Origin of the sequence: Bacillus sp. JJ675 (genome assembly GCF_036963165.1) — a bacterium.
In the GTDB taxonomy this organism is placed as follows: domain Bacteria; phylum Bacillota; class Bacilli; order Bacillales; family Bacillaceae; genus Bacillus; species Bacillus glycinifermentans.
The window spans coordinates 1-115,343 of record NZ_JBALMR010000010.1 but is presented as its reverse complement, the minus strand read 5'-3'; the positions used below and the strand labels follow the sequence as shown (position 1 = coordinate 115,343).

The 115,343-nt window shown below is 47.5% G+C and carries 105 protein-coding genes, 7 pseudogenes and 1 riboswitch (1 of these 113 running past the window's edge); of the genes and pseudogenes, 47 read left to right on the top strand and 65 right to left on the bottom strand.

All coding sequences use genetic code 11. The annotated features are described in order from the left end of the window. Together xylB and xylA are read right to left on the bottom strand one after the other, a co-directional pair. Nucleotides 1-1,436, bottom strand: partial view of a xylulokinase gene (xylB, locus tag V7126_RS03500; RefSeq protein ID WP_175076517.1) — the 5' portion only. The gene continues 64 nt to the left of window position 1, outside the view; the window shows 1,436 of its 1,500 coding nt (coding positions 1-1,436); it begins with the start codon at nucleotides 1,434-1,436; the stop codon falls past the left edge of the window. Then, nucleotides 1,436-2,782, bottom strand: a complete 1,347-nt coding sequence (gene xylA / locus V7126_RS03495) for a xylose isomerase (RefSeq protein ID WP_175076518.1) — start codon at nucleotides 2,780-2,782, stop codon at nucleotides 1,436-1,438. Before xylA ends, xylB begins: the two co-directional genes overlap by 1 nt. Nucleotides 2,783-2,943: 161 nt before the next feature. Between xylA and V7126_RS03490 the strand changes: the two genes are divergently transcribed. Further along, nucleotides 2,944-4,107 (top strand): ROK family transcriptional regulator, encoded by a 1,164-nt coding sequence (locus V7126_RS03490; RefSeq protein WP_175076560.1) that lies wholly within the window; start codon nucleotides 2,944-2,946, stop codon nucleotides 4,105-4,107. 16 nt (nucleotides 4,108-4,123) lie between these two features. On the opposite strand, the gene thiE is transcribed toward V7126_RS03490, so the two are convergent. The 5 genes from thiE to V7126_RS03465 form a co-directional block, all read right to left on the bottom strand. Next, nucleotides 4,124-4,795 (bottom strand): thiamine phosphate synthase, encoded by a 672-nt coding sequence (gene thiE / locus V7126_RS03485; RefSeq protein ID WP_175076519.1) that lies wholly within the window; start codon nucleotides 4,793-4,795, stop codon nucleotides 4,124-4,126. A gap of 1 nt (nucleotide 4,796) precedes the next feature. Continuing rightward, complete coding sequence (thiM, locus tag V7126_RS03480; RefSeq protein WP_175076561.1) at nucleotides 4,797-5,609, bottom strand: hydroxyethylthiazole kinase; 813 nt, start codon at nucleotides 5,607-5,609, stop codon at nucleotides 4,797-4,799. After that, entirely contained in the window at nucleotides 5,609-6,523 is a 915-nt protein-coding gene (cidR, locus tag V7126_RS03475) for a cidABC operon transcriptional activator CidR (RefSeq protein WP_046130650.1), read from the bottom strand. The genes thiM and cidR overlap by 1 nt, the downstream gene beginning before the upstream one ends. Before the next feature lie 125 nt (nucleotides 6,524-6,648). Further along, the gene (locus tag V7126_RS03470; RefSeq protein WP_175076520.1) at nucleotides 6,649-6,918 is read right to left on the bottom strand and encodes a YwqI/YxiC family protein; all 270 of its coding nucleotides are present in this window, start codon (nucleotides 6,916-6,918) and stop codon (nucleotides 6,649-6,651) included. Further along, nucleotides 6,915-7,343, bottom strand: coding sequence for a DUF5082 family protein (locus tag V7126_RS03465; protein WP_175076521.1), 429 nt, complete (start codon nucleotides 7,341-7,343; stop codon nucleotides 6,915-6,917). Before V7126_RS03465 ends, V7126_RS03470 begins: the two co-directional genes overlap by 4 nt. Before the next feature lie 469 nt (nucleotides 7,344-7,812). On the opposite strand from V7126_RS03465, the gene V7126_RS03460 reads away from it, so the two are divergent. Next, on the top strand, nucleotides 7,813-8,199 hold the full coding sequence (locus V7126_RS03460) for a CidA/LrgA family holin-like protein (protein ID WP_046130653.1): 387 nt from the start codon (nucleotides 7,813-7,815) through the stop codon (nucleotides 8,197-8,199). Further along, on the top strand, nucleotides 8,181-8,864 hold the full coding sequence (locus V7126_RS03455; RefSeq protein ID WP_046130654.1) for a CidB/LrgB family autolysis modulator: 684 nt from the start codon (nucleotides 8,181-8,183) through the stop codon (nucleotides 8,862-8,864). The genes V7126_RS03460 and V7126_RS03455 overlap by 19 nt, the downstream gene beginning before the upstream one ends. Before the next feature lie 51 nt (nucleotides 8,865-8,915). Here V7126_RS03455 and putP read toward each other — a convergent pair whose 3' ends face one another. Together putP and V7126_RS03445 are read right to left on the bottom strand one after the other, a co-directional pair. Then, on the bottom strand, nucleotides 8,916-10,382 hold the full coding sequence (putP, locus tag V7126_RS03450) for a sodium/proline symporter PutP (RefSeq protein WP_046130655.1): 1,467 nt from the start codon (nucleotides 10,380-10,382) through the stop codon (nucleotides 8,916-8,918). 97 nt (nucleotides 10,383-10,479) lie between these two features. After that, complete coding sequence (locus V7126_RS03445; RefSeq protein WP_175076522.1) at nucleotides 10,480-11,670, bottom strand: class I SAM-dependent rRNA methyltransferase; 1,191 nt, start codon at nucleotides 11,668-11,670, stop codon at nucleotides 10,480-10,482. Between the two features lie 139 nt (nucleotides 11,671-11,809). Here V7126_RS03445 and V7126_RS03440 point away from each other — a divergent pair. Next, a pseudogene (locus V7126_RS03440) lies at nucleotides 11,810-12,191 on the top strand (VOC family protein). 38 nt (nucleotides 12,192-12,229) lie between these two features. Here the strand turns inward: V7126_RS03440 and V7126_RS03435 are convergent. The 8 genes and pseudogenes from V7126_RS03435 to V7126_RS03400 form a co-directional block, all read right to left on the bottom strand. Next, entirely contained in the window at nucleotides 12,230-13,195 is a 966-nt protein-coding gene (locus tag V7126_RS03435; protein WP_046130657.1) for a phosphoglycerate dehydrogenase, read from the bottom strand. Between the two features lie 139 nt (nucleotides 13,196-13,334). Continuing rightward, nucleotides 13,335-14,198, bottom strand: a complete 864-nt coding sequence (locus V7126_RS03430) for a glycosyltransferase family 8 protein (protein WP_046130658.1) — start codon at nucleotides 14,196-14,198, stop codon at nucleotides 13,335-13,337. Between the two features lie 59 nt (nucleotides 14,199-14,257). Further along, entirely contained in the window at nucleotides 14,258-14,983 is a 726-nt protein-coding gene (locus V7126_RS03425) for a YwaF family protein (protein ID WP_175076524.1), read from the bottom strand. Between the two features lie 102 nt (nucleotides 14,984-15,085). Further along, nucleotides 15,086-16,415: pseudogene (locus V7126_RS03420) on the bottom strand (MFS transporter). A 51-nt stretch (nucleotides 16,416-16,466) separates the two neighbouring features. After that, nucleotides 16,467-17,615, bottom strand: coding sequence for a galactonate dehydratase (gene dgoD, locus V7126_RS03415; RefSeq protein WP_046130661.1), 1,149 nt, complete (start codon nucleotides 17,613-17,615; stop codon nucleotides 16,467-16,469). Nucleotides 17,616-17,620: 5 nt separating this feature from the next. Beyond that, complete coding sequence (locus tag V7126_RS03410; protein ID WP_175076525.1) at nucleotides 17,621-18,250, bottom strand: bifunctional 4-hydroxy-2-oxoglutarate aldolase/2-dehydro-3-deoxy-phosphogluconate aldolase; 630 nt, start codon at nucleotides 18,248-18,250, stop codon at nucleotides 17,621-17,623. Between the two features lie 24 nt (nucleotides 18,251-18,274). After that, nucleotides 18,275-19,228: a sugar kinase gene (locus tag V7126_RS03405; protein ID WP_175076526.1), complete on the bottom strand. Its 954-nt coding sequence runs from the start codon at nucleotides 19,226-19,228 to the stop codon at nucleotides 18,275-18,277. Then, the gene (locus V7126_RS03400) at nucleotides 19,228-20,004 is read right to left on the bottom strand and encodes an IclR family transcriptional regulator (protein WP_175076527.1); all 777 of its coding nucleotides are present in this window, start codon (nucleotides 20,002-20,004) and stop codon (nucleotides 19,228-19,230) included. The genes V7126_RS03405 and V7126_RS03400 overlap by 1 nt, the downstream gene beginning before the upstream one ends. Nucleotides 20,005-20,249: 245 nt before the next feature. Here V7126_RS03400 and V7126_RS03395 point away from each other — a divergent pair, with 245 nt between their 5' ends. Next, nucleotides 20,250-21,581, top strand: a complete 1,332-nt coding sequence (locus V7126_RS03395) for a M28 family peptidase (RefSeq protein ID WP_175076528.1) — start codon at nucleotides 20,250-20,252, stop codon at nucleotides 21,579-21,581. A gap of 27 nt (nucleotides 21,582-21,608) precedes the next feature. Here V7126_RS03395 and V7126_RS03390 read toward each other — a convergent pair. Beyond that, a pseudogene (locus V7126_RS03390) lies at nucleotides 21,609-22,238 on the bottom strand (aminopeptidase); the annotation flags it as partial. A 60-nt stretch (nucleotides 22,239-22,298) separates the two neighbouring features. Next, on the bottom strand, nucleotides 22,299-22,958 hold the full coding sequence (locus V7126_RS03385; RefSeq protein WP_046129410.1) for a GTP pyrophosphokinase: 660 nt from the start codon (nucleotides 22,956-22,958) through the stop codon (nucleotides 22,299-22,301). A gap of 200 nt (nucleotides 22,959-23,158) precedes the next feature. Between V7126_RS03385 and V7126_RS03380 the strand changes: the two genes are divergently transcribed. From V7126_RS03380 to V7126_RS03345, 8 genes are all read left to right on the top strand, one after another. After that, entirely contained in the window at nucleotides 23,159-23,239 is an 81-nt protein-coding gene (locus V7126_RS03380; protein WP_175076562.1) for a YjcZ family sporulation protein, read from the top strand. A gap of 282 nt (nucleotides 23,240-23,521) precedes the next feature. Further along, entirely contained in the window at nucleotides 23,522-23,671 is a 150-nt protein-coding gene (locus tag V7126_RS03375; RefSeq protein WP_046129408.1) for a teichoic acid D-Ala incorporation-associated protein DltX, read from the top strand. A gap of 13 nt (nucleotides 23,672-23,684) precedes the next feature. Further along, nucleotides 23,685-25,193 carry a D-alanine--poly(phosphoribitol) ligase subunit DltA gene (dltA, locus tag V7126_RS03370; RefSeq protein ID WP_175076529.1) on the top strand — a complete coding sequence of 503 codons (1,509 nt, stop codon included), beginning with the start codon at nucleotides 23,685-23,687 and terminating at the stop codon, nucleotides 25,191-25,193. Continuing rightward, nucleotides 25,190-26,347: a D-alanyl-lipoteichoic acid biosynthesis protein DltB gene (dltB, locus tag V7126_RS03365; RefSeq protein WP_046129406.1), complete on the top strand. Its 1,158-nt coding sequence runs from the start codon at nucleotides 25,190-25,192 to the stop codon at nucleotides 26,345-26,347. Before dltA ends, dltB begins: the two co-directional genes overlap by 4 nt. 15 nt (nucleotides 26,348-26,362) lie before the next feature. Then, on the top strand, nucleotides 26,363-26,599 hold the full coding sequence (dltC, locus tag V7126_RS03360; protein ID WP_006639558.1) for a D-alanine--poly(phosphoribitol) ligase subunit 2: 237 nt from the start codon (nucleotides 26,363-26,365) through the stop codon (nucleotides 26,597-26,599). Then, the gene (gene dltD, locus V7126_RS03355; protein ID WP_175076531.1) at nucleotides 26,599-27,774 is read left to right on the top strand and encodes a D-alanyl-lipoteichoic acid biosynthesis protein DltD; all 1,176 of its coding nucleotides are present in this window, start codon (nucleotides 26,599-26,601) and stop codon (nucleotides 27,772-27,774) included. Before dltC ends, dltD begins: the two co-directional genes overlap by 1 nt. A 155-nt stretch (nucleotides 27,775-27,929) precedes the next feature. Then, a complete protein-coding gene (locus V7126_RS03350) occupies nucleotides 27,930-29,021 on the top strand; it encodes a branched-chain amino acid aminotransferase (protein ID WP_175076532.1) in 1,092 nt (363 codons plus the stop codon). Nucleotides 29,022-29,243: 222 nt separating this feature from the next. Then, complete coding sequence (locus V7126_RS03345; protein ID WP_216898864.1) at nucleotides 29,244-30,512, top strand: MFS transporter; 1,269 nt, start codon at nucleotides 29,244-29,246, stop codon at nucleotides 30,510-30,512. A 42-nt stretch (nucleotides 30,513-30,554) separates the two neighbouring features. On the opposite strand, the gene licH is transcribed toward V7126_RS03345, so the two are convergent. From licH to wecB, 7 genes are all read right to left on the bottom strand, one after another. Next, nucleotides 30,555-31,883, bottom strand: a complete 1,329-nt coding sequence (licH, locus tag V7126_RS03340) for a 6-phospho-beta-glucosidase LicH (RefSeq protein WP_175076534.1) — start codon at nucleotides 31,881-31,883, stop codon at nucleotides 30,555-30,557. After that, nucleotides 31,883-32,212, bottom strand: a complete 330-nt coding sequence (locus tag V7126_RS03335; protein WP_175076535.1) for a PTS lactose/cellobiose transporter subunit IIA — start codon at nucleotides 32,210-32,212, stop codon at nucleotides 31,883-31,885. The genes licH and V7126_RS03335 overlap by 1 nt, the downstream gene beginning before the upstream one ends. Nucleotides 32,213-32,227: 15 nt before the next feature. Then, nucleotides 32,228-33,580 carry a PTS cellobiose transporter subunit IIC gene (gene celB / locus V7126_RS03330; protein ID WP_046129400.1) on the bottom strand — a complete coding sequence of 451 codons (1,353 nt, stop codon included), beginning with the start codon at nucleotides 33,578-33,580 and terminating at the stop codon, nucleotides 32,228-32,230. 16 nt (nucleotides 33,581-33,596) lie between these two features. After that, nucleotides 33,597-33,902 carry a PTS lichenan transporter subunit IIB gene (gene licB / locus V7126_RS03325; protein ID WP_046129399.1) on the bottom strand — a complete coding sequence of 102 codons (306 nt, stop codon included), beginning with the start codon at nucleotides 33,900-33,902 and terminating at the stop codon, nucleotides 33,597-33,599. Nucleotides 33,903-34,029: 127 nt separating this feature from the next. After that, complete coding sequence (locus tag V7126_RS03320; protein WP_175076537.1) at nucleotides 34,030-35,976, bottom strand: BglG family transcription antiterminator; 1,947 nt, start codon at nucleotides 35,974-35,976, stop codon at nucleotides 34,030-34,032. A 363-nt stretch (nucleotides 35,977-36,339) separates the two neighbouring features. Beyond that, nucleotides 36,340-36,930, bottom strand: a complete 591-nt coding sequence (locus V7126_RS03315) for a DNA-3-methyladenine glycosylase (protein ID WP_175076538.1) — start codon at nucleotides 36,928-36,930, stop codon at nucleotides 36,340-36,342. Nucleotides 36,931-37,024: 94 nt separating this feature from the next. After that, nucleotides 37,025-38,116, bottom strand: a complete 1,092-nt coding sequence (wecB, locus tag V7126_RS03310; RefSeq protein WP_175076539.1) for a non-hydrolyzing UDP-N-acetylglucosamine 2-epimerase — start codon at nucleotides 38,114-38,116, stop codon at nucleotides 37,025-37,027. 239 nt (nucleotides 38,117-38,355) lie between these two features. On the opposite strand from wecB, the gene V7126_RS03305 reads away from it, so the two are divergent. The 6 genes from V7126_RS03305 to prpB all read left to right on the top strand — a co-directional run bounded on the left by V7126_RS03305 (nucleotide 38,356) and on the right by prpB (nucleotide 44,566). Beyond that, complete coding sequence (locus V7126_RS03305) at nucleotides 38,356-39,342, top strand: polysaccharide biosynthesis protein (protein WP_175076540.1); 987 nt, start codon at nucleotides 38,356-38,358, stop codon at nucleotides 39,340-39,342. Further along, entirely contained in the window at nucleotides 39,339-40,187 is an 849-nt protein-coding gene (locus V7126_RS03300) for a dTDP-4-dehydrorhamnose reductase family protein (protein WP_175076541.1), read from the top strand. The genes V7126_RS03305 and V7126_RS03300 overlap by 4 nt, the downstream gene beginning before the upstream one ends. 135 nt (nucleotides 40,188-40,322) lie before the next feature. Then, entirely contained in the window at nucleotides 40,323-41,003 is a 681-nt protein-coding gene (locus tag V7126_RS03295) for a GntR family transcriptional regulator (RefSeq protein ID WP_175076542.1), read from the top strand. A 45-nt stretch (nucleotides 41,004-41,048) separates the two neighbouring features. Then, nucleotides 41,049-42,164, top strand: coding sequence for a citrate synthase (gene mmgD, locus V7126_RS03290; RefSeq protein ID WP_046129392.1), 1,116 nt, complete (start codon nucleotides 41,049-41,051; stop codon nucleotides 42,162-42,164). A gap of 39 nt (nucleotides 42,165-42,203) precedes the next feature. Further along, entirely contained in the window at nucleotides 42,204-43,637 is a 1,434-nt protein-coding gene (locus tag V7126_RS03285; RefSeq protein ID WP_373688010.1) for a bifunctional 2-methylcitrate dehydratase/aconitate hydratase, read from the top strand. A gap of 11 nt (nucleotides 43,638-43,648) precedes the next feature. Further along, complete coding sequence (gene prpB / locus V7126_RS03280) at nucleotides 43,649-44,566, top strand: methylisocitrate lyase (protein ID WP_216898866.1); 918 nt, start codon at nucleotides 43,649-43,651, stop codon at nucleotides 44,564-44,566. A gap of 74 nt (nucleotides 44,567-44,640) precedes the next feature. On the opposite strand, the gene V7126_RS03275 is transcribed toward prpB, so the two are convergent. Both V7126_RS03275 and V7126_RS03270 read right to left on the bottom strand, forming a co-directional pair. After that, on the bottom strand, nucleotides 44,641-46,356 hold the full coding sequence (locus tag V7126_RS03275) for an ABC transporter ATP-binding protein (protein ID WP_175076545.1): 1,716 nt from the start codon (nucleotides 46,354-46,356) through the stop codon (nucleotides 44,641-44,643). Between the two features lie 108 nt (nucleotides 46,357-46,464). Next, nucleotides 46,465-47,124 (bottom strand): rhamnogalacturonan acetylesterase, encoded by a 660-nt coding sequence (locus V7126_RS03270; protein WP_302052206.1) that lies wholly within the window; start codon nucleotides 47,122-47,124, stop codon nucleotides 46,465-46,467. Nucleotides 47,125-47,437: 313 nt separating this feature from the next. Here V7126_RS03270 and bslB (V7126_RS03265) point away from each other — a divergent pair, with 313 nt between their 5' ends. Beyond that, nucleotides 47,438-48,016 (top strand): biofilm surface layer hydrophobin BslB, encoded by a 579-nt coding sequence (bslB, locus tag V7126_RS03265; protein ID WP_046129387.1) that lies wholly within the window; start codon nucleotides 47,438-47,440, stop codon nucleotides 48,014-48,016. Between the two features lie 179 nt (nucleotides 48,017-48,195). After that, the gene (bslB, locus tag V7126_RS03260) at nucleotides 48,196-48,669 is read left to right on the top strand and encodes a biofilm surface layer hydrophobin BslB (protein WP_046129386.1); all 474 of its coding nucleotides are present in this window, start codon (nucleotides 48,196-48,198) and stop codon (nucleotides 48,667-48,669) included. A 39-nt stretch (nucleotides 48,670-48,708) separates the two neighbouring features. Here the strand turns inward: bslB (V7126_RS03260) and V7126_RS03255 are convergent. The 7 genes and pseudogenes from V7126_RS03255 to sigY all read right to left on the bottom strand — a co-directional run bounded on the left by V7126_RS03255 (nucleotide 48,709) and on the right by sigY (nucleotide 52,975). Then, nucleotides 48,709-49,925 (bottom strand): annotated as a pseudogene (locus V7126_RS03255) (multidrug effflux MFS transporter). A 116-nt stretch (nucleotides 49,926-50,041) separates the two neighbouring features. Beyond that, nucleotides 50,042-50,818 (bottom strand): ABC transporter permease, encoded by a 777-nt coding sequence (locus V7126_RS03250; protein ID WP_046129385.1) that lies wholly within the window; start codon nucleotides 50,816-50,818, stop codon nucleotides 50,042-50,044. Further along, complete coding sequence (locus V7126_RS03245) at nucleotides 50,815-51,702, bottom strand: ABC transporter ATP-binding protein (RefSeq protein WP_046129384.1); 888 nt, start codon at nucleotides 51,700-51,702, stop codon at nucleotides 50,815-50,817. Before V7126_RS03245 ends, V7126_RS03250 begins: the two co-directional genes overlap by 4 nt. Then, nucleotides 51,702-51,902, bottom strand: a complete 201-nt coding sequence (locus V7126_RS03240) for a PLDc N-terminal domain-containing protein (RefSeq protein ID WP_046129383.1) — start codon at nucleotides 51,900-51,902, stop codon at nucleotides 51,702-51,704. The genes V7126_RS03245 and V7126_RS03240 overlap by 1 nt, the downstream gene beginning before the upstream one ends. Continuing rightward, nucleotides 51,902-52,117, bottom strand: coding sequence for a hypothetical protein (locus tag V7126_RS03235; RefSeq protein ID WP_046129382.1), 216 nt, complete (start codon nucleotides 52,115-52,117; stop codon nucleotides 51,902-51,904). The genes V7126_RS03240 and V7126_RS03235 overlap by 1 nt, the downstream gene beginning before the upstream one ends. After that, nucleotides 52,107-52,445, bottom strand: a complete 339-nt coding sequence (locus V7126_RS03230) for a YxlC family protein (protein WP_046129381.1) — start codon at nucleotides 52,443-52,445, stop codon at nucleotides 52,107-52,109. Before V7126_RS03230 ends, V7126_RS03235 begins: the two co-directional genes overlap by 11 nt. Continuing rightward, on the bottom strand, nucleotides 52,442-52,975 hold the full coding sequence (gene sigY, locus V7126_RS03225) for an RNA polymerase sigma factor SigY (RefSeq protein WP_046129380.1): 534 nt from the start codon (nucleotides 52,973-52,975) through the stop codon (nucleotides 52,442-52,444). The genes V7126_RS03230 and sigY overlap by 4 nt, the downstream gene beginning before the upstream one ends. 146 nt (nucleotides 52,976-53,121) lie before the next feature. Between sigY and V7126_RS03220 the strand changes: the two genes are divergently transcribed. Then, nucleotides 53,122-54,330: an MFS transporter gene (locus tag V7126_RS03220; protein ID WP_046129379.1), complete on the top strand. Its 1,209-nt coding sequence runs from the start codon at nucleotides 53,122-53,124 to the stop codon at nucleotides 54,328-54,330. 19 nt (nucleotides 54,331-54,349) lie between these two features. Here V7126_RS03220 and V7126_RS03215 read toward each other — a convergent pair whose 3' ends face one another. Beyond that, on the bottom strand, nucleotides 54,350-54,781 hold the full coding sequence (locus tag V7126_RS03215; RefSeq protein WP_046129378.1) for a hypothetical protein: 432 nt from the start codon (nucleotides 54,779-54,781) through the stop codon (nucleotides 54,350-54,352). Nucleotides 54,782-54,913: 132 nt separating this feature from the next. Next, nucleotides 54,914-56,512: pseudogene (locus V7126_RS03210) on the bottom strand (catalase). 196 nt (nucleotides 56,513-56,708) lie between these two features. Between V7126_RS03210 and katA the strand changes: the two are divergent. From katA to V7126_RS03190, 4 genes are all read left to right on the top strand, one after another. Next, nucleotides 56,709-58,166 (top strand): catalase KatA, encoded by a 1,458-nt coding sequence (gene katA / locus V7126_RS03205; RefSeq protein ID WP_046129377.1) that lies wholly within the window; start codon nucleotides 56,709-56,711, stop codon nucleotides 58,164-58,166. Between the two features lie 99 nt (nucleotides 58,167-58,265). Further along, entirely contained in the window at nucleotides 58,266-58,682 is a 417-nt protein-coding gene (locus V7126_RS03200) for a Fur family transcriptional regulator (RefSeq protein ID WP_046129376.1), read from the top strand. Nucleotides 58,683-58,687: 5 nt separating this feature from the next. Further along, nucleotides 58,688-59,620, top strand: coding sequence for a ferrochelatase (hemH, locus tag V7126_RS03195; RefSeq protein WP_175076547.1), 933 nt, complete (start codon nucleotides 58,688-58,690; stop codon nucleotides 59,618-59,620). Nucleotides 59,621-60,057: 437 nt separating this feature from the next. Continuing rightward, a complete protein-coding gene (locus V7126_RS03190; protein WP_046129374.1) occupies nucleotides 60,058-61,068 on the top strand; it encodes a pectate lyase family protein in 1,011 nt (336 codons plus the stop codon). 43 nt (nucleotides 61,069-61,111) lie between these two features. Here V7126_RS03190 and V7126_RS03185 read toward each other — a convergent pair whose 3' ends face one another. The 7 genes from V7126_RS03185 to V7126_RS03155 all read right to left on the bottom strand — a co-directional run bounded on the left by V7126_RS03185 (nucleotide 61,112) and on the right by V7126_RS03155 (nucleotide 70,433). After that, a complete protein-coding gene (locus V7126_RS03185; RefSeq protein ID WP_046129373.1) occupies nucleotides 61,112-61,954 on the bottom strand; it encodes an NAD(P)H-hydrate dehydratase in 843 nt (280 codons plus the stop codon). Between the two features lie 45 nt (nucleotides 61,955-61,999). Beyond that, nucleotides 62,000-63,217, bottom strand: coding sequence for a DUF418 domain-containing protein (locus V7126_RS03180; protein WP_175076548.1), 1,218 nt, complete (start codon nucleotides 63,215-63,217; stop codon nucleotides 62,000-62,002). A gap of 121 nt (nucleotides 63,218-63,338) precedes the next feature. Then, entirely contained in the window at nucleotides 63,339-65,078 is a 1,740-nt protein-coding gene (cydC, locus tag V7126_RS03175) for a thiol reductant ABC exporter subunit CydC (RefSeq protein WP_175076549.1), read from the bottom strand. Beyond that, complete coding sequence (cydD, locus tag V7126_RS03170; protein ID WP_175076550.1) at nucleotides 65,075-66,799, bottom strand: thiol reductant ABC exporter subunit CydD; 1,725 nt, start codon at nucleotides 66,797-66,799, stop codon at nucleotides 65,075-65,077. Before cydD ends, cydC begins: the two co-directional genes overlap by 4 nt. Then, the gene (gene cydB, locus V7126_RS03165; protein ID WP_175076551.1) at nucleotides 66,799-67,815 is read right to left on the bottom strand and encodes a cytochrome d ubiquinol oxidase subunit II; all 1,017 of its coding nucleotides are present in this window, start codon (nucleotides 67,813-67,815) and stop codon (nucleotides 66,799-66,801) included. The genes cydD and cydB overlap by 1 nt, the downstream gene beginning before the upstream one ends. Then, nucleotides 67,802-69,205 (bottom strand): cytochrome ubiquinol oxidase subunit I, encoded by a 1,404-nt coding sequence (locus tag V7126_RS03160; RefSeq protein WP_335496678.1) that lies wholly within the window; start codon nucleotides 69,203-69,205, stop codon nucleotides 67,802-67,804. The genes cydB and V7126_RS03160 overlap by 14 nt, the downstream gene beginning before the upstream one ends. A 358-nt stretch (nucleotides 69,206-69,563) precedes the next feature. Next, nucleotides 69,564-70,433 carry a fructosamine kinase family protein gene (locus V7126_RS03155; protein ID WP_046129368.1) on the bottom strand — a complete coding sequence of 290 codons (870 nt, stop codon included), beginning with the start codon at nucleotides 70,431-70,433 and terminating at the stop codon, nucleotides 69,564-69,566. 197 nt (nucleotides 70,434-70,630) lie between these two features. On the opposite strand from V7126_RS03155, the gene V7126_RS03150 reads away from it, so the two are divergent. Together V7126_RS03150 and V7126_RS03145 are read left to right on the top strand one after the other, a co-directional pair. Next, on the top strand, nucleotides 70,631-71,419 hold the full coding sequence (locus V7126_RS03150) for a formate/nitrite transporter family protein (protein WP_046129367.1): 789 nt from the start codon (nucleotides 70,631-70,633) through the stop codon (nucleotides 71,417-71,419). 88 nt (nucleotides 71,420-71,507) lie between these two features. Further along, entirely contained in the window at nucleotides 71,508-71,897 is a 390-nt protein-coding gene (locus V7126_RS03145) for a DUF1259 domain-containing protein (protein WP_046129366.1), read from the top strand. A gap of 17 nt (nucleotides 71,898-71,914) precedes the next feature. On the opposite strand, the gene V7126_RS03140 is transcribed toward V7126_RS03145, so the two are convergent. From V7126_RS03140 to V7126_RS03125, 4 genes are all read right to left on the bottom strand, one after another. Further along, nucleotides 71,915-73,234, bottom strand: a complete 1,320-nt coding sequence (locus V7126_RS03140) for an NAD-dependent malic enzyme (protein WP_046129365.1) — start codon at nucleotides 73,232-73,234, stop codon at nucleotides 71,915-71,917. 33 nt (nucleotides 73,235-73,267) lie between these two features. Further along, entirely contained in the window at nucleotides 73,268-74,665 is a 1,398-nt protein-coding gene (gene nhaC / locus V7126_RS03135; protein WP_046129364.1) for a Na+/H+ antiporter NhaC, read from the bottom strand. Between the two features lie 240 nt (nucleotides 74,666-74,905). Next, nucleotides 74,906-76,330 (bottom strand): aspartate ammonia-lyase, encoded by a 1,425-nt coding sequence (gene aspA / locus V7126_RS03130; protein WP_046129363.1) that lies wholly within the window; start codon nucleotides 76,328-76,330, stop codon nucleotides 74,906-74,908. A gap of 20 nt (nucleotides 76,331-76,350) precedes the next feature. Then, nucleotides 76,351-77,340 carry an asparaginase gene (locus V7126_RS03125; RefSeq protein ID WP_065894701.1) on the bottom strand — a complete coding sequence of 330 codons (990 nt, stop codon included), beginning with the start codon at nucleotides 77,338-77,340 and terminating at the stop codon, nucleotides 76,351-76,353. A gap of 211 nt (nucleotides 77,341-77,551) precedes the next feature. On the opposite strand from V7126_RS03125, the gene V7126_RS03120 reads away from it, so the two are divergent. Beyond that, nucleotides 77,552-77,899, top strand: a complete 348-nt coding sequence (locus V7126_RS03120; protein ID WP_046129361.1) for a helix-turn-helix domain-containing protein — start codon at nucleotides 77,552-77,554, stop codon at nucleotides 77,897-77,899. Between the two features lie 62 nt (nucleotides 77,900-77,961). On the opposite strand, the gene V7126_RS03115 is transcribed toward V7126_RS03120, so the two are convergent. Beyond that, nucleotides 77,962-79,014: a lactonase family protein gene (locus V7126_RS03115; protein WP_175076552.1), complete on the bottom strand. Its 1,053-nt coding sequence runs from the start codon at nucleotides 79,012-79,014 to the stop codon at nucleotides 77,962-77,964. A 181-nt stretch (nucleotides 79,015-79,195) separates the two neighbouring features. Between V7126_RS03115 and V7126_RS03110 the strand changes: the two genes are divergently transcribed. The 7 genes from V7126_RS03110 (at nucleotide 79,196) to V7126_RS03080 (ending at nucleotide 84,851) form a co-directional block, all read left to right on the top strand. Further along, a complete protein-coding gene (locus V7126_RS03110; protein WP_046129359.1) occupies nucleotides 79,196-79,885 on the top strand; it encodes a response regulator transcription factor in 690 nt (229 codons plus the stop codon). Beyond that, nucleotides 79,882-80,862, top strand: coding sequence for a HAMP domain-containing histidine kinase (locus V7126_RS03105; protein WP_046129358.1), 981 nt, complete (start codon nucleotides 79,882-79,884; stop codon nucleotides 80,860-80,862). The genes V7126_RS03110 and V7126_RS03105 overlap by 4 nt, the downstream gene beginning before the upstream one ends. 125 nt (nucleotides 80,863-80,987) lie before the next feature. Beyond that, entirely contained in the window at nucleotides 80,988-81,761 is a 774-nt protein-coding gene (locus tag V7126_RS03100; RefSeq protein WP_046129357.1) for an ABC transporter ATP-binding protein, read from the top strand. Continuing rightward, nucleotides 81,736-83,613, top strand: a complete 1,878-nt coding sequence (locus V7126_RS03095; RefSeq protein WP_175076553.1) for an FtsX-like permease family protein — start codon at nucleotides 81,736-81,738, stop codon at nucleotides 83,611-83,613. Before V7126_RS03100 ends, V7126_RS03095 begins: the two co-directional genes overlap by 26 nt. Nucleotides 83,614-83,619: 6 nt before the next feature. Continuing rightward, the gene (locus V7126_RS03090; RefSeq protein ID WP_046129355.1) at nucleotides 83,620-83,973 is read left to right on the top strand and encodes a YxeA family protein; all 354 of its coding nucleotides are present in this window, start codon (nucleotides 83,620-83,622) and stop codon (nucleotides 83,971-83,973) included. Between the two features lie 119 nt (nucleotides 83,974-84,092). Further along, the gene (locus V7126_RS03085; RefSeq protein WP_175076554.1) at nucleotides 84,093-84,305 is read left to right on the top strand and encodes a hypothetical protein; all 213 of its coding nucleotides are present in this window, start codon (nucleotides 84,093-84,095) and stop codon (nucleotides 84,303-84,305) included. A 297-nt stretch (nucleotides 84,306-84,602) separates the two neighbouring features. Beyond that, nucleotides 84,603-84,851, top strand: coding sequence for a hypothetical protein (locus V7126_RS03080; protein WP_175076555.1), 249 nt, complete (start codon nucleotides 84,603-84,605; stop codon nucleotides 84,849-84,851). A gap of 37 nt (nucleotides 84,852-84,888) precedes the next feature. Here the strand turns inward: V7126_RS03080 and V7126_RS03075 are convergent, their stop codons facing one another. After that, complete coding sequence (locus V7126_RS03075; protein WP_082094029.1) at nucleotides 84,889-85,710, bottom strand: polysaccharide deacetylase family protein; 822 nt, start codon at nucleotides 85,708-85,710, stop codon at nucleotides 84,889-84,891. A 397-nt stretch (nucleotides 85,711-86,107) separates the two neighbouring features. On the opposite strand from V7126_RS03075, the gene V7126_RS03070 reads away from it, so the two are divergent. Next, a complete protein-coding gene (locus V7126_RS03070; protein WP_236809742.1) occupies nucleotides 86,108-86,275 on the top strand; it encodes a hypothetical protein in 168 nt (55 codons plus the stop codon). A gap of 103 nt (nucleotides 86,276-86,378) precedes the next feature. Here V7126_RS03070 and V7126_RS03065 read toward each other — a convergent pair whose 3' ends face one another. After that, nucleotides 86,379-88,628 carry a glycosyltransferase gene (locus V7126_RS03065; RefSeq protein ID WP_335496672.1) on the bottom strand — a complete coding sequence of 750 codons (2,250 nt, stop codon included), beginning with the start codon at nucleotides 88,626-88,628 and terminating at the stop codon, nucleotides 86,379-86,381. 552 nt (nucleotides 88,629-89,180) lie between these two features. Between V7126_RS03065 and V7126_RS03060 the strand changes: the two genes are divergently transcribed. Beyond that, nucleotides 89,181-90,533, top strand: a complete 1,353-nt coding sequence (locus V7126_RS03060) for a 2-hydroxycarboxylate transporter family protein (RefSeq protein ID WP_175076558.1) — start codon at nucleotides 89,181-89,183, stop codon at nucleotides 90,531-90,533. Nucleotides 90,534-90,573: 40 nt separating this feature from the next. On the opposite strand, the pseudogene V7126_RS03055 reads toward V7126_RS03060, so the two are convergent. The 7 genes and pseudogenes from V7126_RS03055 to V7126_RS03025 all read right to left on the bottom strand — a co-directional run bounded on the left by V7126_RS03055 (nucleotide 90,574) and on the right by V7126_RS03025 (nucleotide 97,953). Further along, a pseudogene (locus V7126_RS03055) lies at nucleotides 90,574-91,417 on the bottom strand (glycerophosphodiester phosphodiesterase). A gap of 129 nt (nucleotides 91,418-91,546) precedes the next feature. Then, complete coding sequence (locus V7126_RS03050) at nucleotides 91,547-91,816, bottom strand: excalibur calcium-binding domain-containing protein (RefSeq protein WP_046129351.1); 270 nt, start codon at nucleotides 91,814-91,816, stop codon at nucleotides 91,547-91,549. Between the two features lie 149 nt (nucleotides 91,817-91,965). Continuing rightward, nucleotides 91,966-92,595 carry a hypothetical protein gene (locus V7126_RS03045; protein ID WP_335496667.1) on the bottom strand — a complete coding sequence of 210 codons (630 nt, stop codon included), beginning with the start codon at nucleotides 92,593-92,595 and terminating at the stop codon, nucleotides 91,966-91,968. Between the two features lie 98 nt (nucleotides 92,596-92,693). Further along, complete coding sequence (locus tag V7126_RS03040; RefSeq protein WP_175075979.1) at nucleotides 92,694-93,479, bottom strand: hypothetical protein; 786 nt, start codon at nucleotides 93,477-93,479, stop codon at nucleotides 92,694-92,696. Nucleotides 93,480-93,500: 21 nt separating this feature from the next. After that, nucleotides 93,501-95,357: a ribonuclease YeeF family protein gene (locus V7126_RS03035; RefSeq protein WP_175075978.1), complete on the bottom strand. Its 1,857-nt coding sequence runs from the start codon at nucleotides 95,355-95,357 to the stop codon at nucleotides 93,501-93,503. Nucleotides 95,358-95,408: 51 nt separating this feature from the next. Next, nucleotides 95,409-95,837, bottom strand: a complete 429-nt coding sequence (locus V7126_RS03030; RefSeq protein ID WP_046129347.1) for a YwqH-like family protein — start codon at nucleotides 95,835-95,837, stop codon at nucleotides 95,409-95,411. Between the two features lie 196 nt (nucleotides 95,838-96,033). Beyond that, nucleotides 96,034-97,953 (bottom strand): LTA synthase family protein, encoded by a 1,920-nt coding sequence (locus V7126_RS03025; protein WP_046129346.1) that lies wholly within the window; start codon nucleotides 97,951-97,953, stop codon nucleotides 96,034-96,036. Nucleotides 97,954-98,286: 333 nt separating this feature from the next. On the opposite strand from V7126_RS03025, the gene V7126_RS03020 reads away from it, so the two are divergent. Further along, the gene (locus tag V7126_RS03020) at nucleotides 98,287-98,874 is read left to right on the top strand and encodes a DUF4352 domain-containing protein (protein ID WP_175075977.1); all 588 of its coding nucleotides are present in this window, start codon (nucleotides 98,287-98,289) and stop codon (nucleotides 98,872-98,874) included. 49 nt (nucleotides 98,875-98,923) lie between these two features. On the opposite strand, the gene V7126_RS03015 is transcribed toward V7126_RS03020, so the two are convergent. Beyond that, complete coding sequence (locus V7126_RS03015) at nucleotides 98,924-99,481, bottom strand: YfjD family protein (RefSeq protein ID WP_175075976.1); 558 nt, start codon at nucleotides 99,479-99,481, stop codon at nucleotides 98,924-98,926. 186 nt (nucleotides 99,482-99,667) lie between these two features. After that, the gene (locus tag V7126_RS03010; protein ID WP_175075975.1) at nucleotides 99,668-100,504 is read right to left on the bottom strand and encodes a YitT family protein; all 837 of its coding nucleotides are present in this window, start codon (nucleotides 100,502-100,504) and stop codon (nucleotides 99,668-99,670) included. Nucleotides 100,505-100,575: 71 nt separating this feature from the next. After that, nucleotides 100,576-100,681: riboswitch (guanidine-I (ykkC/yxkD leader) on the bottom strand. A gap of 177 nt (nucleotides 100,682-100,858) precedes the next feature. Between V7126_RS03010 and argR the strand changes: the two genes are divergently transcribed. The 6 genes from argR to V7126_RS02980 all read left to right on the top strand — a co-directional run bounded on the left by argR (nucleotide 100,859) and on the right by V7126_RS02980 (nucleotide 107,091). Next, the gene (gene argR, locus V7126_RS03005) at nucleotides 100,859-101,299 is read left to right on the top strand and encodes an arginine repressor (RefSeq protein WP_046130072.1); all 441 of its coding nucleotides are present in this window, start codon (nucleotides 100,859-100,861) and stop codon (nucleotides 101,297-101,299) included. Nucleotides 101,300-101,580: 281 nt separating this feature from the next. Further along, a complete protein-coding gene (arcA, locus tag V7126_RS03000) occupies nucleotides 101,581-102,819 on the top strand; it encodes an arginine deiminase (RefSeq protein ID WP_046130076.1) in 1,239 nt (412 codons plus the stop codon). A 28-nt stretch (nucleotides 102,820-102,847) separates the two neighbouring features. Beyond that, nucleotides 102,848-103,855, top strand: coding sequence for an ornithine carbamoyltransferase (gene argF / locus V7126_RS02995; protein WP_335496658.1), 1,008 nt, complete (start codon nucleotides 102,848-102,850; stop codon nucleotides 103,853-103,855). Nucleotides 103,856-103,908: 53 nt separating this feature from the next. Then, a complete protein-coding gene (gene arcD, locus V7126_RS02990; protein WP_046130070.1) occupies nucleotides 103,909-105,315 on the top strand; it encodes an arginine-ornithine antiporter in 1,407 nt (468 codons plus the stop codon). Nucleotides 105,316-105,346: 31 nt separating this feature from the next. Then, on the top strand, nucleotides 105,347-106,297 hold the full coding sequence (gene arcC, locus V7126_RS02985) for a carbamate kinase (protein WP_175075973.1): 951 nt from the start codon (nucleotides 105,347-105,349) through the stop codon (nucleotides 106,295-106,297). A 116-nt stretch (nucleotides 106,298-106,413) separates the two neighbouring features. Then, nucleotides 106,414-107,091, top strand: coding sequence for a Crp/Fnr family transcriptional regulator (locus V7126_RS02980; protein ID WP_046130068.1), 678 nt, complete (start codon nucleotides 106,414-106,416; stop codon nucleotides 107,089-107,091). A 147-nt stretch (nucleotides 107,092-107,238) separates the two neighbouring features. Here V7126_RS02980 and V7126_RS02975 read toward each other — a convergent pair whose 3' ends face one another. From V7126_RS02975 to V7126_RS02965, 3 genes and pseudogenes are all read right to left on the bottom strand, one after another. After that, nucleotides 107,239-107,976 carry an ABC transporter permease gene (locus V7126_RS02975; RefSeq protein WP_335496652.1) on the bottom strand — a complete coding sequence of 246 codons (738 nt, stop codon included), beginning with the start codon at nucleotides 107,974-107,976 and terminating at the stop codon, nucleotides 107,239-107,241. A gap of 11 nt (nucleotides 107,977-107,987) precedes the next feature. Next, complete coding sequence (locus V7126_RS02970) at nucleotides 107,988-108,746, bottom strand: ABC transporter permease (protein WP_335496649.1); 759 nt, start codon at nucleotides 108,744-108,746, stop codon at nucleotides 107,988-107,990. Beyond that, nucleotides 108,743-109,652: pseudogene (locus tag V7126_RS02965) on the bottom strand (ABC transporter ATP-binding protein). Before V7126_RS02965 ends, V7126_RS02970 begins: the two are co-directional and overlap by 4 nt. Before the next feature lie 286 nt (nucleotides 109,653-109,938). On the opposite strand from V7126_RS02965, the gene V7126_RS02960 reads away from it, so the two are divergent. Further along, entirely contained in the window at nucleotides 109,939-110,661 is a 723-nt protein-coding gene (locus V7126_RS02960; protein WP_046130065.1) for a response regulator transcription factor, read from the top strand. Further along, the gene (locus V7126_RS02955; protein ID WP_335496646.1) at nucleotides 110,658-112,079 is read left to right on the top strand and encodes a sensor histidine kinase; all 1,422 of its coding nucleotides are present in this window, start codon (nucleotides 110,658-110,660) and stop codon (nucleotides 112,077-112,079) included. The genes V7126_RS02960 and V7126_RS02955 overlap by 4 nt, the downstream gene beginning before the upstream one ends. Nucleotides 112,080-112,102: 23 nt before the next feature. On the opposite strand, the gene V7126_RS02950 is transcribed toward V7126_RS02955, so the two are convergent. Together V7126_RS02950 and V7126_RS02945 are read right to left on the bottom strand one after the other, a co-directional pair. Further along, a complete protein-coding gene (locus V7126_RS02950) occupies nucleotides 112,103-113,539 on the bottom strand; it encodes a glycoside hydrolase family 1 protein (protein WP_046130063.1) in 1,437 nt (478 codons plus the stop codon). Nucleotides 113,540-113,562: 23 nt separating this feature from the next. Continuing rightward, entirely contained in the window at nucleotides 113,563-114,873 is a 1,311-nt protein-coding gene (locus V7126_RS02945; protein ID WP_164918186.1) for a PTS sugar transporter subunit IIC, read from the bottom strand. Nucleotides 114,874-115,343: the final 470 nt, after the last annotated feature.

The following is a 115,343-nucleotide window of genomic DNA, read 5'->3' as shown; positions in this document are numbered from 1 at the left end:
ACCGGAAAAATATGTTGATATTGCCTGCTGTATTCAGGGCGGGGCTGAAACGTCTCTTTTATGCGAACGAAGCGTTCAGCGCAAGCTTCCAGCGTCGGAAACCAGCCGCAGCCGACCGCCGCGATCATCGCAGCTCCGAAGGCCGGACCCTGCTCGCTTTTCAGCCTGATGATCTCGGCGTTAAAAATATCGGCCTGGATTTGCAGCCATTCTTCGCTTTTTGCCCCTCCGCCGATCGAAATGACGCGGCTGATGTTTTTCCCTCCGGCGCGAAATTGTTCGATGCTCTCATGAAGGGAAAATGTGATGCCTTCAATAACAGCTCTGACAACATCAGCCCTCCTGTGCCCGCTGTCCATTCCGATGAAGCTGGCGCGAATCTCCGCGTCAGCATGGGGGGTCCTTTCCCCGGAAAGATAAGGCGTAAACAGCAGACCTCTTGAACCGGGCCGGGATTCTTCCACTTCACCGATCAACGAATCAAATGCTTCATCCTTGGCGAATACATCCTTAAACCAGCTGAAACTGCGGCCCGCGGAAAGCGTCACACCCATTGAATAATAGGCACCAGGCGCCGCATGGTTGAACAAGTGAATATTGCCCCGGAATTGTTGATCTGGATCTTTTTCATACGAGAGTACAACACCTGACGTGCCGATGCTGCACAAAGCGGTGCCTTCGTGTAATATGCCGGCGCCGACCGCTCCGCATGCATTGTCAGCCCCTCCGGCAAAAACCTTTACTTCAGGCGTGAGGCCTGTTTCTTCGGCAAATTTGGAAGTGAGACAGCCGACAAAGCTTCCGGATTCGACCAATTCTGGGCATATCGATTCAGGAATCTCAAGCCGCCGGCACATTTCGCCGCTCCATGTTTTATGCTTCACGTCAAGCAGCAGCGTGCCCGCCGCATCTGAATACTCGCTCTGAATGCACCCTGTCATGGTATACCTGACATAATCCTTTGGCAGCAAAAATACGGCCGCTTTTTGAAAAAGCTCTTGTTCATGTTCCTTGATCCACAAAAGCTTCGGAAGCGTAAATCCCTCGAGCGCAGGGTTTTTAACGAGCTCAAGAAGGCGCGCCTTACCGATGACTTCGTTAATCAGCCGGCATTGTTCGGTCGTACGGGTGTCATTCCACAATATCGCATTCCGCAGCACTTCTCCTTTGCCGTCCAAAAGCACCAGTCCGTGCATTTGCCCGGAGAAGCTGATGCCTTTGATCTCATCGGCCCCTCCCCGGTGCCCTCCGACAAGTTCTTTTATGGCCTCCTTCGTTTTCTCCGCCCACTCGCGCGGATCCTGTTCGGAATAACCGGCATGAGGCTCGATGATTGAAAACGGCTTTGAGGCTTCCCCGCATATGCCGCCGTGCCGGTTGACGAGGATCGCTTTGACGGCGCTTGTGCCAAGGTCAACCCCGATACAATATTCCACTAATGTTTCTCCTTTCTTGCCGGCTCTGACCGTAAAGCATTCAATAAATAGCGGTTCACCATTGCTTTAAGCATTTCCTGCCGGCCTGACTTATTTTCGATGCGGTCGTTTTCGAGTGCATAGGCGGCCAGTTTTTTCAAATCCGTTTTTCCTTCGGCAATGTCGAGGCCGATTCCTTTCGAATAGCTTTCATAGCGTTCTTCTATGACGCTTTCGATCGCCCGGTTCTCCAAAAGCTGATAGGCGACTTTGAAGCCGAGCGCATACGTGTCCATTCCCGCGATGTGCCCGTGAAACAAATCCTCATCCGTAAACGAGGCGCGCCTTACTTTCGCATCAAAATTGATGCCTCCCGTTTTAAAGCCGCCCGCTTTTAAAATCTCGTACATCGAGAGGACTGCGCCGTACAGATCTGTCGGGAATTCGTCCGTATCCCATCCCAACAGCAAATCTCCCTGATTCGCATCGATCGAGCCGAGCATATCGTGGAGCGCAGCCACCCTCAGCTCATGCTCAAACGTATGTCCGGCAAGAGTGGCATGATTTGCTTCAAGATTCAATTTAAAATGCTCTTTTAAACCGTACGTTTCCAAAAATGCGATCGATGTCGCTGCATCAAAATCGTATTGGTGCTTTGTCGGCTCTTTCGGCTTCGGTTCAATCAGAAATTGCCCGTCAAAGCCGATCTCTTGTGCATAATCGACTGCCATTCGATAAAATGCTGCCAAATTGTCGAGCTCAAGCTTCATGTTTGTATTCAGCAGCGTGTCATAGCCTTCCCGGCCTCCCCAAAACACATAGTTTTCAGCGCCGAGCTCCTTGGCGATTTCCAGCCCCTTTTTCACTTTTGCCGCTGCAATCGCATATACGTCCGCATTGCAGGATGTGGCGGCGCCGTGCACAAATCGCGGATGCGTAAACATATTTGCTGTGTTCCATAATAGCTTCACCCCGCTTGTCTCCATCATCTCCTTAAGAAATGACACCATTTTATCCAAATAAAGAAACGTTTCCCGCAATGTATCGCCTTCCTGAACGACGTCAACGTCATGAAAGCAGAAGTATGGCACGCCGAGCTTCTCAAAAAATTCGAATGCCGCTTCAGCGCGCGTTTTCGCCTTATCCAGCGGATGCGTCATCCTGTTCCATGAGCGGCTGATCGTCCCGTCTCCGAACGGATCGCTTCCGTCCGCATCAAACGTATGCCAATAAGAAACAGCAAAACGGAGATGCTCCTTCATCGTTCTGCCGCCGATCCGTTCATCAGGGTTGTAATATTTAAAAGCGTATGGATGATCCGAGTCTGCCCCTTCATACTTGACCGTTTCTACTTCTTTAAAAAACATTCACAGTCCCCCTAAAAAGTTTGTTTAACCATTAAACTAACTTCTTTCCATTTATTTTACAAGATGATCGAAGCGCTTTCAATTACAATATTAGAAAAATTTGAGTTTTTTAAATTCGCTGTACTATAATGAAAGCACTACATCAAAAGCGAGTGATCGGATTGAATACAGCAGACCAAGCACTTGTCAAAAAAATGAATAAAGCCCTCATCCTTGAGCAAATCATAGCCAATTCCCCCGTCTCAAGGGCAAAGCTTTCAGAAATAACCGGGCTTAATAAGTCAACGGTCTCTTCCCAAGTGTCTTCCCTGCTGCAAAAGGACATTATTTTTGAAACGGGCCGCGGTCAATCGAGCGGGGGCAGACGGCCCGTTATGCTGAAATTTAACCGGAAAGCCGGCTATGCGATCGGGGCTGATATCGGAACGAATTACATCATCGTCGTTTTAACCGACCTGGAAGGCGAGATTATTGAGCAATACGAGCGTGAACTTGATGAGACGGACATTCCGGCGACAGAGCAGGCCCTCATTGAACTGATCGAACTTGCCATCGCAAAGATACCTGATTCCCATTACGGTTTGACAGGGATCGGAGTGTGTGTGCCGGGCCTGGTCGACAATGACCAGAACGTCGTTTTCACCCCGAATAAACCGATTCACCTTCTCCAAGTAAAAAGCCTTCTTGAGAAAGCGTACAATGTACCGGTTTTCGTTGAAAATGAAGCGAATGCCGGAGCCATCGGCGAAAGGGAGTACGGCGATTCCGGACATTTGGAACACGCCATTTTCGTAAGCATCAATGCCGGCATCGGCTTAGGAATTTTGATGAACGGCAAACTGTTCAGGGGCGTGCAAGGGTTTTCGGGAGAAGCGGGGCACATGTCGATCGACATTAACGGCCCTCTATGCAGATGCGGAAATAAAGGCTGCTGGGAGCTGTATGCGTCGGAAAGAGCCGTTTTTTCTCCGTATCTTTCGCATACCAAGGCCCCTTTGTATCAAACGGTCAAGGAGCTGGCCGACCGCGGCGATCAAAAGATGCTGGAAACGTTCGAGACATTCGGCTTTTACATAGGCGTGGGACTCGTCAACATCATCAAAACGTTGAATCCGGAGACGATTATTTTGCGAAATACGATTGTCGAATCTTATCCGGCGATCGTCGATTCGATTAAGAAGACGATTTCGTCAAGAAGTAAAAAAGAAGCGCTGACCGATTACCGTCTGAACATTTCCTCCCTCGGCCGCACCGCCTCATCGCTCGGTGTTTCCTATATTATCATTGAGCGGTTCTTGGAGCGGTTTATAGATGAACAATTTTAAAAGCGCAAACCCCGTTTTAGGAATTTTCGCTTTTAACGGCTTCAACCTTCGTGCGAAACCGAGCAGCGGCCTGTTTCGGATCAGAGGACTTGCTGATGGCGCTGATGATGCTGATGCCGTCCGCTCCTGCTTCCACGACAGGCGCGCAGTTTTCAAGCGTGATCCCGCCGATTCCGACCGCAGGAATGCCGATGCCCCGCTTCCGCATTTCTTTCAACAGGGCGACGCCTTGGACGGCTTTCGCATCCCGCTTCGTTTCCGTCGGATAAATCGGCCCTGCTCCGATATAATCGGCCCCGTCCTTTTCCGCCTGCAGCACTTCTTCAAGCGTATGCGTTGACACGCCGAGAATCCTGTCCCCGATTCTGGCCCGGACGTCCCCGGCCTTTTCGTCATCCTGGCCGATGTGAACGCCGTCGGCGTCAAGTTCAAGGGCAAGCTCAACGTCGTCATTGACGATGAAAGGGACTCCAGCTTCGCGGCACAGAGCCTGCACTTTTTTCGCAAAAGCTCTTTTTTCGTCCGCTTTTAGCGCCCCGTCTCCTTTTTCGCGGAATTGAAAGAGAGTCGCGCCGCCCTCTAAGGCAGCTTCAATCACGGCCAAAGGGTCGCCGTCCGTATTATTTGAGCCCATAATAAAGTATACGGACAGCATGTCTTTCATGTTTTTCCGCACAATACGCGCCATCCTACTCCACCTCCATGATCAAGCCGCGCTCTTCTATATCCTCTGAATTGACGGCGGCAAGCTGATTCAAAAATTCAATCTGAAAGCTTCCGGGCCCTTGATGCGCCGTTTTTTCGGCGGCTATTTCCGCCGCGCAGCCATAAAAAACCGCGGCTGATACAGCGGCTTTGCAGGCTTCTTTTTCAACGGCGCAAAACGCGCCGATGACAGACGTCAAGAGACAGCCCGTACCCGTCACCTTCGTCAGCAGCTCATGCCCGTTTCCGGCGGTATACAGCTTTGTCCCGTCGGTGATGACGTCTTCGGCACCGGTGATGATAACAGTTGTATTCCAGACGCTGGCCGCTTTTTTGGCCAGAGCGATCCGGTCGCCTTTTTCTTCTCCGGCGTCAACTCCCTTTATCACCCAGCTTTCTTCACCGAGCGTGTTGGCGATTTCGGCGGCATTGCCCCTGACGGCAGAGATCTTGACTTTTCGCATGATGCGCTGGGCGGATGCCGTTCGAAACGGCGTCGCGCCGGCGCCGACGGGGTCAAGGATAACGGGAACGCCGTGTTCATTCGCCGATTTTCCGGCGATGATCATCGACTCAACGACCTCAAGGCTCAGCGTGCCGATGTTCAATACGAGAGCGCCGGCAATTTTCGCCATGTCGGCCGCCTCTTCCCTTGCATAGGCCATAACAGGGGAAGCGCCGAGGGCCAATAAGCCGTTTGCGGTGAAGTTCGTCACGACGTTGTTCGTCATATTATGCACGAGCGGGTTTTCTTTTCTGACTTTCTCTATTGCTTGGGCGGCATCTTGTCGGTTCATCATGCTTCATTCCTTCCTATTCTTTCGTTCGGGCTCCATATATACGATTTGGTGTGGTCGATCCAGGCTCTGGCTGCAAATGAAAGATAGCGGTCCTTTCTCCATATGACGGCGACATGCCAGGGTATGGACGGTCTGACAACAGGAATGACCTTCACCCGCTCGGGGTCAAGATCCCGGCAGATTCTTTCAGGGAGCAGGCCGATTCCGAGATTGGCCGACACCATTTCACTGATAAAATCCCATTGGGATGTTTCATAAATTACGTTCGGCCGAAATCCGGCCTTCAAACATGCTGTAATGATCCGTTCATGAAGGACGAAGTCTTCGCGAAAGAAAATAAACGGTTCCTCACTCAATTGGCGAAGCTCGATCTCCTTTTCGCCGGCAAAACGGTGTGACGGATGAACGAGCAGCATTAAATCTTCTTTTACGATCGTAAACGAGTGAAAGACCTCTTCTTTCGCCGGCAGGACGACGACCCCGATATCGAGCGATCCGTCCTCTACGCCCTCCTGCACTTTCACAGACCCGTGTTCAACAAGCTGAAACGTGACATTCGGATATTTGTCCCTAAATTCACCGATGACCTTCGGAAAAAAGCCTGAACCGATCATCGGCGGCAGTCCGATCCTGACATGCCCTTTTTTTACGTCCATCAAATCGTTCAGCTCTGAAGTTAAATTTTGAAACGATTTCGTGATTTCCTGCGCCTGCACGTACATGCTTTGGCCGGCGTCAGTCAGTTCAATCTGCCTTCCGCGCCGGTAAAACAGCTCGATTCCCAGCTCCTCTTCAAGATTCTTGATCATTTTGGAAATCGTCGGCTGTGAGATGTATAGCGACTGGGCAGCCTTCGTAAAGCTTTTCAGGCGGGCCACTTCTAAAAAATAAGTTAAATGACGTATGTCCATTTGGTTGACATCCTTTCAGAGCTTCGTGCACGATTTTCGCTTCACACCATATTTTAAACCAAATTCAACATTTTCTGCACCCCGCCCAATATAAAAAAGCGCTGCCGGCTTGCTGCCGGCGGCGCTTATTTTCTGGCGATGGCCTCATCCTGCTCCTTCAGGCTATCCACGTTTGAACAAGTGTCTTCGATATTTTTTTGAACAGCTTCTTTGTACTGGTTCACCATATCGCGGATGGTTTCCTCCCGTTCAAGCCACTTTGCTGTAAAATCAAGCTTATTTTGCCCAAGCGATCCGGCAGACGGCCCTTGCAGAGAGAGCGAGTCAAGCGCCCTTTTCACTTGATCCAGCTGTTTCATGACCGCGCCATGGTTCAGTTTGATCGTTTTGCTCATTTCAACCACCCTTTTAGACCGTTGATTGTACTATGCAGGGCATCGAGCGCTTCATCCCCTTTTTCCAGCAGATAGTCCGCCCGGTCAGCAGACCAGCTCGCAGCCTCGACCGCCCCTTTTTCAGCGTCTAATGCAAATATTTTCAAATCGATTTTATGGATATACCTCTCATAATCATCGTTAAATATCCTGTACATGGCGGTGTGCGCTTCATCACGTGCTTCATCAAAGTCGGCTGCCCGGCTTCCGGTCCATGCTTCTCCAAGACCCGGACGCAAAATCTGTCTGATTTCTTCGATGCCTAAGCCTTGTTCTCTTTCAACATCGCGCTTTGCCCGTTCCAGTCTTGAAATTTGTTCTTCGAGCTCTTGGGCCTTGTGGGAGAGAACCCCGTGTATCTTCTCCAGCGTGCCTGAGTAGTCCATTTTTGTCACCTCTGAAATTGCATGATGATGTGGAATGACTTTTTCTTGATCCGATCAAGCATAGATTCACATCTTTTACTAGACTTGCGCACATTTCCAATATTTATAGTTTAAGTCGAAAAGCACGGATGTTGAATAGGCTTTAAATACTGTTTTTAGGGATTTGTACATGGTGAACAATCTGAAACAAGCCGTTTTTTAAGAATATCAGACCAGTCTTTTTGCACGAATCCAATCCCTCTTCTCATCGTGGAAAGACCAAAGACACGGGAGCAGGAAGGTGTAATGGTCACAGAAAACAGGAAGTCTATTCCGTCAGCCGTTTTACAGTTTTAGTCAATTAACTGTTTCTTTCGCCCTGATTTCTCGTATTCCCATATAGATAAAATGAATAATCATTATTCTGTATATGTATTTTACCTATACTTTAATCTCATGTACACTTTTGTCTAGAAAGGGGGATAATGACATGAAAACATTCATTAAAGGAATAAGTCAGGTCGCTCTTTTATTTTTCATTGCGCGTTTGATGAATCTGATTGTAGACGTTCTTCATATAAATATTCCCGGAAGCATCCTCGGGATTATCGTCGTTTTTGCGCTCCTCCATTTCAAGGTCATTAAGCTTGAATGGGTTGAAATCGGGGCATTGTGGCTTCTCGCGGAACTTCTATTGTTCTTTATCCCTTCAGCAGTCGGGATTATGAACTATGGGGATATTCTCAAACACTTCGGAACAAGCATTATACTCGTCGTTCTGATCAGCACGTTTGTCGTTATGGTATCGACAGGGATGCTGACGCAAATCATTGCTAAAAGAAAGGAAAGGAAAAAAACATGTTCATCGGATGCTTAAGTCTGATCGCAACAGTCTTGATCTATATGGGAGCCAAGGCGGTGTACAAACGCCATCCGAAGGTGTATGCTTCGCCTTTACTGATCACGCCGCTCATATTGGTCGGCCTGCTGCTTTTGATCAACGTGCCTTTTGACGCCTACAATGCCGGAGGGCGCCTTTTAACCGATATGCTTCAGCCGGCTACTGTAGCTTTTGCGATTCCGCTGTATAAATACTTTCCTATTTTAAAAAAGTATGCCGCTGAAATTATCATTAACGTGGCGGTAGGAAGCTGCATCGCCATTTTGTCAACAGCGTTTATCGCAAAGCTGTTCAAGCTGAATGCGGATCTTATTGAGAGCCTCGTTCCAAGATCAGTGACAACGCCAATCGCAATGAGCGTCTCTGAAATGATCGGCGGAGTGCCTGCGGTTACCGCCGTGTTTGTCATTTTGACCGCTTTGTTCGGCACAGTGATCGGCCCGATGGTCATCCGTTATTTCAGAATCGATAATGAAATCGCCAGAGGCGTGCTGCTTGGAACAAGCGCACACGGCGCCGGTACGTCAAAAGCGTTTGAGCTCAGCTCCGTATCCGGAACGATTTCAAGCGTATCGATGATTTTGGCAGCGATCATTACGCTTTGCGCCGCGCCATTTCTTATTTCGCTTATTGCCGTGTAGCCAAAAAAGGGCCTCCGAATCAAACTTCGGAGGCCCTTTTTCCATGTTCCTTTACTTTTTCAGATTTTCTACAGCCGTATCAAACTCGCTTTCAATCTCGGCCGAAGGCTTTTTCGTCAGCAGGCTCACGATCACGATGACAGCCGTACTCACAATAAAACCGGGAATCAGTTCATAGACCGCAGCAAAGGCTTTTACCTGTTCCCAGGCGATAACCGTAAGCGCGCCCGAGAGCATTCCCGAAAGCGCTCCCCACTTCGTCATCCGCTTCCAATACAGGCTCAGCAGGACAACCGGCCCAAAGGCTGCTCCAAAACCGGCCCACGCATAGCCGACAAGGTTCAAAATCGTTTCGTTCGGATGGAGCGCCATGATCAGCGCGATCAGCGAAATGACAAGAACAGCAAGCCTTCCGACAAGAACAAGCTCTTTGTCAGATGCGTTCTTCCGAATAAACGCTTTATAAAAATCTTCCGTAAGCGCGCTTGACGTGACGAGCAGCTGCGAGGAAATCGTACTCATCACAGCCGCCAAAATGGCCGCCAGCAAAAACCCTGTGATTACGGAAGGGAACAGCAGATCAGAAAGAACGATAAATACCGTTTCCGGATTTTTTAAAGGCAGGTGGTTTACGCTGAAATAGGCGATGCCGATAAGACCTGTCAGCATCGCGCCGCAGATTGAGAATATCATCCAGCTCATGCCGATCCTGCGGGCGCTCTTCATTTCTTTCACATTGGAAATCGCCATAAACCTGACGATAATATGAGGCTGTCCAAAATAGCCGAGCCCCCATGCAAGGAGCGACAGTACGCCAATCGCAGTCGTTCCTTTAAACGGCTGCAGAAGGTGCGGATCGACGGCGCTGATATCAGAAAAAGCAGGCGCAATTCCCCCTAAATGGATAAAAACAACGAGGGGCACCAGGATCAGCGCAATAAACATGATCGTTCCCTGTACAAAGTCGGTCCAGCTTACCGCCAAAAAGCCGCCGAACAGCGTGTACAAAACGACGACACCGGCCGTCAGCCAGATGCCGATCCGGTAATCGAGATGAAAGGCGGTTTTGAAGAGCTCTCCTCCAGCGACCATTCCGGATGACGTATAAAAGGTAAAAAAGATCAAAATGACAAAGGCTGATGTAATCCTTAAAATTCTCGAACCGTCCTTAAAACGGTTTTCAAAATAATCGGGAATCGTGATGCTGTTGCCGGCCGTTTCCGTATACGTTCTAAGCCTCGGTGCGACATACAGCCAGTTTAAATAAGCTCCGGCCGTCAGTCCCACGACAATCCAGCCGCTGCTCAGCCCGTTTACGTACATCGCACCCGGAAGGCCCATCAAAAGCCAGCCGCTCATATCTGAAGCGCCCGCGCTCAAAGCGGTGACAGCCGGTCCAAGGTTTCTTCCGCCAAGCATATAATCGGTTAAATTGGATGTCCGCCTGTAGGCGAAATATCCAATCAAAAGCATTCCAGCCATATAAATTCCAATTGATAACATGACTCCGTAATCCATAACGTCCCCCTGTTCAATTTTTCACGTAATATCAATATACATGAATAATCTCTCAAGAGGTATCGTTTTCAGATTTTTTATTGAAAGAAACCGTTCTTTATCGGTGATGAATCCGCAAAAACACGACTTTTAAATAATTGCCTTCCGGATAGCTTTTCACCGTTTTAAAATCTTCGGGGAGCGAATATTCTTCAAGGACGGTGCAGCTTGTCCCCGTTTCTTTGCACGCCGCATCGATAAACCCTTTAAACTTATTCATTCCGAAGGCGCTGCTGTTTGTCGAAGCGACGATAACGCCTTCGTTTTTGGTGATCGCAATCGTTTCTTTCAGCAGATTTTTGTAATCCTTTGCAGCGCTGAACGTACGTTTTTTCGTTCTTGCAAAAGAGGGCGGATCGAGAATGACCAGATCATAAGAGAGCTGCTTTTTGACAGCATACGAAAAGTAGTTGAACACATCCATTACTTTAATATCGTGCGCTTCATGATCAAGGCCGTTCACGCTGAACTGTTCGATTGTCCTGTTCAAGCTGCGGTTTGCGACATCGACGCTTGTCGTTTTCGCCGCGCCGCCTAACGCAGCAGCGACGGAAAACGCGCCGGTATATGAGAAAGTGTTCAATACTGTTTTTCCTTCTGCATAGCGGTCTCTAATCGCCTTCCGGACGTTGCGCTGATCGAGAAAAACGCCGGTCATGGCGCCGTCATTGAGATAGACAGCAAAATGAATCCCGTTTTCTTTTACGATGATCGGAAATTCTCCTCTCGCTCCTTTTACAAAATCATCGTCTTCGACATACTGCCCGGCCGAACTGAACCGTTTTTTCTCGTAAATGGCTTTGTAGTCCGAGAGTTCATCGAGCGCTGCCACAACCGATTCCTTATAGGCATAAATGCCTTTGCTGTACCACTGGATCAAAAAATATCCGTCATAATAATCGATCGTCAATCCGCCGATTCCGTCGCCCTCTCCGTTAAATACGCGGAATGCCGTCGTATCGGAATCGCAGAAACGCTCGTCCCGCTCTTGAAAAGCTTTTGCCAAACGGCTGAGAAAAAACTGCTGGTCAATGGGCACATCCCTGTTTTGCGTGAGCACCCAGCCGATTCCTTTATTCTGCACTCCGTAATAGCCTTTCCCCAAAAAACCGCCCGTTTCATCGGTGAGGCCGATGAGCGATCCTTCAGCGATATCGTCGCACTTGGATAAAACGGCTTCCTTTAAAATGAGGGGATAGCCTTTTTTAATCTTTGCTGCATAGGCTTGCTTGATCTTTAGCGTCTTCATTCTGTTCAGTCCTTATGTTTAGTATTTCTCTATCCTACCATAACGCTCCGTCCCTGTTTTTATGCAAAGGAAGATCATTAAATTGACAGATGATTCCGATTTTTTAAGATGGTGTAGAAAAAGGAGGAGAAAAGACGATATGGCACAAATCGACCATGTAGGTCTAATGGTGAAGAGATATTGAGGCTTCGATTGCATTTTATCAGGACGTTGTCGGCATGAAGCTGAAAGACAGGCTCACACACACGAACGGCATCATGAAGCTTGCATTTCTCGGATTTGAAAACCGGAACGAAACGGAACTCGAGCTTATCGAGGGATACAATGACAAGCTTCCGCAGGAAGGAAAGGTTCATCACTTTGCCGTTTCTACCGATCATATTGATGAGGACTTCGCCCGTGTAAAAGAAAGGGACATTCAGCTTTTTGAAGACGAAATCACCGAACTGCCGAACGGCTACCGCTATTTCTTTATTTTCGGTCCTGATGGAGAATTGGTGGAGTTTTTCCAAAGATCCTAAAGAAAAAAGAGACGGTTTCCTTTGTACCGCCTCTTTCTTTATGTCCGTGCTTTGCCCGATTCTACGGTGAATGTTAAAGGCTCGTTGCCTAGAAACCTTTCGATGTTTTCCGATGTAATTTTTTCAATGCGCCTGATGCTTTCAAAAGTTGCACCGCCGATATGAGAGGTGCAGATCACATTGGGGAGGCTTGTAACCCGGGCAGATGGAGGTTCTGTCTCAAAAACATCCAACGCTGCACCCCGGATCTTTTTCTGTTCAAGCGCTTGTATAAGCGCATTCTCATCGATGACTTCTCCGCGGGCAATATTGATCAGAAAAGCCGTATTTTTCATTTTCGCCAGGCGTTCTTCGTTCACCAGATGAAACGTTTCCGGCCTCAATGATGTGCTGATGCAGACGAAATCAGATTTCGCCAGCAGGTCATCGAGTTCAGCAAAGCGCACATTCAATTGCTTTGCCGATTTGTAATCTTTGTATGTGCCGTATGCCATAATATTCATATTAAATCCCGATGCACGTCTGGCGATTTTTTTGCCGATTTCCCCGAAACCGATGAGCCCGAGCGTTTTTCCATCAAGCTCATATCCCATGGAAATCTTCCAAATCCCGTTTTTGACGTCGTCATTTGTCCGGGGAATCGACCTTGCGCCTGCCAAGAGGAGGCCGAATGCCAGGTCAGCGACTGATGACGCGTTTTGTCCCGGGGCATTCGTGACGGAAATCCCCTTCTGTCTTGCATATGCCACATCAATATTGTCGACTCCGGCGCCGAATTTGATGATATAGCGCAGCTTCCCGGCAGCATCGATCAGCTCGCGGTCCGCTTTTTCAACACCGAGAACGTAAATATCGACATCCTTGACATGGGTGATTAAAGCCTCTCTTCTTACATTCTCCGAATCTAAAAAAAGGCATTCCGCCCCAAGCTCCTCAATCTTTTCTTTCAAGCGCGGAGCGGCGCGGTAAAAAAGTTCGCTTAGCGTCACCAGCACTTTAGCCATGCTTTTCCTCCATTCTTTGTTCATTTCGCGACCAGAAAAATGCTTGTTTCCATCATGAGGAAACAAGCGGATATGGGGATACGTTAGGGTTATCGTGATTATATATAGGAATCTAAGCTAAAAAAAGAAGGCTGGCATGTTAACTGACATGGTTTTTAGAAAGGTCGGCAGGCTGATGGAATGCTGTGCGCTTCAAATACTCAAAATAATGTCGTGCATACGGGTGTGCGGTTTGCGAATTCCAAGGCTTGTTCCCTCCGCAGAAATGGACGATTGCAGGATTTGCCCTTGTTTCCATATACCGCTTCTTGTCCAAAAGAGTCGCCGGCGTTTTTTCCTTCAGCATGATATGGGTCTGGGCGTTCCATCTTGGATGAAGATCATGCCACTGGTCATAAAGAATCGCGTTGAGCGCATCCTGGTCATGGAATACAAACATGTCTTCGCTGTTGCTGTTAATAAAGTTGATCACTTTTTCCGAAATGCTGTGTTTTCTCCATTTGTCCATATCTATAATCATGAGGCCGGAGTTGAAGTATTTCGCAGTTTCGCTGATTTTCATTTTTTTCAGGCGTTCGTGCTGGCCGGCGTCTTCGACTGCCGCTACAAAATAAGGGGAAATGTCCATATCCCACAGCTTTGCTATATCCTCTAACACCAGTGCGTCACAATCAACATATATCATTCTCTTCACGGTTTCGTCCCTGATCAAATCAGGAATCGAAATTCTGTAGTATGCCGCTTTTGTAATATGGCTGCTCTCGACGGCGCGGTCGTACCTGCTTTTTTCTACATCGAGAAATGTGACGGGAACTCCGAAACGATGGACCGTTTTTTTCAGCCGTTCTTTATTCTCCTCTTCAATACCGCCGTCAATCACGTACAGCTTGACATCGCGATTTTTGTCCATGTTCATTAGCAGCGAGGTGAACATGACGCTCAAATGCTGTGCATAGTTATTGTCTGTACAAGAAATAATGTGCATGGTACTGTCGCTTTTCATATCGTTTCCATCTCCTTCTCTTTTTTTGTTCTATTCCCCTTTTTCGAAAAATAAACACGTCACCGTTCCATTTTCTTTTTCATCCAAAACGGAGCATACAGGAGATAGAAGAAAACGATAGTCACAGCTTCTGACGACAGGATATACCACGGCCACGGTCCGAGAACATCGAGAAGCGATGCGCCGCCTCCCGGCTTTCTCATCATGTACATATAGTTTGATTCCAGCATGCGGTTGATCACGAATATGATACCCGCGTATACATTGATGATGAGAAAGGTGATCCAAAGAGAGCGAACCGTCGGTTTATACTTCCCGGCGGCAACCATGAACAGGCAGGCCAGCACGACGAGCCCGTGGGAAATGAAAAATTCGAAAAACCTGAAGTGCGGAAAACCGTATCTTCCCAAATCCGGTGTCAGCATGGCCTGAAGCGCGCTTCCCAATCCGGCAAAGTATAGGAATTTAAACAAGTTCAGATTTTTTGTGAGCAGCAAAATGATGACGAGATAAACGGAAAGATCGCTCAGATGAAGGGGCAGACAATAGCGCGGCGTCCATGAGCGGACATAAATGAACCACGAATGATAACTGATCTCTGAAATGATCAGAATCGTAACAAAAGCATAACGAATCACCCGGTTCCATTTAGGCTCTTGGAGGGTCCGCCGAAAGACGAACAGACAAACGCCGAGTGCTGCAATCACGAGCAATGTCACGATATGCGGTGTTGAAAAAAAATGAAAAGAACCGAGATGATAATCTTTTCGAAAATATGTATTCATTGGAAGCACCTGATCGAATAGTTTTCCGTTATTTTGCGGCGAATCCCGGAAATTATTCCTAAAAAGCCAAAAAACCGCCGATCATTCGGTGGTCGAGAATCTTTATATCGAGATATTTCGGTTTTCATTTGACTCGTCTTGCAGTTGAATCCGTTCGACTTTTCCTACGAGAAAGATATAGGATAGCGCCAGTTAAGGCAAGAACCCCGGTAAAGACGAGTGCGGGAGCAAAGCTTCCGCCGTCAGCCAGAAAGCCGATGACAATCGGAACGATGACTGAAGCGAGACTTCCGACGAAATTAAAGACACCTCCCGTAAGCCCGATCAGGTGCTTCGGTACAAGAGAAGACACGAGCACCCATGTGATGGAGGCAAGGCCGTTCCCAAAAAAAGCAAGGGTCATAAACAGTATAATCAACGATGTTTGATTAACATAATTGGCCCCGATAATCGAAATCGACAGGAATAGTCCGGTAATGATCGGGGTCTTGCGGGCCACCCCTGCGGATACGCCCCTTTTCACGAGAAAGTCGGACAGAAATCCAGACAACAGCACACCGATAAAGGCCGCAAGAAAAGGAAGCGAAGCAAGAAAACCGGACTCCAGAAAATCAAGCCCCCTATATTTCACAAGGTATGTCGGAAACCATGTGAGAAAAAACCATAGCGTTGAATTGACGGCAAATTGGCCGATATATATGCCCCACAGCTTCCGGTGAGCAGTCACCTGTTTGAAATGCGTCCAATTGAATGCGTTTTTTTCCTCTTTTGTCTCCTGACGCCGGCGGACGATTCCCCCGCCTTTTTCTATGTGTTCGAGCTCGGCTTTGTTAACTTTCGGATGACGGTCCGGATCACGGTAAAACGCATACCAGACGATACCCTAGATGATTCCGATCACACCTGTGACGATAAACAGGCCGCGCCAGCCGACGATATGCTGGATGGCAGTAAGCGCCGGCGTCAAAAACGCGAGGCCCGCAAACTGCCCGGATGTATAAAAGGCGATGGCTGATGCCCTTTCCTGCTCAGGAAACCATGACGTCACCACCCGGTTGTTCGCCGGAAAGGCCGGCGCCTCAAAGGCACCTGTCGCCAGCCGCAGACCGAAAAGCGAGCCAAAGCCGCGGGCAAACCCCTGCAGCAATGTTGCAAGCGACCAGGTAATCAGCGTAAAGCCGTAGACAAGCCTCGGGCCAAACCGATCGACAAGACCGCCTCCCGGGATTTGCAGCGCACAATATGCCCAGCCAAAGGCCGAAAAAATCAAGCCTAATTGAACGGCTGATAAGTTCAGGTCGTCCCCCAACCGTGAGGCGGCCACCGAAATATTGCTGCGGTCCATATAATTAATCACGACACATACAAAGATAAACAACAATACGCGCACCCGAACCTTCGTCGGTTTCCCTTTTGCATTTGCTGCTTTCATTACGCCTCTCCCTTCCTCACACCTTTTTTAGAATGAAAACGCCATCATTTTTCACCATTCTGCCACACTGCCGTCGCTGTGCCGCCATACCGGGTTTCGCCAGTTATGTCCGATTTCGGCCATTTTTCTGACATGATCTTCGTTGATATCGATGCCGAGGCCGGGCCCGTTTGGAATGCGGACATAGCCGTCTTCGTAGAAGAAGACATCTTGATCCAGCATATAATCGAGCAGATCCGTGCCTTTATTGTAATGGATCCCCAAGCTCTGCTCCTGAATGAAGGCGTTGTGGCAAGTCGCATCAACCTGCAGGCAGGCCGCCAGTGCGATCGGGCCGAGCGGACAGTGAGGGGCCGCCGCGACATCAAACGCTTCCGCCATCGAGAGGATCTTTTTGCATTCAGTAATGCCTCCGGCATGTGACAAATCGGGCTGGATGATATCGACATAGCCATCTGTCAACAGTTGTTTAAACTGCCATTTTGAGAACATCCGCTCACCTGTGGCAATCGGTATCGAGACAAGGTTTGCGATATCCCTGAGCGCCTCATTGTTCTCCGGCAGCACAGGCTCTTCAATGAACATCGGACGAAAAGCCTCAAGCTCCTTCGCCAATATTTTTGCCATCGGCTTGTGCACCCTGCCGTGAAAATCGATGCCGATGCCAACGTAGGGGCCGACCGCTTCCCTGACGGCCGCGATTCTCTCGATCACCTGATCGATTTTTTCGTGCGAGTCAATATATTGGAGCTCTTCCGTACCGTTCATTTTGACGGCTGTAAAACCCTTTTCGACCACCTGCTTTGCGGCCAGACCGACGTCTTGAGGCCGGTCTCCTCCAATCCATGAATAGACTTTAATGGAGTCTCTGCACTTCCCGCCGAGAAGCTGATGGACGGGTGCATTATAAAATTTTCCTTTAATGTCCCAAAGCGCCTGATCGATTCCCGCTATCGCGCTCATCAGAATCGGGCCGCCCCTGTAAAACCCGCCTCTGTACATTACGTTCCAGTGATCTTCAATATCCATCGGGTCTTTGCCGATCAAGTATTCCATTAATTCGCCGACCGCCGTTTTAACGGTTGCGGCCTTGCCCTCGATCACCGGTTCACCCCATCCGGTGATGCCTTCATCCGTTTCGATTTTTAAGAACAGCCAGCGCGGCGGCACTTGAAAACATTCAAAGCCTGTAATCTTCATATCACTCATCCCCTTTTGATTGCTTCGACAAATTGCTTTGCTTTTTCTTTCAGGTTTTCTAAATACGGACCTGTGACCTCTTCATTCGTTTTGACGAGGGCGCCTCCTATTCCCGCTCCGACGGCTCCGGCATCCAAATACTCGCGGATATTGTCCAATCCGACGCCTCCCGTCGGAAGCAGGGGAATCTGCGGGAGCGGCCCGTGAATATCCTTGATATAGCCTGGTCCCATCGTTCCCGGAAACACCTTGATGATATCCCCGCCGCTTTCGTAAGCCGTCAAAATCTCAGTCGGGGTAAAAGCTCCCGGAATGCTCACCGCCCCATACCGTTTTGTCAGCTTAATCGTTTCTTCATTGACGGTCGGGGACAGGATAAACCGGGCACCGGCCGACAAAGCCGCTCTCGCCGATTCGGCGTCGAGCACCGTGCCCGCTCCGACAAGCATGTCATCTCCATATCGTTCTGAAACGGCCTCTATCGCTTTCAGCGCCTGAGGCGAGTTAAGCGTCATCTCTACCAGCCTGATGCCGCCCTCTTTTAACGCTTCCGCGATTTTGAGTGCATCATCCGCATGATAGCCGCGGACGATCGCAATGACTTTATGTTTTTCAATTTGTGATAAAGCCTCCATCTCTCTCACCCTTTCATTTGAAGTCTATCGGCTGACATCGTCCTCTTCGGATTGCTCCATAAACGCAAACAATCGATCGCGGTCCGGCAGCCCTTCAATATCACCGTTTACCAATGTCACCATAGCGCCGACCGCGCAGCCTCTTTTAACAGCCTCCGGGAGCGGAATGCCTTCAATCAAGCCCGACAGAATGCCGGCGGCAAAGCCGTCTCCGGCTCCCACGGGATCTCTTACTCTCTGAATCTCGTAGCCTCTTTCGTAACCGCTCTCATTTTTGGAAGAGTAGTAGGCCCCTTTTGCCCCCAGCTTGACGACGGCAATATCAGAACCGAGCTGGTGAACAGCCTCTGCGATGTCTTTCTCATCATCTGTCCCGAATAAAAACCGGCCTTCGCCTAGTCCCGGCAAAACGACATCAGACTGTTTGACAAGTTCCAATATCGTCTGTCTCGCACGTTCCGGTTCCCAGAGCTTTTTTCTTACATTCGGATCAAATACGACCGGTTTATGATGCTTTCTGGCAAGCTTAACCGCATAAAACACCGCTTCTGAAGCGCTCTCGCTCAAAGCCGGCGTGATCCCGGTAATGTACAGAAAACCGGCGTTTTTGATATAATCCTCATCGATATCGCCCTTTTCGAGAAAGCTTGCGGCAGAGCCGTTCCTGTAGTAGAAGACATTTACTTGCGCCTCGTTTGCCCTTTCTTTAAAAAACAAGCCTGTCGGTGCGTCCGCATCGATCTTGACCCGGCTGACGTCGACCCCTTCCCCTCTTACAGAAGAAAGAATCATGGCCCCGAACTCATCCTTTCCCAGCCTGCTGATCCAGCCCGTTTTTTTCCCGAGCTTAGCAAGGCCGATCAATGTGTTTGTTTCGGCTCCCGCAATTCTCGCAGAATAGTTTCGCGCGTATCTGAGGGGACCGTCTTCATTCGGAGTAAACAGTGCCATCGCTTCTCCTATGCTTATGACATCCATCAAAATCCCCCCTTCATGCGGGGCGGCTGAACATAGCCGCCAATTGCTTCCGTTATTTTTCCCGCTGTTTCAAGAAGCTGTTCGGCAATGACATCCTTCCTTTTCAACATGCGGTCCTTGGGTCCCGCCGTGCTGATGGCCGCCTTGATGACGCTGTCTGATCCGTATACCGGAGCTGCCAAACAAAACAAGCCTTCTTCATTTTCTTCGTCATCAATTGCATATCCCAATTCTGCAAACTGTTTCAGCTGTTCCTCCAGTTGTTCCCTGCTTGTCATCGTGTTTTTTGTAAACCGGACGAATTCGATGCGGTCGATAAGCTTCCTTCTTTCGTCCTCCGGCATGAAGGCTAAAAAGGCTTTGCCGAGACCTGTGCAATATAGCGGCTTTCGCGATCCGGGCTGTGCGGTCGTTCTGATCGACCGGTTGTTGTCGATCTTTGCAATATAGACAAGCTGATCGTCGGACAGGACGGCCATGAACACCGTTTCCTGCACGCCGTCCATCAGCCGTTTTAAATAAGGAACGCCCTGGGCTGATATATCAACCGATTCCATGGCAGCGGTTCCAATTTGAATCAGCTTTGCTCCAAGCCTGTAGCGCTTACCCGCATCCTGCTGAAGATAGCCTTCTTCAAAAAGCGTTACAACCAAGTGGAATGTGCTGCTCTGCGGAAGCGCTAATTCTCTTGCGATCTCCTTTATTGTTAACCCATCCGGATGGGTTGTAAGCAGTTCAAATATACGCATGACGCGTACTGCGGATTTTACAGACATAACACCCTCCACCATTCACATATGTGATTCAAAATCAGAATTCTGATTATTCGACGTATTTTAATCAGAAAGGACCCCGCCCGTCAACTGCTTTTTTTATATCAAACAGATTCTTTTTTATGGATCTCGCTTCCCTTATAAACAGCACTGAACGAGTCTTACGCCTCATTTATTTTTCCGGGGCAGGATTTTTCTTTCGCAATGCGAATCTTTCTGTACTAAAGATCGATCAGGGAGGGTTTGAAATGAAGAAGAAAATGATGGCCATTAGTATGGCTGCAGCCGTTCTTATGGGGGGCGTTTTCCTGCCGGCAGCCGAGGGCACGTCCGCGGTACATGCAGCGCAAGCGATTCAATCGAAACAGGAAGGGAAAATCGCCAAGAAATTCAATGAGAACCGCGCTTACCAAACGATTTACCACTTAAGCGAGACGATCGGGCCGCGTGTAACAGGCACGAAAGCAGAAAAAAAGAGCGCGGCATTCATCGCGTCTCAAATGAAAAAATCGAATTTGAAAGTGAGTACACAGACGTTCAGCATCCCCGACAGATTAGAAGGAACGCTCACCGTCCGTGGCAGTGAAATATCGTCCCGGCCTGCGGCAGGTTCGGCTCCTACTTCAGGCAAAGGTCTGACCGCTCCGCTCTATGACGCCGGACTCGGTCTTGCCGGCGATTTCACAGAAGAAGCGAAAGGGAAAATCGCCGTTATTTTAAGAGGGGAGCTGACGTTTTATGAAAAGGTGAAAAATGCGGAAGATGCGGGCGCTGCCGGGGTTATCATCTATAACAATGCAGACAGCCTCGTTCCGCTTACGCCAAACCTCAGCGGGAATAAAACCGGCATTCCGGTCGTCGGCGTCAAAAAGGAAGACGGCGAAAAACTGCTCACAGAACGGGAAGCAACGCTAAAGCTCAAGTCCTTCCCGAATCAAACCTCTCAAAACGTCATCGGCGTCCGTAAACCGAAAGGAATCAAAAATCCGGATATCGTGTATGTCACATCGCATTATGACAGCGTCCCCGAAGCGCCCGGAGCCAATGACAATGCATCGGGAACTTCCACCGTCCTTGAGCTGGCGCGGATTATGAAAAACATCCCGACCGATAAAGAAATCCGCTTTATTACGTTCGGTGCTGAAGAAATCGGGCTTGTCGGCTCGAGATATTATGTCAGCAAGCTGTCCGGGGAGGAATTAAAAAGAAGCAAAGCAAACTTCAACTTAGACATGGTCGCTACAAGCTGGGAAAATGCTTCACAGCTTTATATCAATACACCTGACGGTTCCGCAAATCTCATCTGGGAATTAAGCAAAAATGCCGCAGCGAACATCGGAAAGGATGTTCTAGCCTTGAGAAAGGGCGGTTCATCAGATCACGTTCCTTTCCATGACGCGGGAATCGATTCAGCCAATTTTATTTGGATGGAGCCGGGGACCGAATCCTTGGAGCCATGGTATCATACCCCTTACGACACGATTGAGCATATCAGCAAAGACCGGCTGAAAACGGCCGGGCAAATCGCCGGGACAGCGGTATACGATTTAGTCGAAAAGGAAGAACGCCGGGCGCAATAATTCGCGTTTTAAAAAAACAGAGCCTCGTCAGCTCTGTTTTTTTAATGTCCCATTTTCCATGAACAGCTCATCATCAATATAAACCGTCGGCTTTGTTACCACCCCGTCAATATGTACACCCGCTGCAATCGTGCCGCCGAACGTGTTGTTGCTTCCGAATGCGGTGTGTATGGTGCCGAGAACTTTTTCGTCTTCGAGAACGACACCGGTTATTCTGGCGCGGTCATTTGTCCCGATGCCGAACTCGCCGAGGCACCGGCCGTCGCCGCTCCCAAGAATGTTCAGCAGCTGTTCGGCGGCATCGCCCTCAGCATCCGTGATCCGTCCGTCTTCAATCGTTAACACGAGCGGTGAGCTTAATGTTCCGATGCCGGCCAGCGACCCGTCTATTTCGATTTGGCCGTTTGCCGTACCTTCAAGCGGCGCGATATACGCTTCACCCGAAGGCAGGTTGCCGGATTCCCCGGGATTCAAATACATGCCGGTGCTCGGAATCCCTTTCCTTCCGTCGATTGAAAACGTAAGAATATAGCCCGCCTTATCTATACGGACAGACCGTCCGTTTGAAAGGACCTCACAAACGTTTTCCGTTCTTTCCTTTACTTTTTCATAATCGGCGGAAATCGCGCCGTTCAAAAACATGTCTTCCGTAATCCCTTTTTTTATTTCATCTGTCTACCTTTAGGGGAGCATATCAAACGTCTGTCCCGGCTTTCTTTATTGATCTGCTTTTCTTCTGATATGAAGCATCTTTTCGTCCAGATAATTGGCGATATCGGCGGCTTCTTTCAGCTCGTCTGTCAGCCGATCAGGCACTTCATTATTTAATTTATAGTAAATTTTATGCTCAAGGCTTGCCCAAAAATCCATGGCGATCGTTCTGATCTGGATTTCCACCTTGGCATGCTCCACCCGGTTTGTCAAATAAACGGGCACTTCTACAATCAAATGAAGGCTTCTGTAGCCGTTTGGCTTCGGATTTTTGATGTAGTCCTTCACTTTTAAAATTTTAATATCTTCGTGTTCTTTCAGCACTTCGACCATATTGTAGATATCCGACAAAAATGAACAAACGATTCTCAGTCCGGCGATATCGTTTATATGCTCTTTGGCAGCGCTCGTTGTAATATCGCAGCCTTTTCTTACAAGCTTGTTGATCAGGCTTTCAAAGTTTTTCACGCGTGATTTCGTGTGTTCGATCGGATTATGGCCGTGAATTAAGTTGTATTCCTGGCTGATAATCGAAAATTTCGTATCCATTTGGTCTAAAGCGAATTTATAAACTAAAAGTTCATTTTTCCAGTCTTCCATCAGCTTTCGAAAATCTTCTATTTGATGCTGCGGCAATCCTGCTATTTGATCTATTGAAGTTTCCATAATTGGTCTCCTTATATCAAATTGATTTCTTTTCAAAACAGTAGACGGTTCCATTTCCGTTAAGGTTTCGAACATAAAGAACTTGTTTTTTTCTATAAAAAAATAGTTTTCTTAATTATTTTCTGTATTTCTAAATGGATATCCCTTTCGAAAGCATCATTTGTTTCATATTTTATATTAAAACAAGGGGGTGAAGCACAATGGGTGGTCACTTTAACTTTGCTCTGATCGTCGTGTTATTTATCCTGCTCATCATCGTCGGGACAGCATTTGTTTATTAATCCCCGGCATCCCTTTTTTTAATTTTATCAGAAGGATCATAAGCGCTGTTTCTTATGATCCTTTTTTATGTTTCAAAAGTTGGATTCGTTTTCCAAAAAGAAAAGAGAAGGATGGATTGATCTTCAGCACAATATGTTTATAATAGGCTGTTGGGACTTAAGGTTTTTTGAACAAAACGCCACAAATTTTTTTCCACTTTTTTTGAAGAAATGAAACTTTTATAAATTAAATTCGTCTTATACTGTTGTGACGGCTATTTCATAAGGGAAAGGAACAGATCAATGTTAACAAAGCTGAAAATGTTGTATGAAAAAACAACAATGAAGTGGCTCCTAAACACTTCCTATTACTTTCTTATTTTGCTGCTGTTGTTTTTGATTTACGGATTCCATACAGCAAATACAGGTTCATATATTTATAACGACTTTTAATGGAGAATCAAAAATGAAACTGATAGAAACGATTAAACATTATGCACAAACACAACCCGATGCACTTGCATTTGTGAATGATGACAAGACGCTTTCATACAGCAAATTGTGGTCACAGTCGGAGCGCCTCGCTTGCCGGCTTCAAAAAGAAACGATCGGCGATCGTTCACCCATCATCGTCTACGGTCATATGCAGCCGGAAATGGCAGTTTCTTTCCTCGCCTGCGTAAAAGCCGGCCACCCATATGTACCGGTGGATGTTTCGATCCCGGCGGACCGGGTGATGAAGATCATCAAAAGCTCAAAAGCCGGGCTGCTGCTCAACAACTCCGGAACCGATCTCGATACGGGTGATGCCCTCATATCCGTGGTCACACCCGAGCACCTTGACACAGGTGAACAGCTCGAGACAAATCCGGATAACTGGGTGAAGGACGGAGAGACGTTTTACATCATCTATACGTCCGGAAGCACCGGAAATCCAAAAGGTGTGCAAATTTCAGCCGATAATCTTCAAAGCTTTGCAAACTGGGTGACAGAAGATTTTCCGGTTGAGAACGGTCACGTGTTTTTAAACCAGGCGCCGTTTTCCTTTGACTTATCGGTAATGGACCTATATCCTTGCCTGCAGGCGGGAGGTACTCTGTGGACCGTTACGAAAGATATGATCAACAGGCCGAAGATTCTGTTTGAAGCGCTGAAACAATCAAACGTCAATGTCTGGACATCGACTCCTTCCTTTGCACAAATGTGCCTGATGGATCCGTCCTTTTCAGAGGAACTGCTGCCGGGCCTCCGCGTATTTATGTTTTGCGGAGAAACGCTCCCTGCATCAGTCGCCAGACAGCTGAAAGAAAGATTTCCGAAAGCCCGGGTCTTCAATACATACGGCCCGACGGAGGCAACGGTCGCCGTCACCTCCATTGAAGTGACAGACGACATTTTGGAGCGGTACTCTTCCCTTCCTGTCGGTTCGGCGAAGCCCGATACTGATATTGTCATCGTCAATGAAGACGGTGAACCTGTTCAAGACGGTGAAAAAGGCGAGATTATCATCACCGGAAAAAGCGTCAGCAAAGGCTATTTAGGCGAAAAAGAGCTGACGGAAAAAGTGTTTTTCTCATATAACGGTGAAGCGGCTTACCGCACGGGAGACGCCGGCTACAAAGAAAACGGCCTGCTGTTCTTCCAGGGAAGGCTCGATTTCCAAATTAAGCTGCACGGCTACCGCATCGAGCTGGAAGAGATCGAATATCAAATCAATCGTTCGAAGTACGTCCAGTCTGCCGTGGTGATTCCATTCTACCGCGAGGAGAAAATCGAGTATCTGATCGCGATGATCGTGCCTGCCGAACACGATTTCGAAAAGGAATACCAGCTGACGAGCGCCATTAAGAAAGACCTTGGCAGTACGCTGCCGGCTTATATGATCCCGAGAAAATTCGTGTATCAAAAAGAGATTCCGATGACTGCGAACGGCAAAATTGACCGGAAACGGCTTAAAGAAGAGGTAACAATATGACACCGTACGGTTCATTTCTCTTCTTCATCATTTTAGCAGTTTTGCTCGCGCCGACCATCATTCTCGGTCTCAACGGAAAAAGCTTCCGCTTTTACAATATGGCGGTCTCCGTTGTCGTGCTGGCTCTCATTTTTTCAAACAGCCTGCACGGGCTCATCGCTCTTTGCCTGTTTACGCTTTGGCAAACGGTGCTGATCAAAGGCTATATTGCCTACCGTTCAAAAGCGAACAGCGGCTTTGTGTTTTGTTTGGCCGCAGCAGCTTCGATTCTGCCCCTGGCAATTTCCAAGCTGCTGCCGTTCCTTGGCCTGAACAACTGGGCAAGCTTTCTCGGAATCTCGTACTTAACCTTTAAAGGGGTTCAGCTTATTATTGAAACCCGCGACGGGCTGATCAAACAACAGCTTCCCGTCAGCAGACTGCTTTATTTTATTCTCTTTTTCCCGACCATCTCATCAGGGCCGATCGACAGGTACCGCCGTTTTGAAAAAGACGAGCAGACGGTCTGGACGAAAGAGCAATATGAAGAGCTGCTTTACAAAGGAATCAACAAAATTTTTCTCGGCTTTTTATACAAATTCATTATCGGCTATTGCATTAATACGTACATTATTTTGAATTTGTCGCATCTCACGTCAGGCAAGATTGCACATGGACTCGGATACATGTACGCTTATAGCCTTTACTTGTTCTTCGATTTTGCCGGCTATACCGCTTTTGCGGTCGGCATCAGCTATATCATGGGGATCAAGTCGCCGGAAAACTTTAATATGCCGTTTATCAGCCGCAATATTAAAGATTTCTGGAACCGCTGGCACATGTCCCTTTCATTCTGGTTCAGAGACTACGTATTTATGCGCTTTGTCTTCTGGATGACAAAGAAAAAATGGATCAAAAACCGCATGGCGGTGTCTAATATCGGATATGTGCTGCTGTTTCTGCTGATGGGCGTATGGCACGGCCTTGCCCTGCAGTACATCGTTTACGGGCTTTATCACGCACTGCTCATGGTAGGCTTCAACTTCTTTGAAAAATGGAATAAGAAGTATAAATGGTGGCCGAACAACAAGCTGACGACAGCAGTCTCAATTGTGGTGACCTTCCATTTTGTATGCTTTGGATTTTTTATTTTCTCAGGAAAACTAATTCATTAAAAGGAGATTTCAATAATGGACTTTAATCAAGAAGTGCTTTCAGTTATAGCAGAGGTTTGTCAGGACGATATCGTCAAGGAGAACCCGGATATCGATATTTTTGAAGAAGGAATACTGGATTCATTCGGAACCGTAGAACTGCTGCTCGCGTTTGAAAGCCGCTTTAACATCACCGTACCGATTACAGAATTTGACCGGGATGCATGGAACACGCCAAATCAAATCATAAAGCAGCTGAATGAGTTGAGATAATGAAAAAGCGTTTTTTATTCGGGCCAATCATTTTGGCATTTTTACTTTTTTTCACCACGATCTCAATCCCGAATTCATGGCTTGAGGCATTTGTTCCTAAAGATCGGGTCGAAAAATCGGCTACGGAGCTGAATCCGATGATGTTCCAGGGAACGTACCTTCAAAGCAAGATGCTTGAAGATTCCAAGTACCTCCCGATCTACGGATCATCCGAACTGTCCCGGTTAGACCCTTATCATCCGTCCAATTATTTTGAAGTAAATAATAAAGGATTTACTCCTTACCTGGTCGGAAAGGGCGGTTCGCAATCCCTGATCCATGCAATCAATTTCGCGGCTCATATGGATCAACTAAAGGGGAAGAAACTGGTGTTTATCATATCTCCGCAATGGTTCCAGAAAAAAGGATCTGATGAATCCCATTTCGCGCCGAATTTCTCAGCTTTACAGGCATACGATCTACTGTTCAACCAAAAAATCGACCAAAATGTAAAGAAAAAAATGATCAAGCGCATGCTGAAATACCATGCCGTCAAAAATGATGCTCTGCTCGCAGCCCTTTATAAGGCGGAGCTAAAGCAGGATCATACGACACTGTCCCTTCTTTCGCCGGCTGCCAAAGCTTATCGAAGCGTGCTGGAAAAAAAGGACCTTTACTATTCAATGGTTGACAGTCCCGGCCCTGAGCGCACGATTTCACAAAGCGTCAAGGGCAAATCGTGGAGCGAGCTGAAGCAGATGGCTGCAAAGCTTGGCGAAAAGGAATCCCGGTCAAACAAGTTTAAATTAATAGATGAGGCATTCAGAAAAATAAAGCCGAAAATGGCGAAGCTAAAAAACAGAAAAAAACATTTGTCTTATGTACAGTCGGTCGAATACGGCGATTTTCAAATGATGATGGATGTCCTGAAGGAATCGGGCGCCGATCCTCTGTTTATATCGGTTCCGGTGCACGGCAAATGGTATGACTACACCGGCGTACCTAAAAAAGGACGGACCGGTTACTATGCAAAGATCAAAAAACAGATCGAAGCAGAAGGCTTTCAGGTGGCCGATTTGTCCGGCCATGAATATGATCCTTATTTCCTGAAGGATACGATCCATCTCGGCTGGAAAGGCTGGGTCTATGTAGACAAAGCAATCGAAGACTTCTATAAAAAGGATTCCCGCCCTTAGGGGATCCTTTTTATTTCGCGAAAAATATTTTTTAATATTTCCAATAATTCTATTTTACAAATTTCTCTGAAATCTATTGCGATTATAAATATAAGGTTTAAAATAGAATATAAATATTTTTTGGAAAAAGATTATGAACGGCAGGGAGAATGAATATGACAAAACAAACCATCAGCGTACAGCTCAGTCAGACGAAAAAGCAAAAGCCCGAAGCGGACAATCTTGAATTCGGCCGCGTATTCACCGATCACATGTTCATCATGGATTATTCGGTTGAAAACGGCTGGCACGATCCGCGAATCGTCCCTTACCAGCCGATCGAAATGGATCCGGCTGCAATGGTATATCACTACGGCCAGTCCGTTTTTGAAGGGTTGAAAGCTTATGTATCAAACGAAGGAAAGGTTCTTTTGTTCAGGCCGGAGAAAAACGTTGAACGGCTGAACAAATCAAACGACCGCCTCTGCATTCCGCAAGTGGATCCCGATACGGTGCTGGAAGGCCTGAAACAGCTCATTCAGATCGACAAAGAGTGGATTCCGTCAGCAGAGGGAACGTCCCTTTACATCCGTCCTTTCATTATTTCGACAGAGCCTTACCTCGGCGTCGCCCCGTCCAAGATGTACAAGCTGCTGATCATCCTGTCGCCGGTCAGCTCCTATTACAAGGAAGGCATCCGCCCCGTGAAAATCGCCGTTGAAAGCGAATTTGTCCGCGCCGTTAAAGGCGGTACAGGCAACGCGAAAACGGCGGGAAATTACGCCGCCAGCCTGAAAGCGCAGGAAGTGGCTGAAAGCAAAGGTTTTTCACAAGTTTTATGGCTGGACGGAATCGAGAAAAAATACATTGAAGAAGTGGGCAGCATGAACATCTTCTTTAAAATCAACGGTGAAATTGTCACGCCTGCTTTAAACGGCAGCATCCTGGAAGGCATTACGAGAAATTCCGTCATCCATCTGTTAAAACAATGGGGCCTCACTGTAGCCGAGAAGAAAATATCCGTAGATGAACTGATTCAAGCCCACCGGGACGGTTTGCTTGAAGAAGCGTTCGGCACCGGAACGGCAGCTGTCATCTCCCCTGTCGGCGAGCTGATTTGGAAAAGTGAAAGCCTCGTCATTAACGGCGGTGAAACCGGTGAAATCGCCAAAAAACTGTACGATACGATAACAGGGATTCAAAGAGGCGCTTTGCCCGATCCATTCGGCTGGACGGTTGAAGTCGATTCGGTCAGCCAACCGTGCTAAGCTGTCCGGCCCTCATGCAACAGGGGGCCGGCAGCCTTTTCATTTCATCATTTTTTCCTCATATACGGTACGTCCCAAGCCCCTCTGAAAAATTCCCCGCTAAAACTCCATTCCATTTTATATAAAATATGTTAAAATCATCTACATACATATGAAACTCTACTCTTACTTGAAAGGAGACATTAAAACCGTTCAGGCAGCAATGAAGAAAGGACTTTGAAGATGGAGAAAAAAAATGGAGAAATAAGCGTCTGGAAAAAAAACTTCACGTTTCTCTTTTTTTCCAGAATCATTAAGATTTCAGCCGACTGCTTCGCCTTCAACTCTATTTTATGGTTTTTGATCTTTGACGGGAAAGGCGCAATCGGCACCTCCCTTCTGCTCGCCGTCACCTTTTTGCCTGAGGCCTTTCTGGCGCCGCTGGCAGGTCCATTGGTGAAAAGAAGCGCGCTGAAATTCTGGATGTATTTTTCTGACTTGACGAGAGCAGTCATCGTACTTGCTATTCCGTTATGCTACTATAACGGCTTTTCGCCGATGTGGTTTGTCCTCGGGCTGATGATTATCCATTCGGCGACCGGCGCGACATACAACCCGGCGTCCATTACATTGATTCCCCAGATCGTGAATGAACAGCTGATTCAAAAAGCTAACGCAATTCTCCAGTCTTCCTCGGAAATTGTGAGGCTTGGTGCTGTTACATTATGCGGGGTGCTTCTTACGTTTATCGGTCCTGCGCCGACCCTGATCACATCGTTCACACTCTATATCATTTCAGGTTTTTTTGTCCTCTGCATTAAGCAGCAGATGGCTCAGCAGCATGCTGAATCAGACGCTTCCAAACCAAGAGGCACATATTTTGCAAGGCTGAAAAGGGGATTTACTCTTGTGCGGCATCATAAGGTGTTATTCCCGCTTGCGATTTATTGCATATTCATGAATCTCGCGGCATCGCCATGGGAGGCGCTTTCAGCGGTTTATGTAGCGGAAGATTTAAACGGCACGCCGTTCATCCATTCGCTGTTGAAGGCTACGACAGCCGGAGGAGCGTTTTTATTGGGATTCATCCTTGCCAAAGTAAAAATCAACAGGTACGGGCTGCTCTTTATTACAGCCGGGATATTGGAAGGAACGGCCTATTTCATTACGGGGCTGAATACGTTTTTGCCGCTCGTCTTTCTCGCCGCCTTTGCCTTTGGAGCCGCAATCAGCTCGATCAATGTTCCGGAGTTTACGATCATTCAAACGTCTGTGGAAGGCGATGATCAGCCTCAGGTGTACGCAATTATTCATACGATCACAAACCTATCGCTTCCTCTCGGTGCGATCGCCTGCGGATATGCTGCACAAATTCTCAGCGCGGGCAAGGTGATCGCAATCGGCGGTTTCATCGAAATCCTTTCCGGCATTGGAATATTGCTGTTTACACAGCTTGCCAAAGCGAGCCGTGCAGATCTTCAAAAAGAAAAAGAAGCAAGCGCCAATATGTAAAAACAAAGGTTCCGGCGAGCTGCCGGAACCTTGGCAATCCATCTATGCTTCGACTGATTTAAAAAACTGCGGAAGGTGCTCTTTGTGTGCTTCAAGCATTTCGTCCAGTATTTGCTTGGCGATCTTATCAGACGGAACGAGCGGGTTGATCGTCATGGCGACAAGAGCCGTGTTGTAGTCTCCGGTCACGGCGGCTTCAGCCGCGACGCGTTCAAACGATTTGATCTGTTGGACAAGGCCCCTGACTTTGACCGGCAAATCTCCGACCGCGATCGGTTTTGGACCGTTTTTCGTTATGACGCAGTTCACTTCTACCGCAGAATCGTCAGGAATGCTTGCGATCGCACCATTGTTCATCGTATTGACAGGCTGAATGTCGTGCTTGTCATTATAAATTGAGCTGATCAGGTTGCAGGCCGCATCGCTGTAATATGCCCCTCCCCGCTTTTCAAGCTGCGGCGGCTTTATCGCCAAATTTGGGTCTTTATATAATTCGAACAGTTCTTTTTCCACTTTCTGAACGACTTCGGCGCGGGTTCCCTCCGTTTTTGAAGCCTCTATTTCATGCTCAAGCATTTCCTTCGTTTTATAATAGTAGCGATGGTAGCCGCACGGAATCAGGTCAAGGCCGCGGATGAAGTCAGGCTCCCACGATTCGCCGGAAATGTTTTTCATCGTCATCGCATTTGCCGGATCCGCCATTGCCTCGATCACTTTGTCTTTGACGCTGACGCCGTCGAGGAAGACATCGAGTCCATACACCATATGATTCAAACCGGCAAATTGGATTTCCACGCGGCTTTCATCAACATCAAGCGCTTTTGCCACTCCCATTTTCATGCCGATCGGCACATTGCACAGACCGACGAGTTTCGTCAGATTTGAGTAGCGAAGCAGCGCTTCCGTCACCATGCCTGCCGGATTTGTAAAGTTGACAAGCCACGCGTCAGGACAAAGCTCTTCGATGTCCTTTGCGATACCGAGAATGACCGGAATGGTGCGGAGTCCTTTAAACAAGCCGCCGGGACCGTTTGTTTCCTGGCCGATAACACCGTATTTTAACGGAATCCTTTCATCCTTTGCCCTTGCCTCAAGCTGACCGACGCGAAATTGGGTGGTGACGAAATCTGCGTCTTTCAAGGCCTCTCTGCGGTCAAGCGTCAGATGGACATCGATCGGGACACCCGCCTTTTCAACCATTCGCTTTGCCAGCGTGCCGACGATGTTGAGTTTTTCTTCCCCTTCCGGAATATCGACAAGCCACAGTTCGCTTACCGGCAGCTCATCATATCTTTTGATCAATCCTTCAACCAACTCGGGCGTATAGCTTGACCCTCCGCCAATCGTTACGATTTTCAAGCCTTTTTTCATTAATTGACACCTCCGCGGATATTCATGTTTTCGTATAAATCAACAATTTCCGACGCCAAATCTTTCATTGTCATCGCGTTCATTAAGTGGTCTTGCGCATGAATCATCAACAGCGTGGGCTCTGTTTTTGCCCCTTTGGCTTCGTTTTGGATAAGGGCCGTTTGAAAGTGATGAGCCTTGATCAATTCCTCATCGGCTTCCCGGATCTTTTTTTTCGCTTCGGCAAAATCGCCTTTCTTCGCAGCAGCAATCGCCTCCATGCAAAAGCTCCTGCCGTTTCCCCCGTGCAGAATGATTTGAAAAATCGTCTGCTCCAACTCCTCGGTCATGACTGCACCCCCTTTTTATACGCCGATCTGCTGATTTTCATTTGCAGGCGGCACAGTTTCGAGTTCGTTTTCTTCTTTCAGCTTTTGCTTATCCCACATCCTAAAGAACGGGTAGTACACGGCAAACGAAATAAACAGATTGATGAACTGCATGACCGCTCCCGAAATTTTCCCTCCGGTTGCCAAATAGCCCGAGAAGAGCGGCGGCATCGTCCAAGGGACTGCGATTCCAGCCGGTTTTGCGACGAGCCCCGTGCTCATTCCGATGTAGGTTGCGACCATCATCAAGAGCGGTGAGACGATAAACGGAAGCAAAAGCATCGGGTTCATGACGATCGGCATTCCGAAAATAATCGGTTCATTGATATTAAAAATAGCCGGCCCGATTGCAAGTTTACCGAGCTGCTTCATCTGCTTGCTTCGCGCCCTGAGAACCATCGTGACGACGAGCGCCAAGGTCGCTCCGCTACCGCCGATATTAATCCAGATTTCGAAAAACTGGGTAGTAAAAATGTTCGGCAGAACTTCGCCTGCTTGAAAAGCAAGACGGTTTTCATCCATTGCGCCATACCAGATCGGCGACATGACCCCGCCTACAATATTCGCCCCGTGCAAACCGCAGGACCACAGCAGCTGTTGGACGGTTTCGGCAACAAGGCTTCCGCCGAGGCTGCCTCCGAGTATGGAGAGCGGCGTACCCAACACTACATTGATGACATTGTGCAGGCTTTCAAAAGGCGTGATTTCGATCAAAAGTCGGGCAAGCCAGATCAGACCGATGACGGCAAATCCAGGAATCAGGGCGATAAATGACTTGCTTACGGCCGGCGGAACGCCGTCAGGCATCTTCACGACGATGTCTTTCTGAACGACCCAGCGGTATATTTCAGTGGAAAACATCGCGATCAGCATGCCGACAAACAGGCCTTTGCTTCCCATTAAGGAAATCGGAATTCCGCCTGATACGAGAATTTCCTGAGTGGAGCCTTCCGGTGTAAACGGAAACTGATAAGGCGTTGCCAGAAGGAAAGCCGCTACCGCGATTGCTCCTGATGACAGCGCATCGATGCCGTATTTTTCGGCAAGGCGGTAAGCGATTCCAAAGGTTGCGATAAGCGCCATAATATCAAAACTGACACCTACCGGGTAGCTTAGCTTCTCGGCCCACTTGTCGCCGAAAATGCCCGCCATGAAATCGGCATAGCCGGGAATCGGCAAATTCGCCAAAATGAGAAACAGCGAACCGATAATAATCAGCGGCATGGTCAGAATGATGCCGTCCCTCAGTGCCTGCAAATGGCGCTGTGCCGCTATCCGGCCGGCGATCGGCATGACCTTCTCTTCTAAGAACAGGTTGAATTTATTCACATCCCCCGTCCTCCTTCTAAGCCCCGGCAAGCCGTTCAGCGGATTTCAGCACTTCTGCTCCATTGCAGGTTCCGTAATGGACCGTATTGATGACGTCGACGGGTACGCCTTTTGACTCTCCCAGCTTTTTTAATTGGGGAAGCATATAGCGGACTTGCGGACCGAGAAGCAATACATCGGCTTTATCGATATGATTCTGGACTTCTCCCCCGGAGACGGCCCAAATGTTATAGTTTTTCCCTTGTTCCTCTGCGCTCTTTTCCATTTTCGTAACGAGCAGACTAGTTGACATGCCTGCTGCACAGGCCAATAAGATGTTCATGTTTAGATGTCCCCCTTTTCCGGTTTAGTTCTTATATGTTTTACGGTTTTATCATAATATGAAACCGCTTTCATATTAACTCAATGATTTTCCTCAGCCCTCCGGAAAAAAGACAGGGGGACAAGTATTATTCGGAAAAGGGCTGGATCCGGCTGTTCTTTCTGAAAACGGACATAAACGCCTCATACGTCTTGCATTTCAGCAGCTCCCTAACGATTGACCGATCGTCTAAAACGTTGCCCAATAACTTGTACATGCTCTGGAGATTGGATGTATTGCCTTTTTCAACGCAAAGAAGGCAGATGAATTGAACTCTTTTACCCTGCCATTCTATCGGCTTTTGCAGCGTGCATACCGCCCAGAACGTAGCATCCGTTTGCGGGGTCATCGGATGGGGAATAGCGACAAGATTCCCAAAGCATGTCGGCGCAACAGACTCCCTTTCGAAAACCGACGCTTCAAACCCTTCTTCAGCAAGGCCGAGCGCTGTTACCTGATCGCAAAGAAAGCGCAAGACGTCCTCTTTTGATTGAAAATCTTCCTGCAGGAAGACAAGCTCCTTACGTGTATACTTCGCGGCCAGCTCTGTATCCGGGGCGAGAATATGCTCGATTCTTGCCAGATCCTCCCCGCCGAGAATCGCATTTACTTTCACGACGGGTATCGGGAGCTCTTTTGGAAGCGGAATGGTGCTGATCACAAAATCGAGGGCATGAAGCGGGATTTGATTCAGCTTATAATAGTCGACTGTTCCAATAATCTCAAGCTTTGAGCCGAATTTCGAACGCAGTCTGTCCTGAAGAAGCATGGCGCTTCCTGCTCCTGAGGCGCAGACGATCATACAGCGCTTTGACGGGGTATTCATTTTCCTTCTTTCCATAGCAGCGCCGATATGCAAAGCGAGATAGCCGACTTCGCTTTCCTGAATGTCGAACCCCGTTTCCTTTTTGATCGCTTCGCCGGCTTGGATTCCTGCTTCAAAAGCAAGCGGATAGTTGGCTTTAATGGCGTCGAGCATCGGATTTCTGATGTTCATTCCGTAGCGGCAGCGATTTAAAGCCGGCTTTAAGTGAAGACTGAGGCCGATTTTCAATTCTTTGTCGTTTTTAATGCCGAGCTTGAATTTTTGCTCGATCTCCTCCAGCATCAATTCCGTAAGCCTGTCGGTTTCCGCATCGATAAAGCCTTCCATTTTATCCTTGCTGAGCTTCGCCATCGCCGTTCTTTTTGCTCCCATCAGATGAATGGCAATATAGGCCGTTTCTTCTTCCGGGAACGTCACCTTCAGCTTTTCTTCCAGCGCCCGGACAATCTTCCGGGAGACGCCATATTCTTTATGATTCATAATTTCCTTGACGTCCTGTGAAAAAAGCGAGACGCGTTTTCCGCTGCGGATTCGTTTGCAGGCGATGGCAATGTGAATCAATAAGTTGTTCAGTCCGATATCAGACAGGGAAATCTGGCCTTCGTTGATCCTTTCCAAAATCGTCTGGCGGATCATCTCCAGCTCTTTTTTCGGCAGAATGGAAATCCGGGTGTTCAGGATGTCAATTTCCGTTTCCCTTTTCGGAAAAATATGTTCAGCCATGCAATAGCGCAGCTTTATTTCATCCCCTTTTAGCCTGAATCCGTAATTCGGTTTGATCTCCAATTCTATATCGTACGATTTCAGCCTTTTTCGAACGTCTCTCATATCGTTTTGAACCGTCGATTTGCTGATGAACATTTCGTCGGCCAAATCTTCAAGCTTGAGATACTCATCTGTCAGCAGCAGTCTTTTTAATAGATAGAGAATGCGTTCATTCGGAAAAACGGGATGCGAAAATTCTTCTTGGAACGTATTTTGCAATAATTGCCGAAAGAGGTGGTCATTTTGGATGGACAGCCGGTAACCGGCGCCTCTGATGGATGTGATGGAAGCCCCGTTTTTAGAGAGAAGATGGTCTAGTTCTTTTATATCTGATCTGATCGTTCTGGAGGTAACATTCAATCCGTTTGCCAAATATGCGCTGGTCAAGGGTGAGTCCGCTGTCATCAATTCGCTGAGAATATTGCTGAGCCGAGCATTGAGCATAGAAAAGCCCTCCCTCACATATGTATCGCTTAAACCTTAGAACAAACAGGCAGATTCCTTTTCCTGCTGTTTACACTATATTCATTCTTTTTGTGAAATTTCTCTCATATTTAAGTAAACTCTATTATAATGTCGTTTTCAAGTCAATTTGGGCAATAGGAGGTAACAACGAAAAAACAGCCGGAGCGGCCGGCTGTCACGTTTTTTTGGCTTTTCGGTCTTTTATGATTTTCCGTGCGATCGGATAAATGACAGGTGTCCATTTTACCGCGCGTTTCAACAGTTTTTTCATGGCAGGCATGACTCCCTACCCGTTTTTATGGATGATTACCCGGTTAAATGTTGAGCCAAACCTGCCGTTTTTTATCTTGAGACGTACCGGTTTCCCTTCACCCAGAACCGCCAAGGGTATTCCCGCGCTTCCCCCGAATTCTCAATGCCGATCCTCGGCCCGCAGGAAATGTCGTCCGGGATATATCCTTTGGCGATATAGAGAGGGGGCTCCGTCAGCAATCTCCCGTAATCATCCATTGTGATGGAGAGCGCCTTCGTCAATTTTCCCGGTCCGTTCGTCCAATCGCGGGGCTTTTTTCCGCTTCTCCTTTTCTCCATCAGCAGCACGCCTTCATGCGGTTCAACCGCCCTGACGAGGACGGCTTCGGGCTCGTCGATACCCGCGCTGACTACATTGAACAGCGTATGGGTATGCATCGTATACGTGTAGGCCCGGCCCGCTTCCCGATACATCACTTCCGTCCGTTTTGTCCGGCGGTTTCCATAGCTGTGGGCCGCCCTGTCCCCCGGCCCTTTATAAGCCTCGGTTTCTACAATATATCCTGACGCGATCCCTTCCTCCGTTTCTTTGACCAGAAGACACCCTAAAAGCGACCGCGCCAGCTCAAGCGTCGGCATGCGGTAGAATTCCGGCGGAAGGAGCTCGTAAGCTTGGTTCATGGAAGAAGCCTCCTTTGCAGCATCTATTGATTGTGATAAATTTTAACATTTTTCAACAGACGTTTGCCAGAAATAGAAGGCTTCAAGATGTCAGTCAAACATGTCTCAGGCCGCCTAAGATAAAATGGACGATTTTGTCTGATACTAGTGGATCATCATAACATTCCGGCAGCTCCCAATCCGTTTTGGCCTGCATCATCAGCTCCGCCGCATCGACGATCCGCTCCGTTTCAAGCCCTGACACTACATTGCTTCCGCACATGACCGTTTCGGGCCGTTCGGTGCTGTTCCTGATCGTAACCGAAGGCACTTTGAGTATGCAGCTTTCTTCCTGAACCGTTCCGCTGTCCGTGATGACGCATTTTGCATGCTGCTGAAGGTTAACGAAATCAAAAAATCCAAACGGTTCGCAAAATTTCAGCAAGCCTTCATCGTTTTGAATGCCGAATTTTTGCAAACGGTCTCTTGTTCTTGGATGAACGCTGCAAATAACCGGTATTTTGTGTGTCCCGGCGAGCGATGCCAGGGCATCAACAATATTTTGCAGCCGCTTTTTATGATCTACATTTTCCGCCCGGTGCGCCGTTACCAATATGAAAGATTTGCTCTGTACATTCAAGGCATCAAGCGGCTTTCGTTTTGAAATGTCATCCCGGTAATGGTTCATCACTTCATAAATCGGATTTCCCGATACCCATATCCTTTGCGGATGCATGCCTTCCCTTTCCAGATTTTCTTTGGCAACTCTTGTATAGGGGAGGTTGAAAGATGCGATCGAATCGATCACCCTGCGGTTGATTTCTTCTGGAACCGAGTTGTCGAAGCAGCGGTTGCCGGCCTCCATATGATAGACCGGAATGCCGTACCTTTCGCCCAGAAAAGCGCAAAGCGCGCTGTTTGTATCACCGAGCACGAGCAGTTTATCGGGCTCAAGCTTCAATATCAGCTTTTCGACCTCGGTGAAGATTTCGCCGATTTGCGCGCCTGTTGAATGCCGAGACGGTTTAATATGATAATCCGGCAGCCTCACCTTTAATTGATCAAAAAAAATTTCACTCAAGCTCGCGTCATAGTTTTGACCAGTGTGGACCAATATGTGCTGACCGGCAAATTGATCAAGCTTGCCGATGATCAGGCTTAAGCGGATGATCTCCGGCCTGGTCCCGAGAATCGTCATGATTTTCATCATCTTGCTCCTTTTTGGCTGTTGAACATTTTTTATGATTGATCAATCTAGCGCTGAAAAAATCTATATATATATATTCATTTCGAAAAAAATGGTGTGCCATCAATCGATAACCTCTTAATATGGCTTATTTTTTCTCGCATCAGGCGGTTCTATCACACAAAATTTCCTGCAAAACATATACATTTATATGCTAGTTTTGACAGTCTATCAAACGATCTGTTTTTAGGAGGAGTAGTATGTTTAAAAACGCCCGAATACTGCTTACAGGAGGTACAGGTTCCTGGGGAACGGAACTTACCAAAAAACTATTATTATATAAACCAAAGGAGATCAGGATTTTTTCGAGGAACGAATTTACACAAATCGGCATGCAGCGAGAATTCAATCACCATCCTTCCTTAACGTTCATCATCGGTGATGTAAGGGACTATCTTTCTTTGGAGTCTGCCTGCCAGGATATCGATTATATCTTTCATCTGGCAGCATTGAAGCATGTCCCGATATGCGAGGGACAGCCTGACGAAGCGTTAAAGACAAACGTCGTCGGAACGCAGAACGTCATACGCGCAGCGCTCGCCCAGCGGGTCAAGAAAGTGATTGACGTGTCAACCGATAAGGCGGCCGATCCGGTCAACTTCTACGGAATGACCAAGGCGCTGGGCGAAAGGCTGATGATCCGTGCCAACGATTACAGCGGCCGCACCGATTTCGTCTGCATCAGAGGCGGAAACGTGCTGGGGACAAACGGAAGCGTGGTGCCGCTCTTTAAGCGCTTTATAGAGAAGGGAGAGGATCTCACGCTGACGTCAAAAGAGATGACAAGATTCTTTCTTACAGTCGGCGAAGCGATTGACTTGCTGCTCAAGGCTTCAGAGGAAGCGCTGGGCGGAGAAATTTTCGTAATGAAAATGAAGGCCTGCAATATATTGGATCTTGCAGAAGTCCTGATCGAAGCGATGGGAAGTTCTGTCGGAATTAAAGAAATCGGAATCAGGCCTGGAGAAAAGCTCCACGAAGTGCTCGTTTCCGATCATGAGGTTCCGTATACTTACCTTTTCGATTCCGAACACTATGTCATTCTGCCTTCCCATCCTTCAGAAAAGCTGGCCCGTCACTACCGGACATATCCAAAAGCGACCTTTGAGAAGTACCAATCCAACGACCTTTTAATGACGAAACCCGAGATTGCAGAACTGCTAAGGGAAGGGGGATTCATTAAGTGAAACTGTTGATTTTGGGCGGGAACGGCATGGCCGGCCACGTCTTGAAGGAATTTTTTGCGTCCAAAACGCAATACGACGTATTCTGGACACAGCGCCATTCCTTGCCAGATGATCCGCACTGCTTTTTTTTGGACGTCACGAACACAGATGAATTAAAAAAGCTGCTGGAAAAAGTGAACCCCGACGTCGTCATCAATGCGACCGGGATATTAAATGACGCCGCGCGCCATCATCTGCTCGATGCAATCCATGTCAACAGCATTCTGCCTCACCTGTTATCCGACATGAGCGGCAACTATCATTATTACCTGATTCACATCAGCACCGATTGCGTTTTTTCAGGCTCGAAAGGAAAATATACCGAAACAGATGCAAAAGATGGAGGTTCAGTCTATGCGCAAACGAAAAGCCTTGGTGAAGTCATAGATGACAGAAACCTCACGATCAGAACGTCCATTATTGGACCTGAACTGAAAGACGGCATCGGTTTGTTTCATTGGTTCATGAATCAAAAGGAAACGATCACAGGGTTTAGAAACGGTTTCTGGAACGGATTGACGACGCTTGAACTTGCAAAGGCGATTGAGGAGCTGCTTAAGCATCGGTTAACCGGTCTCATTCATCTGACCGGAAACCGCTTCATCTCAAAATATGAATTGCTCCTCTCCATCAATCAGACGTTTGAGAGAGGTGTGTCGATCATCCCCGATGATGACGTGCGCTCTGATAAAAGCCTCGTCATGACGAGGGATGATGTGCCGTATCAGCCTGTCAGCTATGAGCAAATGCTTGAAGAATTAAAACGATGGATCGACGACCGGCCCCACCTATATCAATATGCGTAAAAAAAAGCAAACACCCGCCCCTTTAAGAAAAGAGGGATGGTGTTTGTTTTTTTATGGAAAACGATGCATTGACACATCGGGATAATTGTATACAATTATATTTATATTCAGAAAAAGGAGGGGTGACATTTTTTCATGAGCTCTGCAAATCCAGTCAAAAGACAGTCTGCAAGTGATTACGCCTACAATGAAATCAGAAAAAAAATCATCGAACTCGAATATTCGCCTTCTGAACAGCTCGTAGAAGACAATCTTGCAAAGGACTTGGAAATCAGCCGAACTCCGCTGCGCCAGGCTCTTTACAGGCTGGAGCTTGAAGGATTGGTCAATAAACAGCCAAACGGCCGGCTCCGCGTCTGTCCGATTTCACCGGAAGAGGCGAAAGAGGTTTTTAAGGTCCGTGAAGCGCTGGAAGGATTGCTGACCGCCGAGGCCGCACGGCTTGCCACGACGGAGCAGCTTCACCAGCTTGAAGACCGGCTCGAATTAATGAAGATGGCTGCCGCCAAAGACCGCCATACGGATACGGTCAAATACGGTTCTGAATTTCATTCTATCTTGCAATCCATCAGTGTAAATCTAACAGCCAAGCGATTTCTCGAACAATTGGAAAACAGGATCGAACGGTACCGGAGAATCAGCGGATACAAAAATCCTCATTACAAACCATCGGTATCCTTCAATGAACATTTGGCAATCTATCATGCCGTCAAGGAAAGAAACGAACGTCAGGCAGAAGCAGCCATGCGCTCCCATATCAGACGAAGCCTACATTCCATTGAAGAAACGCTCCAAAGCTATACACTCAACCGCTAAACAGCCGATGCCTCGTTTTTAAAAAAACGAAAATGAGGTGGAAAAATGGGCAAACACGATGTTTTTAAACCGGGATTAGAGGGTGTTGTCGCCGGTGAAACGGGAATTTCCTACCTGGATACCGCGGCTGAAGAAATCGTCATCAGAGGCTATGATTTAATCAGGCTTGCCGAACAAAAAACGTATCTGGATATCCTGTATCTCCTCATCCAAAACAAGCTACCGGATGCGATGGAGCTAAAAGGAATTGAAAGCGCTTTAAAGAACGCTTATGATCTTCCCAACGGGATTTACACCATTCTGTCAACACTTCCTCAAGATACCCACCCAATGGATGCGCTCAGAACCGGGATTTCGGCTTTGTCGGGGTATGACCCTGAACTGAATGACCGGTCGAAAGCGGCAAATGCGGCAAAAGCGCTTCGCTTGATCGCACAGGTGCCGAACATTGCCGCAAACAGCTACCGCATACTACATCAGCAGAAGACGATTATGCCGAATAAACAGATGTCATACAGCCAGAACTTTTTATACATGCTCACGGGTAAAGAGCCGAGCGAACAGGAAACGGACGTCTTTGATCAGACGCTTGTGCTTTACAGCGAGCACGAAATGCCGAATTCCACGTTTGCCGCCAGGGTCATCGCGTCGACCAATTCGGATATATACGGCGCCTTTACAGGAGCAGCCGCGTCCCTAAAAGGGAACCTGCACGGCGGCGCAAATGAAGCCGTCATGCATATGCTTCTCGAAGGTGAAACAAAATCCGGCTTTATCAAACTGATCCAGCAAAAATTAGCCAATAAAGAAAAGATTATGGGATTTGGCCACCGTGTCTATATGAGAAAGATGGACCCGAGGGCCGCATTGTTGAAAAAAGCCCTGTTTTCGCTCTCTCACAAAACGGGGAGGCAGGACTTATACGATATGTGTGATGCCGGTGAAACGCTGATGCGCGAAGAAAAAGGGCTGTATCCGAATCTAGATTATTACGCCGCCCCGGTCTATTACCTGCTCGGCATTCCGATCGATCTGTACACCCCGATTTTCTTCGCGGCGCGATCGGCCGGCTTAAGCGCGCACGTCATTGAACAGCATGACGAAAACAGACTGTTTCGTCCGCGGGTTCGCTACACAGGGCCGCGCGGTCTTCAGCCATAAACAACATTTATACGGAAGGAAGGGATGCTTTAGATGGTTATGCAAAGTACAACGGCTCAATCGTGTGACCGGTTGCTTGAAGACATTGCAGATTACGCGGTACATGCGACAATCACGAGTGAAGAGGCGATCGAGACGGCCCGCTACGTTCTAATGGATACGCTCGGCTGCGGTATCTTGGCCCTCAAATTTCCCGAGTGCACAAAGCACCTCGGGCCGATCGTCCCCGGAACGGTTGTCCCGAACGGCGTCCGCGTACCGGGCACCCAATTTGAACTGGACCCGGTCCAAGGCGCATTTAACATCGGCTGCATGATTCGCTGGCTTGATTATAATGACACATGGCTTGCCGCTGAATGGGGCCATCCGTCTGACAACCTTGGGGCGATTTTAGCATGCGCAGACTTCTTGAGCAGACAGCGGCTCGCCGCGGGAAAAGAACCGCTCACAATGAGCGATGTGCTTACGGCGATTGTGAAAGCTCATGAAATCCAGGGAATCCTCGCACTCAACAACAGCCTGAACAGAAACGGACTTGACCATGTCTTATTCGTCAAAGTCGCTTCTGCGGCTGTGGCATGCTCTCTATTGGGCGGAACGAAACAGGATGTGATCAATGCCGTTTCACAGGCATGGGTCGACAACTCAAGCCTCAGGACATACCGCCATGCGCCGAACACCGGCTCGCGGAAATCATGGGCTGCAGGCGATGCGACAAGCAGAAGCGTGCGGCTTGCCCTTATGACCTTAAAAGGCGAAATGGGCTATCACACGGCTCTGTCCGCGCCGACGTGGGGATTCCAGGACGTGCTGTTTGGAGGAAAAGAGTTGACGCTTGCAAGGCCGCTCGATTCTTATGTCATCGAAAACGTCCTCTTTAAAATTTCGTATCCGGCCGAATTCCACGCCCAAACAGCGGCTGAAGCGGCGATTCAGCTTCACGGCCAAGTGAAGGACAGACTTGATGACATTGACCGTATCGTAATCACGACCCACGAATCCGCCATCAGAATCATCGACAAAACCGGAAAGCTGCACAACCCGGCAGACCGCGACCACTGCTTGCAGTATATTACGGCAATCGGGCTGATTTACGGGGAGATTACCGCTGAACATTATGAAGACGAAATCGCACATAATCCGGAGATCGACCGCCTCCGTGCGAAAATGAAAACGGTGGAAAACAAACAGTATTCCGCCGATTACCTCGATCCGGAAAAACGAAGCATCGCAAACGCTGTTCAAGTATTTTATAAAGACGGCACACATTCGGAGAATATCGCCATCGAGTACCCGATCGGCCATCGCCGCAGGCGGGATGAAGGCATCCCTCTGCTAAAAGAAAAATTCGTCAGCAATCTGAAAACGCGTTTTCCTGCAAGACAGGCGGAGAATATCAATACTCTCTTGGATGATCCGCAACAATTAAAGAACACAACCGTCCCGGACTTTATGGAACTGTTTGTAATCTAGGGGGAATTCATATGTGGATTGTTACGAAACAAGCAAGCCAGTGCGAGCTGGCCGACGCTTTCAGAAGGCTTATCAAATCACCGGACATCCTTAAAATCCCCGGCGTCCATGACGGAATGGCAGCCATCACCGCCAAAAACGTCGGCTTCAAAGCGCTCTACCTGTCAGGCGCCGCTTATACGGCAAGCCGGGGCATGCCCGATCTCGGCATGATCCATTCGGAAGAAATGGCGGATAAAGCCCGCGAGCTTGTCAGAGCCGCCAACCTGCCCGTCTTAGTCGACATAGACACAGGCTACGGCGGGGTGCTGAATGCCGCGCGTACAGCGGCCGAAATGGTTGAGAGCAGAGTCGCGGCCGTTCAAATCGAAGATCAGCAGCTTCCCAAAAAATGCGGGCACTTAAACGGAAAAACGCTGATCCCGATAGAAGACATGATCGCAAAAATTAAAGCAATCAAAGAAACCGCTCCTTCCCTTGTGGTCGTGGCTCGTACGGATGCAAAAGCGGTGGAAGGGACAGAAGCTGCCATCAGGCGGGCCATTCTATACAAAGAAGCGGGGGCTGACGCGATTTTTCCAGAGGCGCTGACAAGCGAAGCCGAATTCAAAGAAATCGCGTCTGCCGTCAATGCCCCATTGCTCGCCAATATGACCGAATTCGGAAAAACGCCTTATTTTACGGCCGAAGAATTTCAATCTTTCGGATTCAGCATGGTGATCTATCCGGTCACTTCCCTGCGCGCCGCGGCAAAAGCGTATGAACGCACATTTACGGAAATTTACGAAAAAGGCACGCAAAAAGGCGTGCTGAACGATCTGCAGACGCGTGAAGAACTTTACGATGCCATTCATTACTATGATTACGAAAAGCTCGACGAGACGATCGCAAAAACCGTACTGCCCGAGATCGGTAAAGAAAACCGCTGATATTCCGGACCGGTTTAAGCTAACCGCAGCAATGCAAAAGAGGCAAGCCCGCATCCGGGCTTGCCCTTTTCATATCACGACTGATACTGAACGCGATGTAGACTGGCGAATATTCCTCCCTTTTCAACCAATTCATCGTGTGATCCTTCTTCTGCAATACCGTTTTCCGTTACCACGACAATCCGGTCGGCATTCTTAATGGTGGCGAGCCTGTGGGCGATGATGAGCGTTGTCCTGTCTTTGGACAGCTCTGTCAACGCATTTTGAATGATTCGTTCCGTTTCCGTGTCAAGGGAGGATGTCGCTTCATCCAAAATGAGGATAGGCGGGTTTTTCAAAAACATTCTCGCGATCGCGATCCGCTGCTTTTGGCCGCCTGAAAGCTTCAGTCCCCTTTCGCCGACCTCGGTTTCGTAACCGTCCGGAAGCGACTCGATCAGCTCCTCCAAATGAGCCATTTTGGCCGCACGCCTGATATCTTCATCAGTTGCATCCAATTTCCCGTATGCAATGTTTTCGCGCAGCGTCCCCGTAAACAGGAAAACGTCCTGCTGAACGATGCCGATTTGTGAACGCAGGGACCGCTTCGTCATCTTGCGAATGTCAATGCCGTCAATCGTAATCGAACCGCCGTCAACGTCGTAAAAACGCGGAATCAGCGAGCTGATCGTCGTTTTTCCCGCGCCCGACGGCCCCACAAACGCTACCGTCTCACCCGCGTTTATCGTTAAATCGATCCCGTTTAAGACAGGCTTATGCTCTTCATATCCAAACGTAACGTTTCGGAAGACGATATTTCCTTCTAAAGCCGGAACATCAATCGAATCTTTCCGGTCGACAATCAGCGGCTTTGTATCAATCAGCTCCGTAAACCGTTTGAAACCGGCCATTCCTTTTGGGTAAAGCTCCAAAATCGCGCTGATTTTATCAATCGGCTTAAACAGGACATTCACGTAAAGAACAAAGCCGACAAATTCGCCGTACGTCATGCCTCCTGAAAAACTGAGCCACGCACCGAACACGAGGACGGAAAGAATCATGAAACGCGTCATTAAAAATGTCCCGGCGGTCGTCATGGCCATCGTTTTATAGCCTTTCAGTTTTGCCTTGCGGAACTTTTGGTTGTTTTTCAAAAAACGCGAAATTTCATAACGTTCATTTGTGAATGATTGGACGACTCGCACGCCTGAGACGCTGTCCTCAACCCTTGCGTTAACATCGGCAATTTCCCCGTACATTTCACGCCAGGCCTTGTTCATTCTAACATTCGAATACGTGATCAGGACGATCAAGAGCGGCACGAACAAAATGGCGACAAGCGCCAGCTTCACATTGATCGTCAGCATGATCCAGAACGCGCCCAAAAAGGTCATGACCGCGATAAACAGATCCTCCGGCCCGTGGTGCGCTAGCTCTCCGATATCAAAAAGGTCATTGGTGATGCGGCTGATAATATGCCCCGTCTTCGTATTGTCAAAATACTTGAACGATTGGCGCTGCACATGCTGAAACAGCTCCTGGCGCATGTCGGTCTCGATGTTGATTCCCAGTTTATGGCCGAGATAATTGACGATATATTGAAGCCCGGTGCTGATCAGATAGATGAATAATAGTCCGATGCTGACCCAGACGATTTCGGCCCAGTCGCCCCCTGGAATCAATGTATCGATGAACCACTGAACAACGAGCGGAAACGCGAGCTCTAAAGCGGCGACGATGATCGCGCTTGTAAAATCAATGATAAACAGCCGTTTATGAGGTTTATAGTATGAAAAAAAGCGGCGAATCATGAGAGAGTGCACTCCTTTTAAAAAATCTCTATGAAATAGATCGTATCATAGATTAGATAATGAAGTGCTAAAATTCCGAAAAATAATTGAATAACATTCTCAAATAGCTCATAACGCAAGCCCGGCTTCTTTCGCCCCCTCTGCCACGAGCCCGGCGATTACCCCTGCGCCGTATTCGCAAAAATGGGTATCGTCTTCCGCTCCGTCCGGGTAGTTTGGATGTTCCCCGGGCTTCAGCCATAAAAACAGCTTTTTTGACGATTCGGGTCCCAAAGTCTGAAGCAGGCGGCCGCTTTTTGATGTGAGGTCGATGAGCGGAACACGAAGTTCTGCAGCAAGCTGTCTCATGGCATCCGGATAATCGCCGTGAGTGTCGCGGAGCCTTCCTTCCGAATCGAACGATCGTCGTTGAACGGGCGTAATCAGCACCGGATTGGCCTGTTTCATCCTGGCGCATTCAACGTATTTGCGCAAATAAGCCTGGTAGGAACCATACGGCTCAGTATGGCGCTCATCAGGCTTTTGATCGTTATGGCCGAACTGTACGAACAAATAGTCGCCGTTTCGCATATGCTCCATGATCCGTTCGAGTCTTCCTTCCTCGATAAAGCTCTTTGAGCTTCTCCCTGACGCCGCTTCATTGTGCACAAGGACGCCCTGGTTTAAAAACGCCCCTATTCTCTGTCCCCATCCTGCTCTCGGCGCAGCCGAAGCATCATAATACGACACCGTTGAATCACCGGCCAGAAACAATTGAATGTTTTCCATCCTCAATCCCCCTCAGGAAGTTTTTTAATAGATTAATCTGAAAATCGAAAAATAACAATAACTAATCCATATTTATCCATTTTGTTCGTTATACGACTCTTTTATATGTGTAAAATACAGAAAACTAGCAGCAATCATTGAATATTTTAAATTTTTTCAAGAAATTTACGTAAAAATATTTACTTGTTTGGTAAATGGTGATAGATTAATTAAACAAGAAAAGGAATTTAGCTGATCGCGATCGTATAGCCGCCTTTTCTTGCTGCTTTCCGGACGTCCTCTAACCACATTGCCATTTAGGAGGAACATGTTGATGCTTAAACGAAAAATCATCAGTAAAATCAGTATTGGTCTATTAACTTCTGCAGCACTGTTTTCATTTATCCTTCCTACCAATGAAGCAAATGCACAGGAAGTGAGCACGAGTCATTTCAGAGGTCCGATTTTTTGTCCGCCTCCATTTAAGCCTAAGCCGCAGCCGCCTCAATATCCGAAACCTGATAATCCGCTGCCGGATAACCCGACTCAGAAACCGGTGCTTGAGGTCAAAGCCGTTAACAGCAATAAAGAATGGACAACCTCTGATATCGAAATTACTTACAAACCGAATACATTCGTCGGTACAAGCTATGTTGAATTCAACTTCCCGTACCGTTTTCATGCAAGCACAAGAGATACGCTAAATGGTAAAACCCTTGACTACACGCAAATTTTAAATGACGGACAGACAGTCAGAGTACCCGTCTATGCATTGAGTTCGTCTGAATTCAAACTGGTGATGGTTCGGAAAACGCTTCCAAACGCAGGCACGCACAGAATTACAGCCGAACTGCAGCAGAACGGAAAGAACATCAATCATGCGGAAGCTACGCTGGAGATCGTTCCTCGTTAAATGTATACCGGCCGGCTCACATTGGGAGCCGGCTTCCTGATCATACTGCTTCTGATACATAATAATAGATGTAAACGTTTTTAGAACTTTTTTCAAAAAATATTTACCCGTATGGTAAATAATGATAGATTAAGTGAGCAGGAAAAGAAGCCAAATTGCCGTTTAGGAGGGACTAATCGATGCTTAAACGTAAGTTTATTGGAAAAATGCGTGTTGGCCTGCTAGCATCTGCAGCATTGTTTTCTTTTATTCTTCCGTCCCAGGAAGCAAATGCCGCTTTTTACAGGAGCGAACCGGCCCTTCATGTCGAAACCACCCAAAGTAATAAAGAATGGACGACTTCCGACATTGAAGTCACCTACAAACCGAATATGTTCGTCGGCGCGAGCTACGTCGAATTTAACTTCCCGTACCGCTTCCATGCGAACACAAGGGATTCGCTAAACGGCAGAACATTAAACTATACCCAGATTCTGAATGACGGACAAACCGTCAGAGTTCCCGTGTATGCATTCAGCTCCTCCCAGTTTAAGCTGGTGATGGTCCGAAAAACGCTTCCGAATGCCGGCACACATAGAATCACCGCGGAATTGCAAAAATGGGGAAGAAACTACGGCCATGCGGAAACGACGGTGGAAATCGCTCCGCGCTAAAATGTTAAAAAACTCCGGAGGTTCACGCTCCGGAGTTTTTTACGCCTGCGCCGCGCGTCCGGCCAGCGATTTAAAACAGATCACGGCACTGATATTGCAGCACACAATGACGACAGCCATCGGCATCGCCGTATGGCTTCCGGCGATGCCAACGAGCGGCGCCGCAGCCGCGCCTAAAATAAACGGCAGCAGCCCCAAAAGCGCCGATGCGCTCCCGGCTGACTTCCCTTGGCTTTGCATGGCCAGAGAACCGCCAGACGTCGTCACGACTCCAATGCAGGAAACGACGATAAAGAGCGGGATCAAAACAAACATGAGCGGGGCATGAAAGGCGATGGACAAGAACAGGATCAGGCTGGCTGTCAATGATATCAACAGCCCGCATCTCAATAGGGCTGCTTCACCGAACCGGCCGGCCAGCCTCCCCGTAATCTGGGCAGCGATGATAATGCCAAGGCCGTTTACTGCAAAACAAAAGCTGAAAGCTTGGGCCGATAGCCCGTAAATATTTTGCAAAACGAACGGAGAGGCAGATATGTAGCCGAACATCCCGGCTACGATCAACCCTTGAGCCAATGCATATCCCATAAAGGCCCGCTGGCCGAAAAGCTTTCCGAAAGAGACGAACGTCTCTTTGAAACCGCCTGCCGTACGCTTTTCCGGGGAAAGCGACTCTTTAATTCCAATGATGACGGCCAGAATGATGATGATGCCAAAAGCGCCGATAATGAAAAAGACGCCGCTCCATGAAGTCACTTTCATAAGCTGTCCGCCTGCCACCGGTGAGATGATCGGGGCTATCCCGTTGACGAGCATCAGCAGCGAGAAAAATTTCGTTAACTCAGTACCCGAATATAAATCACGGGCAATCGCACGGGATATCACGATGCCGCCCGCTCCAGCCGCACCTTGAATAAACCGCATGGCGATCAATACCCAGACAGATGAGCTCAACGCGCACAAAAAAGATGCCGCGGCAAAAACGGCCAATGATACGAGCAGCGGCAGCCTCCTTCCGAGCACATCACTGAAAGGGCCGATAACAATTTGTCCGACTGCCAGTCCCAGTAAGCACGATGTTAAGCTAAGCTGGACGATGGACGCAGTCGTATGTAAATCTGCAGCCCCGGCAAATATAAATCGATCACAATCGGACCGATCCCGGATAAAATGCCCAATATCACGGCAATCCACACGCGGTTCGGCCGCGCTTTCGCCCGATCGGCAACACCGGCCTGGTTGTTTGCTATATTCATTGGATCACCCTTTCAATCATTTATGTTGCTGCCGGATCAGCAAGTCCCAGTCTTCCATCGTATTATATCTAATTTTACATTTCTGACAAATGAAAAAACCGGGCCCGCCCGGTTGATCAGTAAGATTCATATCTTTTAAAGACAAATATGATGCACGCGAACAGAAGGATCACAAATCCGGCTGAAGAAAACACCATCAAGCCGAAGGCATCGTCCCATGAACCGTTCTTGATAAAATAGACTGCCTGGTTTTGCGCTTTATCAGGCGTCCATTCGGTAAAACGCGGAAACAGCGACCCCGCAAATGAAACAGCTGCAATCATACCGATGCTTGCCCCGGCAATACCTCCAATATGGCGAAACAAAGCGCTGAAAAACAGCGTAATGGTCATCACAAACACAATCCAGATGCCGTAAACCAATAAGCTAAACAAAAACCTGGCAAAGGCAACCGGGGTAAATAAAAGATTTGTATAGTAGAAGACGAGACTATAGCTTGCGACAAAAGACACCAAAGCGAGGATGACGTGGGCAAGCCACTTGCTCCCTACATAGTGAAGCGGGCTCACCGGCCTCGCCATAATCAGTGAAAGCGAGCCCTGGTTCCGTTCATTCACAATGCTTCCCATCACACTGAATACGAAGATGGCAGTGCCGACCGTCCCAAATTGGGATAGCGTACTGGCCAAAACCTCTTCACCGCTGGGCTTTGGAATGTTGATGACTGCCCCTTCCGGCAGGTTTCCGGCCATATCAATGATTTCAGGCATATAATACAGGCTGATCGGCTGCATAAGGCCGATCAATATGAGGACGACAGGCAGCCACAATAACTTTCCGTCCTTCCAGCTCTCTTTCCACTCTTTCTGAAATAAAATATAAAATGAATTCATAGCCCCATCACCTTCATATAAATCTCTTCCAAAGACTGTGTTTTTTGTTCAAAATGGAGGACCGACACGTTTCTTCTCAGACATTCCGCTAATAATTCGCGGACGTATGCCCGATCGGATAAATGAAATTCGGCTTTTGACGGCTGATCAAGGGTGAGCCCTGTGACATAAGGGAGTTCTTCGAGCCACCCTTCAAGGCTTTCCTCGGCTTTTAGTATAAAAGACGGCGTTTGATGCTTCGTCTTTAACTCTGAAAGCGGTCCTGTCCACCTTGCCGTTCCATTTTTAAGCATGATAATCTCATCACATACCTGCTCCGCATCATGAAGGACATGAGTAGAAAATAAAATCGTCATCCGTTTTTTTAAATCCTTCATCAAATCGAGCACTTCACGTCTTCCCGATGGGTCCAACGCGGAAACGGGCTCATCCAGAATCAGCAGCTCCGGCTCATGGATCAGAGCCTGTGCCAGTCCGAGCCTTTGTTTCATCCCTCCTGAAAATCCCGCGATTTTCCGGTCGCCGCACTTCTCCAAACCGACATAGCGCAATACTTCCCTGCTTTTCTCTTGAACATCGCGGCGACTCAAATCGGAAAGCCTCCCGGCAAACCGCAAATATTCTTCCGCCGTCATCCATGAAAAAAATGCAGGGTGCTGAGGAAGATAGCCAATGCGGCTCCGGGTTACGGTTTTTCGGCCTAAAAATTGAATCTGCCCTGAAGTCGGCGTTAAAAGGCCTGACAGCATTTGCAGCGTTGTTGTTTTTCCGGCTCCGTTAGGTCCAAGAAGTGCAACAGATTGATGGTGCCTAATATCAAAACTTAGATGATCTACAGCTTTATGCTGCTGATAAACTTTTGTTAATCCTTTCACGGACAGCATCACATGTGCCTCCTTTTACCGATAACAAAGTACGAAATTGGCCCAATAAAACTGATGCCGGCAATAATCAAGAGCCATAGCCACTTGGGACCGTTTAATTCCTCCTGTTTGGAGCAGTTCACCAGTGCGGAAATGACAAGGATAAGATATAACACGATTAACGGGGCAATCAGCGCCCAAGGTATTTCAGATGCGGCCATTACGACATCCCCCTTTTTTTATGATAGGGTCTGACGACAAATAAGTAGTAGAATAATACAGGCATCGGAGTTTGAATGAGCCCCCAAATCCCCCAAAACCACGCATTGCTTCCCTTTTTCTTTGCATCAAGAAAAAGGAGAATGCTTTGCACTAATAAAAGCGGAGAAATCAACAGCAAAATCGTCAATTTTTCTTGAGTCATATCAAGGTTCATCTATTTCAACCTCCCCGTCCGCCGTCCGGCGCCGCTTTTTTTCAAACATGACAAGGGCCGGAAGGAGTATAAGCGCGGCTCCCTGCACCGTCAAAAACAAGACAGGCACTTGAATCGAAATCGTGATATATAAGGACAAAATCACAAATGCCGAAACCATAAAGCAAAGCAATTCCTTCTGCATCGCCCGTTTCCGCTCTTGTTTAAACCTGGCTAACTGCCGGTTCAGCTCAAATTGATGGAGAGGGGCAGGTTCAAAGGCGGCATCGATTTTTTTCAGCTCCTGCTTCAAATGTGAAATCGTCTCTTTTTCCTCTCGTTCATTCACCGGTCCCACTCCTTTCGAATTTTCTTTAAGCCATGATGAACGCGGGATTTGACAGTACCCTCTTTTATTTTCAGCATCTTTGCCACTTCGGGGTATGTGAACCCGTAATAATGCCTTAATAAGATCGGCATTCTGAATTCCGGCTCAAGCGCAGCAAACATCTCCAAATAGTCGTTCCACTCATGTCCGCGGAGGGATGATTCCCATTTCATCTTCCGCAAGGCATCCTCCCTGGCTGCCTGCGTCCTGCGGTATTCCCGTTTTTTCCGACGCTGGTGATCGATAATGAGACGGGAAGCAATCGAAATCAGCCATGTTGAAAATTTTGCGCTTCCCTGGAATTGCTGAAGGCTGATATATGCTTTGAGCATCGTTTCTTGAACCAAATCCTCTGTCAGATCGGGATGGAGCGTTGATTTGAGCACATATTGATATAAAAAGGGGTAATGCAGCCGAAATAGTGTTGAAAAGGCGTCATCTTCTCCATTTTTTGCTTGCATGACAAGTTCTTTTTCATCTGTCTGATCCACTAAAATGACAATCCCCCTTTCCTTTGTCTCCATATATTAGACGACATCTGTCGGCAAACCGTTCAATTCCATTCTAAAATAAAAAATGACCTTGTTTTCCGTTCGCCAATTATGGTGTACTTGAAGCTAAAGGGGGAGAAAGCGGGATGGAGTTGCAAGAAAAGCTTATTTTTGAAGAAAAACGAATCGCAAAAAAAGATCATGCGATGTTTTGGGGCGCTGTCTTTTGTTTTTGGTTTGCTACATATATCTACGTCCCCGTTTTCGGGCTGTATCTTGACAGCATCGGTTTTTCCTACTCGGCGATTGGGATCATTTTGGGAAGCTACGGCATCACGCAGATATTGCTGCGTTTTCCATTCGGGATTTTGTCTGATGTGCTCTCTCCGCTGAGGAAACATCTGTTTGTCACCGGCTTTGCAGCTGCTCTTTTGAGCAGTTTGATATTTCTGTTGTCCGATTCGTTCGTTATGGTGATCACCGCCCGGCTGCTTGCCGGGATTACGGCCGCGATGTGGGTCATGGCTACGGTTTTATACTCACAGTATTTTCCGAAGGAACACTCATCGAAAGCGATGGGCATTTTGCAGTTTTTAACGGTGCTTCCGCAGTTCGTCAGCATGGCTGTCAGCGGGTACCTCGTTCATTTGTTCGGCTGGATGTTTCCGTTTTGGATCGGCGCCGTCTTCTCATTGATCGGGCTTGTGCTGTCATTTTATATTAAAGACAACGGAACGCGCGAACCTGTCGGAAGGATGCCCGTTTCCGATTATGTGAAACAAACGTGGCGTCTCCCGCGGCTCAAAACGATTACACTGCTGTCATTTTTGGCCCATGCCGTCTTATTTATGACCGTTTTCGGATTTACGCCGATCTACACGGAGACGATCGGCATTGATGAGAAACAGCTGCTGTGGGTGATGTGCGCCTTTTTCATTCCCCAAGCTGCCGCTTCTGTATGGTGCATATTTTACAGCATCAAATCAGTCAGCTCCGTCATCTTGATTTGTTATGTGATTACCGGACTTTTCCTTTGTGTACTGCCGTTTGCGAAAACGCTCTTATCCGTCTGCCTGATTCACGCTGTCATCGGGCTGACATTGGGACTTATCTTTCCTCTCCTGCTCTCAAGCATTGTCCAAATCGGTTCGCAGAAGCTGAAAATGTCAGTCATGGGCTTTTACCAGTCTTTTTATGCGATCGGCTTTTTTCTCGGTCCGATCGCTGCAGGGAAAGTGGCGGAACAATTGGGACTTGGCGAGGTGTTTTGGTTTGCGGGGGTTTTGTCATTTGCAGCGGCTGTAGTGGCGGTTGTTTCAAGACCATTCGGCAAGACAAAAAGCAGGCGGGGATGAAGCCTGCTTTTTGCTATGCTCAATAGGAAATTTTCGCGGAGCCGGCAGGATACCAATAGCCGTCCTGCGCTTTTGCCCATCCGTAAACGGTGCCGCCCGACTCGATTTTATCCCTGATCAGCTCAAGCCGTTCATTTGATTTCGCCTCATACCTGCTTCCTGTTTTCAACGGGATTTTCACAGACAAAATGTTGTCCGTCACTGTATCGGGTTCTTCATTAGTGCTTGTCCATGCGACTCTATCATAATATGTCAGATTAAATGGATTTTCCAAACCTTTAATATAAAAGTAGACTGTTTTGCCTGTAACCTTTACATCTGTATATGCCGTGCTCAAGGGATGAATCATACCATGGGAAGCTGTTTTTCCGTGTTCCGCTGCTGATGCTCCGACTGCGCCGGAAAGCAGCATTCCGGCCATTAAAATCCCAACCGCTAATTTTTTGAACATCATTACTCCTCCCTGTCAATTTATTTTCCATTTAATGTGTAATATTACCATATAATTCTTTGTTAACATTTGTAATTTTTTTGAATTTTAAAAAGCGATGATCCTGCGGCGTTGATCTTCGCTTTGCCCGCTCTAATAAGGGTCCTGGGAATGTCCTTTTTCTTCCGCTTGTTTCGGCGCGTCTTCAGCGCCTTCGGCTCCTATCGGCTCCCTGCTGGATGTATTTTGGCTTGTGGCGTTCTTTAGCCCCTCCTCAACTCTTCTTCCATATTCCTCGTCGCATTGCTTCAGCATCTCGATCATTTTCGTCTGGATTCTTTGGTCGCATGGAAGAAGAGTATTGACCAGGTTCATAATGAGCTCGTCTTTTTCCCAATCATCGAACTTCCTGTAAGTCTCCCCCGCCTGCTTGAAATTGTTTTGCCTGTCAATGCTTTCGCGGACAAGCTTCCCTTCTACATGCGGCGTATATTCCTTGCCGTCTTGCTTTGCTTCTTTTAACCCGTTGATCGTGGAAGGCTCATAGTTGATATGCGGGCTTTGTTTTTCCCCCAAGTCGACTTTGTATTGCATCTGTCCTCCCCTCTGATTGGTGGCAACCCTTTTTTTCGGAGCATTGATCGGCAGCTGCAGATAATTGGCCCCGACTCTGTAGCGCTGCGTATCCGAATAGGAAAACGTTCTTCCTTGGAGCATTTTGTCATCCGAAAAATCGAGCCCGTCCACAAGCACCCCTGTTCCAAATGCGGCCTGTTCGACTTCTGTAAAATAGTCTTCCGGATTTTTATTCAGCACCATTTTGCCGACAGGAAGCCACGGAAATTGATCCTCGGGCCACAGCTTTGTATCATCAAGCGAGTCAAAGTCGAGCTCCGGGTGTTCATCATCACTCATGATCTGGACGAACAGCTCCCACTCCGGATAGTCCCCCCGCTCAATCGCTTCATACAAATCCTGTGTCGCGTGATTGAAGTTTTTCGCCTGAATCTCTCCCGCTTCTTTTTGGGTCAAATTTTTAATGCCTTGCTTCGGCTCCTAGTGATATTTCACAAGAACCGCTTCACCGTCTTTATTGACCCACTTGTAAGTATTAACGCCTGACCCCTGCATTTGCCTGTAGTTTGCCGGAATGCCCCAAGGCGAAAACAGAAAGGTGATCATATGCATGGCTTCAGACGTATTGGAGATAAAATCGAAGATCCTTTCCCCGTCCTGAACATTTGTAACGGGATCAGGCTTGAATGCATGGATTAAATCGGGAAATTTCACGGCATCGCGGATAAAGAAGATCTTCAGATTGTTTCCCACGAGATCCCAGTTTCCGTCTTCCGTATAAAATTTAACGGCAAAGCCGCGCGGATCGCGAAGCGTTTCCGGTGAGGAGATGCCGTGCGTGACCGTTGAAAAACGGACAAATACGGGTGTTTTCTTCCCTTTTTCCTGAAAGAGCTTTGCCCTCGTATATTTTGAAACCGGCTCGTTGCCGGCCGTGCCGTACGCTTCAAAATATCCATGGGCGCCCGCTCCCCTGGCATGAACGACCCTTTCAGGAATCCTTTCCCTGTCAAAATGGCTGATCTTTTCTAAAAAATCGTAGTTTTCCAATGTTGAAGGGCCTCTGTTGCCTACCGTTCTGATATTCTGGTTGTTTGTTATCGGATGCCCTTGCCGATTGGTTAACGTATCTTCCGCTTCCATATCCGACTTTTGCTGATGTGATGGTTGATCCATACCTACACTCCTTTATTTGGAAATAATATTTAATTTGTCCCAAACAAAAAGAAGTATACTTCCTAAAGGCAAGACCATAACATTTTGAAAAATAGTCTAATTTTTTGTTTATAATAATTATAAATAAATATTGTTTTTTTCTTGAGAAATGTTATCATTATTTTTGTAAACAAATTTTACGCGAGGTGATCCTTTTATGACGACAAACAAAAACAGCCTGACAACCAGCTGGGGAGCTCCGGTTGGCGACAATCAAAACTCAATGACGGCGGGTTCCCGGGGACCGACGCTCATTCAAGACGTCCACCTTCTTGAAAAGCTCGCCCATTTCAACAGAGAGCGCGTCCCTGAGCGGGTTGTACACGCAAAAGGCGCCGGTGCGCACGGTTATTTTGAAGTAACGAACGATGTTTCGAAATATACAAAAGCAAAATTTTTATCGGAAGTAGGAAAACGCACACCTCTATTCATTCGTTTTTCCACCGTTGCGGGTGAAAGCGGCTCAGCGGACTCCGTGCGTGATCCGCGCGGATTTGCCGTCAAATTTTACACCGAGGACGGTAACTACGATCTAGTCGGAAACAACACGCCGGTATTCTTCATTCGCGATGCGATTAAATTCCCTGATTTCATTCATACGCAAAAGCGCCATCCTGTTACACACTTGAAAAACCCCGACGCCGTGTGGGATTTCTGGTCTTTATCCCCTGAATCTTTGCATCAGGTGACGATCCTCATGTCTGACCGCGGAATTCCGGCGACATACCGCCACATGCACGGTTTCGGAAGCCACACATTCAAATGGGTGAATGCCGAAGGTGAGGGCGTATGGATTAAATACCACTTTAAAACAGAGCAGGGCATTAAAAACCTGACGGAAGAAGTGGCCGCCAAGATTGCAGGCGAGAATCCGGATTATCACACTCAAGATCTATATGAAGCGATCGAAAAAGGCGATTTCCCGGCATGGAAGCTATACGTACAAATCATGCCTCTGGAGGATGCCGATACGTACCGTTTCGACCCGTTTGACGTCACAAAAGTATGGTCTCAAAAAGATTATCCTTTGATTGAAGTGGGCCGAATGGTATTAAACCGGAATCCGGAAAACTATTTCGCTGAAGTCGAACAGGCGACATTCTCACCGGGAACGCTCGTGCCAGGCATCGAACCATCGCCTGACAAAATGCTTCAGGGACGCCTGTTCGCATATGCCGATGCCCATCGCTACCGTGTCGGGGCAAACCATAACAGCCTGCCGATCAACCGTCCGAAAAACGAGGTGCGCAACTATCAGCGCGACGGACAAATGCGCTTTGACAATAACGGCGGCGGCTCCGTCTACTATGAGCCAAACAGCTTCGGAGGACCGGCGGAAACACCGGAAAACAAAACAACGGCATATCCTGTATCAGGGTCAGCGGACAGCGTTGCCTATGACCACAATGATCACTATACGCAAGCAGGCGATCTGTACCGCCTTTTAAGCGAAGACGAGCGCTCACGCCTGATCAGCAACATCGTCGGCTCTATGGAACAAGTGACAAAAGATGAAATCAAGCTGCGGCAAATTCAGCATTTTTATAAAGCCGATCCGGAGTATGGCACACGGGTCGCAAAAGGACTAGGCTTGCCTGTTCCGCAAGAAGTGTAAAGAAACGCTCATTCTCAACTTTATTCTCATTTTCTCAAGTACAGGCATTCGTTTCACGCGGATGCCTGTACTTAATCCGGAAAGGCAGGGGATGTAGATGTGGAAGAGGAAAAAGTGATCGCACTGTTAAAAAAGCACGGCTTGCGCGTGACAGCTCAAAGAGTGTTGATTTTAAAAACGATGATTTCGATAAATGACCACCCTTCAGCGGAGGATATTCACCGGGAGCTGCCATTCATGAACCTGCCGACGATTTACGGCAATCTGAAACTGTTCGTAAGGATCGGAATTGTAAAGGAACTTCCGTATGGAGACGGAAAAAGCAAGTATGAACTTTTTAAACCGCACCATTATCATGTCATCTGTCATTCGTGCGGAAAAATCGTTGATCTTGAATATCCCCCGCTTAAAGAGGTGGAACACGCAGCTGCACAATTAACGAATTATAAAATTAACAGACACCATTTAGGGATTTACGGAATTTGTACAACATGTCAAGATCAGCAGCAGAGGTGAAAAACATGGAAAGAAAAAAAATCGGCTTATTGGTGATGGCTTACGGCACACCATACAAGGAAGAAGACATCATTCCGTATTATACGCATATCAGGCATGGAAACAGACCGAGCGAAGACATGATTGACGACTTAAAAAAACGCTATCAGCATATCGGCGGAATCTCCCCGCTTGCGGAGATCACATCGGTTCAGGCGAAAAAACTCGAAGAGGCTTTAAATGCCCGTCAGGATGATGTTGAATTCATCATGTATCTCGGCTTAAAACACATCTCTCCATTTATCGAAGATGCGGTAGAACAAATGAAACAGGATCAGATCGAAGAAGCCGTTTCCATCGTCTTAGCCCCCCACTACTCTACCTTTAGCACAGAAGTCTACAACCGACGCGCCGAAAAAGCCGCACAGGCGATCGGCGGCCCCCGGATTACTTCCATTCATGAATGGTACCAGGAGGAAGGCTTTATCAGCTACTGGTCAGAAGAAATCGGCGCGATTTTAAAGCAAATGCCGAAAGACGATTTACAAAAAACGATTGTGATTTGTTCTGCCCACAGTTTGCCTGAAAAGATTCTGGAGCATGGCGATCCTTATCCCGAGCAGCTCGCAGAAACGGCGGCATTGATCGCAGAGCGCCTGTCATTCGATCAGATCGCTGTCGGCTGGCAAAGTGAAGGCAATACGCCGGATCCTTGGCTTGGTCCGGACGTCCAAGACTTAACAAGGGAACTTTATCAGGAAGGCTTCCGATCATTCATTTATGCACCGGTCGGATTTGTGTCTGACCACTTGGAAGTTCTTTATGACAATGACTTTGAATGCAAAACGGTAACCGACGAGCTTGGCGCCGATTATTACCGCCCGCCCATGCCGAACGCTGATCCGCGGTTCATCGACGTACTTGCAGGCGTCGTCCTCCGCAAACTGCAGGATAAATAATGACTCATCATTTATGTCCAAAATGCCGGTCAAAGATTAAATATTTAAAGCACAGTATCATGTGCAAGTGCGGGATGAAGTTAAAAATGAATAAGCGGGCTATGTTTTGAAGGGACAGGCTAAAAAGCCTTCCCTTATTTTTTTGGACGAAATGCCCCGAAAATTCGTTTGTCTGCAAAAAAATGCAACATCCCCTCCCCCGAAAAGCCGATCGCGATATGCGCATTGCATCATATCTGTGCCATTTATCATAATCATCAGCTTATACTTGCACCCAACTCATATGATGATTATTCAGATTATTCAGTCTATTGTGCTATGATCTTTCCAATTCCAGTAAAAGGGAGGGGTCGCCATGGTTTTTCATCATCATCCGACTTAGCTTTATGAAAACGCTTACCAATACTTGTGACATCAATAAAAAGAGGAGGAGAACAATGAAAAAAATCATAAGCGTCATGTTCATTTTTATCCTTGGAATTACGGGGGCTTTATCTGCGGAAGCGGCGTCAGCAACCGCATCAAAGGTCAGTCCGCTGGCGGATTTCAGCTTAAAGGGCTTCGCTTCTTTAAACGGAGGAACAACCGGGGGAGAAGGCGGCCAGACGGTTACTGTGACAACGGGGGACCAGCTGCTCGCAGCATTAAAAAATAAAAGCCCAAATACGCCATTAAAAATTTATGTCAATGGCACAATTACAACCTCAAATACATCCGCATCAAAAATTGACATAAAAGATGTATCAGATGTGTCGATCGTCGGCTCCGGAACAAAGGGGGAATTAAAGGGGATCGGCATTAAAGTGTGGCGGGCAAACAACGTCATTATCCGCAACTTAAAAATTCATGAAGTCGCTAAAGGAGACAAAGATGCAATCAGCATTGAAGGTCCGTCCAAAAATGTTTGGGTCGACCACAATGAGCTGTACCACAGCCTGAATGTTGATAAAGATTACTATGACGGATTATTCGATGTCAAAAAAGACGCCCAATACATCACCTTTTCGTGGAACTATGTCCATGATGCATGGAAATCGATGCTCATGGGGAACTCTGACAGCGATAATAGCAACCGGACGATTACATTCCACCACAATTGGTTTAACAACCTGAATTCCCGCGTCCCTGCCTTCCGGTTCGGAGAAGGACACATTTACAACAACTATTACAGCAACATCATCGAAAGCGGCATCAACTCAAGAATGGGCGCCCTCCTCAAAATTGAAAGCAACCTGTTTGAAAACGCCAAAGATCCAATCGTCTCCTGGTACAGCGACAAGCCCGGCTATTGGGACGTGTCCAATAATAAATTTGTTAATTCCACAGGCAGCATGCCGACTACTTCAACAACATCCTATAAGCCGCCTTACAGCTATTCGCTCGACGGGGTAGACAATGTCAAATCGATCGTCACGCAAAATGCCGGCGTCGGCAAAGTCAATCCTTAATTTCAAGAGGAAACGTCCGGGAGCTCCCGGACGTTTCCTACTTTTATGCCTCATACTCCTTCCACACATCAGGCAGCAGGCGCGACAGCTCATGGGCAAGCAGCGTATGCGGCGAACGGGTCTTTATCCATCTGTCAGCACAGGCGCCGTGCAGGTGGACAGCGTTCAGCACCGCTTCTTTCTCGTTTTCATGACAGCACAGCATGCCGAGGAGCATTCCGGTTAATGTATCACCCGTTCCCCCCTTTGCCAAAGAACTGTTGCCGGTAGGATTTTTCCAGCACTCACCGTCGGGAAAAGCGATCACCGTTTCATTTCCTTTCAAAACGATCGTCGCGCCGAGCTTTTCCGCCCATTCTTTAGCCAGAGAAGCGCGCCGTTTTTGCACGTCTTGAATTGACAATCCGGTGATTCTTGAAAATTCGCCTGGATGGGGCGTCAAAATCGTCGCTGCTTGACGATCCGGATAAACCCGAATGTATAAAGCGCCGGCATCAAGCACAACCGGGCATTTTTCCTCCAGGACCTTCTGTACTGCCAATTCTGTCGTTTGCGAAGGTAGAAGTCCCGGTCCGATTGCAATCGCCCGATAATGTGCTTCGATTTCGCCGCGGGCCGCCTTTTCCAGGCCATCCCGCCAATAGGTTGCTTCAGGCAGAACGGGAACGATTAATGGCACGGCACTTCCGGGTGTACCGATCACAAGCTTTCCGATGCCGCTCCGCATGGCTCCGTATCCGGCAAGCAGTGCAGCACCCGGCATATCACCGGTTCCGGCAAGCAATAACCCTGTGCCGTATGTTCCTTTATGGCTGTCATCATCCCTCTGCGGCAGCGAAGCTTTGACATGCTCTTTAGTCCAAGTCGGCAGCTCTTCTTGAGACATCTGATTCACATCCTTTTTAAACAAACGTTTATTTAAGCTATATCCCTATTTTGCCACGGAACGGCCACCCTCTGTCATGTTCTTCTTGAAAAAATCAGGCGCTTTTAAATATGTTCCCAGCCGCCACAGCCACTCAAACGGCCCCATGCGGAAACGCTTGATCCACCACATGCTGGCTGCCATCTGACATAGAAAAAACAAGACGGCAATTCCGATTCCGGCCAATACGCCGAGCCTGCCGTACAACCCGAGTCCATAGCCGTAAAAAATGAACGTCATGATGATGCTTTGCATGAGATAATTCGTAAAAGACAGCCTGCCGACGGCCCCGAAAGGTTTTAGCAGGCGCTGTCCCTGTTTCGTCTGCGCCAATAGGATGATCCCCGTCAAATAACAAAATGTCAGCGCCAGCGGTCCTATGCCTTCGCTTAGCATATATACGAACGGATCTTTCCAAACAATCGGCAGCGCTTTAAAAGGAAGGCCGATTGCGAGCGTCACAAAGAATACCTTCCGGATTCTCTTTTCATAGAGACGCGGCTGATGAAGCCACTTCTTCTTCGCCGCATATAAGCCGAAAAGAAATGGTGAAAGGGTAAAAACAGGTGCGATCAAAACGATGAGCATCACGGATAGTCCCTCCGGCGCCGAATCGTCAAAGTCAAATAACGGAACCTCCGCATTTGCCCGATGGGAAACGATATCCCAATAGCTGCCGCTTTGCATCACCTCAGCCGTTCGCTCGTTGAATTCCGTCAGCTCGGGACTTGGCTCCACTCCCCCGCTTCCAAAACAGATCAATATATAAACCGCAAATAAACTGACCGCCCAAATCAGAATCGTTTTCGGTTTCCGGTTGATAAACAGAAACAGCAGTCCCATTCCGATCATTCCGTAGCTTAACAAAATGTCCCCCTCCCAAATCAAGCAGCCGTGCAAAAAGCCGAAAACAGCCAGCACGAGAAAGCGCCGGAAGAATACACGGCGGTATTTTACGATCCCTTTCTCATCAAACCTGTCCATCATTAACACCATGCCGTATCCAAATAAAAAGGCAAACAGCGGCATGAAGCTGCTGACGGCAAAAATCCTGGTCCACTCATATGCCCAATGATCATATGAAGCCATCGGTTTAAACGATAAATCGTCCCACATTCCGTATTGAAACAAAAGCATATTTGCAAGCAGAATGCCAAACAGCGCAATTCCCCTCGCTTGATCCAACCAAATGATTCTGTTACTTTGCAGGGGCTGAATATTCAATTGTTCTCTCTCCTCGCCTTTAATGTCAATTTATTGTAGCAACCCCAGCTTAATCCCAGTTAACCCGCATCTTAAATATTGCTAAAAAGAAAAGACAGCTTCACAAATGAAGCTGCCTCTATTACATTCTGAATGCCGGTGCATCCAATTGATATAACCGCCGATAACGGGGGTTTTCTTGCAATAATTCTTTATGGCTTCCTTCCATTTCAATCGTTCCATTTTCAAGGAAAAGAATCCGGTCAGCGGCTTCAGCTCCCGCCAAATGGTGGGTGATCCAAAGAACGGTCTTCCCCTTAAGCGCATCAAACATCGTCAAAAGCAGCTCCCTTTCCGTGATGGGGTCAAGCCCGACGGTCGGCTCATCCAAAACGATGACGGGTGCGCCCTGCAAAAGAATGCGTGCCAATGCGATTCGCTGGCGTTCTCCTCCCGAAAAGCGGCTCCCCGTTTCCTGTACAGACGTATGATATCCGTCAGGGAGCGATTCAATCAAATCATGAAGCTTTACCTGCCGGGCCGCCCAATACACTTCTTCATCGCTCGCCTCGGGATTTCCGAGCCGAATATTATTTAAGATCGTCGTATCAAACAGGTGCGGCTTTTGATTCAAAACGCCGACAACCCGGGAAATATCATGTTCAAGCGCCTCTGCAGCGATTCCGTTAAACATGACCCGGCCCGCCGTTGGGGCAAGCGCCCCCTCGATCATGGCCATGATCGTCGATTTGCCGGCACCGCTTCGCCCGAGAAGCGCAATTTTTTCTCCCTGCTTTAAGGTAAAAGAGACGCCTTTTAATACCGGCTGCCCGTGTTCATATGAAAACGAAACATTCTCAAAGCGAAGGGTGACGTCATGCAACCCGACCGCTTCGGCACTTTCCCGGGGAACGTCATTTCCTTTCTCCTGTTCCGGCTGGAGACTGTCCATGCGATTCAGCGAATCCTCGTATTCAGGAATCGCCCCCGCAGCGTCGGAAAGCGGAAAGAACGCTTCAGTCAGCGGAAACACAACAAGGACAAATGCGGCAATAAACGTATGGGGCAATGCGCCTTCCGCGCTTTGTCCGCCGGTCCAGCCCAGCATCAACAGCACAAGTCCCGCCGCAAGACACTGCACGAAGAAATCCCTCCAACGGGTGAAACGCTGGCGTTTGTTTTCGATGCGGAGCATTTGCTCTTCGGCTTCTTCGTAAGCGCGGATAAAGTCGTTTTGCCGGCCGCTGAAAATCCAGTCGCTCGCCCCCATAACAGCATCGGTCAGCCGGCGGTAAAGGCGGCTGCGCCCCCTTTTTAACGTGATGTTTCCCGCCCTTGTCACAAGCAGGGACACAAGAGGAACGAGAAAAACGAGAACCGCGGCATAGATCGCGATCAGTCCGGCGAACGGCCACGAAAAACTGCCGAGAACAGCAATGAATACGGTATACAAAAGCAATGCCGATACTCCGGGAAACACCGTTTTTAAATACATATCCTGCAGGTGTTCGATATCATCGGCCAAAATGCCGAGCATATCGCCGGTACGAAAGCGCGAACGCAGCCTCAGAGCCTGCGGTTCGAGCATCCTATACAATCTGACGCGCATATCGGACAGGATTTTCAAAATGATGTGGTGGCCTGTCAGCCGTTCAACATACCGGGCCACAGCACGCAAAATGCCAAAGGTGCGGACAGCTACGATCGGCACGTAAATCATCAACACGTTTTCCGGGCGCGTCGCCGCCTTTGAAATCAAGTAGCCGGATGTATACATAAGAAAAGCGGCGGAACATACCGTCACTCCGCCAAGCAAAATCACAATGAAAAACAGCTTTTTATTTTTCTTCACATACGGCAGGATCCACTGTTCCTTCTTCATGATGCACCTCCAAACGCCTGCGCTTTCACCAGATCATAGTAAACGCCGCGTTTTTCGATCAGTTCCTGATGGGTTCCGGTTTCCGCCACTTTCCCATCCTTCAGCACGATAATTTCATCCATGTCCAGCATCCAGTGCAAACGGTGGGTTGCGATAAAGACAAGCTTGTCCTCAAACAGCTTCAGCATCGTTTCTTTCATTTCGTATTCCGTTTCAATATCGAGGTGTGCGGTCGGTTCATCCAACAGAAGGATCGGACGGTTTCCGAGAAAAGCCCGGGCGACCGCCGTCCGCTGCGCCTGTCCGCCGCTCAGCGTCCTGCCGCCTTCGCCGATCCGTTCTTCAAGACCCGACGGTAGCTCGCCAATCAGCTCAATCAGGCCGGCAGCCTTTGCCGCCCGTTCCACTTCTTCAATTGAAGCTTCGGGATGGTAAAAACGGATATTGGCGCTGAGCGTATCTGGAAAAATGTACGGATGCTGCGGAATATAGACAAGCTGCCGCTGCCAGCTTTCCGCCTGGAGATGCGTTCTTTGCGTTCCCCCGATTTCGATCGCTCCGCCGGACGTATCAAGAAAACCGCCGAGCACATCGATAAGCGTCGATTTCCCTGCACCGCTTTCCCCGATGATCCCGATTTTTTTCTTCCCTTTAAAGGATAGCGAGATATCGCTTAAAGAAGCTTGTCCCCCATGTTCATGACGTACGGAAACGTTTTTTAATGCAATCTGGTCTTCATCTGACCAAGAACTGAGCAGAAGAAGCTCTTCTTTTTGAAAACCGGGGGCATCCAAAATGCTCCTTATCGCCTTTCCCGCTTCCTGTCCGTTCAATGTCGCATGGTAGTCATTGCCGACCTCGCGAACGGGCAGAAAAAATTCGGGCGCAAGGATTAATACCGTAAGGGCAGGGCCGAGCGTAATATGACCGTCTACAAGTCCGAGCCCGAGAAAAACGGCTACGGTGGCAACAGACAGCATCGTAAAAAAATCAAGGGCGAACGATGACAAAAAAGCAATTCTAAGCGTGCTCATCGTTGCCTTTCGGTATCTTTCGCTCACCTTGAAAATATTTTTCTCATGGGACCGGCTTAAGCCTAAAAACTTCAATGTTTCCAAACCGCGGAGCGAATCCGTAAAATGGTTGGAAAGCATCTCATAGCTTTTCCACTGCCTGTCCGCTTTTCTTTTCGCGGCATATCCGAGCAGGATCATAAACGCAATCAAAATCGGCATAGTCACCATTAAAATGACCGCAGACGATTTGTCTTTGAAAAAGACGTAACAGACGATCGCCGCCGGGATAACGGCCATGCTGACCATCTTCGGCAAAAACAGCTCCAGGTAGCGGCGAAACTGGGCGATGCCTTCCATCGCAAGCGTAACAACGTGTCCTGTGCCTTCCTGTCTCGCCAGACGCGGCCCTGATTGAAATAGCTTTTCAAGAAAGCTCTTTCGCATATCGGCCCCGGTCTTTGCTGCGTACTGATAAACCGCCCGCTGCTTCACGAGCGTGACGGCATGGCGAAAAAGAAACGCCGCAAGAAAGAGGATCATCACCGAATACAGCGCGCTGATTCGTTCACCGTTAAAAAGGCGGGTCACCGCCTCTGCAAGCCATTCTGCCTGCAGGATGATGGCGGCGCCCTGCAACAAGGTCAAAGCGGTCAGGACCGCAAGAATTCGTTTGATTCCTTTATATTGAAAGAGGTCTTTTCCCATTAATAAATCATAGGCTCCTTACTGCTGATGCGTTTCCGGAAAACGTAGTAGCTCCAGATTTGATAGCCGAGAACAAATGGAAGCAGCGTGAGCGCGACGATCGTCATGACCTTTAAAGAATAAGCGCCTGATGAAGCATTGTAGATCGTCAAATCGTACGCGCTTTTGACCGAACTGATCATGACGCGCGGAAACAGCGCCGTAAATATCGTGCCGACCGTCAGTGCGATTCCCGCTCCAGTCATGGCAAACGTCCAGCCGTCGCGTTTTCGCTTCATAAATACGATGGACAGCACATAGCAGACGACGATCAAAGCAGCAAGCGGAATCGTCACATAGCCCCGGCCTGTGAACAGATCGGTTTCAAAGACGGACAGCGCAACAAATGCAGCAAGTGCAGCCAAAACGGCGAACACGACCTTTCCGGCAAGCCGTCTTGCACGGTCCCGCAAGTCATCCTCCGTCCTGAGGGTAATAAAGATCAGGCCGTGCAGCAGGCACAGAAGCGTAACGGTGACGCCGCCGGTGACCGAATAGACATTCACATAATCTGCAAAGCCGGCATGCAGGTTCATCTCGGCATCGATCGGCATGCCGCGCAGAATGCTGGTAAACAGCACGCCAAACAAAAACGGGGGCAAAAGACTTCCGAAAAACACGACCCAGTCCCACGCCTTCGTCCATTTGGCCGTTTCCACTTTTCCCCTGAACTCAAAAGCGACGCCGCGCCCGATCAAAGCAAGCAGTACAAAGACGAACGGGATGTAATATCCGCTGAACATCGTCGCGTACCAATTCGGAAAAGCGGCGAAAATCGCCCCGCCGCCTGTCAGCAGCCAGACTTCGTTCGCATCCCAGAAGGGGCCGATCGTATTGATCATCACCCGGCGTTCGAGCTCATTCCGCCCGAGAAACCGGGTCGCCATGCCGACCCCGAAATCGAAACCTTCCAGAAAGAAAAACCCCACAAACAACACAGCGACTAATATGAACCAAAGCTCATTAAGAGATACCATGGTAAACCTCCTGATCAAACGGGTCTGTCGAAACGGCAGCCTCATGATGATCATGGTGCTGCGCCCCTTTTTTGATTTCGCGGACAAACAAGTAGACAAGGATAATCGCCAATACGAGATAAATCGCTGTGAACGCAATCACCGAGAACAGAAGCATTCCAGCCGATACATTCGGTGAAACGGACTGTGCTGTCGTCAATATGCCAAACACCGTCCACGGCTGCCGTCCGATCTCCGTCATGATCCAGCCCGCCGTGTTGGCGATGAACGGAAATGCGATCAGCCCGACCATCACCCGCAAAAACCATTTGCTCGTTTCAAGCTTTTTGCGGAAGCTTAAGAAAAGCCCTGTCAATGCGGCGATAATCATGAGAATTCCCGCGCCGGCCATAATCCTGAAACTCCAAAACGTCGTTTTTACCGGCGGAATATAGTTTCCTTCTCCATATTTTTTTTCGTATTCCTTTTGAAGTGTTTTCATACCCGGCACATCGCCGCTGAATTTTTTGTTAGCCAGATAGCTGAGCGCATACGGAATGCTGATTTCAGACTTGTTCACCTGCTTGTCCGTGTCGATGTCGGCAAGCATGGTCCATGCGGCAGGGTCTCCGCTGTCATCCCACAGCGCTTCGCTCGCGGCCATTTTCATCGGCTGGCTCTTCATCAGGTGCTGGGCCTGCTCATGCCCGCTGAAGGCAACGCCGATACCTGAAACAAGCGCAATGACCATCGCGATCTGAAACGATTTCTTGAAAAAGTTCATTTCCTGCTTTTTCAGCATTTTGAATGCGCTCACGCCGGCGATGAAGAACGATCCCGTAGCAAGCGCTCCGAAAATGACGTGCGGAAATTCAACCCATAGCTGCGGGTTTTTAATGATCGCAAGAAAATCGGTCATCTCGGCCCGTCCGTTTTTAATCGCAAAACCGACCGGTTCCTGCATAAATGAGTTGGCAGCCAAAATCCAAAAAGCGGACAGCATCGTGCCGATCGACACCAGCCAGATGGAAAGCAAATGAACCTTTTTCGGAAGACGGTCCCAGCCGAATATCCATAAGCCGATGAAGGTTGACTCCATAAAGAAGGCCAAAAGCGCCTCAACAGCAAGCGGGGCGCCGAAAACGTCGCCGACAAATCGGGAATACTCCGACCAGTTCATGCCAAACTGAAACTCCTGCAAAATTCCCGTGACGACACCGACTGCAAAGTTAATTAAGAATAAGTGCCCCCAAAACTTCGCCATCGTCCGGTAAATGTCTTTTTTCTTTACAACGTAAAGGGTTTCCATCAAGGCAACCATAAAGACGAGTCCGATCGACATCGGAACAAAAATAAAGTGAAAGATCGTCGTTGAAGCGAATTGAAACCGGGCTAAGATTAATTCGTTCATTCCCTGCTTCCTCCATTTCCATTGATATGCTCCATCAGATTGTTCAAAACTTCACAATATTGCTGTGAAAGGTGACGCAAACGGTTTACCAAAAAGGCGTTTCTTTTCAAATTAATACAATAGACTTATAAATCAATCTCGAGATTACTTATATAAGTAATTTACACCGTTTGTTTATAGAAAAAAAGATCTAATTACCTAAAAAATGGGTCGATTTGTGACCAAATCTTGACTAAAAATCAAACATTTTTTGACGACAAATAGGTTTTATTTACCATAAAACTTTAAAAGGCCCAGCCGATCAATAAAAAAACACCCCTGAAAGGGTGTCCCGAATCTGTCACAATATCGGTATTTTTTAGCCCATATACCGTTTTACAATTCTTTCAGCATGAGGCAAGTAGCTTTCTCCGAAAGAATTCAAATGCATGTATACATAAAACAGCTGGTATAAAGGCCAAATGTCGCGGTCAAGCGGTTCTTTCGACGCCGCTTCATAGGCGCTGTAAAACCTCTCGGTGAAACCCCCGAACAGAGCGGTCATCGCCAAATCCATCCGGAAGTCCCCGTATAAAACGGCCGGATCAATGAGATATGGAGAGCCGTCCTCCCCCGTCATCCAGTTGCCTCCCCATAGATCTCCGTGAAGCACGGATGCGCAGGGCTTTCCGGGGAGCCAGCGGGGAAGCGTTTCCGCAAGCCTGACATGCTTCTCCGCCTGCCTTTCATTCAAAAATCCTTTCTCAAGCGCGAGCCCGATTTGCGGAAGCAGCCTTTTTTCCCGGTAATAGGCCGGCCAGCTGTCATATTCGCCGTTCTCCTGCTGAAAGGTGCCGATGTAATTGTCATGCCCCAATCCGTAAAACGGCTTCTCCGTCCGGTGCATGGCGGCGAGCTGTTCGCCAAGCTTTTCCTCCGCCCCTGGAGACCGGGTATCTCTAATATAAGAAAGAACGAGGAATCGCTCCGGATCGCTTATGCCGTTATATCCAATCACGTCAGGAACGTTTACGGCGCCGGTTTTTTTCAGTTCTGCAAGTCCCATGGCTTCCTTTTCGAAAAAGTCGGCCGGCACTCCATCGTTTATTTTGACGAAAAGCCTGGTTTTGTCCGTCTCCACGAGAAAAGACCGGTTGATATCGCCCCCGCCTGCTTCTGTTATCCTCTGAACAGCATGATCACGGGCGGATGCCCGGACCGCTTTATCAATGATTTTCTTTACATCCATTTCCTTCACCCCCGCCACTTTATACAAAAGAATAAATGGAAGCGTTCGATCGGCTGTCTTTACTTTCTCATACTTATGGACGATTTTACCCGATTATTTGTTCACATAAAATCCACAGATATTGTGAAATGTTTCACAATATCCTGCTATACTTATGTTCGTAATCTAAGATCCTTACTTCATGGTGGTGGTACAACATGGAAACTAAATCGCTCATGTTAGTGGAAGAGCTCGCATTGAAAAAATGCAGCATCTTTAAAGAGAGCCCGCTTCGCTATTTTTTGCGATCCATGCTGGCAAGCATGTTCATCGGGTTTGGCGTGATCGTCGCATTTAAAACGGGGAATTTCTTTTATCTTGAACAGTCTCCGTTCACATATCCAATTGCCGCGGTTACGTTTGGGGGAGCCATTATTCTGATTGTCTACGGCGGGGGAGATTTATTTACGGGAAACACGTTTTATTATACATTTGCGGCGCTTCGCAAAAAAATGCGCTGGTTTGATGCCATCGGGATGTGGCTGTTCAGTTATGCGGGAAATTTCATGGGCGCCATCTTATTCGCAGGCCTCATTTTCTCAACGGGATTGTTCAAGGATTCGTCCGTCAACAGCTTTTTGCTGAGCGCGGCCGAACATAAGATGAATTCGCCGATGACAGAACTGTTTTTCAGGGCGATTCTTTGCAACTGGCTTGTCTGTCTTGCCTTTTTTATTCCGATGTCCCAAAAAGGAGACGGTGCAAAAATGTTCTCCATGATGCTGTTTGTGTTTTGTTTCTTTATTTCCGGATATGAGCACAGCATTGCCAACATGGCCACCTTCGCCGTCGCTTTGGTGACTGACCATCCGGACACCATTTCGTTATATGGGGCGGTTCGCAATTTAATCCCCGTTACATTGGGGAACATCGTCGGCGGAGCTTTTATGATGGGCTTCATGTACCACTTCGCGAACAGGCCGCAAACAGAAGACATGATCAAGTAGGAGCGGCAGTTTCCATTTGCAAAAAGCGGTATGAAAAGATGGGGAGACTCATAAAATCTTACTACTTTTTAAAATGGAGGGTTCGACCATGCAAAGTTTTCATACGCTTTGCCGGCAATTTGGGCAAATATTGAATGGAGAGGCAAGGGTGGAGCACGGTGTTTGTTCTGTCAGTATAAAACGGAATATGAACGTCTCTGTTCAGGGAAGGCTGAGCCGGGGAATTGCGATGAAAGAAGTGATGTTCGAGTCGCTGGATCAACACGGAATCGCCTTGAATATGGCGGAAATCGCCATTTTGCCTGAAGAAATCCCTCTTTTTACAAAAAGGCTTGCCGATCAGGGACTCATCATCAGCGCTTTGCATAACCATTGGATCTTTACGAAGCCGAATCTCTTGTACATTCATTTCCAATCCGTCGAACCGCCCTTAATTTTTGCAAGAAAAACGGCAGCCGCCTTATCTGTCTTACGATAAAGCAGCTGCCGTCCGTATTATCTCCCGCTCGAAAGCGTTGCTCTTTCCACGGCTTCGGCGACAATCTCATGAACGTCGGGGTTCAGCGGATCGGGTACTAAATCGCCTTGTTTTGTACAGGAGGCAATGGCCTCGGCTGCGGCCACGAGCATCGGATGTGTGATCGATTCTGCTCTTGCATTCAACGCGCCTCTGAAAATGCCCGGGAATCCGAGAACATTATTGACAGACCGCCCGTCTGCAGCGTAAGCCGCTCCCGCCTTGAGCGCTTCTTCCGGCTCAATCTCAGGCTTCGGATTGGACAGAGCCAGAATCACCTGGCCTTCGCGAACCCATTTTTTATCGATCAGCCCCGGAACGCCCGTCGTCGCGATAACGATGTCGCAGCTTTCCATCAGCTCTTCAATGCTTTCAGCTGCGTGTCCTCCGTAATTCTCCAAGCGGGCCATTGCTTCCATCGATTTATCTGTTCCGACGACCCGTTTCACTCCGTATGCCATAAACATCCGGCAGATGGCAACGCCCGCGGCGCCGAGGCCGATTTGGCCGACGTGCGCCTGCTTCAGGTCGACTCCCGCGCTTTTAGCTGCCGAAATCGCCGCCGCAAGCGTAACAACGGCAGTACCGTGCTGATCATCATGCATCACAGGGATGTCCAGTTCCTGCTTCAGGCGCTCCTCGACTTCAAAACAATGCGGAGAACCGATATCTTCGAGCAAGATCCCGTTGAATCCCGGCGCGATGTTTTTCACCGTCTGGACGATCTCATCAGGATTTTTCGTATCAAGCAATATCGGGATGCCGCTGATTCCGGCGAGCTGGTCAAAAAGAGCGGCTTTTCCTTCCATGACCGGCATTCCGGCGACAGGGCCGATGTCCCCTAGGCCGAGAATGGCGGTTCCGTCCGTCACGATGGCCACCGAATTGCCGATTCCAGTGTAAATCTTTGCTTTTTGCGGTTCTTCTTTAATAATTTCGCACACATTGGCGACCCCTGGCGTATACACCCGTCTCAAGTCTGCGAGCGACCTGATCGGCATTTTGCTCTTCATGTGAATCTTTCCGCCTTCGTGAGCGGAAAGGACGTCGTCAGAAACGGTATGAAGATGAATGCCGTCCTTTAAATTGCGGATCACATCAAGAATTTCGGTCAGCTGTTCTTCATGCTCGACTTGAACCGTGATGCTCCTCATCGTATAATGCGGCCCGACCTTGATCGTCTCGATCTCTCCGATATCACCGCCCGCCAGGCCGATCGCCGTGGTCACTTTTCCAAGGTTTCCGGGTGCTGAAGGAATTTCGATCATTAAATTGCGAATAATATTTTTGCCATTCATCACAGAATACCTCCAATGATTTGTTATCAGCTGCTACTGCACCGATGAATCCTTTTGATCCGTATACCAGATGAATTTCCCGGTATATCCGTACAAAATCGCGAGTCCGACTGAAACGAAGCTCATCCACATGAACGGCAAGTAACTGAAGGTGGAGATGCCTAAAATTCCGGCCATATAAATCCCGTTGTCTGACCAAGGCACCATCCCCGACGTCATGGTCCCTCCGACCTCGGCGTTTCTTGACAGCACCCTCCGATCGATGCGGAGCTTGTCATAGCTTTTCTCCATGATCTTCGGCGTTAAAATCAGCGAAACGTACATAGCGCAGCCAAACACGTTCCCTAAAAAGGCGACAATGAGCGTCGAAAGCGTTACGTTTCCAGCAGATGTCAGCTTTTTCTGGAACTTGGACACAATTACTTTCAAAACGCCTAAATGTTCCAAAAGTCCTCCAAATCCAAGGCCGAGGATAATGACGACAACAGAGCTGAGCATTCCCTCGATTCCTCCGCGGTTCAGAAGCTGGTCCATAAATTTAATGCCGGTATCAATTGAAAAACCGCTGTACGCTGTTCCGAGCGCATCGGAAAAATTCATTCCCTGGAATACAGCCGCCCAGATGGCTCCCAAGAGAGCACCGATTGCAATCGTCGGTACGGAAGGCTTTCTCATCGCCAGAAGAACGATGACGACGATTGCCGGAACAAGCATCCAAATATGAATGTCAAACGTGTTCTGCAGCAACTTTTTCAAAAACTCGACTTTCTCCAAATCAACGTTCTTGCCTCCGTAGATAAATCCCGTAACGGTAAAGAGCACCGCTGTGATGATATATGCGGGAATCGATAAATACAGCATCGCCCTTACGTGAGAGATGACTTCGACTTTTGATAAAGATGAAGCAAGCACCGTACTGTCTGAAAGCGGTGATAATTTATCGCCAAAATAGGCACCTGATAAAACGGCGCCGGCTACGAGCGGAAGGGGCAGTCCCAGACCTTCCCCGATCGCCATCATCGCAATTCCGGCCGTACCGACGGTTCCCCATGACGTACCTGTCGCAACAGACGTAATCGAACAAATAATGAGCGTGGCAAGCAGGAATATGCTCGGATGAATAAATTCGAGCCCGTAATAGATTAAAGTCGGAACAACTCCGCCGGCTATCCACGTGCCGATCAGAGCGCCGACTGCAATGAGGATTAATATCGCTTCAAGACCGTTGGTAATCCCTGTTGTAATCGACTTCTGCAAATCTTCATAACGGTGTCCCAGGCGCAGCCCGAGCAAAATCACCAAAAACCATGATATGAATAGTGCCAACTGTATCGGCAAATTAAATTTTACTGTAAACGAACAAACGATTGCTAAAAATGCACCTAATACAATGATGATTTCTACCATTGATGGTAACCGTGCTTCTTTCAACCTGGAGTCCCCCTTGTTTTTGAAACGCTTACAAAAAAGCTACTTCAAAATAGTAAATTCTACTCAATTTTTTCCTAAAAATTTAACTAACAGAGCAAGTATACCATGAAAAAAGACAAGATGATATCCTATTTTCCCCATGGTATCCTTACTCCCCCAAAATTTTTAGTTGCAAGCGGAAACACCCTGTTTTTCTATCCCGGTAAAATGCTTTCAGCGTGTTTCCGCCTGCCTTTTTTATTAATCCCGATTTAAAAGTTCAGCCCCGGCAATACCCGGTTTCGTCATTTCATAAGGGTTCAAAATCAGATCTAGCTCTTCTTCTGTCAAAACGTCATTTTGCAGACACAGATCGCGTACTGATTGGCCCGTTAAAATCGCTTCCCTCGCGATTCTTGCGGCCGCTTCATAGCCGAGGTGAGGGTTTACGGCAGTAATGACGCCGGCGCTTTTTTCGACATATGCTTTCAGGCGTTTTTCGTTTGCTTCAATACCTGTCACACAGTGATCTGTAAATGAACGGAATCCGTTGTTCATGATGCTGATCGATTGAAGAAGGTTAAACACGAGCACAGGCTCCATAACATTCAGTTCGAGCTGTCCGGCTTCAGAAGCCAGGCAAATCGTGTGGTCGTTCCCGATCACCTGGAAGGCAATCTGGTTGATCAGCTCGGCCATGACCGGATTGACTTTCCCCGGCATGATCGATGACCCCGGCTGTCTCGCCGGCAGGGAAATCTCCGCCAGTCCTGCGCGCGGGCCGGATGCCATCAGCCTTAAATCGTTTGCGATTTTGGACATGTTCATCATGCAGACTTTCAATGCTGCCGATACTTCTGTATAAGCGTCCGTATTCTGCGTCGCATCGACGAGGTGGTCGGCGCCGACGAGCGGGAGGCCGCTGATATCTGCCAGATGCTTGACGACATTTTCAATGTAGCGCGGATCTGCGTTTAATCCCGTTCCTACTGCAGTTGCGCCCATATTGACTTCATATAAATGCTGACGCGACTGTTTAATCCGCTTGATGTCGCGTTCGATCACGCGGCTGTATGCTTCAAACTCCTGACCGAGGCGAATCGGAACAGCATCCTGGAGATGGGTGCGCCCCATTTTGATGACATGATCGAATTCACTCGCTTTTTTCTTGAAGGCGCCCAGCATGTACTCCATCGTATCGAGCAGCTTTTCAAGCAATTTCAGCGTTGAAATGTGAATGGCCGTCGGAAACACGTCATTTGTCGACTGTGACATGTTGACGTGCGTGTTCGGACTTAAGTGAATATATTCTCCTTTTTGATGGCCGAGCAGTTCAAGCGCGCGGTTTCCGATGACTTCATTCGCATTCATGTTCATGGACGTGCCGGCGCCGCCCTGAATCGGATCGACGATAAATTGATCGTGCAGCTTGCCTTCGATGATCTCGTCAGCTGCCTGGACAATCGCATCCCCGAGTCCTTTATAGAGACGCTTCGTCTCCATGTTGGCAAGTGCGGCCGCTTTTTTGACCACGGCCAGCGCCTTGATCATTTCCTCATGAATTTTATATCCGGTAATCGGAAAATTTTCTGCTGCCCGTAATGTTTGAATACCATAGTAGACATCCGCCGGGATGTTCTTCTCTCCGAGAAAATCCTTCTCTGTCCGATATGCGGTCTGATTCATTTGTTAACCCTGCTTTCTGTTTAAATAATGATATCGTCTGCAATTGGCGTTTCCATGATTTTTTTGACCTCATGCGGGTCTCCATTTTTCCCTAAAGCCCACATCAGCTTAGGCACGATCGCTTCGGTGTTCATGTTTCTTGATCGGATAACGGCATCCTGGTTGACTCTGCGGCCGACTTCATAAATGCTCATATCCTCTCCTTCTTCAAGGCATTGCGTCGTGATGACGACGACGATTCCGGAATCGATCAGTTCATTGACCTTGTCCAAAATATTCCGTTTCTCAAACGGAATGCCGCCGCTGCCGTAGCTCTCAATGACGACGCCTTTATAAGAGCCTTTCAGACAATCGAGGAACTCCGGCTTCAAGCCGGGATGCAGCTTGATCAGACAAACGTCGGTATTTAAAGAAGTATCGAACGCAATCGGCTCTTGCTTTGCTTCAGGAACCCGTTTGTTGTACTCGATCTCCTGATCGTGGATGAACGCGATATAAGGATAGTTGATGCTTTCAAAAGCATCATAGCTTTTCGTTCTTAATTTGATCGCTCTCGTTCCTAAAATGACACGGCCGTCAAAGACGACGTACACCCCGCCGATGCCGTCTGAGGCAAAGCGGACAGCATCTTTAATATTTTTCTTTGCATCTGTCTTCTTAAATGTAATCGGCACCTGTGAACCCGTGATAACGATCGGCTTATCGACGTTTTGCAGCATATAGGAAAGCGCAGCTGACGTATAGGCCATCGTATCGGTACCATGGGTGATGACAAACCCGTCGTAGCGGCCGTAGTTCTCATATACCGCTTCAGCCATTTTCACCCAATGTTCAGGCTGCATGTTTGTACTGTCTATGTCCATTAAAGATTGGCAATCTATCGTATAATTTTTATGGTCATCAGATAAATAGCTGAGAAGCTCTTCCGCTTTAACCCCCGGAGCGAGCCCGTTTTCTCCTTCTACTGAAGCGATCGTCCCGCCGGTGGTTAGCAGCAGTAACTTTTTCATATGCTACACCTCTCTAAGAAGTATTTTAACGTTTTAAAGCATGATCATATAGAGCAAAAAGGCCGACAGATAAGCATTGTATACGCTTTATGCGTACCTTCATTGCAATTATAGTCCTCAAATGTGAAATAATCAAGAAAGATTATTCATTTCGCGTACACTTTTGCTCATAATGTGCTATAATCACTGTGTATCAAAAGGAGCGGAAGATATGAATTTAGATCGATTAACAACACTGAGAAAAAATAAGAAATGGTCATTGCAATATACAGCCGACCGCCTCGGTATTGCGAAAAGCACCTATGCGGGGTATGAATCCGGCTATCGCCGCCCTTCATTGGAGGCGCTTATCGAAATCGCTGATTTATTCGGAACCTCAACCGACTACTTGCTCGGCAGAATCGACGACCCACGGGATGGGAAGAGCAAAAACGAACCAATTGAATTGACGAATTGGGGCAAGCACAAACTGGCGGTTGACGGGGCGCTTCTTTCTGAAGAAGACATCAGGCAGATGGTCGCGTTCATCAAAGTCAAAAAACAGCTTGATGCTGAATGAGCGGGGGCTGTCCTTTTTATACAAAAAAACTTGATTGGCCGAAAATCGCCAATCAAGTTTTTTTAATTTAAGCGATGCAAGAACTTTACGCAGACCGCTTCAGGAGCGGGGATGTTGGACTGCAGCAGCGTCAGCGTGCCCGTCGATTCGTTTCTTTCATATAATGTCAGCGTTCCTGTTTCCTGGTTGGAGGCGATCAAAAAACCTTCCGTAGGATCAAATGCAAAGTCGCGCGGCCATTCACCTTCTGTAGAGACATGCTCGATCAAGGAAAGCTCGTCTGAGTATTCATTTACGGCAAACACGGCGATGCTGTCGTGTCCGCGGTTTGAAGCGTAGACAAATTTGCCGTCGCGCGTGACGTGAATCGCGCCGCCCTGGCTTTTTCCGTCAAAGCCATCAGGCAAGGCGGAAATGACTTGCACTTCGCGAAATTCTCCAAGGCCGGGGTTATATTCGAGAACGATAACTTCATTGCTCAGCTCTGTCAGCACATACGCGTACTTTTCTTTCGGATGAAACTCGATATGCCGGGGACCGGAACCAGGCGCGACAGCGAGCGACTTCACTTCCTCCAGCTTTCCTTCCTTCAGTTGATAGGTGATCACCCGGTCAATTCCTAGATCAACGGCTACCGCATAGTTTTCGTCAGGGGTAAAACCAGAATAGTGCACATGCGCCTTCTCCTGTCTTTCATGCGGGCCGGATCCTTTATGCTGCACCTCTGAAGCGGGAGCATCCAAGCTGCCGTCTCCATCTAAAGTATAGGATGCAATCGTTCCGCTGTGATAATTGGCGGAAAGCACATACTGATTGGCGCTGTCGACGCTGACATGGCACGGCGACGGGCCGTCTGCGGTTTGCTTGTTGACGAAATGCAGATCACCTGTATTCCCGTCAATCCGGTAGGCGGCAACACCGCCTTGTTCACCGTCATTGATCACCGCATAGAGCATGCTATTGTCTTTGGCGATATTGAGATATGTCGGACTGCCCAGCTTTGCCGCAAGCTTTGGCGTGCTCAGCGCTTTTTTGTCGGTATCAAGTTCAAACGTATAGATTCCTTTGCTGTCTGCTTTTGTATATGTTCCGATATAACCTCTATATGTTGCCATTTGATCCTCTCCTTTTTACATTACGGTCGTCTATTCCTATTTTAACCTACAGAAACAGAATAAGCATGATTTGGTGTGCAAAAAATAAAACGCTCACATGAAAAATATCTTTTTATGATATTCTTAAGCATGAAAGATCAATCGTCCGGGAACGGAACGTTTGTTTATGGGAGTGTTTCGTATGACGAAAATCATGATTGTCGAAGACAGCGAAGACATTCGGCAGCTATTGCAAAATTATTTAGAAAAGTACGGATATAACACCGTTACAACGCATGATTTCACAACTATCCTCGATACTTTTTTGGAAGAGAAACCTGATTTGGTGTTGCTTGATATCAATTTGCCGGCATACGACGGGTACTATTGGTGCCGTCAAATCCGCCAGCATTCGACTTGTCCGATCATTTTCATTTCTGCCAGAAGCGGGGAAATGGATCAGGTCATGGCGATTGAAAACGGCGGCGATGATTATATAGAGAAGCCTTTTTCCTATGAGGTGGTGCTTGCGAAAATTAAAAGCCAGATTCGCAGGGCCTTTGGCGAATATGCGGTAAAACAAGGGGAAAAAGTGGTTGAATTCGAAGGCGTTCAGTTGTTTGTCGAACGATTTGAACTGCGCTTCCGGGATAAGAAGCACGAGCTTTCAAAAAAGGAAAGCAGACTCCTGGAAGTGCTGCTTGAAAGAGGAGAAAAGGTGACAAGCAGAGACCGGTTAATGGAAAAGACATGGGAAACCGATACATTTGTGGATGAAAACACGTTAAATGTCTATATTGCGAGACTTCGCAAAAAATTGCGGGGCATGGACGTGCCCTTTTCGATTGAATCAGTGCGGGGCGAAGGGTATCAGCTGAGGGCGAGGTCATGAAGCTTTTTCTAAAAAACCATGCCGTTCTTATCCTTCTATTCCTTCTTCAGGGCGGATTCGTGTTTTTTTACTATTGGTTTGCCGGCATGCAGTCTTTTACACACCTTTTTTACGTCCTCGGCGTTCAGCTTCTGGCGCTGGCGCTTTATCTGTCGTACAAATGGTATCAAGAACACAGAGTCTATCAATGGCTCGGCTCTGAACAACAAGATACGGAAATTCCTTTTTTGGGGACGTCTGAATTTTGCTCAGAGCTGTATGAAAAACATATGGAGCTAAGCCGGTTTCAGCACCGCAAAATTCATGAAATGGAATCCAGGCTGGAAGACAGGGTGACCTACATGAATCAATGGGTGCATCAGGTGAAAACCCCGCTTTCCGTCATCAATCTGATCATTCAGGAAGAGGATGAGCCCATTTTTAAACAAATCAAAAAAGAAGTCCAGCAGATTGAATACGGACTGGAAACGCTCCTCTACTCTTCAAGGCTTGACCTGTTTGAAAGGGATTTTAAAATTGAAGCTGTGTCTCTTGAAAATCTGCTGCAATCGTTAATTCAGCATTATAAACGCTACTTTATTCAGCACCGCGTATATCCGAAAACACACCTGCCCGCTGAAGACGCCGTCATTTATACGGACCGGAAATGGCTCAGGTTCGCAATCGGACAGGTCATCACAAATGCCGTAAAGTATTCGGCGGGGAAAAGCGACCGCATCGATATGACGATATTCCGTCAAGATGAACGGATCGTCTTGGAAATAAAAGACTACGGGGTCGGAATTCCTTCCCAGGATGTAAAGCGGGTATTCGAACCATATTACACCGGGGAAAACGGGCGGCGTTTTCAGGAATCGACGGGCATGGGCCTCTATCTTGTAAAAGAGATTGCCGAAAAGCTCGATCATGATGTAAGCATTGCTTCTGAAGACGGAAAAGGGACAGCCTTTCAATTTTCGTTCCTTACAAAAATGTAAGTCTTCTTTAATAAAACCGCATAGCTCTTCCTCATCCTCCTTGATAAGATGTGTTTGCAGAAACATTCTTTTTCAAGGAGGATTTTTTTATCCCCACCGACACAGAGCAAAGAAGGAGGATTATGATGACTGATATGCTGGTCGTTAAAAACATCAATAAAACATATAAAGGACAAGTCTCTCATCAGGCGTTAAAAAATATTTCATTCAATGTCGAGGACGGCGAATTCACGGCTATTATGGGACCTTCCGGGTCTGGAAAAACGACGCTGCTCAATATGATATCAACCATTGACCGCCCCGATTCCGGCGACATTTTGATCCGCGGAGAAGACCCGCATCATCTAAAAAGGGCGAAACTCGCCCGCTTTCGCCGCAAGCAGCTCGGATTCGTATTCCAGGATTTTAATTTGCTGGATACGCTGACGCTCGGCGAAAACATCATGCTGCCGTTAACGCTTGAAAATAAACCGCCTTCCGTCATGGAAGAAAAGCTTCAGGCGATTGCTGAAAAGCTCGGCATCGAGGCCCTTCTCAATAAACGGACGTTTGAAATATCCGGCGGACAAAAACAGCGCGCAGCCATCGCAAGAGCTGTCATTCATCAACCTGCCCTCATCCTCGCTGATGAACCGACGGGAAACCTCGATTCCAAGGCGTCAAAAGACGTGATGGAAACGATGCAGCATCTTAACGAAAACGACAATGCCACGATATTGATGGTCACGCATGACCCTGTAGCCGCAAGCTACTGCCGCCGCGTCATTTTTATTAAAGACGGAACATTATTCAACGAAATTCATCGCGGCGCCAACCGCCAAGTATTTTATGAAGAGATTTTGAATGTGCTGTCCATGCTGGGAGGAAACGCCAATGACCTTTCTACAGTTCGCTTATAAAAACGTCATTCGGAATAAAAGGGCCTATCTCGCCTTCTTTTTAAGCAGCGCGTTTTCGGTGATGATTTTTTTCACCTTTGCGATGCTTTTGTTCCACCCCGCTTTGGAAAAAGGCTATTTAAACAACATTGCAAAACGGGGATTGACGGTGGCCGAATGGATGATTTTCGCTTTTTCCATCCTGTTTGTGCTCTATTCCGTAAACGCCTTTCTCAAGTCGAGAAGCAAAGAATTCGGGATACTCACCATTCAAGGAATCGCTCCGGGTCAATTGAGGAGGCTGATTACAGCTGAAAATATCATCATCGGCGTGCTTTCGATCGTTACAGGGATCATCGGCGGTCTGATTTTCGCAAAAACCTTCTTTACGGTCGGCGCTTATATTCTGGAAATGGACGCTTTGCCTCTGTATCTGCCTTGGAAAGCGCTGGCTCTCACAGCCGCATGCTTCATCGTGCTGTTTATTCTGCTGTCGCAATTTACGGTCTTGTTTATTAAATCAAAAACCGTTGTCAAGCTGATCAAGGGCACCGGGAAAATCAAACCTGAGCCAAAACCGTCCCTTATCTTTTCGGTCATCGGCATCGGCTGCCTCGGCTCCGGCTACTGGCTTGCATTGTCCGACGAAATCCATTTTCCCCAAGCCGTCACGATCTTAATTCTGACGATCATCGGGACTTATTTCTTCTTTAGCCAAAGCAGCATTTGGCTGCTCAGGATGTTAAAAAAGCGGAAATCATTTTATTTGCGCGGAAAAAACGGCCTGTGGGTATCCGATCTTGTCTACCGGCTGAAAGATAATGCCCGCCTGTTCTTTCTCGTCTGTATCATTTCAGCGGTCGCCTTTACCGCCACAGGCACATTGGCGATCTACAAGACCTCCCTCGGAAAAATGGATTCTCAATACGGGATGGAGTACTTATCGAACAGCGGGAACACCAAAGAACAAGCACACGTTAAGCTGATTGAACAAAAGCTGAAGGAAGGACATTTTTCGTATACAAAGGAAGAGACAAAAGGTATCCATATCAGCTATAGCCAGGGAGATCTCGTTCCTCCGGTGCTCCTGATCTCTGAAAGCGAATTCCGAAAGCACTTCAAGTCAGATTCGGGTGAACTGAAAGACGGCGAGGCGCTGTATTATCCAAGCACCTTTGAGGCGAAAGACAAGACAGAAGTTCCCGGGACCTTGAACATGCTGAACAAAGATCTGAAGCCGGCAAATGAACGGCTGAAAGTGAAAGGTTTTAAAAAACCGCTCATTTCGTTAGACAGCATCGTTGTCGTAAACGGCAAAACCTTTGAAAAGCTCAAGAAACAAGGCGAAGCCGTCACATTGTACGGGTATAAATACGGCCGCTGGAAAGACAGCCTTGATATCAGCCAATCGCTGAAAAACAGCATATACGGAAACTATGGCCATATCCAATTTCAGTTTGACGCAAAGGCCATTTCTTATTTCGATACAGTTCAGCTTCCAAGCCTGAGCCTGTTTATCGGACTCTTTATTGCACTTCTCTTTTTTACGGCATCCGGAAGCTTTCTCTACTTCCGCCTGTTTACCGATCTTGAGGAAGATCAAGAGCGCTACCGGTCGCTTGCAAAAATCGGCCTGAGCGAAGAGGAAATGTCGCAGAGCGTGACGATTCAATTGGCCATCCTGTTCTTCTTTCCATTCGCGCTTGCATCAGTTCATACCTATTTCGCGATGAAGACGCTCGAGTCGCAAAGTTTCGGTCATTTCACAGCTCCGCTCTTCATGACGATAGGCGGGTTTCTGATCTTCCAACTATTATTCTTTATGATCATTCGAAAAAGCTATCTAAAAAAATTAAAAGGATTTTTAAGGTGATAAGATATGAAAAAAATAATCTCTTTAATCGCAGCCGGTTTGGCTGTTGTATGCATCGGCTCTTTTCTGTTCATTCATAATGATGTGACAGACCGGTTCAATCCTCTCATCCCGAAAGAAAACGTGTATGTCCAGATCAACAAAGAAGGTAAGCACCTAAGTCCGGGCGGCTATGAGTACACACTGGAGGGATATAATGACGCCGGCAAGGAAAAAGAAGTAACATTCCTCGCCAGCGGCTCCCTTCGAAAAAACGCCTACCTAAAGGTATATGCGAAGGGAAAATATGTAGAGACATGGGAAGAAGTACAGCCCGGCGACATGCCGAATGCAGTCAGGGGCAAATTGATAAAACAGTGAAAAAACGGCATATAAGCCGTTTTTTCTATTATAAACTATAAATTTACAAATTCCCGAAACTTTTTGACCGCCTGTTCGTATAAAAACAGAAGTCATATTGATAAGGGGGTTTTCATATCATGATTGGAACTATTTGTTTTATACTGGCCCTTTTCTTCCTCTACAACGCCATAACATCGCCGGACGAAAAAAACAGAAACAGCGGTTCTTCGTTGTTCTTCTCCGGCGGTCCTGATTCATCCCACGGCCATCACTCAGGCGGCTGCGATTCATTCGGAGGCGGCGGTGATTGCAGCGGTGGTGGAGGCGATGGCGGCGGTGGAGGCTTTTAAGACATGCCGGCTCCTTTCTCCATCTTCTTCTCCTGCTCGGGTCTTTGGCTGGATGCAGTATTTACTGCAGTCAGCCGGGCATGTTCCGGAATTCCCTTCACATTCTTTCACCATTCACTCCAATATTCAGTTGTTTAACCGGACTTCCGACTGGGAATGATGTTAAGACAACGATCCCCACTCTTCAACCGATACAAAAGTCACAAAAAACAATTTTGATACAAAACATATAAAACTTTCCACCCGCTTGTTCGATATTAAAAGAAGACATTTATGACAAGGAGGGGTTTTTTCCATATGATATTTTTACTCGTTTTATTCGCTCTGTTCATTTTTTATTCGTTCTTTTTTGATAACAGAAACGGAAGATCGCCTAAAAAAACAGCTGAAACGAAAACACTGGTCCGTCAGGCTTCTGCACCGCCCGCATTTTTAAGAGTGATCGAAACCGCACCTGGCCAGGCGGCAAGCCGGCGGCCGTCTGATCGTATACGCCCCGACCTGCGGCTGATCATGAACCCGGGGGAGCAAAACGAAAAAAAATAAGGAAGGCGGCATACGCGGAGAATGCCGCTTTTCCTTATTACCTGTTGTGTTCAATCGTTCTTCCGAATGCTTCCGGAGACATCCCGGGTGAGATGCGGACGCGATGCAGCGCATACAGCCCCTGTTCGCGCGACGCCGCCCCGGGCTCTGTCGTCACGGCCATCCTGTAGCCTGCTTTCCCGGCCATTTTCAGCGTCTCCGCATTATAGCGGCCGACCGGATAGCTCAGCATCACGGTTTGTTGGCCGAACATAGAGTCAAACAATGTTTTGGAACGGCTCATCTCACTCAATTGCCGCTCCGGCGTCAGCCCGTTCAGCTCGAGATGGCTGATCGTATGGCTTTCAATTGAGATGCCGTTTCGGCTCATCTCTTTCATTTGTTCTTCCGTCAGATGATTCTTGCGGTCAATCGATTTTCCGATCATGAAAATCGTCGCCTTCATGCCGTATTGCTTCAAAATCGGATACGCCTTCGTGTAATTGTCCGTATAGCCGTCATCAAACGTAATCAGCACGCATTTTTTACGCGGCATTTTATCCTCGGTCAAAACGGTATAGGCTTCTTCCGGCGTCAGCGTATAATAGCCGTTGTCTTTCAGCCATTTCATATGTCCGCGGAACTCGGCTTCGGGCACCCTCAGGCTGTTTCCCGACGAGATGCTGTGGTACATCAAAATCGGAATCCGGGCGGGGCCCTTCACTTTTATCCAGGCCGGTGTGTGCCCCGTTTCCTTTTTTGACGGCACAGCCTCTTTTTGCTCCGCTTTCGGCGGCATTTCCTTCTCCTCTCCGCTTGCTTCATGGCTTGAGCATCCATACAGCGACACGGCCAAAAGCAGCAGAAGCAGCATTCTCATCTTTTTCACACGTTTTCCTGCTTTCTTTTCTTTAGGTTACGTTCTTCATATCGGATTGCGGGCGGGAATTTTTTAACATTCACGCCACGCTTTGTGAAGCCTCTTGATCCCCTCTTCGATTTCTTTTTCCGAAAGTCCGCCGAATCCGATCATCACCGCCTTCTGCGGGCTGCCGTCACGATTCATCCAAAAATCTGCTACAGGGTAAACCTTTACACCGTGCTGTTCCGCTTTGTTTTTGAAGTCGTCCGCATGGTGATTGACCTTTATAACAATATGGAGCCCAGCTTTTTGGCCAATGATTTCTACCGAGTTTCCAAAATATTTGTCAATTTATGATCCCATCCAAACCGACACCGCATATATGAGCGTCATGCTTTTCGGAAAAGCTGGGATCATGTCAGATTTGGAAGAAGCAACATCCGCCATGCAGGCCCTTCTGACGAAATACGTGCCGGGCTACTACAGCTCTCCGCTCTCCAAAGCCCATGTCGAGAAATACCGGTTATCTCTGAGCAGCAAAACAGCCATTATTAAAATCCGGCCGTTTCGACATAACCGCTAGAATGAGCTGAATCCAAAGATGGCATTTGCACACGGCCGGACCGTCCATGACGATTTGTAACAAAACAGACCCGAAAGCCTGTGCTTTGCGGGTCGTATTCATGTTATGCAGACGCTTCTTCGTCAAGAAACTTTAAGCCTGCCGTATATCGTTTTCTTTTCTTTTTTATCCAGCAGACGAGCGCCGGTCTCCGGCCGGTCAGTTTGCCATCGATCGCTATCAAGATGTTTGTGCCGTTTTCAAGCGGCACATTTGTTTCGATTTGGCAGCCGGACAGACTGATATCCTTGACCATGATCGGGTGTGATGCGCTGTCCGTCTCGTCTGACGGCGCCGGAAGCTGCAGCGTCGCCTCTCCCTGAAACGCTTCACGGATAAATTTTCTTTTAAAGGCGTCGGGGCTTTTCTCGGTTTTCATGAAAAACCGCAGCACCGTTGACCATGTATCCGCACGTTCTTCCCGGTCGGCTCTTCTCGCGTATTCTTCATTGAACATATAGCCGATCAGCTTCACATACAGATCGCTATCCAATCCATGAAACCGCAGGCCGATTTCGATATCGTCCCCGTCTTTCGTCGTCCAGATTACCTGAACCGGAATCTTTCCGACCGTCTCGATCTCAAGGGCGTCGGCCTCATAATAAATGTTTGCTTCAGCCGTGTACGGCAGCCTGATTCGAGCGCCGGTATCGCTCACATCCACCAGTTCGCACGGGTGCTCCCGGTCTGCACCGCCCGTCCGAAAAGACGCTGATTTGTTGATCGCAAAACGTTCAGAGCTTCTGAATCGCGGTCTGTCAAAGGCAACGAGCATCGCCAGAAAAAGGCCCGCCATATTGTACAGCATCCAAAATAAGTTATATGATGCCACATCGATGTCAAACGTTTGATGAAACAGATAATCATAAAGCGTTTTGCCGAGAGCCGCAATCGTCAATCCAAGCAAAACCGCACACGGATATGCCGTCGTGTATCTGAATGTGCGCCGGTTTGTGCTGACTCCTTTCGGCGTGACTTTAAAGTCAAAACGCTTTTTAAAGATAAACTCAGACAAAGCAGACAACGCCAGGTGCGGAGCCATTGACGTATCGTAGATATGGCTCCAGCTCATGCTGCGCTGTCTATCTGAAACGGCTTTAAACGAAAGGTATGAGCTTAAAAAGGCCGGGAGCCAAAAGGCGGTAATCGACCAGACGTCTGCATCCAGACTGTGGATGCCGCACAATAAAAACAAAATCGGAGTCAGTATGTACACCATTTTAAAAACGCCGAAAAACCAAAAGAGAATGCCGTCAAAATAAAGGACCCGCTGCATAGGAGAAAGCCCTTTTAACGTAAGCGGATTCCACTTTTTTCCGCACTGGATGTTCCCCCTGCACCAGCGGTCGCGCTGTTTCAGCAAATCCGTCCACGTTTCAGGCGCCAAACCGACCGCCAGCACTTCACTGACAAAAACGGCTTCAAATTTCGTTTCTAAAAGCATTCCCGTCGCCATATCCTCCGTGATCACCCCGGTTGCAAAACCGCCGATCTCTTCCAATGCCGTTCTTCTGAAAACGGTATTGGAACCGACGTACATCACCGCGTTAAACCTGTCTTTTCCCGCTTGCAGCCTTCGCATGAAAAAGTCCTGCTCATTCGGGATATTGGTTCCGGAAAATAAGTTGTACTGGTAAGGGTCTTCATTATAAAACGCCTGCGGTGTTTGTACGAAAGCGACCTTTTCGTCCTGAAAATAGCCGACCGTCTTTTGCAGGAAGGAAGGCAGCGGGACCATATCGGCGTCCATCGTGACGATCAGCTCTCCCTCCGAGCGGCTCATGGCGTGATTTAAGTTTCCAGCCTTTGCGTGCTCGTTGCTTTCCCTTGTCAAATAGTGAACGCCAAATTCTTCAGCCAGCTTTTGAATATCGGCGCGTCTTCCGTCATCGCACAAATAGACGTTCACCAGTTCTTTCGGATAATCGAGATTAAGGCATCCTGACACCGTTTTTTTCAGCACGTGCCGCTCCTCATTATACGTGGCGATTAAAATATCGACCGTCGGCCGGTGATCTTTGTCTTGTAATGGGACAGGGCTTCGCTTCTTTTCCTTCCATACGAGCGTATAAAAGATGACGAGCTGAAAAAAGCCGATGCATTCGGTTGCAAGCAGGATCACCCCCATTGCCGTATCGAGAGGGCCGGTGCTCGGCAGCGTAAATCCGAACCGCCAGATGATATAAACGCCGTTTGCAGCAAGGCACATGATGATGAGCGGCTTTTTAAAGCGCGAGCTCGCTTTACATCCAAAAAAAGCGGTTAAAATGATTGCAATCATTGCCGCCGGATAGCCATAAAAAACATATTCCATCTTTTTTTCTCCTATTTGATTGTTATGTACATGTTTCACTCTATTTCTTTAGCACTCAAATATATTAACATCTTAAGACCTATATTTAATCAATAAATAACTTTTATATAAGTCTATATACCTTACAGAAAAGTTCATCAGCGATGTCCCCTGATTGTTTCTCGGACCATTTGACTTAAACGTTCCTTCCTTGCTGAGGCTGAATGACGGCCTAATAAACGGTTTTTTTCCAGAAAAAAAGACTGAAAGCCTAAATAATTGATATCTTTATGACGGATTAAGAGCCTTTTTGTGTCGTTTTTTTTGAAATAACCGGAAATTCGGGAAAAATCGGCTTGGCGGCATTCTATTATTTTTCAGCAAAAACGATATTTGGTGCGGCTTTTCGAAAAATGAACGATCGCGGACGAAAACTCCGGCGGCCTCCGGAGTTTCTGAACATAGGGATAGGTCTTCTTTCGCACTTGTCTGAATTTTGATTTTTTTAGTATACTTAATTTAGTTAAATAACACATCAACAAAGGGGACTATTAACAGAATGGGGGAAATCATATGGAACAAAGATCAGAGGTGCAAAGCCTGCCTTTTCAAACGATAAAGGAAAAAGATGATAACTTTATCGCCAGAGCAATGAACATCACGATCGGCATTATTCCGCTTCCTGTATACCTGCTGCTGCTTGCTTTGATTGTAACGTTTGTATATATGCACGATTTGAAAAGCGATATCTTGACATCAATCGCCGTCATGGGCTTTTTCGGCTTTACCTTTGCGCAAATCGGTAAATCGATTCCGGTCGTTCGATCCATCGGGGGAGCCGCGATCATCGCTACGTTTATTCCTTCAGCTATCGTGTACTACCACTTGATTCCAGACGATATCGTAAAATCGACTACAGAGTTTACAGAAAACTCAAACTTTCTTTATCTTTTTATTTCTGCAATTGTGGTTGGAAGCATTTTAGGAATGAAAAGGGAAACACTTGTCAGAGCATTTCTTAAAATTTTCATTCCGCTGATCGCCGGATCAATCGCCGCTGCAGCAGTCGGCTTAGCGGTCGGCACAATGCTCGGTCTCGGTTTTCAGCATACGCTGCTCTATATTGTCCTTCCGATCATGGCCGGGGGAGTCGGTGAAGGCGCGATTCCTCTGTCGATCGGCTATTCAGAAATTATGCACATGCCACAGGGAGATGCTTTTGCGCTGGTACTTCCATCAATTATGTTCGGAAGTTTAACCGCTGTCATTTTATCAGGCGTGCTCAATGTCATAGGGAAGAAAAAACCGGAATGGACGGGCAATGGAAAAGTCGACCGTTCAGAAAACGGGGACGTTTCTTCGCTTGAGTCTCACGATAAGGAAAAAGAAAGCGTTTTTAACCTTACGAATTTCGCTGCAGGCGGCATATTGGCAGTCACGCTGTATTTGATCGGCATGCTGTCCCATGACTTATTCGGTTTTCCGGCACCTGTCATGATGCTCTTATTGGCCGTCGCCATCAAGCTGTTCCGCCTGGCGCCCGCCCATATTGAAAGCGGAGCCTTCAGCGTGTCGCGCTTTTTCTCAACCGCGGTTACGTACCCGCTCCTATTTGCCATCGGGGTTTCGATGACACCGTGGGACAAGCTGATCGCAGCATTTAACGTGGCCAACATTATCACGATTGTCTCTGTCGTCGTTACGATGATGACCGTCGGCTTTTTCACCGGAAAGTGGCTGAACATGTACCCGATCGAAATCGCGATCATCAATGCCTGCCATTCCGGCCAGGGCGGTACGGGCGACATCGCCATCCTCAGCGCAGCGGAACGGCTTGAGCTCATGCCGTTTGCCCAGGTGTCGACAAGGATCGGCGGCGCCATCACCGTTACGCTCACACTGCTGATCCTGGCCCAGATTTATTGATAAAGATAAGCCTGCAGACTGATCTGCAGGCTTCTTATGTTTAACGTATTTTTTTCGGAACATAATCCGGGTAGTCTGTGACTATGCCATCAACTCCCGCTTGCAAAAGCGGAGGAACCTCATCACGGGAACGCACGGTCCACGGCGTAATTTTCATGCCGAGTGCGTGAATGCGGCCTACGAGCGTCGGATCAGCAGCCACATTCCCTAAATATGCGTTGACATAGTTCGCATATCCGGCAAACTCGTTCAATTTGGCATCCGTCAGATCGGAAGGACGGGACGTTAAAACCCCTGTCGGCACAGATGGGAGCAATTCGTGGATGCGGCGGACGGATTGAAAGTCAAACGATTGGACAATCACTTTGCCGTTTTTCGGCTTATCCATTTTCCGTTTTTTCAGGGCGGCCGCCACCTTTTCTTCGATCCCCGGATAAAGGGCAGGCTCTTTCAGCTCAATCAGCAGCCCGATTTTTCCTTTATAGCGGTCAAGCACTTTCTCAAACGTCGGAATCCGTTCACCGGTGAACTGAGGTCCGAAATAGCTGCCGGCATCAAGCTTGCGCAGCTCTTTAAGCGTTAGATCCTTTACTTTTACCGGCGCCTCTGAATCGATGTCTGTCGTGCGGTTTACCGTTGTGTCATGGATGACGACGAGCTTCCCGTCCTTGGACATCTGAACATCAAGTTCGATATAGTCGGCCTTCATTTTGCGCGCTTTGTCAAAAGCCGCGACCGTGTTTTCAGGCGCATATCCGGAAGCGCCCCTGTGTGCGATCACATCCACTTTGTGAGGCTTCGCCGCCTGTGCGTTTGGGCAGCAATGAACCGAGAGTAAAACCAATCAATAAAAACAACACGACTTTTTTTAAACTTGCTGACACAATCTCCACTCCCCTTTATCTTTGCGATTCGGAACACAGTATAGCTTCATACTGTAAAGATTATGTTGCAGCAGTTTTAATTTTCATTTTTTTCAAAAAAAGATCTCCCGTTCGGGAGATCTTATGCCCTTATCGTTCACAGGCAATTTTGTCTTTATCGCGGTCGAGCCTTTTATTGGCGTCATACAGCGCTTTTGACACATACGGCTTGTACTTCGTTTTTCCGCCTTTGTTCTTGACCGATTTTGAGCGGGCCACGCCGCCTTTGTACACCTTGTTTAACGCCTTGCAGTTTTTATATGTTTTTACCTTTGTTTTGGCTTCAGCCGCATCGCCGGCGCTAAAAGAAAAGCCGATGATGAGGCCTAAAGACAAAAGTGCAGCAAATAGCTTTTTCACCTTCCATTACCCCTTTCGTTTATGTATATCTGAATCTATCATAAGTGATTTAGAACCCCTTATCAAGAAGAAAATGACATTTTATTGAATAAATAGTCCTGAAACAAAAGCAGCCTTTTGACCCTGTCAAACATAAATAAAAGCGAGGATCAACTGCGTTTCCCCGCTTTTTTTAAAACAGAGTCGAGTTCATAAGCCAACTCTTTCGGATGAATGCACAGCATCTCTTCGAGAGGATGCTTCCAGTCGCCGTCTTTGATCAGTTTAACGGCATAATGGCCTGCAGGATCTTTTTCCGGATACCATTCCACATCAAGGAGCAGTTGCTCCTCCTCATGCTCAAGCTGAAGCAAATCCCGCTTGAAATCAGACAGCCACACGTCGCTCCCGGGATCTAAATCGCCGGGATTCGTATCTGTTAAGGCATGATGCGAAACCTTCCAGCCGCCCGGAATCCGAAGCCGCAGAAGATTGCGGGGACCGCCTGATTCGCCCCCTTCCTTCCATATCACCTCTTCCAATCTCTCAACAAGCTTTTCATACGGTATTTGAAGCATATCGGCGACCGGCTTCTCATCGGTAGTAAACATCTTGACGGCATACTGGAGATCTCCCGCACTCTCGACTTGTATCATTTTATGATTCTCTTCATTTTCCAATACAAATAATGTTTGACGGCCCTCCCGGATCGGCTTTTGATATAAATGGTTTTCTTTCACCTTCCATCCTTCCCGGATTTTCAAAGGATGCAGCTTGAAAAAGTAATGCAATGTCGTCAACCGCCCCAGCTCCTCTCCATCGGGCTCTCACATACAAGCTTATGCGGCGGCGCAATGTTTAGAACAAGCACAAAAAAACTTGGAGAGGTCTCTCCAAGTCAATCTGTCAGCTGATAGACCGTAATTTGGCTGATAAGGTCGTCATTGTGGCTGCATAGCACGGCTATTTTTCCCCGGCCGAGAAACCTTCCTCTTAAAAACGCCATCCGGCCTCCCGGCGCAATCGTTATCCGTTCTGTTTGATCCGCCAGTTCGATGATATTTTCTTGTATGAACAGCGCCGCATTGCCTGAAAAATCGACATCATGCGGCTTATAAGCGGATGTCAAAAAGATTTTATCCCGGCCAGACTGGTAAACATAGTATCGGTTATTTCTTGTATTGACGATGATTTCCGATTTCTCTGCATCATAGCGGACAACCGGCAAATCCTTCGTTTCCTCCCAAAACGCATAGAATGAATCATACTTCTCTTTTACATACGCCTGTTCAATGCAATGGAACGCATTGTCTCTAGTGCCGTATCTGTAAAACTCTCCGTCATAGGTGACGAACACAATCTCACCGCTGCCCCAAACATGATATTTTGACAGAACGGGAAGGTCTCCTTCTATATCGCACACCTTATGTGCCATGCTCTTTAAATCGAAATAAAACAGCCTCTTGTCATCATGAAAGAAAACGGCCAATTCCTCGGTCAGCGCGTTTTTAAAGGACGCATCAACGACGATGTCCTCCAACCCGATCTTTTCGATGACGTTCAAACGGTCATCAAGCACCATGATTCCTTCATAATCGTCATTAATGACGATTTTCCCCGGAAACACTTCCATAAAGTAGACATCTTTATCAAGATTGCATTGAGTGATTTCAAGTAATTTCATCGTTTTTTCCTTTCAATACGGCTATTTTATTAATTTGGAAATCGATTTGGTTGCATCTGCTTTGCTTTCATCCAGGACTCCGCTGATCGGATCGGCTTCTCCCAAATGTTTTCTCCCTGTGTGGTCAAATACCTCAACGTGGGCGGCTTCCCCAACGTGAAGCGTGTCACGGTAATAATACAAACCGTCTTTTTCGTAGACCGTGGCGCCCTTCACCCTGATTTTCGTTCGTTTAAAGTCGTCTCCGCTGAGGAATGTTTCATGGTCCTGCGGCACCCTTTTTTCTTTTACGTAGCTTCTGTTGCTCTTATTCAGCTTCTCGTATAATTCTCTTCTTTTTTCCTTGCTGTAGTTGTTGCCGTTGTGAGCGACGTAATCTTTTTGCGACATGCCGTCAGGCTTCGGATCCCAGTGAGGTTTTGACCGTCTGCCGCCATCTTTCACGGAAAACGCCATCAAGTCGCTGAGCGGCTTTTTCTCGACGCCTATTCTGTTCATCACCGGCCCGGCATGTGTAGCAAGCTGTTCGACGCGGATGCCGACAGGCACTTCAAAACGGCCGATGCTGTTTTTCACTTTGCCGACAGCGTTTCTTGCCCTGCCCAGCTTATCGTTGATCCATTTGCTGCTGTGGGCGTTGTAAGGAATTTTTTTGACCGGCAGTTTGTCCGCATAACGGGCAGCCGCTCCGACGCCGGTTATTGCGAACGCATTGAACAGGCTCTGCTTGCGCTGTTCATCCGTCAATTTGTTTCCGAACATGTCTCGGCCCGTGATCGCTTCTCCAAAACCGTTTGCTGCCGTTAACCCGTAAATTCCGAATTCGGCTTTCTTCAGGTAATCGAGCGATTTCGCCGACTTATAGGCGTCAAGAGCGTGTTCTGCGGCATTTAAGCCTTTCGCCGTTTTATATATCGCTTTGCCGCCTTTAAATGCCCGGCCCGCCCAGCCGACGACGGGAATGAATCCGGCGGCTGCCATGGCGCCGGCGGTGACCCGCTCTGCCGCTGAGAGCTTCTCGCCCGTTACCGGATCGATGCCGTCTTTCGCCCTCTTATAATCATAATAGCCCGTGACTTCACCGGTAAAGGTGCATACCGTATCCCACGTTTTTGCATACCACGGTCTGTTTGCCTTCTTCTCCTGTTCTTTCGCGATTCTCCTCGCTTCTTCCTGCTCTTTTTTAATCTTCAAATATTCGGCTGTGCCTTTTTCTACATCGTCTTTTAGCTTATAGATGTCGCTATTGTGATAAGCTTTGGCGTCAAAGTAGAGAGGTGATGCTTCCTTTCCCTTCTGTGTGGCAGTAAAAAGCGCACCGTACAATCCGGTAACAAGGCTTTCTTCCGTTTCCGACAAGGCGTACTCCGATTTTAAATCTTCGTCAAACTGATTGACTTTTTTGACCGTTTCCTCGCGCTCTTTTTTCGCTTTATCAAGATGCTCTTCGAAAGCGTCCGCGGAAAATGTTTCAAGGGTCATGATGTCATCGATCTCATTGAAGATTTTTTGCAGCTCCTTTTTTTGTTCAGAGACGATTGACTTAGATGTCGTATAGGCATTTGATAGGTCATTTTCTAAAAAATCAACATTGACGACGGTATCCCCGGCAAGATCGAGATCTTCGGATGCGCCTGAGATACCGCCGAAAAAGGCAATCTGCTTATCAATCAAGCCGATCCATGCGTCCGCAACATCAATCTGAGCCTGATAAAAATCTTTTATGGCGTCAGCGCCTTCTCCCTGAAAATCTTCCCCCAGGTTCACGACGCCCTGAAATTGCTTCTTTAAATCGTCGATTTGCTCTTTTAAATCTTGATATTGTGTTGAGCGCTCTTTCATTGCGGAGATCAAAGTTTTTGCTTCATAGATTTTCATCGGCCATAAGCCCTTTCTTTAAAATTTTCTTGCCTTACGTTCACCATTGCCTTAGAACAAGCGCCGTTTCAGGTCGCTGATGGTGCTGCCCAATTCTTCGAGCGCTTCCTCTCCTTTGGAAAGCAGCTGGTCCGCCGTATGCGCGAGTCCCCTCGCCGCGGATAAAGCCCCCTGCTCGATTTCCAGCATAACGATCTTGGACTGAATTCTCGCCTTGTAACCTTCATAATCGTCCGTTATAATGTTTTCCATCTCGTTGTATGCGTCATCTCTCGCTTCATTAAACTTTTCCGAACGGTTTCCCTTCCATGAAGCATCGAGTTCAGGTTTTTTGATTTGTTTAATTTCTTCCAAAGACGTGTTCTGTTCCGTTTCGATTTTGCTTTTTGCCCGTTTGAGCCTTGATATTTTTTCTTCCAGGTCGGCTGATTGGCTCGAAATCGCCGCATGTATGCGGTCTAGCATATCTGAATAGCTCATTGAACCGTCACCTCTTCATTATCCAATATGAGAGACTAAAAGATCATTTTTGAAAATTCCAAAAAATTCATTCATAGGCCTTTTTCCATAATTTAAATTATAAGTCTGAAAGTAGCAGAGATGAATAGGAAAATGTACTCTTTTTAAAAGCAAAAATAAAAACGCCTGACGGCTTGAAGCATCAGGCGTTTTTGATTTATTCGCTGGTTTTTTCTTTTCCATAATGGTATTTTGACGGATCAACAGGCGTGAAATCCGAGAGTTTATGGAATCGCAGCAAGTCTTTATAAAGAACCTGGTCAGACAGATTCAGCTTTTCAGCCACCTGTTTTTTCAGGTTTTCGGTTTCTTTGTTCGGCTTTAATTCTTTGCCGGTTTTCGTATCGTATACCGTCGAGTCGATCATCGTGTATTTAGGCGTTACATAGTTGCCGTTTCTGAATGCGACTGTTTCGTCATGGTCTTTTGAAAAGAGATCCGTACCGAAGTTGATATAGTTCTTATTATCGATTCCTTGCAGGTGGAGCAATGTCGGCATGACATCCGTTTCAGCGCCATACGTATGGTTGACTCCGCCTTTTTTGCCAGGAACGCGGATCATGAGCGGCACGCGCTGGTTCATTGCATTTTGATAAGGCGTAATCTCTTTGCCTAATACTTCTTTCATCGCCCGGTTGTGGTTTTCGGAAATTCCGTTGTGGTCGCCGTAGATGACGATTACGGAATTGTCGAATAATCCTTCTTTTTTCAAGTCTTTGAAGAACTGTTCGAGCGCTTCGTCTAGATAGCGCGCCGTCTGGAAGTAGCCGTCAACCGTATCGTCTCCTGTCGTGCCTCTTTCAAGCGTTGCATCCTCTTTATCCAAGATGAACGGATAGTGGTTCGTCAGTGTGAGCAAATGCGCATAGAACGGCTGTTTCAGCGATTTCAGCATCGGAATGGATTCTTCAAAGAACGGCTTATCTTTCAACCCAAGGTTGACCAGGTTGTCTTCTGACATGTCATAAGAGCTGGCGTCGAAGAACTTGTCATAGCCGATCTGCTTGTATACCTGATCCCTGTTCCAGAAAGACTTATAATCCCCGTGCAGGACGGCGCTCGTATATCCTTCTTTCTGGTTCAAAATCGCAGGCAGCGACTGATACGTGTTTTGCCCTTTCGTCACAAAAGCCGTACCTTCCGGAAGGCCGAAAAGACTGTTGTCCATCATCAGCTCAGCATCGGCCGTTTTGCCTTGTCCGGTCTGATGGAAAAAGTTATCGAAGTACGTCATGTCATCTCCGCCATGCGCCAATTTATTCAAAAACGGCGTGACTTCTTTTCCATTCAGTTTGTAGTCGATCAAAAACGACTGGAAGCTTTCCAAATGGATCTTGATGATGTTCTTTCCTTTCGCCACACCGAAGTATTCGTCATTCGGCTTCGCGTAGTGGGAGCTTGTATAATTGATGACGCTCGTCAAATCATCGCTGCTGGCATATGCTTTTTGCGTCGCGTTCTGAGCAGCCTGTACGCCGTCATAAATCGTATAGTTGTACGGCCCCAAATATTTTACGATATAGTTTCTGTCAAATGTTCTCGTCAGAAGCTCAGGGCGGTCTTTTTCAGCGATTTGCAGGTTGATGTAAAACAGAAGAACACCCGCCAAAACGATCGCAGCAGCCCATCTTTTCTTCAATTGGGAAGCCTTCAGTTCAGGCCTTTTCACGCATAATGCGATCAAAATGACCAAGTCAATGATATAGATGAAGTCATGGGGAGACATGATGGCAAACACGCCGTCTGACATGTTGCCAAGGTTTCCGGCCTGCTTCAGATTTGCAAAAGTTAAAAAGTCATCAAAGAAGCGGTAGAACAAAATGTTCGCATATAACACAAACGTCATCACGGCATCGAGGATAATCATCCATATTGCCGCGCGCCGCCCCTTTGCAAATAAAGCCAAACCAAGAAAAACGATGGTAAAGCTTAATGGATTAATAAACAGTAGAAACTGCTGCGTGCTTCCCTTCACGCCCAAATTAAACTCCAATAAGTAGGATGCATAGGTTTTAGCCCATACAAAAATAACAGCTAACAAGAAAAAGCTTAGCTTATGTGAGAATATTTTTTTCATGATAACCTCTACCTTTTAACATTTTAGTCGGTTTTTGATCCGGCATGCGGTTCATCAATGCAAAGCAAACTAGATTAACAATAACACAGAATAGGAAAAACGGAAAATCTTTTTCCATCATTTTGCTTCAGATGCCATTGCACTGCCTTTAGTATGACGGATGTCTTCCGAGAAAGGTTTCACAACAATCTATTTTACTTTATCCCACTTGGATTTTCGGGATGTTCGGACGACTTTTGTGACAATTTTAAGTATATAGACCTATTTGAAAACCGAAACAATATAACTAGAATAATACAGAATAGTATTTTTATGAATCTGGAGGAAACGAATATGAAAAGGTTTCTCATGCTATCGGCTCTCCTGTCTCTCGGATTGATCCTTGGAGCGTGCGGACAATCAAGCAGCACAGAAGCTGACCATAAAAACAAGGCTGAAGAAACGAAAACAGAACAAAAAGCAAATAAAGAACAAAAGGCAAAAGAAGATCAAAACGATCAAAAAACGTATAAAATCGGCGAAAAAGCCACAAGCGACGGGCAAACGGTTACAGTTTCAAAAGTAAACAAAGTACACAGCGGCAAATATTTCGCAACCGACGGACAAACAAAGGGCTCATCATTAAATCATGATGAACAGCTTGTCGTCGTCGATATCACGCAGGAAAACGGCAGCAATGAACAGGTAGCCGTCAACCCGCTAAACTATGAATTAAAAAACAGCGATGAAAAAGTGCATAAGATCGTCGCAAGCACCGTTACGCTAAAAACTCAATTTGAACCGGGAGACTTGGCGGCAGGCAAAAAAAATTCAGGCCAAATTGCTTTTGTCACAAAAAAGAATGAAAAAGACTTAACATTGATTTTTTATCCAAATTTTTTCACCAAAGAGCATCCATTATACTTTAATTTGAGCAAATAATAGACGCCTTTCTGATGTCAAAGCAGGGATTGCCCGATTCCTGCTTTCTTTACGCATTTTTATGAAACTGATTCAGATAAGCCTTTCTCTGCGCTTCGGTAAACTGGCCGATCCAATCCCGCCGCGCTTCCTCCGTCATATATGAGAGGACGTGAAGCTCGACCGCTTTGTAAAACTCCGGCTCGGGCAGGATGTTGTACGTCGGAATCCTCACCAATCCGTTCCCTCGCGTCTGGATCAGGACATCCATGAAGAAAATGCCCTTCAGACTGTAGGGATGCCGGTCCATTCTGATACTATTAATATCTTTGATGTCCACCGATTTTTTCTCCGTGAACAGCCGGCCGCAGTCTCCTTCTTCGATGCGGAAGATGACATTTCCTCTTTTCGTGAAAGCGGGAAAAGCCGATAAAAATAATACAAAGAAAAATAAGCTGCATACTAGCCCTAGAGGTATAGCTGACAGATAAAATTTTGTTTGAAACGTGATCCCCATATAGAATACCCACAGACTCGCTGCTCCCATTCCAAATGAACCAAGAAAAAGCCAAATCCTGAAAAACATTTTGCTTTTCACTTCAATTGTCCGTTTTTTCCCCTTTACCAATCATAGACCTCCTTAACATCAGCAACCGTATTTTTTCTTTTTCGGCATGCAAAACCGAAAACTCCTTTTTATTTCAGGATGCTTCCATTTTTCCGATGCTTATTTTCATCATTGTTCAAAATCGCCATTCTGTAAAGTGACTTAATGCTTTTGCTAAAAAAGCTGCCGGCGGCATCCGGCAGCCTTCTATTTCGATATATCTACAAACCCCTCGCCAAAAACATCCCTTACATCGTGAATGATGACAAAAGCCTTTTTGTCGGTGCTTCTGATGATCTTTTTCAGCATGGACAGCTCCTGCTTATTGATCACGATATATAAAATCTCTTTCGAATCACCCGTATAATGGCCGCGGCCCGATAAGACCGTGACGCCTCTGTCCATCAGCGTATTGACTTGTTCGGCGATGTCGTTTTTGCGCTCTGAAATAATCGTAATCGCTTTTTTCGTATTGAGCCCTTCAATGATGAAATCCATCACCTTGGTGGCAATGTAGAGCATGACGATCGTAAACATCAGCTTTTCGGCTCCGATGATGAAGTAAGAACTGAATACGACCACCAAATCGATCATTAATAAAGCATAGCTGATATTCCAGTCAAAGTATTTATTGGCGATTCTCGCGAGGATCGCCGATCCGGCTGTCGTTCCCCCGACGCGGATGATCATGCCGATTCCGACGCCGGCAAATACGCCGGCAAAAATCGCGCTGATGATCAGTTCATGAGAGGGGATCGCCCAACCTTCCGTAACGTGCAGAAAAAACGAATTCGCCGCTACCGCGATGATCGTGTATATCGTCGTTTTTTTATCCAAAAACCTATAGCCGATGATAAGGAGAATTCCGTTCAGAATAAAGTTGGTCACACCCGGCGACCACTCAAACAGGTAATACAAGATGAGGGTGACCCCTGTAACGCCCCCTTCTCCGAAATCGTTCGGTATCGCAAACAAGTTAACAGCCAACGCAAAGAAAAATGCGCCTATCACAATCATGATGATATCAATGACTTTCTTTTTCATATTTGTCAGCTCCTTTTCCCATGATGAAATGATCAAAATAAAAACCCAGGAGAGAGCTCGAAACGAGCAAAAACTCCTGGGCTTTTATCCCACCGTGTCATAACGATGTATCGTTATGTGTTTTCTCTCGGACCAGACCAACGCTTTAGGCATTGCGGAACCCTAGAAAACCACCTTTTCTTTCGTTCTATCAATTTGTCATCTCCAAGCATTATAAGTGAATTTCGGCAGCCTATCAACCCCCTTTCTCATCCATAAAAGATTTGATTTTCTGTAAAATAGCTTCCATGTATAACCGAAAAAACGTCCTATAATAATAGATGTACGTGCTTGCTTTTTTTAGGAGGCGCCAATATGGATAAACAGAAACGGCAATGGATCATTAAACAGATCATTCTCGAACATCCCGTTGAAACGCAGGAGCAGCTGACCGGCCTTTTGAAGAGCCGCGGCATTTCGGCCTCCCAGTCGACCATTTCAAGGGATATGAAAGAGATGTGCCTTGTCAAACAGATCGATGAAAACGGAAAACTCGTCTACCGCACAAACGCTTCTTTATCATTAAACCCTTCAAAAATTTTGAAGGAGAAAATTTCGGATGTCGTCCTGCAGGTCACCCGCTCGGGAAATCTGGTCATCATTAAAACGATGCCCGGGAATGCCCACACGATCGGTGTTTTGCTCGATCAGCTCGGACGTCCCGAAATGCTGGGCTGTATTTGCGGAAATGATACATGCCTTGTCATCTCTCAATCTCCTGAAACGGCTCAAGCATTCTGCGAGAATTTGTGCTGATGCCGTCCTCCAGAGCCGCCCTAAACGGGGCCGGCTTTTTTTATTCCCGAAAAATTTTTTTCGAAAAATCTCCGCAAAAAATATACAGCGTTTATACGTTTTCTTTGTTGGCCTGACAAAGGTTTATATTCATTTTGTCATATTTATTCATTTTTGCTTTTGCCCCATCAAAAAATAAGTGAAATAGTTCACATTTTTGCTGTTATCGCTTTCACAGCGTCATCTTTCCCGCTGTTTTAAGCTGTACATGTAACAAAAAGAGCTTAGGAGGCGGGATGATCATGACGACACCGATTCACGTTTACTCAGAAATCGGAACTTTGAAAACGGTCATGCTGAAGCGGCCCGGGCGGGAATTGGAAAACCTTACACCCGAGTATCTTGGACGGCTTCTTTTTGACGATATTCCTTTTTTACCGGCCGTTCAACACGAGCATGACCAATTTGCAGAAACTCTTAAAGAACAAGGCGTAGAAGTTCTCTATTTAGAGAAGCTGGCAGCGGAAGCGCTTGAAGACGAATCAGTCCGCGAACGGTTTGTCAGCGAGCTTTTGACGGAAAGCAAAGCGGACATAAACGGCGCTTTCGACAGATTAAAAGAGTATCTGCTTTCGTTCGCTACGGATGCAATGGTCGATCGTGTGATGAGCGGAATCAGAAAAAACGAATTGGAAAAGGGCATTCGTTCCCAATTGCACGAGATGATGGATGATCATTATCCATTCTATCTCGACCCGATGCCAAACCTTTATTTCACAAGAGACCCGGCAGCCGCGATCGGCAGCGGGCTGACCATCAACAAAATGAAAGAACCGGCCCGCCGGAGAGAGTCGCTGTTCATGCGCTACATCGTCCAGCACCATCCGCGATTTAAGGACAAGGATATCCCGATCTGGCTTGACCGCGATATCAAGTTCAATATCGAAGGCGGAGACGAACTCGTGCTGAATCATGAAACCGTGGCAATCGGCGTCTCTGAACGTTCATCCGCCCAGGCGATTGAGCAATTGGTCAGAAATCTATTTAAACGCCAAAGCCAAATCCGCCGGGTGCTGGCCGTAGAAATACCGAAAACCAGGGCCTTTATGCACTTGGATACCGTGTTTACCATGGTCGACCGGGATCAGTTTACAATTCATCCGGCCATTCAGGGGCCTGAAGGAGACATGCGGATCTTTGTCCTTGAACGCGGAAAAACGGAAGACGGCGACATTCAAATTACCGAAGAGCACAATCTGCCGGAAGTCCTGAAGAAAACGCTTGGTCTCTCAGATGTGAATCTGATCTTCTGCGGAGGCGGAGACGAAATCGCTTCGGCCCGGGAGCAGTGGAATGACGGCTCAAATACGCTCGCTATCGCTCCAGGCGTCGTTGTCACCTATGACCGGAACTACATCTCAAATGCCTGCTTGAGAGAACAGGGCATCGAAGTCATCGAAATTCCGAGCGGGGAGCTTTCAAGAGGCCGCGGGGGCCCGCGCTGCATGAGCATGCCGCTGTACCGCGAGGATGTCAAATAAACAATCCAGTCAAAAGGAGAGAATCAAAATGGAGAAAACAATCGATTTAAAAGGCAGAAGCTATTTAGCCGAAAAAGATTTTTCAGAAAAAGAAATCCTTTATTTGCTCGACCTTGCCCAAGAATTGAAAGACAAAAAAGCACAGGGCATCAAACACCGCTATTTAGAAGGAAAAAACATCGCTTTGCTCTTTGAAAAACCGTCAACAAGAACGCGCTGCGCCTTTACAACCGCCTGTATTGACCTCGGCGCTCATCCGGAATATCTCGGCAAAGACGATATACAGCTCGGCAAAAAAGAATCGATTGAAGACACCGCAAAAGTTCTCGGCCGGATGTTTGACGGCATCGAATTCCGCGGCTTTGAACACGAAAAAGTCGAGTCTCTGGCCGAACATTCAGGCGTGCCGGTTTGGAACGGGTTAACCGATCTATGGCATCCGACGCAAATGCTTGCCGACTTTATGACGGTTAAAGAACACCTTGGACGTGTAAAAGGCGTCACACTGACCTATATCGGAGACGGACGGAATAATGTCGCCAACAGCCTGCTCATCGGCGGAGCCAAAGTCGGCATGGACGTCAGAATCTGCTCGCCTCAAGAGCTCTACCCTGATAAGGAAATCGTGAAGCTGGCGGAAACGTTCGCAAAAGAATCCGGCGGACGCGTGACCGTAACAGACGATACAGACAAGGCTGTTTCCGGAGCTGATGTGCTGTATACGGACGTCTGGGTGTCCATGGGAGAAGAAGACAAGTTTGCCGAAAGGATCAAGCTTCTTAAGCCTTACCAAGTCAACATGGAACTCGTGAAGAAAACCGGAAATGACAATTTCATCTTCCTGCACTGTCTGCCGGCCTTCCATGACCTTCATACAACATACGGACAAAACGTTTACGAACAGCACGGCCTCAAAGAAATGGAAGTGACAGACGAAGTATTCCGCAGCAAGCATTCCAAAGTATTCGATGAAGCGGAAAACCGCATGCATACGATCAAAGCTGTCATGGCGGCAACACTTGGCGACCTTGACTGACCGGAAAAGGGAACATTCCCTTTTCCATCTTTAAACCGAATGAGGTGACAAAAATGGCGGAAGAAAAAAAACTGGGTCTGTTTGCGCTCATTGCGCTTGTCATCGGATCAATGATCGGCGGCGGAGCCTTCAACATCGCAAGCGACATGGCGGCTGGCGCCGGGGCAGGGGCAATTTTGATCGGCTGGGTCATCACCGGAGCCGGCATGATCGCCTTGGCCTTATCGTTCCAAAATCTCACGGCGAAACGGCCTGATTTAGACGGCGGTATTTTCACTTACGCTCGGGAAGGATTCGGCCATTTCATGGGATTTAACAGCGGCTGGGGATACTGGTTCGCAGCCCTTCTCGGCAATGTCGCATACGGTACGCTGCTCTTCAGCGCCGTCGGGTATTTCATCCCCGTGTTTGGCGACGGCCAAAATATCGCTTCCATTATCGGGGCAAGCGTGATTCTTTGGGGCGTTCACTTTTTGATCCTGCGGGGCGTCCAATCCGCTGCCATGATTAATCTGATTACGACCATTTCGAAACTGGTGCCGATTTTTGCTTTTATCGTCGCCGTCATCTTTGTTTTTCATCTTGACTTATTTACCGGTGATTTCTGGGGAAAAGGGTTGTCGCTGGGCTCAATCGGAACGCAAATCAAGAGCACGATGCTTGTCACCGTTTGGGTGTTCACCGGCGTTGAAGGCGCGGTGCTGTTTTCAAGCAGGGCCAAAAAATCGAGCGATGTCGGCAAAGCGACCGTCATCGGGCTGATCAGCGTGCTCGCCATTTATGTGATGATCACCATGCTCTCCCTCGGCGTCATGAATCAAGAAAGCCTTGCCGGACTTCCCAACCCGTCAATGGCCGCAATGATGGAGCATATCGTCGGCAAATGGGGGGCCGTGCTGATCAACCTGGGTCTCGTGATTTCCGTATTGGGCGCATGGCTGGCCTGGACGCTTTTTGCCGGAGAGCTGCCGCTGATTGCCGCACGGGAAGGCGTCTTCCCGAAATGGTTTGGCAAAGAAAATAAAAACGGCGCGCCGACAAACGCGCTGGCGCTGACAAATGCCATCATCCAGCTGTTTCTGCTGACGTTCATCATTTCGGATGCGGCTTACCGGTTCGCATTTTCGCTCGCTTCCTCAGCCATCTTAATTCCGTATTTATTTTCCGGATTATATCAGCTCAAATACAGCTGGCTGCACAAGGGGCCCGACCGCTGGAAAAACGTCATCATCGGGCTGATCGCAAGCATATACGGCATATGGCTGATCTATGCAGCGGGGCTTGACTACCTGCTTTTGACCATGATTTTATACGCGCCTGGCATTTTGGTATACCGGGCCGTACGCAAAAATAAGCAAGGTCCGGCATTCAACAGGGCTGAACTTGTGATTGCCGCAGCCATTCTGATCCTGGCTGTATTTGCCATCGTGAAATTGGCATCTGGAGGCATTTCCATTTAACTAACATCACTGAACGAGAGGTGGTTTCATTATGAAAAAAAGAAAAATCGTGGTTGCACTGGGCGGGAATGCGATTCAAGCCGGGGACGCAAGCGCGGAAGCACAGCAGCAGGCATTGAAGGAAACGGCAGCATATTTGGCTGATATGCTTGACAGCGGAACCGACATCATTATTACACACGGAAACGGCCCGCAAGTCGGAAGCCTGATGATTCAGCAAAAAGCGGCAGACTCCCCAAAAACGCCGGCAATGCCTCTTGAAACGTGTGTATCGATGACACAGGGAATGATCGGCTACTGGCTGCAAAACGCAATCGATGAAGCTCTCCATGCGAAAGGAAAAGACAAACATGCGGCAACCGTCATCACCCGCGTCGCTGTCAGCGGCGATGATGAAGCTTTCCGCAACCCGACGAAGCCGATCGGACCGTTTTACAGCGAACAAGAGGCGAAAGAGCTGATGAACAGCGGAAACGGGGACATCGTCTTTAAAGAGGACGCGGGAAGAGGCTGGCGCCGCGTTGTACCGTCACCTGCCCCTGTATCCATCCTTGAATACGATGTCATCAACGATTTAGTCGAAAAAGGCCATATTGTCATCGCGGCCGGCGGGGGAGGCATTCCAGTCATTGAAGACAACCGGGCCGTCAGCGGCATCGACGCGGTCATCGACAAGGATTTTGCAGCTTGCAAATTAGCAGAGCTGGTTCAGGCAACCGAACTGATTATTTTAACCGCCGTCGATTATGTCGCAATCGATTATTTAAAACCGACGGAACGGGCGCTCAAACGCGTTACAACCGAAGAGCTGAAAGGCTATATAGAAGAAAAACAATTCGCAGAAGGAAGCATGCTGCCAAAAGTCAAAGCTGCCATTCAGTTTGCCGAAGCAGCGAAGGGAAACAAAGCGGTGATCACCTCCCTTCAAATGGCGAAAGAAGCCCTTGAAGGCAGAGCCGGCACGATTGTCGAACAGGGCTAAGCGGCATGAGGAAGGGCTCGGGAAGGGTTCTTCCTTTTGCCTGCCGCCCAAAACATGTAAAATTTAAAATGATAAGCCACAATCATAAGAATAACGGATAAGGGTGGTCGTTTCATATGAAAAACAAAGACATCATACATCATCTGAAAAAGTTTCCTCTATTCGCTTCCCTGAATAAAAAAGAACTGGAAAACATCAAACAGTTCATCTATTGGCGCACCTATCATAAAGGCCAGATTTTATTTATGGAAGATGACCCCCGGGAACGAATGTATCTTCTTCTTGACGGCTTTATTAAACTCGAAAAATCAAACGAAACGGGATCGATGTTTTATACCGACTACGTACGCCCCCATACGCTTTTTCCATTCGGCGGCTTGTTTCGCGACGAGCATTACCATTATTCCGCCGAAGCCTTGACAGATATCGAACTCTACTATATTCCCATGAACATCTTTGAAGATCTCGTAAGGGACAATAAAACGCTCCTTTTTGATGTTCTCAATGAATTATCCGACATTCTCGCCCTTCATGAAGAAAGGCTTAAGCGAATCACGCTCTCGCATGCGCACGACCGGGTGACGCAAGCGATCTATTACCTGACCGAAAGCCTCGGTGAAAAAGAACGCGACTCAACCGTCATCAGCTGCCCGATCACGGCGGCGGAAATCGCCAAAATCTCCGGCACCTCCCGCGAAACCGTCAGCGCCGTCTTGAAAAAGCTCCGCTGTGAAGGCATCATCAGCCAGATGAACAAGCAAATTATGATCAACCGGCCGGAGTATTTTGCGTAGCGGTTTGCGGTAATAGGCAATATCGATTTATGATATCATTCCGTTTCTCGGGATGATATCATAGAGAAATCCTTTCCGGCTTCTTTCCTGTCTGCTCCCTCCACAATCAATGCGTTCCTTGCCCGATGCTGCGGCTTTTTCATGACCTTAAACCATATCTCTCCGTGAGAAATTTCTTACCCCCGGCACCGTGAATAAGATAAACAAAACAATTAGTACACCATAAAACAACAGGTATGAATCAATAGGCGACTCATCAGGAGGAGACATCCCGAGCATAGGCAGAGTCCAAGGGTATATTTGCCCCAATAGCGTATTTGCGGCAAGTATGGACGGCAAAGTAAAGCCGATGCTGACCGCAAGCGGGATCCCGAATGTCTTAAACCTGATGGAAACGATCAGCTGCAGAACGATAAGCGGAAGGCAGGCAATCGATCCTTGGGCAACGTATCCCAATATCGCGAAAAAAGGCAGATCTCCTTTTAGCCCGTTAAGAAAGCCGACCATCATAAAGAGGATGAATAAGATGCCCATCGTCGCAGCCACCATCACCGCAACCATGACGCTTTTCGCAAAGAAAACACGGGATCTTAAAACCGGGAGAGCCAAAAGCTGCTTCCACCCTCCTCCTATATGTTCTCCTCTGCAGACAAATGCAGCATAAATGCCTACAAGAATCGGCAGTACAAAGGATCCCATGAAAACGGCAACCTGAGTCCAGGCTTCAATCCATTCGTTGTCGCCCGGCTGCACAAACAGTTTATAGTTATTGTGAACGTTCGTATAAGCCAATATGACGCTGATAAAAGGAGCCAAAACATACAACACCCAGATTTTCGAGCGTTTTAATTTCAACCTTTCGGCAGCCAATATATTTTTTAACATCATACATCCTCCTACAGCACATCTCGCTTTTTAAAATGAAAGGCCCCCATGAACAAAAGCGCCACTCCGGCAAAAACATTAATCACGACAAAAGCGGATAGGTCCGGATTGACCCCAAGACCCTCATATTGCAAAATGACGGTCGATGACTGGCTCGGGTAAGCGAACGGAAACCACCGCGTTGTCATTCCGGCAGCTAAAAATAGACCGACAATCGAGCTGATCGTACCGATGAGAATCGAAAAGGCCTGGTTTTTAAATGTGATGGACAGCCATAATTGAAAAGACATGATCGGCAGCGCCGTAAGCAACATGGCAAAGCTGTCTCCGAATAGAAGCCCCCACGGTACCGGCCCTTCAAATCCCAAAGCCTTCCCAAGGACAACCATGCCTATTGCAAATACCGCCGCAGTTAAAAGCAGACTGTTGAAAAGCCAAATATATTTGCTTAAATAAATCCTTACTCTTGATATTGGCAGAGACAGCGTTTGCTTCCATGAATTTGTCTGATGCTCTATATTTGCAATAATGGAAGCAATGATCGTAACGGCTAACGGAAAACCCAATCCAAACAGCATGCTGTTGTCAAAAAGCATATACTGCCACATAGAAGAGGCCTTGAACATTTCGGCTTGCCTTTGGACATATTCCACACGGTAAGTTAGATTTAACAGCTCATATGCCAGAACAACAAGGGGGACTAAGAAGACTGCGATAAACAAAGAGGAACGCTTGAGTTTCAAGAGATCGCCGTACAGCACTTGTTTCATAAGCTCCCCTCCGTACCTGTCAGCTCCAGGAAGATGTCTTCTAAAGAACGTTTTACTTCTTCTAACCGGTAAACAGAAACTCCCGATTTCACCAGCATTCCGTTGACTTCTGAAACAAACTCGGGGGATGTTTCGCTGATCCACAAATTTCCTTCCCGAAGTTCTGCATGCAATCCCCGGTTCTGTATGATAGATTGGGCTTCATAAATATTATTCACGCCAATTTTCAGGAGCGGTTTTTGCTTTTTCCTCAACGCCTCGATGTCATCTTGGAAAATGAGCTTACCGTTCATAATAATCCCGACTTGTGTCGCCATTTGATCAATCTCGCTCAACAAATGGCTGGATACTAAAACAGTCATCCCGTATCTATCCGGGAGCTCCTTGATCAACTCCCGGATTTCGTGAATGCCGGCAGGATCGAGTCCGTTCGTCGGTTCATCCAGCACCAGAAGATCAGGTTTGCTCATTAAAGCGGCCGCAATTCCTAATCTTTGCTTCATCCCGAGCGAATACTCTTTTGCTAACCGATCAGCCGCTTTTGACAGACGGACGATCTCAAGCGCTTCTGCAATCCGTGCTTCAGACAAATTCCGAACCCTGCGAATGACCTCAAGATTCCCTTCCTGTTAAATTTCCGTAATATGATGGCGATTCAACCAGAGAACCGATTCTCTGCAGAATTTGCATGCGGTTTTTGCGGATATCCTGGCCAAATAGCTGAATATTCCCTTCTGTAGGCTTGATCAAGCCTAACAGCAGCCTGATCGTTGTCGTTTTTCCAGCTCCGTTCGGGCCCAGGAAACCATATATTTGCCCTTTTTCGATTCTCATATCTAATCCGCTGACCGATGTTTGCTTTCCGAATTTTTTCGTTAAATTTTTTGTCAATACAACATTTTGTATCACTGTTCCTCACCTCGCCTTTATCATAGAGCCATTTGCATAAATGCGCCTTAAACTCTTTCTGAACATTACCTAAACACACAAAAACAGCTGCGAATATATGGACACGCAGCTTACATATTCTAAGCTTTCTTCTGTTCCAAAGGTTTGTTTAACGTTTTATGATTGCAGTGAGAAATAAAAAATTGTAAGAAAGTTAAACATCTCTTAAATTAAAGCCGGCATAACTTCCTTTGCCAGCTATTTCATGTGAAAATGAAAGCGTATCATTTGTGGAGGTCATAAAATGAATCATTCTTTCGGAGAGTGCAAAGTGTTAATCGTCGATGATGACCAGCATATTTTGAATTTATTAAACGTGGTGTTTGAAAATGAAGGGTTCTCTCATGTCTTAAATGCCGAAAATGGAGAGGAAGCGCTCTATCTGTTAAAACAGCAGCAGCCTGATATTGTACTGCTTGATGTAATGCTTCCGGATACCGATGGGTTTGCTCTTTGCAATCAATTTCGCCGGTTTACGAATATCCCCGTTCTTTTCCTTACAGCGAAAACGTCTGATTTGGATAAACTGCAAGGTTTTAGTTTTGGCGGAGACGATTATATTACCAAACCTTTCAACCCTCTTGAAGTCGTTGCCCGCGTGAAAGCCCAGTTAAAACGATCTAAAGGTGCCGCGCCCTCACCGTCCAAGCCGTCTTATGATTTCGGGGACTTTCAAGTTGATGAAACATCAGGGAAGCTTGTTGTGAATGGAAGAAAAATCGAATGCCCTGCGCAGGAATTTAAGCTGTTGTTGTATTTTTGCAGCCATCCCAATCAAATATTAAGCAAGCAAAAGATCTACAGGGATGTATGGGGTGAATTTTACAACGGCGATAGTACGGTCATGGTCCATGTACGCCGGCTGAGGGAAAAAATCGAAAAAGATCCGGGCCGTCCAAAATGGATTAAAACGGCTAGGGGACTGGGTTATATTTTTGAAGTTCAGCAGACGGGTGAAACGCAATGAAGCTGAGAGACCGCATTGCGTTTCACTTTATATCCCGAATCATTCTGCTGATTGCGATTTGCACCGCTCTATTCGTCATCAGCACGCTTTTTTTCACTTTTTTTCTAAATGACCGGGAGCCGCACAAATCACCCCTTTCGTTATCAAGCATAGTTCGGCAAACCGCTGTAAAAGACGGGAGAGTATTCGTTAAAGCTGAGACGATCAGCCATTTAAAGGAATACCATATGTGGATCCAGATTCTTGATGAAAAGGGAAATGAGCTTTATTCCTTCAACAAGCCGGACAATATTCCAAGCCACTATATTCCCGGCGAGCTTGTCTCTGATTATGTTTACCCCGCTAAAAAAGGCTTTCATCTCTCAACATGGTTTGACACGAAAGACGGGAAGACATTGACGTGGATTATGGGTGAACCATTTAAATCCGACAATCCGTTTCTATATTGGACAAACCAGCTTTGGATTCTTTCCATGATCATGATCGGGGTTATTGTTGCGCTGTATTTCGGAAAGCAGCTGGGGGCTCCTTTGCTTTACATCGTTTCATGGATCGAAAATCTCTCCAAAGGAACATATGCCGAGCCGGCATCTCACTCTTTCATACCAAAGAAAAAGAAAAAACCCGGATATAAACTATATCAGGAACTCATGAATGCAATGAGCAATCTTACGGTGATTCTTCAGAAAAACAAAGCGGAAAGCGAAAAGTTGGATAGAACGAGGGAAGAATGGATGACAGGCGTTTCACATGACTTAAAAACGCCATTGTCAGTCATTAAAGGATATACCATTCTTTTATCATCTGAAAAACATGAGTGGAACAAGGAAAAGGTAAGGGATTTTGCAAACATTATGAACGAGAGGGTAGAGTATATGGAAGAATTAATAGAAGAATTCAATCTCACCTTCCGTTTGAAAAATGATGCCTTTCCGATTCAAAAAGAAGAAAAGGACATAGTGGGCTTGTTAAGGGAAACTTTAACCGGTCTGAAAAGCTTGCCTGAATCGAAGGATAAACAATTCGAGTTTCAGGCGGACCAAGATACAATTGCTTTTTATATGGATGAAAAATACATGCAGCGCGCCTTTGAAAACCTGATTGCCAACAGTATTAAACATAACCCTCCTGGCACTGAAATTAAGGTCTTGATTGAAAACAGTGAGTCTCAGTCTTTAACTGTTATCATAGAAGACAATGGAGTTGGCATGGAAAAAGAAACATTGGAGCATTTATTTGACCGCTACTACAGAGGAACGAACGCTTCTTCCAACACATCAGGCACCGGACTGGGCATGGCAATTGCCAGACAGATTATTCATGAACACGAAGGTCATATTGAAATCTTCAGCAAACCTAGTCACGGGACTCAAATAAAGGTTATTTTCCCCCATAAAGAAGGACCATCCCGTTTATGAGCGGGATGGTCGCTGCCACGTTTTTATTTATACCGGAATTCCTCTGTTTCAAACCGTCTGTTTTTGATGATATTCCGATAAAAGTATGCCGATTTTTTCAACGCCCTGCTGCGGTTGTCCTCCAATCGGATTTCAACAAGGCCGTAGCGGTTTTTAAAGGCGTTCATCGGAGAGACGTTGTCCGTAAACGCCCAAAGCATATATCCTTTGCAGTTTGCGCCGTCGGCGATCCCTTTCATTGCCTCTCGCAAATGGGCCGAAATAAAATCGATTCTGTAGTCGTCCTGAATGACCCCCTCTTCGTTTTTAAAACGCTCCTCATGTTCGACGCCCATGCCGTTTTCCGCAATCAGCCATTCGATATTTCCATACTCATGTTTAAGCCTCATTGACATGTCGTACACAATGCGCGGGCAGATCTCCCAGCCTCTGAACGGATTCATCTTTCGGCCGGGCAGCTCAAAGGGCTCATAGTAATAAGCAGGATGAAAAGGCGTCGATTCATTCCATTGCCTTGAAGGCGCTTGAACTCTCTTCGGATAATACAGATTCACGCCGACAAAATCGACCGTATTCCGCTTGATGACGGAAAGCTCCTCTTCATCATGTTCAAAAAGGATGTCGTGTTTGACCAAGAGCTCCATCAATTCATCGGGATAGACGCCTTTAATGCTCGGATCTAAAAAAACCCTGTTAAAAAATAAATCATAAATTTGGGCCGCTTTCTGATCATGTGGCGCGCTCGACCTCGCATACGTGACCTCAGGATTTAAAATGACGCCGATTTTTGCGCCTTCTCTGAAACCTGGCTTCCTTTTCCGAAAAAGCTCCACGACCTTTGCCGTCGCCAGTGCTTTATGATAGTTCCACTGCATCCATTTTTTTGTATTCTGCTCGTACGGATAGCGAATCGCGTCAAGGTAGATCCGAGTTTGCGGCACGATCGGTTCATTAAAGGTAAACCAGTATTTCACCCTGTCCCCATACCGTTCAAACGCTTTTTCCGCATATGCCGCAAATAAGCCAGCCACGTGTTTCGATCCCCATCCGCCGTACTGTTCCAGCAAGACAGCCGGAATTTCGTAGCGTTCAAGACAAAGCATCGGCTCTACTCCGCATCTCTTCAGCTCATCGATGACGTCATCAATGTAGCCTGCATACACCTCGTCAACTTCGGCGGTTTCATAATCCAAAAGAAACCGCGACCAGTTGATCGACGTCCGGAAGTGGGTTAGCCCGATGTCTTTCATATATTGAATATCTTCTTTGTAGCGGTTATAAAAATCGGTTGCCACCGCCGGTCCGTATCCGTCATGCCATACATCAGGATCATTCTTGTACCACATATCCAAATAGGAATCCTGTGTCGGCCGCTTCCCGTCCCAGCCCTCTGTCTGCCATGCCGATGCTGCAGCGCCCAGAATAAAATCGTCGGGAATCTTCCACGTTTGCCTGGCCATTTCGTTCGCTCCTTTCATCGCCTTTACATGGAAACATTTTTTTCAGAACTGACCGTAAGGCTTCGATTCAACAACATCACAAACGGAAGATAAATAAGTGCGGAAACGATGATGCATACGATTTGTGTGACGACGGCGCCGAGGCTTCCCCCTGTCGACAGCCACGCGTTGATAATCGGAGGCGTCGTCCACGGCACCATGACGACGGCTTTTCCGGCAAAACCCGCCGCTGTCGCGATGTAGCCGATTGTACCGGTCACAAGCGGCGTTACAATAAACGGGATCGCCATTAGCGGATTCAGCATAACGGGAACCCCGAAGATGACCGGTTCATTGATATTGAAGATGCCGGGACCGAACGAAATTTTTGTAATGCTGCGCAAATCCTCCCGTTTTCCCGCAATAAAAATCGCGATCAACAGGCCGATTGTGACGCCGGAGCCGCCGATGCTCATGTACACATCCCAAAACGGCATCGTAATGATATTCGGAATCGATTCACCCGCTGCATAAGCATTCATATTAACGGTGATCGAAGCGAGCAGCAAAGGCTCCCTGATCGGCTTCACCATCTGGTTTCCGTGTATGCCGATCACCCAGAAAAACTGCGCAACAAACACTAGCAGCAGAATGCCGGGAAGGCCTTGAATAGCGCCTTCAAGCGGTTTTTGCACGATATTGTATACGGCTTCATGAAGGTATACGCCCGTCAGCCGATGAAACGCAAATCCGAAGCTGGCGATGATCGTGACGGTAATAATGGAAGGAAATAAAGTCCCGAACGATACAGAGACATTGGCCGGCACGCTGTCCGGCATTTTAATCCTGAGCCGGTCCATGCTTGCAAGCTTGCTGAAGATTTCAACGGACAAAATCGAAATAAACATGCCTAAAAACAGCGACTTCGGGTCCGTAAATTCCTTAGCCAGCACGTTCATCACTTCCTGCATTGAACCGTTCACTTCCAGCAGCACTGTCGATGGAATGACGGAGATATAAGACATCAACGCCATCAAGCCCGGGAAAAACGATTCATGCCCATTCAGCTTCCCGAGCTCAATCCCGATCAAAAACACCGCGCCGATCGTGATAAAGTTCAGCGTCGCATAATTGATCGATGCCATAATCGGCTCAAGCGCAGACAAAAAGCGAAAAGGCCCGAAAACCGCCAGCCCCGTCTCGGGACTCATCACCATATTCTGCATCAAAACCGCAAACGCCCCGGCAATGATAACCGGCATCAGCGTGACAAACGCCGATTTAATGGCCATGATATATTTGAAGCTTGTTATTTTAAAAGCGACCCGTTCAAACGTCTCGGTCACCTTCGCCATCCTGCTCACATGACCTCCCCCTTTTTTTGGTTGTTTGCTTTTACTTTACATTGAAAACGCTTTCTTTTTGATGCACATTTTTTCCTTTGGGAGAGGAAATTTTTAGATTACGAATATAATAAGGGGAAGAGTGATTTTTGTTTAGAAATCAGTTGGGGCATGGCGATTACCCTACATCATTGCAACTATTGGTGAGACTTGATTAATCATGGAACGGAGGTAATTGACAAAATATCTGTCACCAGCGAAGCTTTTTATATAACGAAAAACTTCGCTGGGACTTCAAAGTTTTATCACTTAAATTACACTTAATTAAAATCAAATTCCAATTGGAAATCATAAGGTGGCAAGACATCGTCAATCTTTTCTTTATTAAAATGTTTTAAAATATAATAAAATAATGAATCTGAAACATACAATCTTTTATCATAGTAAGTAAAAACTTTTGGAAATATATCTTTTTTTGATTG

What these genes read in the sequence shown, in the direction of transcription:
- xylA (WP_175076518.1), bottom strand. Translation starts at nt 2,782, where the DNA reads ATGTTTTTTAAAGAAGTAGAAACGGTCAAGTATGAAGGGGCAGACTCG.
- thiE (WP_175076519.1), bottom strand. Translation starts at nt 4,795, where the DNA reads ATGGCGCGTATTGTGCGGAAAAACATGAAAGACATGCTGTCCGTATAC.
- thiM (WP_175076561.1), bottom strand. Translation starts at nt 5,609, where the DNA reads ATGAACCGACAAGATGCCGCCCAAGCAATAGAGAAAGTCAGAAAAGAA.
- cidR (WP_046130650.1), bottom strand. Translation starts at nt 6,523, where the DNA reads ATGGACATACGTCATTTAACTTATTTTTTAGAAGTGGCCCGCCTGAAA.
- V7126_RS03470 (WP_175076520.1), bottom strand. Translation starts at nt 6,918, where the DNA reads ATGAGCAAAACGATCAAACTGAACCATGGCGCGGTCATGAAACAGCTG.
- V7126_RS03465 (WP_175076521.1), bottom strand. Translation starts at nt 7,343, where the DNA reads ATGGACTACTCAGGCACGCTGGAGAAGATACACGGGGTTCTCTCCCAC.
- V7126_RS03460 (WP_046130653.1), top strand. Translation starts at nt 7,813, where the DNA reads ATGAAAACATTCATTAAAGGAATAAGTCAGGTCGCTCTTTTATTTTTC.
- V7126_RS03455 (WP_046130654.1), top strand. Translation starts at nt 8,181, where the DNA reads ATGTTCATCGGATGCTTAAGTCTGATCGCAACAGTCTTGATCTATATG.
- putP (WP_046130655.1), bottom strand. Translation starts at nt 10,382, where the DNA reads ATGGATTACGGAGTCATGTTATCAATTGGAATTTATATGGCTGGAATG.
- V7126_RS03445 (WP_175076522.1), bottom strand. Translation starts at nt 11,670, where the DNA reads ATGAAGACGCTAAAGATCAAGCAAGCCTATGCAGCAAAGATTAAAAAA.
- V7126_RS03435 (WP_046130657.1), bottom strand. Translation starts at nt 13,195, where the DNA reads ATGGCTAAAGTGCTGGTGACGCTAAGCGAACTTTTTTACCGCGCCGCT.
- V7126_RS03430 (WP_046130658.1), bottom strand. Translation starts at nt 14,198, where the DNA reads ATGAAAAGCGACAGTACCATGCACATTATTTCTTGTACAGACAATAAC.
- V7126_RS03425 (WP_175076524.1), bottom strand. Translation starts at nt 14,983, where the DNA reads ATGAATACATATTTTCGAAAAGATTATCATCTCGGTTCTTTTCATTTT.
- dgoD (WP_046130661.1), bottom strand. Translation starts at nt 17,615, where the DNA reads ATGAAGATTACAGGCTTTGAATGTTTTCAAGTGCCGCCGCGCTGGCTG.
- V7126_RS03410 (WP_175076525.1), bottom strand. Translation starts at nt 18,250, where the DNA reads ATGGAGGCTTTATCACAAATTGAAAAACATAAAGTCATTGCGATCGTC.
- V7126_RS03405 (WP_175076526.1), bottom strand. Translation starts at nt 19,228, where the DNA reads ATGGATGTCATAAGCATAGGAGAAGCGATGGCACTGTTTACTCCGAAT.
- V7126_RS03400 (WP_175076527.1), bottom strand. Translation starts at nt 20,004, where the DNA reads ATGTCTGTAAAATCCGCAGTACGCGTCATGCGTATATTTGAACTGCTT.
- V7126_RS03395 (WP_175076528.1), top strand. Translation starts at nt 20,250, where the DNA reads ATGAAGAAGAAAATGATGGCCATTAGTATGGCTGCAGCCGTTCTTATG.
- V7126_RS03385 (WP_046129410.1), bottom strand. Translation starts at nt 22,958, where the DNA reads ATGGAAACTTCAATAGATCAAATAGCAGGATTGCCGCAGCATCAAATA.
- V7126_RS03380 (WP_175076562.1), top strand. Translation starts at nt 23,159, where the DNA reads ATGGGTGGTCACTTTAACTTTGCTCTGATCGTCGTGTTATTTATCCTG.
- V7126_RS03375 (WP_046129408.1), top strand. Translation starts at nt 23,522, where the DNA reads ATGTTAACAAAGCTGAAAATGTTGTATGAAAAAACAACAATGAAGTGG.
- dltA (WP_175076529.1), top strand. Translation starts at nt 23,685, where the DNA reads ATGAAACTGATAGAAACGATTAAACATTATGCACAAACACAACCCGAT.
- dltB (WP_046129406.1), top strand. Translation starts at nt 25,190, where the DNA reads ATGACACCGTACGGTTCATTTCTCTTCTTCATCATTTTAGCAGTTTTG.
- dltC (WP_006639558.1), top strand. Translation starts at nt 26,363, where the DNA reads ATGGACTTTAATCAAGAAGTGCTTTCAGTTATAGCAGAGGTTTGTCAG.
- dltD (WP_175076531.1), top strand. Translation starts at nt 26,599, where the DNA reads ATGAAAAAGCGTTTTTTATTCGGGCCAATCATTTTGGCATTTTTACTT.
- V7126_RS03350 (WP_175076532.1), top strand. Translation starts at nt 27,930, where the DNA reads ATGACAAAACAAACCATCAGCGTACAGCTCAGTCAGACGAAAAAGCAA.
- V7126_RS03345 (WP_216898864.1), top strand. Translation starts at nt 29,244, where the DNA reads ATGGAGAAAAAAAATGGAGAAATAAGCGTCTGGAAAAAAAACTTCACG.
- licH (WP_175076534.1), bottom strand. Translation starts at nt 31,883, where the DNA reads ATGAAAAAAGGCTTGAAAATCGTAACGATTGGCGGAGGGTCAAGCTAT.
- V7126_RS03335 (WP_175076535.1), bottom strand. Translation starts at nt 32,212, where the DNA reads ATGACCGAGGAGTTGGAGCAGACGATTTTTCAAATCATTCTGCACGGG.
- licB (WP_046129399.1), bottom strand. Translation starts at nt 33,902, where the DNA reads ATGAACATCTTATTGGCCTGTGCAGCAGGCATGTCAACTAGTCTGCTC.
- V7126_RS03320 (WP_175076537.1), bottom strand. Translation starts at nt 35,976, where the DNA reads ATGCTCAATGCTCGGCTCAGCAATATTCTCAGCGAATTGATGACAGCG.
- V7126_RS03315 (WP_175076538.1), bottom strand. Translation starts at nt 36,930, where the DNA reads ATGAACCAAGCTTACGAGCTCCTTCCGCCGGAATTCTACCGCATGCCG.
- wecB (WP_175076539.1), bottom strand. Translation starts at nt 38,116, where the DNA reads ATGAAAATCATGACGATTCTCGGGACCAGGCCGGAGATCATCCGCTTA.
- V7126_RS03305 (WP_175076540.1), top strand. Translation starts at nt 38,356, where the DNA reads ATGTTTAAAAACGCCCGAATACTGCTTACAGGAGGTACAGGTTCCTGG.
- V7126_RS03295 (WP_175076542.1), top strand. Translation starts at nt 40,323, where the DNA reads ATGAGCTCTGCAAATCCAGTCAAAAGACAGTCTGCAAGTGATTACGCC.
- mmgD (WP_046129392.1), top strand. Translation starts at nt 41,049, where the DNA reads ATGGGCAAACACGATGTTTTTAAACCGGGATTAGAGGGTGTTGTCGCC.
- V7126_RS03285 (WP_373688010.1), top strand. Translation starts at nt 42,204, where the DNA reads ATGCAAAGTACAACGGCTCAATCGTGTGACCGGTTGCTTGAAGACATT.
- prpB (WP_216898866.1), top strand. Translation starts at nt 43,649, where the DNA reads ATGTGGATTGTTACGAAACAAGCAAGCCAGTGCGAGCTGGCCGACGCT.
- V7126_RS03275 (WP_175076545.1), bottom strand. Translation starts at nt 46,356, where the DNA reads ATGATTCGCCGCTTTTTTTCATACTATAAACCTCATAAACGGCTGTTT.
- V7126_RS03270 (WP_302052206.1), bottom strand. Translation starts at nt 47,124, where the DNA reads ATGGAAAACATTCAATTGTTTCTGGCCGGTGATTCAACGGTGTCGTAT.
- bslB (WP_046129387.1), top strand. Translation starts at nt 47,438, where the DNA reads ATGCTTAAACGAAAAATCATCAGTAAAATCAGTATTGGTCTATTAACT.
- bslB (WP_046129386.1), top strand. Translation starts at nt 48,196, where the DNA reads ATGCTTAAACGTAAGTTTATTGGAAAAATGCGTGTTGGCCTGCTAGCA.
- V7126_RS03250 (WP_046129385.1), bottom strand. Translation starts at nt 50,818, where the DNA reads ATGAATTCATTTTATATTTTATTTCAGAAAGAGTGGAAAGAGAGCTGG.
- V7126_RS03245 (WP_046129384.1), bottom strand. Translation starts at nt 51,702, where the DNA reads ATGCTGTCCGTGAAAGGATTAACAAAAGTTTATCAGCAGCATAAAGCT.
- V7126_RS03240 (WP_046129383.1), bottom strand. Translation starts at nt 51,902, where the DNA reads ATGGCCGCATCTGAAATACCTTGGGCGCTGATTGCCCCGTTAATCGTG.
- V7126_RS03235 (WP_046129382.1), bottom strand. Translation starts at nt 52,117, where the DNA reads ATGAACCTTGATATGACTCAAGAAAAATTGACGATTTTGCTGTTGATT.
- V7126_RS03220 (WP_046129379.1), top strand. Translation starts at nt 53,122, where the DNA reads ATGGAGTTGCAAGAAAAGCTTATTTTTGAAGAAAAACGAATCGCAAAA.
- V7126_RS03215 (WP_046129378.1), bottom strand. Translation starts at nt 54,781, where the DNA reads ATGTTCAAAAAATTAGCGGTTGGGATTTTAATGGCCGGAATGCTGCTT.
- katA (WP_046129377.1), top strand. Translation starts at nt 56,709, where the DNA reads ATGACGACAAACAAAAACAGCCTGACAACCAGCTGGGGAGCTCCGGTT.
- hemH (WP_175076547.1), top strand. Translation starts at nt 58,688, where the DNA reads ATGGAAAGAAAAAAAATCGGCTTATTGGTGATGGCTTACGGCACACCA.
- V7126_RS03190 (WP_046129374.1), top strand. Translation starts at nt 60,058, where the DNA reads ATGAAAAAAATCATAAGCGTCATGTTCATTTTTATCCTTGGAATTACG.
- V7126_RS03185 (WP_046129373.1), bottom strand. Translation starts at nt 61,954, where the DNA reads ATGTCTCAAGAAGAGCTGCCGACTTGGACTAAAGAGCATGTCAAAGCT.
- cydC (WP_175076549.1), bottom strand. Translation starts at nt 65,078, where the DNA reads ATGAAGAAGGAACAGTGGATCCTGCCGTATGTGAAGAAAAATAAAAAG.
- cydD (WP_175076550.1), bottom strand. Translation starts at nt 66,799, where the DNA reads ATGGGAAAAGACCTCTTTCAATATAAAGGAATCAAACGAATTCTTGCG.
- cydB (WP_175076551.1), bottom strand. Translation starts at nt 67,815, where the DNA reads ATGGTATCTCTTAATGAGCTTTGGTTCATATTAGTCGCTGTGTTGTTT.
- V7126_RS03160 (WP_335496678.1), bottom strand. Translation starts at nt 69,205, where the DNA reads ATGAACGAATTAATCTTAGCCCGGTTTCAATTCGCTTCAACGACGATC.
- V7126_RS03155 (WP_046129368.1), bottom strand. Translation starts at nt 70,433, where the DNA reads ATGGATGTAAAGAAAATCATTGATAAAGCGGTCCGGGCATCCGCCCGT.
- V7126_RS03150 (WP_046129367.1), top strand. Translation starts at nt 70,631, where the DNA reads ATGGAAACTAAATCGCTCATGTTAGTGGAAGAGCTCGCATTGAAAAAA.
- V7126_RS03145 (WP_046129366.1), top strand. Translation starts at nt 71,508, where the DNA reads ATGCAAAGTTTTCATACGCTTTGCCGGCAATTTGGGCAAATATTGAAT.
- V7126_RS03140 (WP_046129365.1), bottom strand. Translation starts at nt 73,234, where the DNA reads ATGAATGGCAAAAATATTATTCGCAATTTAATGATCGAAATTCCTTCA.
- aspA (WP_046129363.1), bottom strand. Translation starts at nt 76,330, where the DNA reads ATGAATCAGACCGCATATCGGACAGAGAAGGATTTTCTCGGAGAGAAG.
- V7126_RS03125 (WP_065894701.1), bottom strand. Translation starts at nt 77,340, where the DNA reads ATGAAAAAGTTACTGCTGCTAACCACCGGCGGGACGATCGCTTCAGTA.
- V7126_RS03120 (WP_046129361.1), top strand. Translation starts at nt 77,552, where the DNA reads ATGAATTTAGATCGATTAACAACACTGAGAAAAAATAAGAAATGGTCA.
- V7126_RS03115 (WP_175076552.1), bottom strand. Translation starts at nt 79,014, where the DNA reads ATGGCAACATATAGAGGTTATATCGGAACATATACAAAAGCAGACAGC.
- V7126_RS03110 (WP_046129359.1), top strand. Translation starts at nt 79,196, where the DNA reads ATGACGAAAATCATGATTGTCGAAGACAGCGAAGACATTCGGCAGCTA.
- V7126_RS03105 (WP_046129358.1), top strand. Translation starts at nt 79,882, where the DNA reads ATGAAGCTTTTTCTAAAAAACCATGCCGTTCTTATCCTTCTATTCCTT.
- V7126_RS03100 (WP_046129357.1), top strand. Translation starts at nt 80,988, where the DNA reads ATGACTGATATGCTGGTCGTTAAAAACATCAATAAAACATATAAAGGA.
- V7126_RS03095 (WP_175076553.1), top strand. Translation starts at nt 81,736, where the DNA reads ATGACCTTTCTACAGTTCGCTTATAAAAACGTCATTCGGAATAAAAGG.
- V7126_RS03090 (WP_046129355.1), top strand. Translation starts at nt 83,620, where the DNA reads ATGAAAAAAATAATCTCTTTAATCGCAGCCGGTTTGGCTGTTGTATGC.
- V7126_RS03085 (WP_175076554.1), top strand. Translation starts at nt 84,093, where the DNA reads ATGATTGGAACTATTTGTTTTATACTGGCCCTTTTCTTCCTCTACAAC.
- V7126_RS03080 (WP_175076555.1), top strand. Translation starts at nt 84,603, where the DNA reads ATGATATTTTTACTCGTTTTATTCGCTCTGTTCATTTTTTATTCGTTC.
- V7126_RS03075 (WP_082094029.1), bottom strand. Translation starts at nt 85,710, where the DNA reads ATGAGAATGCTGCTTCTGCTGCTTTTGGCCGTGTCGCTGTATGGATGC.
- V7126_RS03070 (WP_236809742.1), top strand. Translation starts at nt 86,108, where the DNA reads ATGTCAGATTTGGAAGAAGCAACATCCGCCATGCAGGCCCTTCTGACG.
- V7126_RS03065 (WP_335496672.1), bottom strand. Translation starts at nt 88,628, where the DNA reads ATGGAATATGTTTTTTATGGCTATCCGGCGGCAATGATTGCAATCATT.
- V7126_RS03060 (WP_175076558.1), top strand. Translation starts at nt 89,181, where the DNA reads ATGGAACAAAGATCAGAGGTGCAAAGCCTGCCTTTTCAAACGATAAAG.
- V7126_RS03040 (WP_175075979.1), bottom strand. Translation starts at nt 93,479, where the DNA reads ATGAAATTACTTGAAATCACTCAATGCAATCTTGATAAAGATGTCTAC.
- V7126_RS03035 (WP_175075978.1), bottom strand. Translation starts at nt 95,357, where the DNA reads ATGAAAATCTATGAAGCAAAAACTTTGATCTCCGCAATGAAAGAGCGC.
- V7126_RS03030 (WP_046129347.1), bottom strand. Translation starts at nt 95,837, where the DNA reads ATGAGCTATTCAGATATGCTAGACCGCATACATGCGGCGATTTCGAGC.
- V7126_RS03025 (WP_046129346.1), bottom strand. Translation starts at nt 97,953, where the DNA reads ATGAAAAAAATATTCTCACATAAGCTAAGCTTTTTCTTGTTAGCTGTT.
- V7126_RS03020 (WP_175075977.1), top strand. Translation starts at nt 98,287, where the DNA reads ATGAAAAGGTTTCTCATGCTATCGGCTCTCCTGTCTCTCGGATTGATC.
- V7126_RS03010 (WP_175075975.1), bottom strand. Translation starts at nt 100,504, where the DNA reads ATGAAAAAGAAAGTCATTGATATCATCATGATTGTGATAGGCGCATTT.
- argR (WP_046130072.1), top strand. Translation starts at nt 100,859, where the DNA reads ATGGATAAACAGAAACGGCAATGGATCATTAAACAGATCATTCTCGAA.
- arcA (WP_046130076.1), top strand. Translation starts at nt 101,581, where the DNA reads ATGACGACACCGATTCACGTTTACTCAGAAATCGGAACTTTGAAAACG.
- argF (WP_335496658.1), top strand. Translation starts at nt 102,848, where the DNA reads ATGGAGAAAACAATCGATTTAAAAGGCAGAAGCTATTTAGCCGAAAAA.
- arcD (WP_046130070.1), top strand. Translation starts at nt 103,909, where the DNA reads ATGGCGGAAGAAAAAAAACTGGGTCTGTTTGCGCTCATTGCGCTTGTC.
- arcC (WP_175075973.1), top strand. Translation starts at nt 105,347, where the DNA reads ATGAAAAAAAGAAAAATCGTGGTTGCACTGGGCGGGAATGCGATTCAA.
- V7126_RS02980 (WP_046130068.1), top strand. Translation starts at nt 106,414, where the DNA reads ATGAAAAACAAAGACATCATACATCATCTGAAAAAGTTTCCTCTATTC.
- V7126_RS02975 (WP_335496652.1), bottom strand. Translation starts at nt 107,976, where the DNA reads ATGTTAAAAAATATATTGGCTGCCGAAAGGTTGAAATTAAAACGCTCG.
- V7126_RS02970 (WP_335496649.1), bottom strand. Translation starts at nt 108,746, where the DNA reads ATGAAACAAGTGCTGTACGGCGATCTCTTGAAACTCAAGCGTTCCTCT.
- V7126_RS02960 (WP_046130065.1), top strand. Translation starts at nt 109,939, where the DNA reads ATGAATCATTCTTTCGGAGAGTGCAAAGTGTTAATCGTCGATGATGAC.
- V7126_RS02955 (WP_335496646.1), top strand. Translation starts at nt 110,658, where the DNA reads ATGAAGCTGAGAGACCGCATTGCGTTTCACTTTATATCCCGAATCATT.
- V7126_RS02950 (WP_046130063.1), bottom strand. Translation starts at nt 113,539, where the DNA reads ATGGCCAGGCAAACGTGGAAGATTCCCGACGATTTTATTCTGGGCGCT.
- V7126_RS02945 (WP_164918186.1), bottom strand. Translation starts at nt 114,873, where the DNA reads ATGGCGAAGGTGACCGAGACGTTTGAACGGGTCGCTTTTAAAATAACA.